The organism is Paenibacillus sp. 102, assembly GCF_039549175.1.
GTDB lineage: Bacteria > Bacillota > Bacilli > Bacillales > Bacillaceae_G > Bacillus_A.
The window spans coordinates 55,977-171,319 of record NZ_JBCGHT010000003.1; the positions used below are offsets into that span (position 1 = coordinate 55,977).

At 35.7% G+C, this 115,343-nt stretch carries 115 protein-coding genes, 7 pseudogenes and 4 other annotated features (2 of these 126 cut by a window edge); of the genes and pseudogenes, 89 read left to right on the plus strand and 33 right to left on the minus strand.

Going from position 1 to position 115,343, the window contains the following annotated elements; all coding sequences use genetic code 11:
- From AAIE21_RS09450 to AAIE21_RS09525, 16 genes are all read left to right on the plus strand, one after another.
- Window positions 1–121 carry the 3' end of an SPFH domain-containing protein gene (locus AAIE21_RS09450; RefSeq protein WP_343266541.1) on the plus strand. 848 nt of this gene lie to the left of the window's left edge, so 121 of the gene's 969 nt are visible here — the last part of the coding sequence; the start codon falls outside the window, past its left edge; it ends in the stop codon at window positions 119–121.
- A 56-nt stretch (window positions 122–177) separates the two neighbouring features.
- Entirely contained in the window at window positions 178–429 is a 252-nt protein-coding gene (locus AAIE21_RS09455; RefSeq protein WP_343266542.1) for a hypothetical protein, read from the plus strand.
- A gap of 15 nt (window positions 430–444) precedes the next feature.
- A complete protein-coding gene (gene spoIIP, locus AAIE21_RS09460; RefSeq protein WP_343266543.1) occupies window positions 445–1,596 on the plus strand; it encodes a stage II sporulation protein P in 1,152 nt (383 codons plus the stop codon).
- Window positions 1,597–1,812: 216 nt separating this feature from the next.
- A complete protein-coding gene (locus tag AAIE21_RS09465; protein ID WP_343266544.1) occupies window positions 1,813–3,285 on the plus strand; it encodes a 4-hydroxyphenylacetate 3-hydroxylase family protein in 1,473 nt (490 codons plus the stop codon).
- A gap of 151 nt (window positions 3,286–3,436) precedes the next feature.
- The gene (locus tag AAIE21_RS09470) at window positions 3,437–4,183 is read left to right on the plus strand and encodes an IclR family transcriptional regulator (protein ID WP_343266545.1); all 747 of its coding nucleotides are present in this window, start codon (window positions 3,437–3,439) and stop codon (window positions 4,181–4,183) included.
- Between the two features lie 19 nt (window positions 4,184–4,202).
- Complete coding sequence (locus tag AAIE21_RS09475) at window positions 4,203–4,751, plus strand: FAD synthetase family protein (RefSeq protein WP_343266546.1); 549 nt, start codon at window positions 4,203–4,205, stop codon at window positions 4,749–4,751.
- 28 nt (window positions 4,752–4,779) lie between these two features.
- Window positions 4,780–5,319: a 3-hydroxyanthranilate 3,4-dioxygenase gene (gene nbaC / locus AAIE21_RS09480; RefSeq protein ID WP_343266547.1), complete on the plus strand. Its 540-nt coding sequence runs from the start codon at window positions 4,780–4,782 to the stop codon at window positions 5,317–5,319.
- Complete coding sequence (locus AAIE21_RS09485; protein ID WP_343266548.1) at window positions 5,304–6,347, plus strand: amidohydrolase family protein; 1,044 nt, start codon at window positions 5,304–5,306, stop codon at window positions 6,345–6,347. The genes nbaC and AAIE21_RS09485 overlap by 16 nt, the downstream gene beginning before the upstream one ends.
- A complete protein-coding gene (locus tag AAIE21_RS09490; RefSeq protein ID WP_343266549.1) occupies window positions 6,319–6,777 on the plus strand; it encodes a RidA family protein in 459 nt (152 codons plus the stop codon). The genes AAIE21_RS09485 and AAIE21_RS09490 overlap by 29 nt, the downstream gene beginning before the upstream one ends.
- An 11-nt stretch (window positions 6,778–6,788) precedes the next feature.
- Complete coding sequence (locus AAIE21_RS09495) at window positions 6,789–8,258, plus strand: aldehyde dehydrogenase (RefSeq protein ID WP_343266550.1); 1,470 nt, start codon at window positions 6,789–6,791, stop codon at window positions 8,256–8,258.
- Window positions 8,259–8,334: 76 nt separating this feature from the next.
- Window positions 8,335–9,114: a 2-keto-4-pentenoate hydratase gene (locus AAIE21_RS09500; RefSeq protein WP_343266551.1), complete on the plus strand. Its 780-nt coding sequence runs from the start codon at window positions 8,335–8,337 to the stop codon at window positions 9,112–9,114.
- 32 nt (window positions 9,115–9,146) lie between these two features.
- The gene (locus tag AAIE21_RS09505) at window positions 9,147–10,046 is read left to right on the plus strand and encodes an acetaldehyde dehydrogenase (acetylating) (RefSeq protein WP_343266552.1); all 900 of its coding nucleotides are present in this window, start codon (window positions 9,147–9,149) and stop codon (window positions 10,044–10,046) included.
- Complete coding sequence (gene dmpG, locus AAIE21_RS09510) at window positions 10,033–11,058, plus strand: 4-hydroxy-2-oxovalerate aldolase (protein WP_343266553.1); 1,026 nt, start codon at window positions 10,033–10,035, stop codon at window positions 11,056–11,058. The genes AAIE21_RS09505 and dmpG overlap by 14 nt, the downstream gene beginning before the upstream one ends.
- Window positions 11,059–11,061: 3 nt before the next feature.
- Complete coding sequence (locus AAIE21_RS09515; RefSeq protein WP_343266554.1) at window positions 11,062–11,850, plus strand: 2-keto-4-pentenoate hydratase; 789 nt, start codon at window positions 11,062–11,064, stop codon at window positions 11,848–11,850.
- A gap of 21 nt (window positions 11,851–11,871) precedes the next feature.
- Window positions 11,872–12,066: a 4-oxalocrotonate tautomerase gene (locus AAIE21_RS09520; protein WP_343266555.1), complete on the plus strand. Its 195-nt coding sequence runs from the start codon at window positions 11,872–11,874 to the stop codon at window positions 12,064–12,066.
- 126 nt (window positions 12,067–12,192) lie between these two features.
- A complete protein-coding gene (locus AAIE21_RS09525) occupies window positions 12,193–12,969 on the plus strand; it encodes a Cof-type HAD-IIB family hydrolase (RefSeq protein ID WP_343266556.1) in 777 nt (258 codons plus the stop codon).
- 26 nt (window positions 12,970–12,995) lie between these two features.
- Here the strand turns inward: AAIE21_RS09525 and AAIE21_RS09530 are convergent.
- Window positions 12,996–13,495: pseudogene (locus AAIE21_RS09530) on the minus strand (DinB family protein).
- A 172-nt stretch (window positions 13,496–13,667) separates the two neighbouring features.
- Here AAIE21_RS09530 and alr point away from each other — a divergent pair.
- Window positions 13,668–14,843: an alanine racemase gene (gene alr / locus AAIE21_RS09535; protein WP_343266557.1), complete on the plus strand. Its 1,176-nt coding sequence runs from the start codon at window positions 13,668–13,670 to the stop codon at window positions 14,841–14,843.
- Window positions 14,844–14,879: 36 nt separating this feature from the next.
- On the opposite strand, the gene AAIE21_RS09540 is transcribed toward alr, so the two are convergent.
- The 3 genes from AAIE21_RS09540 to AAIE21_RS09550 all read right to left on the minus strand — a co-directional run bounded on the left by AAIE21_RS09540 (window position 14,880) and on the right by AAIE21_RS09550 (window position 16,883).
- Window positions 14,880–15,545, minus strand: coding sequence for a DUF6273 domain-containing protein (locus AAIE21_RS09540; RefSeq protein ID WP_343266558.1), 666 nt, complete (start codon window positions 15,543–15,545; stop codon window positions 14,880–14,882).
- A 190-nt stretch (window positions 15,546–15,735) separates the two neighbouring features.
- A complete protein-coding gene (locus AAIE21_RS09545) occupies window positions 15,736–15,984 on the minus strand; it encodes a hypothetical protein (protein ID WP_343266559.1) in 249 nt (82 codons plus the stop codon).
- Between the two features lie 23 nt (window positions 15,985–16,007).
- Window positions 16,008–16,883 carry a phosphotransferase gene (locus tag AAIE21_RS09550; protein ID WP_343266560.1) on the minus strand — a complete coding sequence of 292 codons (876 nt, stop codon included), beginning with the start codon at window positions 16,881–16,883 and terminating at the stop codon, window positions 16,008–16,010.
- A 177-nt stretch (window positions 16,884–17,060) separates the two neighbouring features.
- Here AAIE21_RS09550 and AAIE21_RS09555 point away from each other — a divergent pair, with 177 nt between their 5' ends.
- On the plus strand, window positions 17,061–17,918 hold the full coding sequence (locus tag AAIE21_RS09555) for a YitT family protein (RefSeq protein ID WP_003197206.1): 858 nt from the start codon (window positions 17,061–17,063) through the stop codon (window positions 17,916–17,918).
- A gap of 21 nt (window positions 17,919–17,939) precedes the next feature.
- On the opposite strand, the gene pdxR is transcribed toward AAIE21_RS09555, so the two are convergent.
- A complete protein-coding gene (pdxR, locus tag AAIE21_RS09560; RefSeq protein WP_343266561.1) occupies window positions 17,940–19,361 on the minus strand; it encodes a MocR-like pyridoxine biosynthesis transcription factor PdxR in 1,422 nt (473 codons plus the stop codon).
- Between the two features lie 130 nt (window positions 19,362–19,491).
- Between pdxR and AAIE21_RS09565 the strand changes: the two genes are divergently transcribed.
- Entirely contained in the window at window positions 19,492–19,917 is a 426-nt protein-coding gene (locus tag AAIE21_RS09565) for a GNAT family N-acetyltransferase (protein WP_343266562.1), read from the plus strand.
- A 20-nt stretch (window positions 19,918–19,937) separates the two neighbouring features.
- On the opposite strand, the gene AAIE21_RS09570 is transcribed toward AAIE21_RS09565, so the two are convergent.
- From AAIE21_RS09570 to AAIE21_RS09580, 3 genes are read right to left on the minus strand one after another with little or no spacing between them, the layout of a single operon-like run.
- Window positions 19,938–20,285: a MazG-like family protein gene (locus tag AAIE21_RS09570; protein WP_343266563.1), complete on the minus strand. Its 348-nt coding sequence runs from the start codon at window positions 20,283–20,285 to the stop codon at window positions 19,938–19,940.
- Window positions 20,286–20,328: 43 nt separating this feature from the next.
- Window positions 20,329–21,372, minus strand: a complete 1,044-nt coding sequence (locus tag AAIE21_RS09575; protein ID WP_343266564.1) for an ABC transporter permease subunit — start codon at window positions 21,370–21,372, stop codon at window positions 20,329–20,331.
- Window positions 21,369–22,265 carry an ABC transporter permease subunit gene (locus tag AAIE21_RS09580; RefSeq protein WP_343266565.1) on the minus strand — a complete coding sequence of 299 codons (897 nt, stop codon included), beginning with the start codon at window positions 22,263–22,265 and terminating at the stop codon, window positions 21,369–21,371. The genes AAIE21_RS09575 and AAIE21_RS09580 overlap by 4 nt, the downstream gene beginning before the upstream one ends.
- A 135-nt stretch (window positions 22,266–22,400) precedes the next feature.
- Here AAIE21_RS09580 and AAIE21_RS09585 point away from each other — a divergent pair, with 135 nt between their 5' ends.
- From AAIE21_RS09585 to AAIE21_RS09605, 5 genes are all read left to right on the plus strand, one after another.
- The gene (locus AAIE21_RS09585) at window positions 22,401–22,967 is read left to right on the plus strand and encodes a GNAT family N-acetyltransferase (RefSeq protein WP_343266566.1); all 567 of its coding nucleotides are present in this window, start codon (window positions 22,401–22,403) and stop codon (window positions 22,965–22,967) included.
- 6 nt (window positions 22,968–22,973) lie between these two features.
- Window positions 22,974–23,522, plus strand: coding sequence for a 2'-5' RNA ligase family protein (locus AAIE21_RS09590; protein WP_343266567.1), 549 nt, complete (start codon window positions 22,974–22,976; stop codon window positions 23,520–23,522).
- A complete protein-coding gene (locus AAIE21_RS09595; protein ID WP_343266568.1) occupies window positions 23,519–24,004 on the plus strand; it encodes a GNAT family N-acetyltransferase in 486 nt (161 codons plus the stop codon). Before AAIE21_RS09590 ends, AAIE21_RS09595 begins: the two co-directional genes overlap by 4 nt.
- 971 nt (window positions 24,005–24,975) lie before the next feature.
- Entirely contained in the window at window positions 24,976–26,070 is a 1,095-nt protein-coding gene (locus tag AAIE21_RS09600; RefSeq protein WP_343266569.1) for a response regulator aspartate phosphatase, read from the plus strand.
- Window positions 26,067–26,201, plus strand: a complete 135-nt coding sequence (locus AAIE21_RS09605) for a hypothetical protein (protein ID WP_343266570.1) — start codon at window positions 26,067–26,069, stop codon at window positions 26,199–26,201. The genes AAIE21_RS09600 and AAIE21_RS09605 overlap by 4 nt, the downstream gene beginning before the upstream one ends.
- 261 nt (window positions 26,202–26,462) lie before the next feature.
- Here AAIE21_RS09605 and AAIE21_RS09610 read toward each other — a convergent pair whose 3' ends face one another.
- The 5 genes and pseudogenes from AAIE21_RS09610 to AAIE21_RS09630 form a co-directional block, all read right to left on the minus strand.
- Window positions 26,463–26,903 carry a hypothetical protein gene (locus AAIE21_RS09610; protein WP_343266571.1) on the minus strand — a complete coding sequence of 147 codons (441 nt, stop codon included), beginning with the start codon at window positions 26,901–26,903 and terminating at the stop codon, window positions 26,463–26,465.
- Between the two features lie 127 nt (window positions 26,904–27,030).
- A pseudogene (locus AAIE21_RS09615) lies at window positions 27,031–27,252 on the minus strand (hypothetical protein).
- Window positions 27,253–27,325: 73 nt separating this feature from the next.
- Window positions 27,326–28,108 (minus strand): helix-turn-helix domain-containing protein, encoded by a 783-nt coding sequence (locus tag AAIE21_RS09620; RefSeq protein ID WP_343266572.1) that lies wholly within the window; start codon window positions 28,106–28,108, stop codon window positions 27,326–27,328.
- A gap of 134 nt (window positions 28,109–28,242) precedes the next feature.
- Entirely contained in the window at window positions 28,243–29,160 is a 918-nt protein-coding gene (locus AAIE21_RS09625) for a tyrosine-type recombinase/integrase (protein ID WP_343266573.1), read from the minus strand.
- A 174-nt stretch (window positions 29,161–29,334) separates the two neighbouring features.
- Window positions 29,335–29,955, minus strand: a pseudogene (locus AAIE21_RS09630) (GNAT family N-acetyltransferase); the annotation flags it as partial.
- Window positions 29,956–30,082: 127 nt separating this feature from the next.
- Here AAIE21_RS09630 and ytfJ point away from each other — a divergent pair.
- The 4 genes from ytfJ to AAIE21_RS09650 all read left to right on the plus strand — a co-directional run bounded on the left by ytfJ (window position 30,083) and on the right by AAIE21_RS09650 (window position 32,098).
- Window positions 30,083–30,508, plus strand: coding sequence for a GerW family sporulation protein (gene ytfJ, locus AAIE21_RS09635; RefSeq protein ID WP_174102120.1), 426 nt, complete (start codon window positions 30,083–30,085; stop codon window positions 30,506–30,508).
- 160 nt (window positions 30,509–30,668) lie between these two features.
- Window positions 30,669–31,445, plus strand: coding sequence for an oxalate:formate antiporter (locus AAIE21_RS09640; RefSeq protein WP_343266574.1), 777 nt, complete (start codon window positions 30,669–30,671; stop codon window positions 31,443–31,445).
- A gap of 50 nt (window positions 31,446–31,495) precedes the next feature.
- Entirely contained in the window at window positions 31,496–31,816 is a 321-nt protein-coding gene (locus AAIE21_RS09645) for a hypothetical protein (protein ID WP_343266575.1), read from the plus strand.
- Window positions 31,817–31,885: 69 nt separating this feature from the next.
- Entirely contained in the window at window positions 31,886–32,098 is a 213-nt protein-coding gene (locus AAIE21_RS09650; protein WP_343266576.1) for a hypothetical protein, read from the plus strand.
- A gap of 27 nt (window positions 32,099–32,125) precedes the next feature.
- On the opposite strand, the gene AAIE21_RS09655 is transcribed toward AAIE21_RS09650, so the two are convergent.
- Complete coding sequence (locus tag AAIE21_RS09655; RefSeq protein ID WP_343266577.1) at window positions 32,126–32,464, minus strand: permease; 339 nt, start codon at window positions 32,462–32,464, stop codon at window positions 32,126–32,128.
- Between the two features lie 205 nt (window positions 32,465–32,669).
- Here AAIE21_RS09655 and AAIE21_RS09660 point away from each other — a divergent pair, with 205 nt between their 5' ends.
- From AAIE21_RS09660 to AAIE21_RS09680, 5 genes are all read left to right on the plus strand, one after another.
- The gene (locus AAIE21_RS09660; RefSeq protein ID WP_343266578.1) at window positions 32,670–33,347 is read left to right on the plus strand and encodes a class I SAM-dependent methyltransferase; all 678 of its coding nucleotides are present in this window, start codon (window positions 32,670–32,672) and stop codon (window positions 33,345–33,347) included.
- A gap of 100 nt (window positions 33,348–33,447) precedes the next feature.
- Window positions 33,448–35,136, plus strand: a complete 1,689-nt coding sequence (locus tag AAIE21_RS09665) for a formate--tetrahydrofolate ligase (protein ID WP_343266991.1) — start codon at window positions 33,448–33,450, stop codon at window positions 35,134–35,136.
- A 90-nt stretch (window positions 35,137–35,226) separates the two neighbouring features.
- A complete protein-coding gene (locus tag AAIE21_RS09670; protein ID WP_343266579.1) occupies window positions 35,227–35,754 on the plus strand; it encodes a hypothetical protein in 528 nt (175 codons plus the stop codon).
- A gap of 19 nt (window positions 35,755–35,773) precedes the next feature.
- Window positions 35,774–36,943, plus strand: coding sequence for a DEAD/DEAH box helicase (locus tag AAIE21_RS09675; protein WP_343266580.1), 1,170 nt, complete (start codon window positions 35,774–35,776; stop codon window positions 36,941–36,943).
- A 197-nt stretch (window positions 36,944–37,140) separates the two neighbouring features.
- Complete coding sequence (locus AAIE21_RS09680; RefSeq protein ID WP_336453637.1) at window positions 37,141–37,581, plus strand: SRPBCC family protein; 441 nt, start codon at window positions 37,141–37,143, stop codon at window positions 37,579–37,581.
- A 96-nt stretch (window positions 37,582–37,677) separates the two neighbouring features.
- On the opposite strand, the gene AAIE21_RS09685 is transcribed toward AAIE21_RS09680, so the two are convergent.
- Together AAIE21_RS09685 and AAIE21_RS09690 are read right to left on the minus strand one after the other, a co-directional pair.
- A complete protein-coding gene (locus AAIE21_RS09685; RefSeq protein ID WP_343266581.1) occupies window positions 37,678–38,307 on the minus strand; it encodes a zinc dependent phospholipase C family protein in 630 nt (209 codons plus the stop codon).
- Window positions 38,308–38,318: 11 nt separating this feature from the next.
- Window positions 38,319–39,296 carry a quinone oxidoreductase family protein gene (locus AAIE21_RS09690; RefSeq protein WP_343266582.1) on the minus strand — a complete coding sequence of 326 codons (978 nt, stop codon included), beginning with the start codon at window positions 39,294–39,296 and terminating at the stop codon, window positions 38,319–38,321.
- A 205-nt stretch (window positions 39,297–39,501) separates the two neighbouring features.
- Here AAIE21_RS09690 and AAIE21_RS09695 point away from each other — a divergent pair, with 205 nt between their 5' ends.
- The 3 genes from AAIE21_RS09695 to AAIE21_RS09705 all read left to right on the plus strand — a co-directional run bounded on the left by AAIE21_RS09695 (window position 39,502) and on the right by AAIE21_RS09705 (window position 42,873).
- On the plus strand, window positions 39,502–40,080 hold the full coding sequence (locus AAIE21_RS09695) for a sigma-70 family RNA polymerase sigma factor (protein WP_343266583.1): 579 nt from the start codon (window positions 39,502–39,504) through the stop codon (window positions 40,078–40,080).
- Window positions 40,077–40,766 carry a DUF3600 domain-containing protein gene (locus AAIE21_RS09700; protein ID WP_343266584.1) on the plus strand — a complete coding sequence of 230 codons (690 nt, stop codon included), beginning with the start codon at window positions 40,077–40,079 and terminating at the stop codon, window positions 40,764–40,766. Before AAIE21_RS09695 ends, AAIE21_RS09700 begins: the two co-directional genes overlap by 4 nt.
- Window positions 40,767–41,202: 436 nt before the next feature.
- Window positions 41,203–42,873, plus strand: coding sequence for an IS200/IS605 family accessory protein TnpB-related protein (locus AAIE21_RS09705; protein WP_343266585.1), 1,671 nt, complete (start codon window positions 41,203–41,205; stop codon window positions 42,871–42,873).
- A 752-nt stretch (window positions 42,874–43,625) separates the two neighbouring features.
- On the opposite strand, the gene AAIE21_RS09710 is transcribed toward AAIE21_RS09705, so the two are convergent.
- Both AAIE21_RS09710 and AAIE21_RS09715 read right to left on the minus strand, forming a co-directional pair.
- Window positions 43,626–44,597, minus strand: coding sequence for an MBL fold metallo-hydrolase (locus tag AAIE21_RS09710; RefSeq protein ID WP_343266586.1), 972 nt, complete (start codon window positions 44,595–44,597; stop codon window positions 43,626–43,628).
- Between the two features lie 88 nt (window positions 44,598–44,685).
- Window positions 44,686–44,895 (minus strand): DUF3925 family protein, encoded by a 210-nt coding sequence (locus tag AAIE21_RS09715; RefSeq protein ID WP_343266587.1) that lies wholly within the window; start codon window positions 44,893–44,895, stop codon window positions 44,686–44,688.
- Window positions 44,896–45,119: 224 nt separating this feature from the next.
- Here AAIE21_RS09715 and AAIE21_RS09720 point away from each other — a divergent pair, with 224 nt between their 5' ends.
- On the plus strand, window positions 45,120–45,596 hold the full coding sequence (locus AAIE21_RS09720) for a glutathione peroxidase (protein ID WP_343266588.1): 477 nt from the start codon (window positions 45,120–45,122) through the stop codon (window positions 45,594–45,596).
- Between the two features lie 216 nt (window positions 45,597–45,812).
- Here AAIE21_RS09720 and AAIE21_RS09725 read toward each other — a convergent pair.
- A pseudogene (locus AAIE21_RS09725) lies at window positions 45,813–46,178 on the minus strand (hypothetical protein); the annotation flags it as partial.
- A gap of 212 nt (window positions 46,179–46,390) precedes the next feature.
- Here AAIE21_RS09725 and AAIE21_RS09730 point away from each other — a divergent pair.
- Window positions 46,391–46,543, plus strand: a complete 153-nt coding sequence (locus tag AAIE21_RS09730; RefSeq protein ID WP_343266589.1) for an exosporium protein G — start codon at window positions 46,391–46,393, stop codon at window positions 46,541–46,543.
- Between the two features lie 151 nt (window positions 46,544–46,694).
- On the opposite strand, the gene AAIE21_RS09735 is transcribed toward AAIE21_RS09730, so the two are convergent.
- Entirely contained in the window at window positions 46,695–47,402 is a 708-nt protein-coding gene (locus tag AAIE21_RS09735; protein ID WP_343266590.1) for a hypothetical protein, read from the minus strand.
- Between the two features lie 117 nt (window positions 47,403–47,519).
- Between AAIE21_RS09735 and AAIE21_RS09740 the strand changes: the two genes are divergently transcribed.
- The 4 genes from AAIE21_RS09740 (at window position 47,520) to AAIE21_RS09755 (ending at window position 51,359) form a co-directional block, all read left to right on the plus strand.
- A complete protein-coding gene (locus AAIE21_RS09740; RefSeq protein WP_343266591.1) occupies window positions 47,520–48,167 on the plus strand; it encodes an HD domain-containing protein in 648 nt (215 codons plus the stop codon).
- The gene (locus AAIE21_RS09745) at window positions 48,164–50,056 is read left to right on the plus strand and encodes an ABC-F family ATP-binding cassette domain-containing protein (RefSeq protein ID WP_343266592.1); all 1,893 of its coding nucleotides are present in this window, start codon (window positions 48,164–48,166) and stop codon (window positions 50,054–50,056) included. Before AAIE21_RS09740 ends, AAIE21_RS09745 begins: the two co-directional genes overlap by 4 nt.
- Window positions 50,057–50,131: 75 nt before the next feature.
- Window positions 50,132–50,863: a Bax inhibitor-1/YccA family protein gene (locus tag AAIE21_RS09750; RefSeq protein ID WP_343266593.1), complete on the plus strand. Its 732-nt coding sequence runs from the start codon at window positions 50,132–50,134 to the stop codon at window positions 50,861–50,863.
- 157 nt (window positions 50,864–51,020) lie between these two features.
- Complete coding sequence (locus AAIE21_RS09755) at window positions 51,021–51,359, plus strand: single-stranded DNA-binding protein (RefSeq protein ID WP_343266594.1); 339 nt, start codon at window positions 51,021–51,023, stop codon at window positions 51,357–51,359.
- Window positions 51,360–51,638: 279 nt separating this feature from the next.
- Here the strand turns inward: AAIE21_RS09755 and AAIE21_RS09760 are convergent, their stop codons facing one another.
- On the minus strand, window positions 51,639–52,841 hold the full coding sequence (locus tag AAIE21_RS09760) for an MFS transporter (protein ID WP_343266595.1): 1,203 nt from the start codon (window positions 52,839–52,841) through the stop codon (window positions 51,639–51,641).
- A 25-nt stretch (window positions 52,842–52,866) separates the two neighbouring features.
- On the minus strand, window positions 52,867–53,448 hold the full coding sequence (locus AAIE21_RS09765; protein ID WP_343266596.1) for a TetR/AcrR family transcriptional regulator: 582 nt from the start codon (window positions 53,446–53,448) through the stop codon (window positions 52,867–52,869).
- Between the two features lie 412 nt (window positions 53,449–53,860).
- Between AAIE21_RS09765 and AAIE21_RS09770 the strand changes: the two genes are divergently transcribed.
- The 15 genes from AAIE21_RS09770 (at window position 53,861) to AAIE21_RS09835 (ending at window position 72,189) form a co-directional block, all read left to right on the plus strand.
- Window positions 53,861–54,217, plus strand: coding sequence for a lmo0954 family membrane protein (locus AAIE21_RS09770; RefSeq protein WP_343266206.1), 357 nt, complete (start codon window positions 53,861–53,863; stop codon window positions 54,215–54,217).
- Window positions 54,218–54,448: 231 nt separating this feature from the next.
- Window positions 54,449–55,099: a PspA/IM30 family protein gene (locus tag AAIE21_RS09775; RefSeq protein ID WP_343266597.1), complete on the plus strand. Its 651-nt coding sequence runs from the start codon at window positions 54,449–54,451 to the stop codon at window positions 55,097–55,099.
- A gap of 358 nt (window positions 55,100–55,457) precedes the next feature.
- Window positions 55,458–56,585: a conserved virulence factor C family protein gene (locus AAIE21_RS09780; protein ID WP_343266598.1), complete on the plus strand. Its 1,128-nt coding sequence runs from the start codon at window positions 55,458–55,460 to the stop codon at window positions 56,583–56,585.
- 4 nt (window positions 56,586–56,589) lie between these two features.
- Window positions 56,590–56,973 carry a thiol-disulfide oxidoreductase DCC family protein gene (locus AAIE21_RS09785; RefSeq protein ID WP_343266599.1) on the plus strand — a complete coding sequence of 128 codons (384 nt, stop codon included), beginning with the start codon at window positions 56,590–56,592 and terminating at the stop codon, window positions 56,971–56,973.
- Window positions 56,974–57,056: 83 nt separating this feature from the next.
- On the plus strand, window positions 57,057–57,491 hold the full coding sequence (locus AAIE21_RS09790; RefSeq protein ID WP_343266600.1) for a BrxA/BrxB family bacilliredoxin: 435 nt from the start codon (window positions 57,057–57,059) through the stop codon (window positions 57,489–57,491).
- Window positions 57,492–57,538: 47 nt separating this feature from the next.
- Window positions 57,539–58,315, plus strand: coding sequence for a class I SAM-dependent methyltransferase (locus AAIE21_RS09795; RefSeq protein ID WP_343266601.1), 777 nt, complete (start codon window positions 57,539–57,541; stop codon window positions 58,313–58,315).
- A gap of 40 nt (window positions 58,316–58,355) precedes the next feature.
- Window positions 58,356–58,570: a binding site (T-box leader), on the plus strand.
- Between the two features lie 45 nt (window positions 58,571–58,615).
- The gene (gene argS, locus AAIE21_RS09800; protein WP_343266602.1) at window positions 58,616–60,304 is read left to right on the plus strand and encodes an arginine--tRNA ligase; all 1,689 of its coding nucleotides are present in this window, start codon (window positions 58,616–58,618) and stop codon (window positions 60,302–60,304) included.
- A gap of 397 nt (window positions 60,305–60,701) precedes the next feature.
- Window positions 60,702–61,031, plus strand: coding sequence for a DUF2085 domain-containing protein (locus tag AAIE21_RS09805; RefSeq protein ID WP_343266603.1), 330 nt, complete (start codon window positions 60,702–60,704; stop codon window positions 61,029–61,031).
- A gap of 29 nt (window positions 61,032–61,060) precedes the next feature.
- Window positions 61,061–61,276, plus strand: coding sequence for a hypothetical protein (locus AAIE21_RS09810; RefSeq protein WP_343266604.1), 216 nt, complete (start codon window positions 61,061–61,063; stop codon window positions 61,274–61,276).
- A gap of 212 nt (window positions 61,277–61,488) precedes the next feature.
- On the plus strand, window positions 61,489–61,947 hold the full coding sequence (locus tag AAIE21_RS09815) for a hypothetical protein (RefSeq protein ID WP_343266605.1): 459 nt from the start codon (window positions 61,489–61,491) through the stop codon (window positions 61,945–61,947).
- 78 nt (window positions 61,948–62,025) lie between these two features.
- A complete protein-coding gene (locus AAIE21_RS29580; protein WP_481858676.1) occupies window positions 62,026–62,247 on the plus strand; it encodes a DUF2651 family protein in 222 nt (73 codons plus the stop codon).
- A gap of 265 nt (window positions 62,248–62,512) precedes the next feature.
- Complete coding sequence (locus AAIE21_RS09820; protein WP_343266606.1) at window positions 62,513–63,340, plus strand: DegV family protein; 828 nt, start codon at window positions 62,513–62,515, stop codon at window positions 63,338–63,340.
- 220 nt (window positions 63,341–63,560) lie between these two features.
- Window positions 63,561–67,769, plus strand: a complete 4,209-nt coding sequence (locus AAIE21_RS09825) for a tetratricopeptide repeat protein (protein ID WP_343266607.1) — start codon at window positions 63,561–63,563, stop codon at window positions 67,767–67,769.
- A gap of 115 nt (window positions 67,770–67,884) precedes the next feature.
- Window positions 67,885–68,124: a binding site (T-box leader), on the plus strand.
- A 54-nt stretch (window positions 68,125–68,178) separates the two neighbouring features.
- Window positions 68,179–71,280 (plus strand): isoleucine--tRNA ligase, encoded by a 3,102-nt coding sequence (ileS, locus tag AAIE21_RS09830; protein WP_343266608.1) that lies wholly within the window; start codon window positions 68,179–68,181, stop codon window positions 71,278–71,280.
- Between the two features lie 192 nt (window positions 71,281–71,472).
- Window positions 71,473–72,189: an AraC family transcriptional regulator gene (locus AAIE21_RS09835; RefSeq protein ID WP_343266609.1), complete on the plus strand. Its 717-nt coding sequence runs from the start codon at window positions 71,473–71,475 to the stop codon at window positions 72,187–72,189.
- Between the two features lie 27 nt (window positions 72,190–72,216).
- Here the strand turns inward: AAIE21_RS09835 and AAIE21_RS09840 are convergent, their stop codons facing one another.
- Entirely contained in the window at window positions 72,217–72,756 is a 540-nt protein-coding gene (locus tag AAIE21_RS09840; protein ID WP_343266610.1) for a hypothetical protein, read from the minus strand.
- 235 nt (window positions 72,757–72,991) lie between these two features.
- On the opposite strand from AAIE21_RS09840, the gene AAIE21_RS09845 reads away from it, so the two are divergent.
- Window positions 72,992–74,500 carry a M36 family metallopeptidase gene (locus AAIE21_RS09845; protein ID WP_343266611.1) on the plus strand — a complete coding sequence of 503 codons (1,509 nt, stop codon included), beginning with the start codon at window positions 72,992–72,994 and terminating at the stop codon, window positions 74,498–74,500.
- A gap of 104 nt (window positions 74,501–74,604) precedes the next feature.
- On the opposite strand, the gene AAIE21_RS09850 is transcribed toward AAIE21_RS09845, so the two are convergent.
- Window positions 74,605–76,098 carry an NAD(P)/FAD-dependent oxidoreductase gene (locus AAIE21_RS09850; RefSeq protein WP_343266612.1) on the minus strand — a complete coding sequence of 498 codons (1,494 nt, stop codon included), beginning with the start codon at window positions 76,096–76,098 and terminating at the stop codon, window positions 74,605–74,607.
- A 316-nt stretch (window positions 76,099–76,414) separates the two neighbouring features.
- Window positions 76,415–76,894, minus strand: a complete 480-nt coding sequence (locus tag AAIE21_RS09855; protein WP_343266613.1) for a hypothetical protein — start codon at window positions 76,892–76,894, stop codon at window positions 76,415–76,417.
- Window positions 76,895–77,219: 325 nt separating this feature from the next.
- Window positions 77,220–77,431: a binding site (T-box leader), on the plus strand.
- Between the two features lie 105 nt (window positions 77,432–77,536).
- Between AAIE21_RS09855 and aspS the strand changes: the two genes are divergently transcribed.
- The 9 genes from aspS to AAIE21_RS09900 all read left to right on the plus strand — a co-directional run bounded on the left by aspS (window position 77,537) and on the right by AAIE21_RS09900 (window position 88,247).
- Complete coding sequence (aspS, locus tag AAIE21_RS09860) at window positions 77,537–78,835, plus strand: aspartate--tRNA(Asn) ligase (protein WP_343266614.1); 1,299 nt, start codon at window positions 77,537–77,539, stop codon at window positions 78,833–78,835.
- Window positions 78,836–79,048: 213 nt separating this feature from the next.
- Window positions 79,049–80,233: a glycerate kinase family protein gene (locus AAIE21_RS09865; protein ID WP_343266615.1), complete on the plus strand. Its 1,185-nt coding sequence runs from the start codon at window positions 79,049–79,051 to the stop codon at window positions 80,231–80,233.
- Window positions 80,230–81,660 (plus strand): SLC13 family permease, encoded by a 1,431-nt coding sequence (locus AAIE21_RS09870; protein ID WP_343266616.1) that lies wholly within the window; start codon window positions 80,230–80,232, stop codon window positions 81,658–81,660. Before AAIE21_RS09865 ends, AAIE21_RS09870 begins: the two co-directional genes overlap by 4 nt.
- Window positions 81,661–81,801: 141 nt before the next feature.
- A complete protein-coding gene (locus AAIE21_RS09875) occupies window positions 81,802–82,488 on the plus strand; it encodes a response regulator transcription factor (protein WP_343266617.1) in 687 nt (228 codons plus the stop codon).
- A gap of 3 nt (window positions 82,489–82,491) precedes the next feature.
- Window positions 82,492–83,850 carry a HAMP domain-containing sensor histidine kinase gene (locus AAIE21_RS09880; protein WP_343266618.1) on the plus strand — a complete coding sequence of 453 codons (1,359 nt, stop codon included), beginning with the start codon at window positions 82,492–82,494 and terminating at the stop codon, window positions 83,848–83,850.
- A gap of 20 nt (window positions 83,851–83,870) precedes the next feature.
- Window positions 83,871–84,854 carry a PepSY domain-containing protein gene (locus tag AAIE21_RS09885; protein ID WP_343266619.1) on the plus strand — a complete coding sequence of 328 codons (984 nt, stop codon included), beginning with the start codon at window positions 83,871–83,873 and terminating at the stop codon, window positions 84,852–84,854.
- Window positions 84,855–84,979: 125 nt separating this feature from the next.
- Window positions 84,980–85,378 carry a PepSY domain-containing protein gene (locus AAIE21_RS09890; RefSeq protein ID WP_343266620.1) on the plus strand — a complete coding sequence of 133 codons (399 nt, stop codon included), beginning with the start codon at window positions 84,980–84,982 and terminating at the stop codon, window positions 85,376–85,378.
- Window positions 85,379–85,487: 109 nt separating this feature from the next.
- Window positions 85,488–85,737, plus strand: a binding site (T-box leader).
- A gap of 118 nt (window positions 85,738–85,855) precedes the next feature.
- Window positions 85,856–87,196, plus strand: a complete 1,341-nt coding sequence (locus AAIE21_RS09895) for a sodium-dependent transporter (protein ID WP_343266621.1) — start codon at window positions 85,856–85,858, stop codon at window positions 87,194–87,196.
- A gap of 136 nt (window positions 87,197–87,332) precedes the next feature.
- Window positions 87,333–88,247, plus strand: coding sequence for an alpha/beta fold hydrolase (locus AAIE21_RS09900; protein WP_343266622.1), 915 nt, complete (start codon window positions 87,333–87,335; stop codon window positions 88,245–88,247).
- Window positions 88,248–88,295: 48 nt separating this feature from the next.
- Here the strand turns inward: AAIE21_RS09900 and AAIE21_RS09905 are convergent.
- Both AAIE21_RS09905 and AAIE21_RS09910 read right to left on the minus strand, forming a co-directional pair.
- A pseudogene (locus tag AAIE21_RS09905) lies at window positions 88,296–88,869 on the minus strand (nucleotidyltransferase family protein).
- Between the two features lie 69 nt (window positions 88,870–88,938).
- Window positions 88,939–89,133, minus strand: a pseudogene (locus AAIE21_RS09910) (lipid II flippase family protein); the annotation flags it as partial.
- 193 nt (window positions 89,134–89,326) lie between these two features.
- Here AAIE21_RS09910 and AAIE21_RS09915 point away from each other — a divergent pair.
- The 7 genes from AAIE21_RS09915 (at window position 89,327) to AAIE21_RS09945 (ending at window position 96,372) form a co-directional block, all read left to right on the plus strand.
- Window positions 89,327–90,037, plus strand: a complete 711-nt coding sequence (locus tag AAIE21_RS09915) for an HAD family hydrolase (RefSeq protein ID WP_343266623.1) — start codon at window positions 89,327–89,329, stop codon at window positions 90,035–90,037.
- Window positions 90,038–90,276: 239 nt separating this feature from the next.
- Window positions 90,277–91,716: a GntP family permease gene (locus AAIE21_RS09920; RefSeq protein WP_343266624.1), complete on the plus strand. Its 1,440-nt coding sequence runs from the start codon at window positions 90,277–90,279 to the stop codon at window positions 91,714–91,716.
- A 108-nt stretch (window positions 91,717–91,824) separates the two neighbouring features.
- Window positions 91,825–93,030, plus strand: coding sequence for an iron-containing alcohol dehydrogenase (locus AAIE21_RS09925; protein ID WP_343266992.1), 1,206 nt, complete (start codon window positions 91,825–91,827; stop codon window positions 93,028–93,030).
- A 53-nt stretch (window positions 93,031–93,083) separates the two neighbouring features.
- Window positions 93,084–94,523: a GntP family permease gene (locus AAIE21_RS09930; RefSeq protein ID WP_343266625.1), complete on the plus strand. Its 1,440-nt coding sequence runs from the start codon at window positions 93,084–93,086 to the stop codon at window positions 94,521–94,523.
- A 117-nt stretch (window positions 94,524–94,640) separates the two neighbouring features.
- Window positions 94,641–95,363: an aspartate/glutamate racemase family protein gene (locus AAIE21_RS09935; RefSeq protein ID WP_343266626.1), complete on the plus strand. Its 723-nt coding sequence runs from the start codon at window positions 94,641–94,643 to the stop codon at window positions 95,361–95,363.
- A 98-nt stretch (window positions 95,364–95,461) separates the two neighbouring features.
- Entirely contained in the window at window positions 95,462–95,935 is a 474-nt protein-coding gene (locus AAIE21_RS09940; protein WP_343266627.1) for an SAM-dependent methyltransferase, read from the plus strand.
- Window positions 95,932–96,372, plus strand: a complete 441-nt coding sequence (locus tag AAIE21_RS09945) for a GNAT family N-acetyltransferase (RefSeq protein ID WP_336452617.1) — start codon at window positions 95,932–95,934, stop codon at window positions 96,370–96,372. The genes AAIE21_RS09940 and AAIE21_RS09945 overlap by 4 nt, the downstream gene beginning before the upstream one ends.
- A 75-nt stretch (window positions 96,373–96,447) precedes the next feature.
- Here the strand turns inward: AAIE21_RS09945 and AAIE21_RS09950 are convergent, their stop codons facing one another.
- Window positions 96,448–96,987 carry an HAD-IIIA family hydrolase gene (locus tag AAIE21_RS09950; RefSeq protein ID WP_343266628.1) on the minus strand — a complete coding sequence of 180 codons (540 nt, stop codon included), beginning with the start codon at window positions 96,985–96,987 and terminating at the stop codon, window positions 96,448–96,450.
- Between the two features lie 28 nt (window positions 96,988–97,015).
- A complete protein-coding gene (locus tag AAIE21_RS09955; RefSeq protein ID WP_343266629.1) occupies window positions 97,016–97,447 on the minus strand; it encodes a GNAT family N-acetyltransferase in 432 nt (143 codons plus the stop codon).
- Window positions 97,448–97,630: 183 nt separating this feature from the next.
- Here AAIE21_RS09955 and AAIE21_RS09960 point away from each other — a divergent pair, with 183 nt between their 5' ends.
- The 5 genes and pseudogenes from AAIE21_RS09960 to tnpB all read left to right on the plus strand — a co-directional run bounded on the left by AAIE21_RS09960 (window position 97,631) and on the right by tnpB (window position 102,507).
- Window positions 97,631–98,356 (plus strand): ABC transporter ATP-binding protein, encoded by a 726-nt coding sequence (locus AAIE21_RS09960; protein ID WP_343266630.1) that lies wholly within the window; start codon window positions 97,631–97,633, stop codon window positions 98,354–98,356.
- Window positions 98,334–99,530 carry an ABC transporter permease gene (locus tag AAIE21_RS09965; protein ID WP_343266631.1) on the plus strand — a complete coding sequence of 399 codons (1,197 nt, stop codon included), beginning with the start codon at window positions 98,334–98,336 and terminating at the stop codon, window positions 99,528–99,530. The genes AAIE21_RS09960 and AAIE21_RS09965 overlap by 23 nt, the downstream gene beginning before the upstream one ends.
- Window positions 99,531–99,810: 280 nt before the next feature.
- Window positions 99,811–100,386 carry a YpjP family protein gene (locus AAIE21_RS09970; RefSeq protein ID WP_343266632.1) on the plus strand — a complete coding sequence of 192 codons (576 nt, stop codon included), beginning with the start codon at window positions 99,811–99,813 and terminating at the stop codon, window positions 100,384–100,386.
- A 133-nt stretch (window positions 100,387–100,519) separates the two neighbouring features.
- The gene (locus tag AAIE21_RS09975; protein ID WP_343266633.1) at window positions 100,520–101,152 is read left to right on the plus strand and encodes an HAD family hydrolase; all 633 of its coding nucleotides are present in this window, start codon (window positions 100,520–100,522) and stop codon (window positions 101,150–101,152) included.
- Window positions 101,153–101,380: 228 nt separating this feature from the next.
- Window positions 101,381–102,507, plus strand: a pseudogene (tnpB, locus tag AAIE21_RS09980) (IS200/IS605 family element RNA-guided endonuclease TnpB).
- A gap of 212 nt (window positions 102,508–102,719) precedes the next feature.
- Here the strand turns inward: tnpB and AAIE21_RS09985 are convergent.
- Entirely contained in the window at window positions 102,720–104,177 is a 1,458-nt protein-coding gene (locus AAIE21_RS09985; protein WP_343266634.1) for a serine hydrolase, read from the minus strand.
- Between the two features lie 257 nt (window positions 104,178–104,434).
- Between AAIE21_RS09985 and AAIE21_RS09990 the strand changes: the two genes are divergently transcribed.
- The 5 genes from AAIE21_RS09990 to AAIE21_RS10010 all read left to right on the plus strand — a co-directional run bounded on the left by AAIE21_RS09990 (window position 104,435) and on the right by AAIE21_RS10010 (window position 109,765).
- Window positions 104,435–105,391, plus strand: coding sequence for a thymidylate synthase (locus AAIE21_RS09990; protein WP_343266635.1), 957 nt, complete (start codon window positions 104,435–104,437; stop codon window positions 105,389–105,391).
- Between the two features lie 20 nt (window positions 105,392–105,411).
- A complete protein-coding gene (locus tag AAIE21_RS09995) occupies window positions 105,412–105,900 on the plus strand; it encodes a dihydrofolate reductase (RefSeq protein ID WP_343266636.1) in 489 nt (162 codons plus the stop codon).
- A 184-nt stretch (window positions 105,901–106,084) separates the two neighbouring features.
- Entirely contained in the window at window positions 106,085–108,070 is a 1,986-nt protein-coding gene (locus tag AAIE21_RS10000) for a penicillin-binding transpeptidase domain-containing protein (protein WP_343266637.1), read from the plus strand.
- A gap of 228 nt (window positions 108,071–108,298) precedes the next feature.
- On the plus strand, window positions 108,299–108,934 hold the full coding sequence (locus AAIE21_RS10005) for an FMN-dependent NADH-azoreductase (protein ID WP_343266638.1): 636 nt from the start codon (window positions 108,299–108,301) through the stop codon (window positions 108,932–108,934).
- Between the two features lie 111 nt (window positions 108,935–109,045).
- Window positions 109,046–109,765, plus strand: coding sequence for a lysophospholipid acyltransferase family protein (locus AAIE21_RS10010; protein ID WP_343266639.1), 720 nt, complete (start codon window positions 109,046–109,048; stop codon window positions 109,763–109,765).
- Between the two features lie 36 nt (window positions 109,766–109,801).
- Here the strand turns inward: AAIE21_RS10010 and trhA are convergent, their stop codons facing one another.
- Entirely contained in the window at window positions 109,802–110,458 is a 657-nt protein-coding gene (gene trhA / locus AAIE21_RS10015; protein WP_343266640.1) for a PAQR family membrane homeostasis protein TrhA, read from the minus strand.
- A 192-nt stretch (window positions 110,459–110,650) separates the two neighbouring features.
- Here trhA and tatA point away from each other — a divergent pair, with 192 nt between their 5' ends.
- From tatA to AAIE21_RS10035, 4 genes are all read left to right on the plus strand, one after another.
- The gene (tatA, locus tag AAIE21_RS10020) at window positions 110,651–110,815 is read left to right on the plus strand and encodes a twin-arginine translocase TatA/TatE family subunit (RefSeq protein WP_343266641.1); all 165 of its coding nucleotides are present in this window, start codon (window positions 110,651–110,653) and stop codon (window positions 110,813–110,815) included.
- 74 nt (window positions 110,816–110,889) lie between these two features.
- Window positions 110,890–111,618, plus strand: coding sequence for a twin-arginine translocase subunit TatC (gene tatC / locus AAIE21_RS10025; protein WP_343266993.1), 729 nt, complete (start codon window positions 110,890–110,892; stop codon window positions 111,616–111,618).
- Window positions 111,619–111,772: 154 nt separating this feature from the next.
- The gene (locus AAIE21_RS10030) at window positions 111,773–112,024 is read left to right on the plus strand and encodes a DUF2535 family protein (RefSeq protein WP_000605583.1); all 252 of its coding nucleotides are present in this window, start codon (window positions 111,773–111,775) and stop codon (window positions 112,022–112,024) included.
- Window positions 112,025–112,178: 154 nt separating this feature from the next.
- Entirely contained in the window at window positions 112,179–113,021 is an 843-nt protein-coding gene (locus tag AAIE21_RS10035) for a DegV family protein (protein WP_343266642.1), read from the plus strand.
- 172 nt (window positions 113,022–113,193) lie between these two features.
- Here the strand turns inward: AAIE21_RS10035 and AAIE21_RS10040 are convergent, their stop codons facing one another.
- Window positions 113,194–114,171 (minus strand): MBL fold metallo-hydrolase, encoded by a 978-nt coding sequence (locus AAIE21_RS10040; protein WP_343266643.1) that lies wholly within the window; start codon window positions 114,169–114,171, stop codon window positions 113,194–113,196.
- Between the two features lie 359 nt (window positions 114,172–114,530).
- Here AAIE21_RS10040 and AAIE21_RS10045 point away from each other — a divergent pair, with 359 nt between their 5' ends.
- Window positions 114,531–115,115, plus strand: coding sequence for an SCO family protein (locus tag AAIE21_RS10045; protein WP_343266644.1), 585 nt, complete (start codon window positions 114,531–114,533; stop codon window positions 115,113–115,115).
- 54 nt (window positions 115,116–115,169) lie between these two features.
- Here the strand turns inward: AAIE21_RS10045 and AAIE21_RS10050 are convergent, their stop codons facing one another.
- Window positions 115,170–115,343, minus strand: the final stretch of a protein-coding gene (locus AAIE21_RS10050; RefSeq protein WP_343266645.1) for an Hsp20/alpha crystallin family protein. The gene runs 294 nt beyond the window's last position; 174 of the gene's 468 nt are visible here — the last part of the coding sequence; the start codon falls outside the window, past its right edge; its stop codon occupies window positions 115,170–115,172.

Here is a 115,343-nt window from a genome sequence, read left to right on the forward strand (position 1 = left end):
TAAAGTCTTCATCCCATCAAATGCAATTGAAACACTTGGTACACTTGGTGCAATTGGCGAAATTTTTAAAGAAAAACAAGCGAAGAAATTGCCTTCTTCTGATACACCGAAAGAACAATAACAACGAGAAAGAGAAATGGGCTACCATTTCTCTTTTTTATTTAGGGGGGGAATCATGTGGAACAGACTTTGAAAATCTTGAAGATTTGTATAGCGACTGCATTTGTTTTGATTTGGTGCTTCGTCATGAAAGATATCATTTTCAATACATACTTAAACTATTCTGTTTGGTTACATTGGCTATATATTATTTGTTTTTCATTAAGTTCTATTAGCACATATAGGACGAATAAGAAGGTGTTTGCGCTATTATTCCTTTTAGCAGTCGTATTAAATGTAACAAGTTTATTGAAAATGTATATTATATAAGGCTTGTACATAACCATGTATAAAGAGGGTGATATATTGAAAAAGTATGCAACTCGTATACATGGAAAGAAGTTTTTATTTTTAGTCTTATCATATGTATTTGTAGTGATAGTAGCGGCGTCTATTGTGACATCACTTTTACATACAATGAAATCTTATTATGCAAATCAGTGGTTTGGTAAAGTTTCAATGCAAGGTTTTGTTCAAATGTTGGAGAGTGAAAATCATTATTTTGCATTTGATTATTTTAAAGTAAATAAACGAGAATCAGTTGGGAATTTGTTATTTTCTATTGCAACAGATCTTAAAATACAAGATTTAAGAACGTTCGTTGGGAAAGAAGTACCGGGAATGTCAAAGTACTATTCTAATATTATCGTAGCTGGAGAAGGAACGGATTATACAAATATTCCAAACGAATCCAGTGTCCCAATTGAAGAGGTAACAAAAGAACGTGAAGTGGCAAAAGATAAAGTCACAGAAGCAGATAAAAAGAATCCTGTACAAAAAAATAAAAGCAATGCAAAAGGTGAGAGCGCCGTATATATTTATCACACGCATAGTTGGGAATCTTTCTATCCGTTGTTACCTGGAGCGGAAAATCCATCAAGTCCTGATGTAAATGTCTCGCTTTTGGGAGAGCGTCTAAAAGAACAGTTGGAAGGACAGGGAATACCGGTTCTTCATGATAAAACAAACATGGGGGACTTATTAGCGAATAAGAAATGGAAATGGTATCAAGCGTATACCGCATCTCATGGATATGTGAAAGAAGCGTTGGGGCAAAATGATAAAATTATGTTTCCAATTGATATTCATAGAGATGATCGGCGAAAGAATGTTACGACAAAAGTGATTAATGGAAAATCTTATGCGAGACTGTATTTTATTATTGGGATGGAAAATAAAGGGCGTTCTCATAATGAGAAGATTGCAAGAGCGATAAATTCATATTTAGATGAAAACTATTACGGATTAAGTAGAGGGATTTTCCCGAAATATAAAAAAGATGGAAATGGTGTTTATAATCAGGATTTATCAAAAAATGCCATGCTCATTGAAGTAGGCGGTGTTGATAATACGTTGGAAGAGCTATATAACACAATTGATGTTTTGACAGAGGCGTTTAGTAAATATTATTGGGATGCAGAGAAGGTGAATGGATGATGTAAGAGGGACAGGGAACTGTCCCTTTTTTATATGTCCCTTTTTTATATGTCCCTTAAAAATTTTACCGGAATTTCATAATGTGAAATAAGGCAGTCATTTCGAGTAGAGATTGTTTTATAATAATTAAAAATTCTGTCAATTAAAGAGGTTGACTAGAATTTCTAAACTTATTTGTATAATAAACTTCAAAATGTATATATTGGAGGGGTAAAAATGGCGATTCGAACAGGGGCTCAGTATATCGAAGGATTAAAGGCGAGAAATCCTGAAATTTGGATTGGTGGAAGAAGAGTAACGGATGTTGTAAATGAAGATGTTTTTCGGGAACCGATTTTACAAATTGCTAAATTATATGATATGCAACACGATCCAGAGTATCAGGACAAAATTACCCATATATGTGAAGAGACAGGAGAACGGGTTTCCAATGCCTTTTTAGTGCCGGAAAATTATGAGGATTTAAAAGCGCGCCGGGAATTGTTTGAAGTATGGGCAAAAGCTACGTATGGTTTAATGGGTAGAACACCAGACTTTTTAAATGTTACAGTCACTTCAATGGCGAGTAATGCATGGTTTTTTGAAAAATTTGATTCTTCGTGGGGGACCAATATAAAAAATTATTATAAGCACATACGTGATCAAGATTTGTTTTTAACACATGCGATTATCAATCCACAAAATGATCGAAGTAAAGCTTCACATCAGCAAGAAGATACAACGATGCATTTAGGTGTGGTGAAAGAAACGGAGGAAGGAATGTATGTAAGTGGCGCGAAAATGCTAGCAACACTTGCTCCGATTACAGATGAAGTAATCATTTATTCCTATCCAAGTTTTAAACCAGGTGATGAGCGTCATGCAATTTCTTTTGCAGTATTGATTGATGCACCAGGATTAAGGATTCTTTGTCGCGAGCCAATGCAAGATGGTAAACGTTCTTTATTTGACCATCCACTGGCTTCAAGGTTTGAAGAAATGGATGCATTACTTGTTTTTCATAATGTATTCATCCCTTGGGATAAAGTATTCATTTATCAAAGTGTAGAAGCTGGAAATCAACTGTATCCGAAAACAGGAATTGGGCATCAGCCTGCGCACCAATCAGGAGTAAGGGGCCTAGTAAAACTTTCCTTTGCAGCGGAAGTAGCTATAAAGCTAGCAGACTCAATTGGAGTAGATGGTTTCTTAAACGTACAAAATCAGTTAGCGGAACTTATGCAAGATGTAGAAACAATTCGAGCGCTCTTACAAGTGGCAGAATATGAATATGAAACGAATGCATATGGTGAAGCTGTTCCTGCGAGATTACCACTTGATACAATACGTAGCTTATTACCTAAAATGTATCCGCGAGCTATTGAAATTATTCAAACCATTGGTGCTGGTGGGCTGTTAATGTCACCAACAGGTGCCGATTTTATGAATCCAGAGATTCAAGACGATATGCATAAATATTATATTGGGCGTGAAGGGGTATCTTCTGAGGAACGGGTTCACTTATTTAAATTAGCTTGGGATTTATGTGGTGAAGCTTTTGGACAACGTTTATTACAATATGAGCGTTATTATTCTGGCGACCCAGTTCGAAAAATGGGGATGTTTTATAATGCGTATAAAAAACAACAATCTCTCTCCCTTGTGAATAATGCTTTGCAAACAAGTTCGTCTGAAAGTGCATTAAGTTAACTATATAATGATTACGCTTACAATTTTAAGTGGAAAAGGAAGGAGCAACAACTAGATAACAAGAATTTTACTGTTAGGATGTAAATCTTCTTATATGTTTAGCAATATATGAACCTGAAAATATATAACTGGAATAGGGGAGGTAAGTTGTTTGATCGCTTCTATCAGTAAAATTTGTAAGATTCTAAATTGTTTCACGAGTGATGAGCCGGTATTAGGAAACTCTGAAATTGCAGCGAAATTAAATATGAATCCGAGTACAGTTCATCATCTTGTTCGTACATTGTGTGAAGAAGGAATGCTTATTCGAGATGAGCAAAGAAAATACCGATTGGGTTGGAAATTGTTAGAGTGGGGCAATCAAGTGATGTTCCAACAAGAGATTTATAGTGGGGCAATTCCAATTGTAGAGGAACTTGTGAAGAAATTTAATGGAACAGTGCATATTGGTATGTTTGACCGTGGAGACGTTGTATTTATTTTGAAAGTTTCATCAAAGGATTCCGTTCAAATATCAACTCATGTTGGAGCAAGAAAACCTGCATATTGCACAAGTACAGGAAAAGTTCTTCTTTCATTTAATCCTTCTTCTTTAGAGTATACTCCAGAAAATGGGCTTTTGCCCAGGGCGCCAAATACGATTACTTGTATGAAGAGATTTCAAGAGGAGTTACAGACAATTCGTAAGCAAGGTTATTCCATAAGTGATAATGAAAATGAACATGGATTATATGGTATTGCAGCTCCTATTCGTTCTTATACGGGGAGAACCATTGCTGCTCTTAATATTGTTGGTCCCATCTCGTATATGCAAGGAAGCAATCGCCAAGTCATGATTCGGAGTGTAATGAATACGGCAAACTTGATTTCAAAGGAATTCGGTTATTTGGATATTTGATTCCTATTGTAAAAGAGAGGTGAAAATCATTTATATACATGGTCATTGCATACCTGAATTAACAAAATCAATTATCTCGATCGGTGCTTTTGATGGTGTGCATAAAGGGCATCAGACCGTTATTAGAAACGCGGTGGAGAAAGCAAAAAAGCTACAGATTACAAATGTCGTGTATACATTTGATCCACCACCACGTTCTTATTTTCAGGGAGCACAGGTGTTAACACCAATTGATGAGAAGTTAAATAGATTTCAGAAGCTCGGTGTTGAACATGTAATTGTTATTCGTTTTGATGAAGTGTATGTGACAAGAAGTGCTAGTCATTTTATCCAAGAATTACAAAGGTTATGCCCTGTTGAAATTTGTGTTGGTGAAGATTTTCGGTTTGGAAAAAATCGTGAAGGAGATATCGAGCTCCTGATGAAATACTTTGCTGTTTCTATCGTCGAAGAGGTTTGTTGTGAAGAAGGTGAACGGATTTCATCAACGAGGATTCGAAATCACTTATTTCAAGGGGAATTACAAAGGTCTCAATCCTTGTTAGGATGGGCTCTTAAAACAATATAAATGGGATGAATTATAAGGAGGAAAGAACATGTCAAAAACATTACAATCTTTTAATTTATTAAAATGGATTGATGAAAATAAAGAGTTATTAAAACCGCCGGTGAATAACAAGGTGATTTGGCAAGATTCAGAGTTTATTGCCATGATTTTAGGGGGACCAAATAGAAGACGTGATTTCCACGTGGATCCTTCAGATGAATTCTTTTATCAAATAAAAGGGGAATGTTATGTGGAATGTATTACGGAAGAAGGAAAACGTGAAGTCGTTACAGTGAAAGAAGGTGACGTGTTCATGTTGCCGGCTATGGTGCCACATTCACCGCACCGCGTTGCAGACACATATGGATTAGTAATTGAAAGGAAGCGTAATCAAGGAGAACTTGAGGATTTTGTTTGGTTCTGTGATGAGTGTAATCATGAGATGCATCGCGTACGAGTTCAATTAAGCGATATTGAAAAACAAGTGAAAGAAGCAATTCATAGCTTTAATTCAAATAAGGAAATTCGTGCATGTAAAAACTGTGGACATATTACGCCAGAAGAGGTGGAGGAATGGAAGTGCGAATAGATTTTCATACACATATTATTCCTGAAACATTTCCAGATTTTGAAGAGAAGTTTGGTGGTGGTCGGTGGCCGATATTAAATCGAACTTGTACATGTGGTGCGTCCATTATGGTTGGAGGGAAGAATTTTCGTGATGTGACAGACCAAGTATGGTGTCCAGAGAAAAGAATTGAAGATATGAATCGAGAAGGTGTTGATATACAAGTATTATCACCAATCCCTGTTACATTTTCTTATTGGGCAAAACCAGAAGAAGCTGAAGCAATGGCGCGTATTCAAAATGATTTTATTGCGGAAACAGTCTCAGCATATCCAGATCGTTTCGTTGGATTAGGGACAGTGCCGATGCAAGATGGAGAAACTGCAGTTCGTGAGATGGAGCGATGCATAAAGGAATTAAAGTTACATGGAATCGAAATTGGAACGAATGTAAATGGGAAAAATTTGGATGATCCTTCATTTATTGAATTTTTCCGAATGGCTGAAAAATGGCAGGTTCCAATTTTTATTCACCCATGGGAAACGCTAGGGCGAGATAGAATGCCACATCATAATTTTATGTATACAGTTGGAATGCCAAGTGAAACAGCTCTTGCAGCAGCTACACTTATCTGGAGCGGCATGATGGAAAAGTTTCCAGGGTTAAAGATTTGTTTTGCTCATGGTGGCGGTTCTTTTCCATATATTTTGCCGCGATTAGATCAAGGATGGCAAGTATGGCCGCATCTAAGATTAACTACATATCCTCCTAGCCATTACGCAAAGAAATTTTATTTTGATTCTTTAAACTATGATCCTATCAATCTTAAATATATGATTGAACGATTTGGGCATGAAAAGATTTTTATGGGATCGGATTATCCATTCTTACTACGGGAAATTCATCCAGGTAAAGTAATTGACGAGACGCTTGAGTTATCGGGGGAACAAAAGGAAGCGATGCTTGGTGGAAATGCCGCGAGCTTCTTAAACATTGATATGAAAAAAAGAGGTGTAGTATATGCAGAAAGTACAAACACCAGAGAGTAAATTAAGCGAAATGGGACTCACGCTACCAGCTATTCGTCCAGCGGTGGGGAATTATGTTGGATGTGTAAAAGTTGGGAATTTATTGTTTACTGCTGGACAAGGTGTTGATGAGTACCACGGGAAATTAGGTAAGGATATATCAATAGAAGATGGATATAAGGCGGCAAGACAGTCAATGTTGAACTTATTAAGTGTCGTAAAGAATGAACTAGGTGATTTAAATAAGGTGAAACGAGTTGTGAAGTTGCTTGGTTTTGTAAACAGTACGGAAGATTTTATTGATCAACCAAAAGTGATAAACGGGGCATCTGATTTATTAGTAGATGTTTTTGGTGAAAAGGGAAAGCATGCTCGTTCCGCTGTTGGAATGGCTCAATTACCGAACAATACAACAATTGAAATTGAGATGGTTTTAGAAATCGAAGAGTAGGAGGCAAGAAAATGAATAAAGAACTATTAGCTGAAAAAATAAAAGTAAAAGATGCGAAGTTATTTATTGATGGTCAATATGTCGATGCGATGTCCGGCGAAACGTTCGATACATTCAATCCATCAACAAATAGGAAGCTTGCCTCTGTTGCGCAAGCAAATGAAGAGGATGCTAAGCGAGCGATAGACGTGGCAGGGCGCACATTTACAAGTGGTATTTGGAGTAAAATGCCTGTGGAAGAACGCTCGGCTATTTTATGCAAAATGTCAGATTTGATTATGGAAAAGGTAGATGAATTAGCGTATATAGAGACACTTGATGTTGGAAAACCAATAAAAGAAAGCCGTGGCTTTGATATTCCGCGTTCTGCCCATAATTTTCGTTTCTTTGCTGAGATGGCAAAGTATATGGTGCATGAACATTATGATAAACATAACTTTATGTCGTATGCAAAATATGCACCAGCAGGAGTAACAAGCTTAATTATTCCTTGGAATTTACCATTTATGCAGATGACATGGAAGGCGTCAGCTGCGCTAGCCGCTGGTAATACAGTAGTTGTGAAACCAGCATCTTACACGCCGTTAAGTGCGGTTATACTTGGTGAAATTGCGAATGAGGCCGGGCTACCTCCAGGTGTACTCAATATTATTACTGGACCAGGAAGTACGGTAGGAACGAAAATGACGACGCATCCCTCTGTAAGACGTATTTCATTTGTAGGAGAAAGTAATACAGGGAAAACGATTATGCGGAATGCCTCAGAAAATTTAATACCAGTGTCGTTAGAATTAGGCGGAAAATCAGCAAATATTGTATTTGAAGATGCTGACATAGATGAAGCGGTACAAGGATCGATTGAAGCAATTTATCGGAATCAAGGAGAAATTTGCTTAGCTGGTTCAAGATTACTTGTACAAGAAAGCATATATGAACAGTTTCTAGAGAAATTTGTAGCAGCTGTGAAAAAGATAAAAGTAGGAGATCCTCTTGATGAAGATACAGATATGGGAGCGCTTGTTTCAAAATCACATTTGGAAACAGTGGATCAATACGTACAAATAGGTCTTTCAGAAGGAGCGAAATTAGCACACGGCGGAAAAAGAATTGAAAGTTTAGCACAAGGGAATTTCTATGAACCAACTGTACTATATGATGTTGATAATTGTATGCGCGTAGCTCAAGAAGAGATTTTTGGTCCAGTTTTAGTTGTTATACCATTTAAGACAGAAGAAGATGCAATTCGTATCGCAAATGATTCTATTTATGGTTTAGCAGGAGTTGTTTGGACAAATGATCTTAGAAGAGCACAGCGAGTTGTTTCGCAAATTGATTCGGGACTATTATGGATTAATTGTTGGTATGTACGAGATTTACGTACTCCATTTGGTGGTTCTAAGGCAAGTGGTATTGGCCGAGAAGGTGGACGCCATAGTTTTGAATTTTATACAGAAGCAAAGACAGTTACGATGAAATTATAAAGTGAAACTTCCATCAGCGGAATGGTATTTCCGTTGATGGGTTCTAAATATAGATTCTAAAAATGAGGTGAGATATATGCAAGTGTTAATAAAGGAATTAGCAGATGAACTATTGCAGGCAGAACAAACGTGTAGACCAATTTCTCCTTTTACGGAAAGGTATCCAAATCTATCCGTTTCAGATTCGTATAACATTCAACTCGAAGTAGTCGGACAAAAGTTAAAACAAGGACGCACAGTGATTGGGAAGAAAGTCGGGCTTACGAGTGATGTAATGCAGCAAATGTTTGGAGTGGATGAACCGGATTACGGACATTTGCTAGATGATATGAAAGTAGAAAGTGGAAGTGTAATCGCTGTAGATTCGTTTGTATCTCCAAAAGTAGAAGCGGAAATTGGATTTATTTTAGCAGAGAATTTGAGTGGCCCGAATATTACATATGTAGATGTGTTAATGGCAACGAAATATATTGTACCTACACTTGAAATTATTGATAGTCGTATTGCAGATTGGAAGATTAAGCTTGCTGATACAGTAGCAGATAACGGTTCATCGGCGAAAGTCGTGATTGGTAATCAGCTTTCAAACGTATCAGAGGTAGATTTACGTACAGCTGGAATGACACTCTATAAAAATAATAGTTTAATTGCTACAGGAGCAGGGGCGGCGGCATTAGGGCATCCTGCGCAAGCTGTTGCTTGGCTAGCGAATAAACTTAGTGAATTCAATATTTCATTGAAAGCTGGAGAGTTGATTTTACCCGGTGCGTTATCTGGTGCGATCACAGTCCAATGTAACGATTTGATTCGAGCGGATTTCGGGTCTCTTGGTTCGGTTTCTATTAAATTTGTATAAACGTATGATGGTGTGAAAAGGAGGGGATATATATGAGGAAAGTGAAGGCAGCTATTATAGGTTCTGGAAATATCGGTACGGATTTAATGTATAAATTAAGAAAAAGTGAAGGTATTGAAATGACTGCCATGATAGGGATAGATTCTGAATCAGACGGATTAAGGAGGGCGAAAGAAGAAGGATATGAGATTTTTGATAATGGTATACAAGCGATCATTGAGAATCCTAGCATAGCGGATATTATATTTGATGCTACTTCAGCTAAAGCCCATATTTATCATGCGGAAGTTTTAAGAGAGTTAGGAAAACTAGTGATAGATTTGACACCAGCGGCATGTGGCCCATTTGTTTGTCCAGCTATACAGGATGGGACTCATGTAGAAATGCAAAACGTCAATATGATTACATGTGGTGGGCAAGCAACGATTCCAATTGTTCATGCTATTAACGAAGTGGCGGACGTTACGTATGCGGAGATAGTTGCTACGATTTCTAGTTTAAGTGCAGGTCCAGGTACACGAGCAAATATCGATGAGTTTACGATTACGACAAGGCGTGGGATTGAAGAAGTTGGGGGAGCGGACTACGGAAAAGCACTTATTATATTAAATCCTGCAGATCCCCCTATTTTAATGAGAGATACAGTATATTGTGAAGTTAAGCATATGGATGAATTATCAATTAGTCAAGCAATCTACAAGATGGTTGAAGTAGTGAAATCGTATGTTCCAGGGTATGCTTTAAAACAAGAACCGATGTTTGATGGGAACCGTGTGACTGTATTTTTAGAGGTAGAAGGAGCTGGAGATTACTTTCCTCCTTACGCTGGTAATTTAGATATTATGACAGCAGCGGCATTAAAAGTTGGTGAAGGGTTTGCATCACGAATAATGGGAGAGCAGAAGCGAGGTGTAATGAATGAAACGAAATAGTGATATGCCAATTAAAATAACGGAAGTTTCTTTGCGTGATGGAAGTCATGTAATGAGGCACCAATTTACTGAGGAGCAAGTTAGGTCTGTAGCTAGGTCGTTAGATGAGGCTGGTATGCATTATATTGAAGTCAGTCATGGAGATGGATTAGGTGGTTCTACGCTGCAATATGGAAGATCGTTAGTAGATGAAATGAAACTTATTGAAGCGGCAGTTGAAGAATGTAAACAGTCCAAGGTAGCTGTCTTACTTATTCCTGGTATTGGTACTATCCATGAATTAAAACAAGCAGAAAGCGTTGGAGCAAGGCTTGTTCGTGTAGCAACTCATGTAACGGAAGCGGATGTTTCTGCACAACATATTCATTTTGCACGAGAGTTAGGTATGGAAGTGTGCGGGTTTTTAATGATGGCACATTCTGCACCAGTTGAGAAATTAGTAGAACAAGCAAGGCTTATGGAAAGTTATGGGGTACAAGCTGTGTATGTAACGGATTCAGCTGGAGCTTTATTACCACATGAAGTACGGGAGCGAATACAGGCGTTACGTCAATCTTTAAATATTGAAATTGGCTTTCATGGCCATAATAATCTTTCTGTTGCAGTAGCAAATACAATTGTTGCAATTGAAGAAGGAGCAACTCGTATTGATGGAAGTGTTCGCTGTCTTGGAGCCGGAGCAGGGAATGCGCAAACAGAGGTATTGTTAGCTATACTGGATCGCATGGGATATAAGCTAGATATAGATTTGTATAAAATGATGGACTTGGCAGAAGATATTGTTGCTCCGCTGTTACCAGGACCACAAGAAATCCAAAAAGGTAGTCTTGTCATGGGATATGCTGGTGTCTATTCAAGCTTTTTACTACATGCCGAGAGAGCTGCGCGTAAATTTGGTGTAGATGCTCGTGATATTTTAATAGAACTTGGTAAGAGAAAAGTAGTTGGTGGACAAGAAGATATGATTTTAGATGTAGCAGCTGAATTAGCGAAGATAAAAACGGGGGTGTAAAATATGGCTTTAGTTAAAGGGGCAGATTCAGAGATTATTGAATATTTACTTCAGGCAGAGAGAGAACGAAAAGAAGTGATAAAGGTAACGGATCAGCATCCCGATTTAACAGTGGAAGATGCTTACATATTGCAAAAACGATTAATCGAACAAAAGATAAAAGAGGGATCCAAACGAGTTGGTGTAAAGCTTGGGTTAACGAGTAAAGCAAAACAACAAATGATGGGGATTGAAGAAGCGATTTACGGTTATTTATTACATGATATGTTAGCGTTTGAATGGGAACCAGTGCAGTATGAAACATTGATTCATCCAAAAGTAGAACCAGAGATTGCTTTTTTAATGGGAGAGGATTTACAAGGCACTAACGTTACAGCGGATGACGTATTAAAGGCAACGAAATATATTACACCAGCTTTGGAAATTATTGATAGTCGTTATTTGAATTTTAAATTTACGTTGCCTGATGTAATCGCGGATAATTGTTCATCTTCAAAGTTTTTATTGGGGAGTAAATGGATGGAAGCTAAGGAAATAGACTTAGCTAATATTGGAATGGTTATGTCGAAAAACGGTAAAGTGGCTACAACTGGAACAGGAGCAGCTGTGCTTGGGCATCCAGCAACTGCAATTGCCTGGGCGGTAAATAAGCTTGGATTACAAAATGAAGGGTTGAAAAAAGGGGATATTGTACTAAGCGGAGCATTATCTGAAGCAATTGCTTTTAAAGCTGGTGACGCTATTGTCGCGCAGTTTGAAGGTTTAGGTAGTGTATCAATGTTTTGTGAATAAATAGTAAAGTGAGAGATGAGTATGCCAATTGTACAAATTCAAGTTATTGAAGGTAGAAAGCAGCAGCAGATTCAGAATCTTATTTCGAATGTTACAGATGCAGTTGCAAAGAGTTTGGATGTGGATGCTGAACGTGTACGTGTACTAGTAAATGAGATTCCGGGTTCTCATTGGGGTGTTGGAGGAAAGGTGAAAGAAAGCGTGGAAGAAAAATAGTTTTTCTGAGTAAAAGTAATTCTTTATGATAAATGAAGAATTGCTTTTTTATTTTGATATGACAGAAAATTATGTTTACAATCGAATTAGTATAAAGAAATTTATTAATAGGAGAGAGGGGATAATATGTATAAAGTTGTCTTTTTTGATGTTGATGGCACTTTATTAAGTGAGAGTGATAGAAGTATGCATGTAAGTACGAAAGAAGCTATACGGAGATTAATTGATAAAGGAATTAAAGTAGTAGTTACAACAGGACGACCTTACAATTTATGCTTAGAATTTAAAAAGTTAGGTGTTGATACATTTATTTCCGCGAATGGTGCACATATAAAATGTAATGACACAGTTATACATAAATCAGTGCTTTCGAGAGAAACAGTTCATGATATCACAACTTTTGCTGAGTTAAATGGTCATGGTGTTTCTTATTTTACAGAGGAATTTACAATGAATGGTATGGCTTCTAATAATGAAAGGGTAATGAAAGCGTTAAAAGAGACTTTAAACCTACAACAATATCCTGAAAAAATGAAATCCCTTTCAGATGAGGTTTATTGTGTGTGCTTGTATGCGGATGAAACAGAAGCTCAGAAATTTCTAGAAAGATTTCCAGCACTTAAATTTGAGCGTTTTCATGGGTATGTTATGAATGTACTTGAGGATACTGAAGTTTCTAAGCTAACTGCTATTAAAAAGGTATTAGATTACCTAAATATTTGTAAATCGGAAGCAATTGCTTTTGGAGACGGTGGAAATGATGTTGATATGTTAGAGTATGTAGGTTTAGGAATTGCGATGGGAAATGGAGGGGAAAGGCTAAAGGAAAAAGCAGACTTCGTTACAAAAAAGGCAAGTGAAGGCGGGATAGCCTATGCGCTACAGGAGTTTGGTGTCATATGATCATTTAGGTGATTTTTGTCAAGAGATTAATTTTGTTTGATTGGTTTCATTATTCGAATGAAAAAACATTCGAATAATGAAATTTTAGGATATTTATTATGTTCAACTAATAATATATGAATTTGTCCGCGATGATGATAGAAATGAGCAACAATTTCTATCATCATTCAAATCGAGAATAGGAAACACCCCAATATGCAGTCGTGATTTTAGCTAGTTCATCATTTGAATAGGATAGAAATGTTTTGGAGAGAAGGTTATATCCTCGAAGCATCGTTTGTTGCATTTGAACAATCGTTTTGGGTGTATGTTCTAGATAAAAGGTATGTAATTCTTTTTGTGTAGCTTCATTTAAGATAAGCAGATCTGCATGACAAATGAGAGAAAGATGGGCAAACATTTCAAATAGCGACCGTCTATTTTGAATTGGTTTACTTTGTAAATCTAATTCAGTGAGTTGATTGAGCATTTCGATAGATGTCTCAACAGCAATTTCAAGTTGATGCAACACAGCCTGAACAAACATTGTAATTCTCCTCATCTCCGTATATAATAATGTCTTGAGAGTATTATATCATATTCAAAATTCCGAAAATTCTAGTAGTTTGACTAGGAAAATGAAAAGTATTATATTGTAAAAGGTCATAATGAACGAGAAATAGAATGGAAAGCAATTATTGAGTTAGGAGTTTAGACCGATGAGTTCGAGATATGGAAGAGATACAATTGTGGAAGTGAATTTAGATGCTGTAAAACATAATGTGAGAGAATTTAAAAAACATGTGGATGATAAAAATATTGCAATGATGGCAGCTGTAAAGGCGAATGGGTACGGTCATGGATCGGTTGAAGTTGCAAAAGCGGCAATTGAAGCTGGAATTCATCAACTTGCCGTTGCATTTGTAGATGAAGGAATCGAACTACGCGAGGCTGGAGTTACAGTGCCAATTTTAGTTTTAGGTTATACACCAGTGGAAGCTGCTAAAGATGCGATTGAATATGATATTATGATGACAGTATATAGAATAGAAGATTTAAAAGATATGAATGAAATCGCTAAAGAGCTTGAAAAGAAAGCTCGTATTCAAGTGAAAATAGATACAGGGATGAGTCGTATTGGCTTACAAGAAGAGGAAGTTACTCCATTTTTAGAAGAACTAAAAAATATGAAATATGTAGAAATAGAAGGTATGTTTACACATTATTCTACAGCTGATGAAATTGATAAAAAATATACAAATATGCAAACGAGTTTATTTGAAAAAGCTGTAAATACAGCGGAAGAAATGGGCATTCATCTTCCATATGTCCACAGTTCAAATAGTGCTGGATCAATGGAACTTAGTAATACATTTCAAAATATGGTCCGTGTTGGGATTGGTGTATATGGTATGTATCCTTCAAGAGAAGTAGATCATACAGTTGTTTCCTTAGAGCCGGCATTATCACTAAAGTCGAAAGTTGCTCATATTAAACATGCGAAAAAAAATCGTGGTGTAAGTTACGGAAATACGTACGTAACAACGGGAGAAGAATGGATTGCGACTGTTCCGATTGGCTATGCGGATGGATATAATCGTCAGCTATCAAATAAGGGGCATGCGTTAATTAATGGAGTTCGTGTACCAGTTCTTGGCCGCGTTTGTATGGATCAATTAATGTTAGATGTTACGAAAGCAATGCCTGTACATGTAGGGGATGAAGTAGTGTTCTACGGTAAACAAGGTGAGGAAGAAATTCCTGTAGAAGAAATCGCCGATATGTTAGGGACAATTAACTATGAAGTGACTTGTATGTTAGATCGAAGAATTCCGCGTGTATATAAGGAAAATGGTGAAACTACTGTAGTTGTGAATATATTAAGAAATAAATGAAATAGAAAAGACTGAATCGTTAAGGTTCAGTCTTTTCTATTTCATATTAATTTTTAAAGCTGGGCGCACGCCGTAACCAGCCACACTGGCATTTGCGTAGCTACGAATACTGCAACTTGTACCGACAAAAAACGCACGCGAAGGCTTATTTCCTTGTGTTCGCAGCCACCACCAGGAGCAGCCAACTTCTTCGCCGTTTCTGATGATATAGTTATCTTTGTTCGTTTTATCATACACATATAAGCTACATCCATCGGTTTTTTTTATTTTGGCAAAGTCCGTTCCAATGGCGCGCCGCAAATTCTTGCCGTGTATATCAGATAAATCCTTTATCTCGGTAACGCTAAGCAAAAAAACTTTGTCCTCGGTATCCGGGGTGCCTTCTCCATTGTCCATGCAATGAGTCGTCTTTATAAACTCCTTTTCGGCGGCATTGAATGCGGTGTTATAGAATTCATTGTTCAGCCACTTGCGCAAATCACAGTCATGCCATGTAATATCCACGCAATCACGCCACTTAATATCCACTGACTCGCCATGATATCTTCTGCAGTCCAAAAAAAACTCGCTCAAAATAAACAATTCGTTATCTGAATTTTTCAACACCCTCCATTTTATCGGTGTTTTATCTGTTCCCTCCGCTGTATGTGGATAAGTACCAAAAGTAATGACTTCACCCGACTTTATATTCTTGTCTAGCATAATAGCTTCCTCCTGATTCGTTTCTAATTTAATTATATAACATTGATGCAAGTGCTAAGGTTAGGGTGAGATATACTTAATTAATTCAAATCATAAATTAAAAAGGTTATTAATGAACTTAAAAACAGTTAGTCCATGCCTTTACCTTCTTTTTAGTTAGTTTAAGGAGGGAAACAATATGCAAATTTATTCAATGAAATGGCCCGATTGCGGAATAGAATGACTCGCATTTTTTTACAACTATGCTTAATACACCGATTAATTGTTTATTGTTATATAAAAGAAAATCGTTTAGCCGATTTTCTTTTCGATTCTTAAGAATATCGACATGCAAATGTGACGGATAATCGATGCCATCGTTTCGTTTACAAATATGAGCTAAATCTATAATATGCTGAATTTCAGTCATTGATAATTGTTTCATTTTTGGGATCTGCATATTGTAATCTCCGTAAGCGTATTTTAGAAAAAGGAAGGGTGTTGTAACCATTCCTCTAAATCCACATTTCCTTGAACGGATAATAATCGATATAAATATCGGTATGGTGCTCTGCATCGTTCTAAATCGGGAATGGGCATTATTGTTTCGTAACCTTTCCGGAAAGCGTTAGCCTCGTTCTCTGTAAATACATATTCTAATCCGATAAAATCAAGTTCTCTTGGCGCAACTGCATAAGCTTCTGTATCTACCAAACCAGTAATTGCTATATCATCTGTTAAAAATTGAGTTGGGTCCATATCGATTAAAATGAGCGTCGTTTCCTGTGGTACCGGTAGTGCATGAAGTTGTGATTGGAAAACTTCGAATGAGTCATTTATTTTAGAATTATTAGAGTAAAACATAGTTACAAGTTGCTTACTTACGTCTGTTATATGTTGGTGAAATTTATGAAGCGGAATTTGAAAAGTTCCAGATGGATTTCCAATATAATTTGCTTTATATTGATGGATTTGTGCTAAGCCTTTTCCAAGGCCATATAAGATAGACTCCGGTTGTCCTATAAATGATTTGAGTACTTGACCGTTTAACTTTTCGACAACAACATATTCTCGCTCTAATGTATACTTCTGTAGTATTTGGGGGATAGGGAGCGTTGTATACTGTTGCAACTGTTTGTGTATGGTTTCTAGCGTATGTACATTTCTTGGGTCAATGCCGAATAGATGCTTGCATCCCCACCAAAAATCATTGTTCGGTTCTGTTTTCATTTTAGAAGATCGAACAATGACTTCCTCGGTTTCTGTTTTTACGAGCCAGACGTCACTTGCATGATCTTCATAACCTGGGTGTAACGTGTCTATAGATAAGATAGGGGAGCTGAATAACTCTTGTAACATAAAAAAACTCCTTTTCTCTAAAAATTCAATAAAATCATTATATATTATTTAGAAATATAATATATAAAAATTTCCAAAAAAGTGTCGAATTTGTGTAAATAAAGCCATTTCTTTGCAAAAATAGAGAATTTTCGGTATGATAATACTAAGAAAATATATCTGTTTTGGGGGTAATCAATGAAGAAAATATTTGAATATGTGCTATTAACAATTGGATCGATTATTGTAGCTGGCTCATTGGAGTTGATTTTGGCGCCAAATGGACTAGTAGATGGTGGGGTAACAGCCATTTCTATTATGGCAAATAAAGTTGCGGGGCTACCGCTTTATGGTGTGTTTTTAGGACTTAATATTCCTATCTTATTATTTACTGCAAAAGTAATGGGTAAAAAGTTCTTTATTCGTACGTCATATGCAAATGTTGTAACAACTCTCGGATTAATTTATTTGAAGCCATTTCCAGCTATCACAACCTCTGAATTATTAATCGTATTGTACGGCGGAGTATTATTTGGAATTGGTGTTGGAATTGTTGTGAAAATGGGCGGTGCAATTGATGGGTCAGAAATGTTAGCGGTCTGGATGAACAAACATTTTAAAGTGCCGATTAGTACATTTTTACTTGCTGTAAATGCTGTTATTTTCGTATTTGTCGCTATTTTGTTTTCAATTGAGCAAGCAATGTTCTCACTCGCAATTTTCTATATTGTTACGAAGATGATTGATTTCATATTAGATGGCATTAATCAAGGCAAGAGTGTCATGATTATTTCGAGTAAAAATAAAGAAATTGGTGAACTTCTTATGAAGGAGTTACAACTTTCTGTTACGTATCTACATGGAGAAGGTGGTTTTTTGGGAGAACACCAGAGAATTATCTATTGTATTACAAACCGTTTTATTTATCCAAAGATGAAAGATCTCGTTCTCTCTGTAGATTCAAGTGCCATAATTGAAGCTTCTTATTCAACGGAAACAACTGGTGTGAAACGCCCAGGAATATCATCACGATCAGGGCAAACATCAAATGATTAGACAAAAAACTGTTCCTTGCAATTATTTGTGCGAGGAACAGTTTTTTTGTCTAAACCAAGCTTTTTTTAATAATGTTACAACAGTTTCAATTGAATCGATTGGTACCCCTCCGAAACCTAGTAATACATAAGCTTCTTTTTGTAAGTTATTTACTGAATCGTATATGGATAGAGGGTAAAGTTTTACATGTTTTTCAGCAGCTGATTGAATGAGTTCTTGTTCATACATGCCGTTATGAACATGTAGTACGATATGAAGTCCAGATTGATCTCCAAGTATATCAACACCAGTCCCCATTTGACTTAAAAGTGATTTGACTAATGTATGATGTTTTTTCTTATATAATGTACGAACGCGGTTTAAGTGTCGATCCCAATCCCCGTTTTGAATAAAGTTAGCAAGAGCAAGCTGTTGTATTTTAGAAACAGTTTGTTTGAAGATACCGTCTAAGTTTTTATAAGCCTCCAAAAGATGATTTGGCAGAACAATATAGCCCATTCGTAAGGAAGGTAAAAATGATTTTGAAAAAGTTCCCATGTAAATAACACGTTCATTTGTATCAAGTCCTTGTAATGAAGGAATAGGCTTTCCAACGTAGCGAAACTCTCCGTCGTAGTCGTCTTCAATAATATAGCCAGAGCAATTATTGGCCCACTGTAATAACTCAAGTCGCCTTGATAAAGGCATAATCATACCATATGGAAATTGATGAGAAGGGGTAACATAAGCAACGTTTGCATTGCAATTATGTAGAGATGAAATGTCCATTCCTTTTTCATCTAGTGGGATAGGATGAATAGGAAGGCCACAGCTTTGGATAATAGCTTTTACGCGATGAAATCCAGGGTTTTCTGTTGCGTATGATTTTTGCTTCCCAAGTAATTGAACCAGTAACCAAAGAAGGGGCTGTATACCAGCACCGATAATAATTTGGTTAGGTGTGCAATGAACCCCGCGAGCATGGTACAAATATTTTGCAATGTGAGTGCGAAGTATTTGTTCTCCTTGTGGGTCTTCTTTTGTAAATAAATCGCTTTCATATTGGAGTAAACATTCTTGTAGTGCTCTTTTCCAATTTGAGAGTGGAAAGGCTGTTTGATCGATATTTCCTTGGCTACAATCAAAATAGAGCGTGTTTTTTCGTTCTTTTTCAGTTTGGTAAGATGGAGCTTGTTGATTATTTGGAATAACATCTATATCTACTTCAACAACAAATATACCGCGCTTTGGTTTACTCTCGACATAGCCTTCCGCAGACAACTGCTGATAAGCTGATTCGACTGTAATGCGGCTAACACCAAGTTGTAATGCTAAATTTCGGTGAGAAGGGAGACGGGTTCCAGCAGGGAGCGTTCCCTTTAAGATTTCTTGTTTCATGTAGTTGTAAATTTGTATATAGATAGGCGTTTGACTTTCTAATTGTAGAGGGATAATTAAATCCATTGCATGCGCTCTCCTTTAAAACTGGCCTTATAAAAAAGAATTGAACTGTCACTTAAGAGAAGGGCAGTCTTTATTTATACTAATAATATAACATTTAGAAAATTTTATAAATAGTTAGGAGAGATATTTGATGAATGTTAAGGAAATAAAAACAGAGGAACAACTAGATGAGGTATTACCCGTTTTACAACAATTACGAACTGCACTTACAAAAGAGGAAGCACAGTCTTTATTTCGTCAGATGAAAGAGGAACGCTATCAATTATTTTCTTTATATAATAAAGAAAATGAGGTGGTAAGTCTTGCTGGAGTAGCGGTATGTACGAATTTTTATAATAAGAACCATGTTTTTGTATATGACCTTGTAACAGCTGAGGCTCATCGGTCGAAAAGGTATGGTGAGGTATTACTATCATACATAGAAAGATGGGGAAAAGAACGGGGGTGTACTTGTATTACACTGACATCAGCTTTTCCGCGTATAGATGCTCATCGTTTTTATGAGAGAGAAGGCTATGAAAAAGTTAGTTATTCATTTTATAAGAAATTGAAGTAAAGAAGAGGAATACCTCTTCTTTACTTTTGATAGCGAATACGTACTTCTTCTAATTTTTTACTAAGCTCATTCTCTAAGTTAAACTCAAAAAAGTTAGCTAACTTACATAAATAAGCTAGACAATCCGCAAGCTCTTTACCGAGATTTTCACGGATTTCTTCCTTCGCCTGAGCATATGCCTCATGTTCAGGAACACCTTCTTTTTTTAGTTGTTCTGCCCTATAAAAGAGTGTCCGAAATTCCTCAGCGACTTCAGCGACCTCTGTTGTCAGTAACATATGGATATATAAGAGAAATTCTTTACTGTGCTGAAATTCATGGCGTCTATCATTATGATTCCAGCCCATTTCTTCTTGAACTCGTTTCATGATAGTTGCCCCCTAATTATATAGAAATAAAAGTAACTGTCTCTTACATATTAATGGAAGAGTGATAGGACGATTGTTCTTTGCTAGCAAAAGTAAATGATTCTTTGTTTTGTTTATAACTTTCTTCTTTGAAATCTCTATTTTCTACTTTTATAACAGATTTCTGCACGTTTAATGCATCTTGTATACCTGAGATCATGAATTTAATAACTAAAATGGTAATGAAAAATGCAATAAGTGTACCTAAAATAATCCAAATAGCGATGTTAATCTCGTAGTAGTTTAATCCGATTAACCCTGCCCAATCGTTAGACATAGATACTAGTTTAATTCGTCCATCGCCCATGTCCTTTACTTGTGCACCGCCAATTACAATTTGTATGAGTGATAAATGAATCATAAGTATAAGTGTTTGCACAACATGTTCCATAAATAAAATAAACAGGCGCTCGCGAAGTAAAACACGTAAATGCTTCTTTAAAATATGAAAGCGGGATGCCCCCATTAATTTTGAACTCAATATGTAATCTGTTTTCATAAATTCATCGATTTCTGAAGAAATAAATAATGATACGGTTGGAAGAGCAACTAAAATTAAAATGATTGCTTGGTAAATTGCAAAACTGACATTAGGTTCTAGCCGATTGACAGAAGAGTCGATATTTACGTTAACAGGTAAGATTAAAATAGCAGCAATAAAAACAGTTGGAACATAATAAAAAACTTCGGAGAAAGCTTTTATAATCTTTTTGCAAGGTTTTACATATAAGCTAATTATAATTCCCAAAATCGCACTAAAAACTGTTCGTAATAACGCGATTATAAGTGCAAATAATATAGTGAATTTTGCACCATCTAATAATTGATAAAAAATAGATTCACCGAAGCGATCGGATCCAAGTGGCGGCATTTGAACTGGTGAGAAGGGAGCAGCGCCGATTAAATCTTTATTCTCGTTATAAAGGAGTAACAATGGTTTTAATGTATCGCTTTTAAAATACCATCCATAAATAAAACTGGCAGTTAGAATACTAAAAAGATAAATAAAGCCAAATAAAAATCGTTTTGATGTCCAAATCGATTTCATGCGATTTCCCCCCTAACTGCTTTTTCTGATTTTTGTATCATATAAGAAATACACTGAAATAAAAAATAGAATGGTGTCAAAATCATCAGTAATATCACGAAATAACAGGCTGTAGAAAAGCGGGATGACGAAACTAAAAAATAAATGATACCTTTCATGTGAAAAACTAGTTCTAAAACAAATAAGTTAGAGAGTAAAAATACAAAAATTGTTTTTAAGTGATAAAACAAATGAACAAAAATATTTTTAAATATATGGGTACGTAAAATGTAACTGGATGATAAACCTTTTCCATATGCTACTTCTACATATTGCTTTTCTTGTTCTTCTTTAATATATAAAAGCATCATTCGAAACATTTGTAAGGTTGGTAAAACTGATAAACAAATAATCGGTAATACATAAGCTTTATTTTCGTTAAATGACATAATCGTAACGGGAGTGTATCCATACTCTCGCAATATCCATATAAAAAAAATTTGAAGAAGAACCATAATCATCATATCTGGTAATGCTTCTAATATAAATACAATACGATGTGTTAAAGTTTTAAGCCATTTGGGTGATAAAAAATAGACGTAAGTCATAGTTGTTGAGACACATAAAGATAGAAAAAAAGCAGCGCACAAAATAGTAAACGAATATAGATATGGGTTGAAAACATCAGGAAATAAATGAACAGTCTTAGAAACGCCAAAACTAGGTATTTGATAGGACAAGGATTGAAGTGAAGCTAAATCACTTAGTGTGCTAGAAAATTGCTGTATAAATTGTCCAGGTTGAAACGAGAATGATCCTTTAGAAAAGAATAAGTAGGGTACATTTAAAAAGAGAAGTAACGTTGCAATAAGTGTGATGAATTTTGAACAGGGTTTCCATATTTGTTTGATCATAAAAAACCTCCAAAAAGCATTCTTTTACAAAATTATACAACAAAAAACAAAAAACGTTTTGATTTTTCAGAAAAAACATTATAATTAAATATATTGAAATTCTATTTTAGATAGAAAGATATATAGGAGGATTTTATGCAAAAAACATTTTTACAGGGGAAAAAAGTGACTGTTCGAGAAATTTGGGAAAGTGATATGACATCATTATGGTCGCAAATATATAAGGAAGAAAATCCTGAGTGGAAAAAGTGGGATGCACCATACTTCCCGTTTTCGATTCAGGAGTATCCAGTGTATAAGGGAAGTTTGCAATCTAAGCTCAAAGAAGAACCTTTGTCGCAACTTATTATTGAAACGGATAACGAAATAATAGGGACAGTGGGCTTCTATTGGGAATATAAGGCGTCACGCTGGTTAGAAATAGGAATTACGATTTATAACCCAGCATATTGGAATGGTGGTTATGGTACAGAAGCCTTGCAATTATATAGGGATTTGCTATTTGAAAATATGGAAATTGGTAGGGTAGGTTTAACGACCTGGTCTAGAAATGAACGTATGATGAAAGTTGCAGAAAAAATTGGAATGAAGTTAGAAGGTAGAATGCGAAAATGTCGTTATTATAATGGGACATATTATGATTCTATTCGAATGGGAATGGTTCGAGAAGAGTGGGAAGAGTTAAGAGAAGCAAAGGGGTGAAGAATTGTGTACGCCATTATTGCTACATTTAATGAGGAGTTTTCGAAGCATGTAAAAGAGATTGGAGAAGGATTAACGGACATTGTACATAGTGAAGACCTAGAGCCTCATATTACATTAGCTGATTATCATACTTTGGATTTGAAAACATATGGAGAGAAGTTAGAAAAATTTACAGAGAATATAGGGTGCTTTCCAGTTGGATTTTCTTCTGTTGGCACCTTTCCTACAAATGGAACAATCTTTTTGACACCAACGATAACGAGAAGATTACTAGAGTTACATCAATTGTTGCATGATCATTTTATAGATTTTCATGATCACCCAGAGTCGTATTATGTACCTGAGAAGTGGGTACCACATTGTACGATTGCCAATCGTTTAGAGCGAGAGCAATTTGTTCGTGTAATGGAGTTTATATATAAAGATTTTAGTGCACAAACGGCAGTTGTAGAAAGTTTAAAGTTAATTAAAGTGAACTATGAAAATGGTAATCCGCCTTCTTGTCACATAGTAGCAGAATACAATTTGAAAAGAGTGGAGACATCGATATGACGTATGTGGTTAGAGAAGTGAACGTACAAGATATTGCTGCTGTACAAGAAGTGGCGAAAGAGGCTTGGCATGATACATATAAAGGAATCATTCCACAGGAAGTTCAAAAAAATTTTTTAGAACAAGCATATTCAAATGAAATGATGGAACGACGCTTAGAACATTCACACTTATTTGTAGCAGAAGTAGATGACCGAGTTGTTGGATTTGCTAATCTTTCACCTGTAAAACATCAAAATGAAGCGGAATTAGGGGCTATTTATTTATTGCCGGAGCATCAAGGAAAAGGAGTTGGGACAGCTTTATTGCAAAGAGGCATCACAATTTTAGACGGTGTTAAGAAGATTTATATTTGTGTAGAAGCCGCGAATGAAAAAGGGAAGCGGTTTTATAAAGCAAAGGGCTTTGCAGCTTTAGAGCAATTCGAAGAGGATTTTGAAGGGTATAATTTACAAACTATAAGAATGGTTTTACATATATAAAAAGAATAAAACCAAAAGGAATTATTCAAGAAGCAGCTGTGTCCCAGCTGCTTCTTATTGTAAACAAAAAGAAGATGAAAGTGCAATTCATGGTATTTACTCAAAGGATTTCCGTAATACGCTAACTCAGGAGGAAGTGCAGCTTTACAATCACTTTGTAGATTACTTCTGTGAAAACTACGAGGTAGACCCTTTCAATTTAAGTTTAGTAGATAGATATGCTATGAACTATATCAAGGTAGGACGACTTGATTCTACTAAGTTCCTCTCAGACTCTCAAAGTTACAATGATCCTGAGATTAAGCTTATACGCTACATTGAAACTCTAGGATTAAACAATAAATTTAAGATGAGTAAGGAAAACAAGGATAACGCTAGCTCGGCAAATCTTACAATGTTATTTGACATGGGTAATGAATAAGCACGAAATAGCCTTCTCAGTTCTTCTTTTCAGAAGTGCGTATCTATCACTATACAGATGGCGATACTTTCCTTAGTGTGGATGTTTAGGAGATTTTGGAGCTCGAACATAAAAGGGAATCACTCAAGAAAGAGAATAAGCTTAGGAGGAGTAGCCTATACAGGTTGCTCCTTTCTTTGTGTGCATACGATTTGGGAAACAAAATGGTAAAGAATTAAGAGATTTCTTAAATAGTGACATTATGTCGTCATTCCAAATTAAACCTAAACTTGGATACTTTGTAATTCATCATGGAGGATACTAAACAAAAATCCTTTACAGACCAGTAGCACTTTTCCCTAAGAGAGCAATTCTCCGAGTAGGAATGCTATTACGAGACAGCAAGGTTGTTAAAGAGGGGGGCTTCCTAGATATAAACTAGGAGTTATTTTTTATAGTTATTTATTCTGAATATTCTTGAGAAATAAATATATATCCTTTTTTATCTATTCGAATTTTGTTATTGTTTATTATAGGGATTTTTTGTATAAAAAGGATGGGGAGGTTATTTATGAACATTCAAACAAAGGGGAATGAGCAAGTAACCCGATTATTAAACGAATGGTATTTAGAGATTCGCTCGAGACATTTAGAAAAAGCAAGAAATTTAAAGCCGAAAGTGGAAGGGAAAATTAATGAGGTTAAAGGAAGCTCAGAGTTATTACAGCATTACTTACTTCTCAATTTTCGATATAATTACTTAATTGATAACTTAAGAGTGTCCAAAGATTGTTTTGATGAAATCGACTTTTATGGTGTACCAACAAATAGTTCACTAGCTTACTATTATCATTTTTTTAAAGCTATCCACTCTAATGCAATTGGTGAATACACTTTGGCTAAAGAGCACTATGAGAAAGCTGAATCACTCTTAAGGTATATTTCTGATGAACTTGAACATGCAGAGTTTTACTATAAATTAGCTACATTCCGTTATCATGTTTATCAAGCGTTGTTAGCGATTACACATGTAACGAAAGCTAAAGAGATATTTTCTAAACACAATGGTAATGAGTTAAATCTAGCTTTTTGTAATAACCTTTATGGGTTAGCGTGTATACATTTAAAAGAATGGGAACTAGCTGAGGAGCATTTAACTTCTGCGATGAACACTTTTCAGAAGATAGAGGAAGAGCACTTTATCCTTATGGTTCGCCAAAATCTAGGTTTAATGTATGCAAGTCAAAATCTCTCTCCATTGGCTATTCGTTATTTATCTGAAGTTAATGAAAAAATGCCAACGAATTACAGAGCCCTATTTGTTGAGGCTAGAGAGCAATTTAAATTAGGCCAAACAGAAATTGCTTTGGAGCTTATTGAAAAAGGTTTAACAATATGTAAACAAATAGAAAACAATGAGTATCAGTACCGATTGGTAATTTTGAAATCCATGGTTCAAAATGCACCAGCTCAAGAGTTAGAAAAAGTAGTTTTAGCAGGAATGGATTACTTTAAAAGAGAACAACTATGGGAGTATGTTCAAGAGTATACTGAAGTAGTGGCTGTGCAGTACCACAATGAAGGTAACTTTGAACAAGGAAGTAAGTACTTTTATTTAAGTTATGAAGCTAAAAAAGAAATCCACAAGAAGGAGGCACTAAAATGAAGAAAGCAATACTTAGTTTAATGGGAATTGTAACAATTTTGACGCTAACACTTGGAGTACATACTTCAGTAGATAAGCAGCAAAGTACTACTCTAGTGAAAGCTATGGCAGATGGAAACACTGGAGGTTGATCTCTTTAATAAAGAATTAACAGGAGCAGGGAGAAATCCTTGCTTTATTTTTTTGTACAGAATTAACAAGTGGCATATCGTTAAGTTAGGATATCCGAGGGGGATTACTGTAGGTGAAACTGGGATTTGTGCTAAATAAACAGTAGTCTCAAAAGTTATCTCACTGGCTTCATTGAGTACATAAACTATAATTTCAATTACTGTAATGGTTAACCTGAGGAGGAAAACAAAAGAGCTGACTCAGGAAGCCGGCTCGGTATATTACTTATATTCATCGAATATATCATAAATTACCTCTAGATTTAACTCCTCGGTTAGAGTCTCCCAAGCTTTACTCTTATGAGAAAGTAATAAGTGTAATCCTTTGTAAGCTAACTCTCTTTCTTCCCAAGTTTCATAATTGGTAGATTCAATATCTTTACGAGCTGAGTCTAATTTGTTTTCCCACTCTAGGACTTCTTCGATAGCTTTCTTTACGCTATCTCTCGTGACATTGTCCTTGAGAACTGGTAGCTCAATCATAGTCATTTTATAGATCGCATCTTGAGAGTCAGTTAAGTTGTCCATGATTTCATCATATAACTCGTTGTCGTGATCGCTTAGGTCTACACCTTCAATAGCTGTTACGCTTATAAGAGTTTTTCTTACTTTTAATAATTCATTTACGTGGTATTTATTGTTATTAGTTGTTTTAATGTTCATCATAATCTCTCCCTTTAGTTTTAATTGTTTTCTTACTTCTATTTAGCTACGTTTCAAAACAAGACACAAGATATAATAAAAAATTGTTGTTGGCTAGACAGTTGATATTTGTTTGTTGCTTCTTAAGTTAAAAATTCTCCTCAGTTAATTCGTTTAGATTAAAACTAAGAGTTTTAGAGATTTTGCCAGATCATAGGATAACCACATATGTAAGGCCTAGTTGAAATGTATCCACTTTGCAAGTTTTATAAGTAATACGAGAAAGTGAGTCTTGGAAGGTTGACACTAACGTGTCGATCTCCTCCATTACCATATCAATATTAGTTGGTTGAATAGTGTTTGTTGTCATAAAAAATCTCTCCCTTAGTTTAAGTTTTATAGGTTTACAATCATGCAAGAAACAATGTGTGGCTCTCCTCAGGTTAACCTTGTAGGAAATTGAATAACTTACATTTTAGCTTTCTTTGCTCAACAGACATCATCTTTGCGAGAACGCCAAACAGATAACCTTTGAAGTCTTTTCTAATTTTTTTCATCTTCAGAGCAAATATAGATTGTTTAAACGCTGAGATTGCGAGCTCAGTTGTATCAGATAAATCAGGTGCATACTTACTTGCAGCCAATTTAACTTTTCCCCACATAGCATAGATTTCCTTAGCAGTATCAAAGAAAGGAGAGACTGTATTGATGAATTCCATCGGCACACATGAGCCAACCAAATAAGATGAATCTAACTCATCAATACTAATAGGTGCACTATTACGTATCTTTAATTCTTTAGAGCTTTTAGCTTTAAGTGTAATGGCTTCTTCTTCGTGAGATGACTCCTCAGGTTGCTCGGGAGTAAGCTCTACAGCTTCTTTACAAGATGCCAGCTCATGGTGACTCTCGAAAGGATTAATTACACAAATGAAAGCTGAATAGCCACCTTTAACAGGTTTAAACTGCTCAATACGAGTAATGATACCTAGCTCGCTGAAACGCTTGAGAGCACGCTGAACAGTACGTTTAGAGTATCCTGTTAGATTCGCTAGCGTGTTATTTTTCAAATATGAAACTCCAACGAACTTACATGAGTAGTTTGATAACTTTAGGAGTATCACTCGTTCGCTTTCCTTTAAATTGTATTCTTTTAGAGTAAGATCAATAGTCTTATCCATCTCGGTAACTGAATTAAATGATTGATATTTTCGTAGTTCTTTCATATAAATTCTCCTCAGTAGGAGCTACTTGCAGATTGCACCTTATGGTAGTACAATAAAAACAAATAACTCCATAGTTATTTTGTGGGAGAGTCCTGTCTGGTCGCCAAACTAGAAGCAGGGCTCTTTTATTTTGTCTAAATGTCTAAATTGTTCAAAGGGTTGTACTTGTCGTTAGTCTCCTTGAGGGAGTCACTCCAAATGTGTATGTACCTCTCAGTCATCTTTATAGAAGAATGTCTCATGAGTCGACTCACAGAGTAAGCATCTACTCCGTTTCTCAGCAGCTTGCTGCAATAGTAGTGCCTACAAGTGTGCGCACTCACTCGTACACCTTTGAAGTTCATTATCCTAGCTAGTCTAGTGAATACGAGCTTTACAGCGTTAGGAGTAAGTGGTTTACCTTTTTGGTCTGTAAACACATGAGAAGGTAATTCATTAAACTGTCTCTCTAGGTAAATACGATATTCGCACAGTTCCTTCACGAGTTTGTCACTAAGAGGTTGACTTTGTTGTTTCTTCAACTTTCCATAGAAAACAACTGAATAGTTGACCAAATCGCAATCACTCCATTTAGTGTTGAGCATTTCACCAAGCCTAGCTCCAGTACCTAGGAGGAAGACTAACATAGTGTAATTGCGATAGCTCCAAAACTTTTTGTCCCTCTTTTGCCTCCTGTAGTACCTCAACATCATCCTCACTTGTTCATCTGTAAAGACTTCTATTTTTGAATCAGATTTATTTTGAGTCAGCCTCCTAGTTGGGTTATTTCTCTCTAGGATGATCTCCTCATCTATAAGGAATCTAAAGAAACTTTTAAGATGTTGTAACTTGGTGTTAACTGTGAGTACTGCATTGTTGCGTTCTCGTTGGCAGTACATGAGGTAGGACTTGATAGTTCTTTCTTTTATGTCCTCAGTGTCTATAAGCTCCCTGTCAGAACAAAACAGTTGAAACTCATTGAGTGTATCCCCATAAGCTTTAATTGTGCGAGGTGCTAAATTGTTGAACTCCTTCTCGTCCAAATATTCCTTAATGGCAAACTTAATCAGCATAGTTATTCCTCCTTTGTTTAAACACAAAAGGAGACCACCTAATCAGCCTTATTGGTTCCAATAAAGTGAAAATAGGTAGTCTCCTCTAATGAGATAGTTTTTGTTAGTAACAACCACAGTTTTAACTCTTGAGAATACACTCTCAAGCCTTGATAACTCTCAGTTTACAAACACTGGATGCGTACATACTCCAACGACCATTCCAGATAAGGAATTTTCAACGGATGTGGAGGCGGAAGCGACGATTTTTCCTTTCTTTTCAATGTAGTACGTACGTCCTGTGTTTGTTTCAAGCGATTGTCGCAAAATCTTTTCTGATTGTTCTGTGTGAGGGAATTCTTCAATGTTGTTTCGGAGTTTCATAATTCGCTTCACATCATCTATGGTTGCTAGTTGAATGGTTGTATGAAGCTTTGTTATTGGGAGTGTAGTATCATCTTTACATTCACAAAAGTACATTTTATTTTTTGTGCCCAGATGTATATTTTGTACATCTTCAAGTTTTTCTACAATGTCCGATTTACCAGAGATTTTCAGTGGCTTGTGAGGTGAAAGAATTGCTTCATAGTCAGCAGCGGAAAAATTATCTTTTCCATATGGAATAAATGAATCATGAAAGCGCAGTAATACGGATTGTAACGCTCCATTCTCTTCAAATTGTCCCCATAACTCTTGAAAATCTGCATCGTAACCAAATGCTGCAATATCGCCAATGATAAATAGGTTAATTGATGCTTCTTCTTTTAGAAATGTAAGCACTTTTTCATGATCATCCTTTGTTAATTTTCGTATCATCATATCCCTTCCTTTAATTTTTCTGAATATTATTACTTATCGTTTTTGAAATCAATATAAAATTTTATGTTTAGTTCACAAGGTTTCGGAAAAACTAGGAAAGATATGACAAAGGAGGTTATGAACGGTGGATCATCCAATTCAAGGATTAATGAAAGCAGCAATGGAAAATTTAAAGGAAATGGTCGATGTTAATACGATTGTTGGAGAGCCTGTTCAGACGGCTGACGGTGGTGTAGTGTTAACTGTTTCCAAAGTAGCGTTTGGATTTGGAGCAGGAGGATCGGATTTTCAAACAAATGATGGTCTGAAAGCGCAAGGTAATCCGGCATTCGGCGGAGGGAGTGCAGGTGGTGTTTCGATTACTCCAGTAGCTTTTCTTGTAGTGAATAAAGACGGTGTGAATATTCTTCACTTACAAAATGCGACACATCTAGCTGAAAAAATGATTGAGTTAGCGCCACAAACAATTGATAAGATTCAATCCATTTTTCAAAAAAACGAAAAGCATACTGAAAATCATCATCCGCAAAACCCGGACGAAATCGCGTAAAAAAGCCTGTTTTTCAACAGGCTTTTTTTCTTGTAATCAGTATGTAATAAAACTCATGAAATTGTAAATAGTTTTTGAAGTTTTTTCTATGTTTCTAAAATTTTTCATGTTAAAATATGCTATAGAATTGAAACATATAAAACGAAGGTGGCTAGGTGCTTTGTCTGGAGGATCTGACCAAGTAAAGAATATGATATATATTAATGGTAATCGTCGGGGTCATTGTTTTATTACATCTGGAATTACATTTGAAGAGTTTGCAAGTAATATCCCTTCACCGCTTCATCAAGTATTGCTTTTAAAACATAATTTTGAGTGGACTGATTTTCACTATCATACTTTATTCGAATATGTTGAAGAAGAAAACATACATAAATTAATTAAAGCAGAGATTGATGAATTTGATGAATTTTGTTGGGTGGATTTTGATGATGCAAGCGATTTAGATGAATTGGAGCCAAAGGAAATTGCAGAATTGTTATATTTGGCTCACAAAAAAGAACCACTTGGGAGAGCGTTTTTCCCACTTTTGAAAAATAGATTTGTCTACTTTTCACATGATGACGGTTGGTACAACAAAGTGTATTACCGTAGAATCGCTGATTTCGTAGGAATGCTTAGCAAAGTAATTCCATACAAACTCGGTTCATTTGGAAAAAAACGATTCTCTTTCTTTCAAAAATCGAAAATATTCCCAGCAATTTCAAAAGAAGTCATTCTTGGGCTTGTTCCATTAATGGAAGATGGATTGTACATTGATTTGGCAGGGAAAATTGAGTCAAGAAGAGGCTTAGAGATTCCTGTATATGTAGTTGGTTCGTATGAAAGTACGGATGAAGTACTAGATAACGTAGAGGAATTAAAAGAAGATGCAACCGAAACTGGCTGGCTTATTTTTGATAAGAAAGAACAAGAGTGGCAATGGGTTGTAGACTAAGAGAACTTGACGAATTAGGTCAAGTTTTCTTGTTTTTGAAAGGAGAAAAAATGAAGAAATATTATACAGCAGTAGGTATTGTCAGCATTATTCTTGTTGCAGTACTACTTTTAACTTGTCCGAAAGAGTCTGATTTCAGGTCTTATTTAGAGGACAAGTATGCATTGATTTGTAATCAAGATAGCTTTGAATGTACACAAAATGTAGATAAGAAAGAACAAAAAATGAAGTTTGTAAGTACGGATAGACGAAACGGTGTATTTTTTATCACAGTGAAACAAACTTTTGAAACAGAAACTGGTAAAAAGAAAGAGTATAGTGGAACAGGCATATTCGGTACATTTCTTTTTGTTACGGAAAAGACTTTCTAATTATAGAAGGTCTTTTTTTTATGCGTATGTTCATATAGATGAAGTAAGACAAGCATAGGAGGGATGAGAATGAAAAAAACATGTGTGGTTTGTGGTGGAGAAGAATTCTTTTCATCGACATTATATGCACGTACGAAACAAGACTGGGCATACGCCCCAAACATGTATCGTTTTGAAAAAGTATTTATTGAACACCGGGATGAAGAAAATTATCCAGTGTTTCAAGAAATTACAGCAAAACATTGCTGTGGATGTGGACATATTATGTTGTATCATGAGTAAACACACCAAGTAATACTTGGTGTGTTTTTATAATGCTGATAAAGCAAGTGGATACAGTAACGTAAATAAAACAGAAAAACTACCAAATCCAATGGCTGTATATCCGAGTGTTTTTGCTCCAAAATTAACAGCCAATAAGCCAACTGAAATGGAAAGGGAACCAAGGGTGACTGGATAAAAGGCAATCGAGAATAAAGAAAGAAATAGTGCTACATAGCCGATAAGTGTACCGGTGTTTGTACCTTCTATTTCATGTGCAATTTCTTTACGTCTATGTTTAATCGGAAGATGTCCTGGCGTGATTTCAGCTGCATATTCTTCGTTTTTTTCACCACTTTTAAAATGATGTGTTCGCTTTTTGGGCATGTACATCTCTCTCTTTCAATTGGGTGTATCTTTATTATCTTTCATAAAGAAGAGAACATGAGTATGAGTTATATCCAAGTAAAGCAAAATTTGGAGAATACATAAGTCTGTTGCTATCTTATCCATCTCTCCATGAGAATAAACAGGAATATAGGAAAATGATGTAGAATGGAATGAATGAAAACAAGTGAAAGTAGGGGGAAACATGACAAAGTTTAATTGGCATAAATCCGCAGAAAAAAAATGGGACAACAATGCAGAATCTTGGAACCAAAATAGCCAAGAAATGTGGGATCATGGAAGTCGTAGCACAATTATCCCGTTTTTTGAAAAGTATGTAGAAAATGGTGTGGCAGTATTAGATGTTGGCTGCGGTGATGGATATGGTACATATAAATTAAGTCTAGCAGGATATAAAGCGTGTGGTGTAGATTTATCCGAGCAAATGATTCAAAAGGGAAAGGAACGCGGAGAAGGGCCTAATTTGTCATTTATAAAGGGAGATCTTTCTTCATTGCCTTTTGAAACTGAGCAATTTCCAGCAATATTAGCAGTGAACTCGTTAGAATGGACAGAACAGCCATTACAGGCATTACATGAGATAAAGCGTGTTTTGAGGCCAGATGGACATGCGTGTATTGCTATTTTAGGACCGACAGCAAAACCACGTGAAAATAGCTATCCTCGTTTATATGGAAAAGATGTTGTTTGTAATACAATGATGCCTTGGGAATTTGAACAGCTTGCAGAGGAACAAGGATTTCAAGTAGTCGATGGGATGGGTGTATATAAACGAGGTGTAAATGAAAAAATGCTTGGACAATTATCAGTAGAACTGCAGCAAGCACTAACATTTTTGTGGGTATTTATGCTGAAAAAATAATGCCTGAAGAAATGTGCAAAATTTAGGAGGGAAATAAGTGCAGAAAATACAAAAAACTGATACAATATCAGCAGAACCAATTAAAGGGGGACTAGGGTATATGACAACTACTACAACAGTTAAATCCGATATTGAAATTGCACAAGAAGCAAGTATGAAGAAAATTCAAGAGATCGCAGCTGAGTTGAACCTTTTAGAAGAAGAATTAGAGCCATATGGTCATTATAAAGGAAAATTATCTCTTGATATTTTTAAGCGCTTACAAACGGAAAAGGACGGAAAAGTTGTTTTAGTAACAGCGATTAACCCGACTCCAGCAGGAGAAGGTAAATCAACGGTAACAGTTGGTTTAGGTCAAGCTTTTAATAAAATTGGTAAAAAAGCAGTCATTGCACTTCGTGAGCCATCACTTGGACCAACAATGGGATTAAAGGGTGGCGCAGCAGGTGGAGGTTATTCACAAGTTGTCCCAATGGAAGATATCAACCTTCACTTTACTGGTGATATTCATGCCATTACAACTGCAAATAACGCATTAGCAGCATTTATTGATAACCATATTCAACAAGGAAATACACTTAAAATTGATACACGTAAAATCGTTTGGAAGCGTTGTGTCGATTTAAATGACCGTGCACTGCGTAATGTAGTAATTGGTCTTGGAGGACCAGTTCAAGGTGTACCACGTGAAGACGGTTTTGATATTACAGTAGCATCTGAAATTATGGCTGTATTCTGCCTTGCGACAGATATTCAAGATTTAAAGATGCGTTTATCTCGCATTGTCGTTGCTTATAATATGGACAATGAGCCTGTAACAGTTAAAGATTTAGGCGTAGAGGGAGCGTTAACACTTCTATTAAAAGATGCGTTAAAACCAAACTTAGTACAAACATTAGAAAATACCCCAGCAATCATTCATGGCGGACCATTCGCTAATATCGCTCACGGTTGTAACAGTGTTATTGCTACAACAATGGCAGCAAAATTAGGTGACTATGTGATTACAGAAGCTGGTTTCGGCGCAGACTTAGGTGCTGAGAAATTTTTAGATATTAAAGCGCGTGCAGCTGGTATTAAACCAGAAGCAGTCGTTATCGTTGCGACAATTCGTGCGCTTAAAATGCACGGAGGCGTAGCGAAAGATCAGTTAAAAGAAGAAAATGTAGATGCGTTAGCAAAAGGAATGGAAAACTTACAAAAGCACGTTGAAACAATTCAAGCGTTCGGTGTTCCATTCGTAATCGCCATTAACAAATTCATTACAGATACAGATGCAGAAGTTGCATACTTACAAGAATGGTGTAATGAGCGTGGCTACGAAGTATCCTTAACAGAAGTTTGGGAAAAAGGTGGCCAAGGCGGTGTGGACCTTGCTGAGAAAGTATTAAAAGTAATTGAAAAAGGTGACAATAAATACGCACCACTTTATGAATTAGAATTGCCATTAGAAGAAAAAATCCGTACAATTGCTCAAAAGGTATATGGCGCAAAAGACATTGAATTTGCTCCGAAAGCACGTAAGCAATTGACTCAATTTGCAGGAGAAGGTTGGAGTAACCTCCCAGTATGTATGGCAAAAACACAATATTCTCTTTCTGATGATGCGACAAAATTAGGTCGACCATCTGACTTTATTGTTACAATTCGTGAACTGAAACCATCTATCGGTGCAGGGTTTATTGTAGCGTTAACGGGAACAATGTTAACAATGCCAGGCCTTCCAAAACAACCAGCTGCACTTCAAATGGACGTAAATGAAGATGGAAAAGCAGTAGGGTTGTTTTAAAAGGTTGTAATTCATCTCGTTTATCTGTAAACTATATATACATCAAGTGGCGCCTTTCCATCGAAAGGCGCCTGTTTTTTGGAGGAAATTATGTTTGATCCAACTGCTTTTGACAACTTAAAAGTGATCGTTGAAGGGGCTGTCTATGATTTTGACTTACATGGCGATATTCTTGTAACGGATCGAAAAGATATGATGGACCTTGCCTCGCTAAGTCGTATATACAATATTTCATTTCAATTAAATGAACCGTTTGAAACGCTAGTAGAAGCGATATTTTCATTATCTGTAGATGCGAAGAATTTATCGGGTGAGATATTGGAAGTACCCGAGTTTATACCAGGGTGTGAAATGAAATTAGGGTTTACATTTTCCTTACAGCACCCGGAAGAAGACTGTCAAGAAATTGAAGAATTGTTACAATCTATCTGGGGAAAAGAGCGAATGATTACGCAACAAATTTCATACGAATATAATAAGCAAGCGATTTCATATCATAATAAGGTAGAAGTTCTATTTCAAAAAGCGATTACAGAAGACCATGTTGATGATTTAATAGCTGTTATTTCTCACATGATAGAAACGGTGCGAGCAATACAACATTTTCTTCAAAAATAGAGATAAAGGAGAAAAACAAATGATAAAAGATATGCAACCATTTTTACAACAAGCTTGGGAGAAGGCTGGTTTTAAAGAGTTTACTGAAATTCAAAAACAAGCAATTCCAACGATTTTAGAAGGACAAGACGTTATAGCTGAATCTCCAACTGGAACAGGAAAAACATTAGCGTACTTATTACCACTTTTACATAAAATTAATCCTGAAGTGAAACAACCACAAGTTGTAATCCTAGCACCAACACGTGAACTTGTTATGCAAATTCATGAAGAAGTTCAAAAGTTTACAGCTGGAACTGATATCTCAGGTGCGTCTTTAATTGGTGGTGCGGATATTAAGCGCCAAGTGGAAAAATTGAAGAAACATCCGAAGGTAATTGTTGGTTCACCAGGACGTATTTTAGAATTAATTCGTATGAAAAAGTTAAAAATGCATGAAGTGAAGACAATTGTATTTGATGAGTTTGATCAAATTGTAAAACAAAAAATGATGGAAGCTGTGTTTGATGTCATTAAATCGACAATGCGCGATCGTCAATTAGTATTCTTTTCGGCAACAATGACAAAAGCTGCAGAAGAAGTAGCACGTGATTTTGCAGCTGAGCCACAATTCGTTCGTGTCACACGTACGGAGACAAAGAGTTTAGTTGAGCATACGTATATCGTTTGTGAACGTCGTGAAAAAAATGATTACATTAGAAGAATTATGCATATGGGGAATGTAAAAGCAGTTGCCTTTTTAAATGATCCGTTCCGCCTAGATGAAATTACTGAGAAGCTGAAATTCCGTAAAATGAAAGCAGCGGCTCTTCATGCGGAAGCAAGCAAACAAGAACGTGAAGCGACGATGAGAGCATTCCGTCAAGGGAAATTAGAAATTCTACTTGCAACTGATATTGCAGCGCGTGGATTAGATATCGATGATTTAACGCACGTAATTCATTTAGAATTACCAGACACAGTAGATCAATATATTCACCGTTCAGGTCGTACAGGACGTATGGGGAAAGAGGGGACGGTCGTTTCTCTAGTTACACCGCAAGAAGAGCGCAAATTACTTCAATTTGCGAAGAAACTAGGCATTGTGTTTAAGAAGCAAGAAATGTTTAAAGGAACATTTGTAGAATCTAAACCGAAAGCACCAAAGAAAAAGAAACCAACATTCACTGGGAAGAAGAAGCCTAGATAATGTGAAGCTTCCATTTATATTGGAATAATAAGAGTAAAAAGGCGTGTCGGCATGTATAAAGCAGTCACGTCTTTTTATTGTTTTTGTATGTAATATAAAAAGCTATGTCAAATAACGATGTTGATATTTGAATGACAGGAACGTTTGTTCTATAATAGAAAGAGCTATTAAATATATCGAAAGAGGGTTGATGTAGTATGGATACGCAAGTGATTACGAAATTTAAAATATTCAAATCGGCTAGTGAGGTGTTTGAAACTATAGTAGATCCTGAAAAAATGTCTAATTATTGGTTTTCATCCGGAACTGAAAGACTGGAACAAGGCAAGACGATTACATGGAGATATGATGAATATAATGCAGAAGTTGTAATACGTGTATTAGAAATTGAGAAAAATAAAAAAATCGTATTCTCATGGGGAGGATATGATGAAGAAACCGTTGTTACAATTACATTGAGTGAATTGGATTATACGAGTACAATGATTGAGGTAAATGAATCAGGTTTGAAAGAAGATGACCCCGAAATCGTAAACAAAATGCTAGGACAAAAAGAGGGCTGGGTATATGTGTTAACTTGTTTAAAAGGCTATTTGGAAAATGGGGTTAATAATTTGAGAGCGTCATTAATTCATTGATAAAATAACTTCACGTTTAAAAGAACCTTTCGGCTCTTTTAAACGTGAAGTATCTAATTTTCAAGAAGCACCCACTCCAAGCAACCCGTAAGAGTGTTAAGTGGTGTGTAGTTCACTAGTAGTTTTTAAAAAGAAGAAGCCTTTCTCAATAGCAGTTTCTATATAACCGACGATTTGATTAAATGTAAACACTTGTAAGTCTGCATGTAAATCTTGCTCCGGATACAACATATCATCGAAAATAAATTTTTTAAAAGCTAGAACGTTTTCTTCAGTCACTTCCTCGATCTTTGCTATGTTTGCTTTTTGATTAAGAAAAGAAAGAAATTGCTGCTCTTTATCGTAATGATGTAATAGTTTTGCATTCAACAATTTAAAATCGTTATGATATAGGGATAACATTGTTTTGTCATGCTCGATTCTATGTTTGAGCCAAGGAAGAAAAAATCCGTTCAACCAATTATCATCAGCGATAAGGTGTGTGTAATAACCTAAAATAAAAGGGGAGTCTATAAATGATTCATATTTATGAAGAAATGCATCATAATCGATTCTTCTCGTATAGTTTTTTGTAGTACCAGCGTAGAAATGGGACTTTTCTTTTTCGGCTTTTGAATAAACTGCATCAGGAGCGACTCCACCGAGTAGGAAAGATGTTCGATCTTGAATGGATAATTTCTCTGCAATACCATCAGCAATAATTAAGTGCATAATTCGTGATCCCATATATAACACCTCTATTTCATATCCAAAATGATTTTCCCCGTACTTTTTCTACTTTCGACCCACTCATGTGCTTTCCCTGCATCTTGCAATGGAAAACGTTTACCGACTTTAATTTGCAGGCGGCCATCCCGTAAATATTGAAACACTTGATCGGCGGTATGACGGAGCAAGTGAGGACGCTCCTTACGAGTTGTTCCAAAACTAAAGCCAAGAATGGAACGGCAACTTGCATGTAAATCTTTTGTCTGGAATGTGCCAATTTCACCACTGGCATTCCCAAAGTGAACAAGACGGCCATAGTAAGCGAGACATTCTAAGCTTTTTTCTGATACTGCACCGGAAATGGAATCTAATATGACATTTGCGCCTTCTCTATTAGTAAATTCATTTACTTTCTCTACAAAATCTTCATTTTGATAACAGATTACGTGGTCAGCACCAGCCTCTAAAGCAATTTTTCTTTTTGCTTCTGTTCCGACTGTTCCAATAACCTTATTAGCACCCAATAGCTTAGCCAATTGAATTGCAGTTGTACCAATTCCACCAGCTGCTGCATGAATCAAAACCGTTTCATTTTGCTGTAATCTTGCTACATTTGCAAGCAAATTGTAACTTGTAAAAGATACAATAGGACAAGCAGCGGCGGTCGTGAAGTCAACTTCATCAGGTAACACAAACGTAAGGTTTTCATTTGCAACAACATATTCAGCATATGATCCATTAAGAGGAAAAGCGATTACGCGCTGTCCTACGCGGATGTTTTTTACATCCGAACCGACTTGTTCTACAAGTCCTGCCGCATCTATACCAGGGATAAATGGTAGTTTGCGATTTCCTTTTTTTTCATAGCGAGATTTAATATCGGCAAAATTGACGCTTGTTGCGATAACACGGATCAACACTTGTTTTTCTGTAATAGTGGGCATATCTATTTCTCTATACTTCATTGTTTCTGGACCACCGAATGCAGTTACGACAATAGCCTTCATCATATATCCCCCTTAAAATAGATTGTACATTTAATTTTAAGCACTGATCATAAAATGGAAAATTATATAATTGTTATGGTGGATTATAAGCTAACGTTATGAAGTAATTGAGTTTAAATCAATTTATATAAAAAATATGTTAAAAAATCGAACGGAATGTTTTTTACTTGCCAATATATAGTGTAAGACAAAGGAGGGACAATGAATGGATCAGGAAAAAGACTATCATCATCTCATCCAATTAACTCTATCAGGAAATCAAGATGCATACAGTGAATTGTATGATAAGACAATTCAAGATGTTTATAAGACAGCACATTTTTTGATAGAGGAAAAAACAGATGTAGATGATGTAGTCCAGGAAATATACATACAGTTATATCAATCACTTAGTAAATATAATCGAGAAAAACCTTTTCGGCCGTGGTTAATAGGGCTCGCAATCAGACAAATTCACTCATATCGGAGAAGAAGATGGATGCGTTTACGTATTGTCAAGAAAGCTGAAGAACAGAGAAAACCGATTGAATTTGATTTTTCTAATGATGTTGTGGACAAGATTTCGAATCAAAAGCTTATCGCTCTCATTCATAAATTACCTTACAAATTGAAACAAGTCATTATCTTGCGGTATTTACACGATTATTCACAAGAAGAAGTAGCGAATATTTTACATATTCCGGTTGGAACGGTTAAATCACGAATTCATGCGGCGCTAAAGAAATTACGTCAAAAAGAGCAAGTAGAAGAAATCTTTTTAGGAGAGGTAGGGGATGCGAAGTGAGTTTAGAGTATCGGGTAAGGGAATCTATACAAGAAGAAGCAAAGGGAATTATACCGCCACCTGAGTTGAAAGAAAAAGTAATGATTCAAATAAAAGTAAAGCGCGGAGGGAAAACGATGAAAAAGCGTCTTATCACAGGAGTACTAGCAGCAGCACTATTAATTCCAACCACTGGTTTTGCGTATCAATCTATTATGGCTGATGGTATTTATGGATCGTTTGATAATTTGAAGAAACATGCAGCAAACGCCACATTGCAAGGGTATTTGCGATTAGATGCTAAACTATCACAAGCAAAAGGAGAAATTGGTGAAAAGGAATATGAAGAATTTACAAAGCATTTGAAAAAACTTACAAATGCAAAGCTTACATATGGAGATTCTAACGGTAATATTGATTATGATCAATTATCACCGGCGAAAAAAGAGGAAATGAAAAAGATAGTGATGGTACTTCAGCCGTATTTTGATAAATTGAATGGGGATAAATCTAGTAAAGAAGTATTAACTTCTAAAGAGTATGAACAGTATATAGATGCATTAATGACCTATGAGAAAGTGCAGGTGAAAATTAAATCAAGCGGACATGTAACGGTGGAAGAAGTTCCCGAAGCGTATAAAGAGGAATTTGTACAAGCGGATCGGTTTATGGAGTATGTAAATGGAAAGGTTCAACAAATAAATTAAGAGTATGAAAAGAAGAGCCGTTGTTTAATCACAGGGTTCTTTTTTCGTTATTACTTAAATTTTTTCATCGCATGTATAGCTACTCTCAGAAGGAGAAGCGCACTAATAAATAACCGACGTAGTCAAATACATTTAAAAATTGATCGTTTGGCTCTTTTGCATTGCTTGCTAAATGTGAGACTCTCACAGATATACATACAGAAGATAGGGGAGGGAGGCTCGTATCATGTTAGCTTTCTTTTTTTATGAAACAATCTAAGGAGGAGTAACCAGCTATTATGTTTATTATTTTAACCGAGAAGACCCCTTCCTCTAAACGAAGTGAAGGTGGGGGATGAATCGGTTTTTTCCTTTTAAAGAAAATATCTCTTTTTTGTAGAACTAACGTTCGATTCGATGTATAATGAACTTACCAAATAAAAGGAAGTGAGAACAGGTGAAGAAAGCGTATTTTTCGAAACGGATTTACAAGATAGATGTACCGCATGAAATGGTAGATACATTGTCAGAGACGATCGAAACAATTAATCAGGCAAAACGCTTTGCGTTTCAAACGATTGTTCGTGAAAAACGTTGGAACCGTAAGTTGTATTCGGACAGTCTTCATCTCGTTCTCAAGCGGAAATACCAATTGAATGATTATTATGCAAACAGTGCGGTGCAAGAAGCAAAGGCGTTGTTTACAGGTTTAATGGCGTTACAGAAATTATATGAGAAGCAAACGCAAGAGAAGCTAAAGAAACTCAAGAAGAAGTTGAAACAAGAACGGACAAAACTAACAAATCTTCGCAAAATCAAACAAAGTTGTGTGAAAGGAATGCTGACGTTTCCGAAAAACACCCGCTTCACAAAGCACAAAAACCTCATCTCCTTATCCCGTAAAAAAGACACCTTAATTTGGCTACATGAATATTTGTTTGAACACCAATACTTAGATGTTCAAATCAAAAGAATTCAGGCGAAAATTGGTCATCTCACTCACAGACAATCCCGTTTAACCCAAAAACTTTCATCCGATCAAACGCATATTCCAAGTGCAGTATTTGGAAGTAAAAAACTGTTTCGCTCGCAATTTACTATCCGCGAGTTTGTACGTAACCATGACAAATGGAAAACATTATTTTTCCGTGCTCGAAATAAACAACTGATACTATCTGGCCGTAAAGATGCCAAACATGGCAATTTTGTATTTCAGTATGTGCTGGAGACAAAAGAATTGTGGATGACGACAAGTTCTGGGAAAACAATTATGTTTCCATCTGTTACGTTCCAGTATGGGCAAGAAACCATTGAAGAAGTAATCACAACTCAATTACAGTGTAAGAATAAGAAAAAGCATGGCAAACCGATCGCATGGTCTGTGGAAGACTATGGTTCCTATTATATTGTGAAATGTGTAGTCGATGTACCGGAAAATCCACACACGAATTACAGTACATCAGATGGTGTGATCGGTGTAGATTGTAATCTTGAGCATTTTGCTTGGGCAAATGTAACGAGGGATGGAAATTATAAAGGAAGTGGTTCCCTTCGTTTTTCTATTATGGGGAAATCTACAGGACAAATCACAAAAATCATCGAAGTGGAAGCGATTCGCTTAGTCGACTTAGCGGAGCGGTATAGCAAGCCGATTGTCATCGAGAAGTTAGATACAACCCAATCGAAAACAGGAGATCGATATGGAAATAAACAAGCAAATCGAATGAAGAGTATGTTCGCGTATGCGAAGATGACAAACGCAATTTTGAATCGTGCAGATAAAAGAGGTGTGGCTGTCTTTCAAGTGAATCCCGCTTACACTTCGATTTCCGGAAAGATGAAATATATGCGGAAATTCGGTATCTCTATTCATCAATCCGCGGCCTTTACAATTGGGCGTCGTGGATTAGGGTATAAAGAAAAAGTACCCCGGGTGCTTCAACCTTATATTCCAAAGAAAGACGCACATCACTGGAGTCATTGGCATCAATTAAACAATCAATTGGATATTCGCACACATCATTTCTATCAGCTATACGATGTAGATCAACCGAAAGAAGCCTTACAAATCGAACAGTTACACTTGTTTGAAAATGAAAAGAAAAAACTAGCAAAACGATTTGCATGATAAAAAAGAGCACTTTGTCCCAGATTTTTACGCTTATTACCAGAGCAGATAATAAGTCTAGGAACTGGATGCATGACAAAGTGTTCTAGCCTCGATATAAGAAAAAGTAGTTGTACCTATTTTGTTTGCCTTTCGTCGGAAGATAGAATGGGTCGTCTTACATTACATATAGACACTACCGAACTCTATATCGTTGTATCCTCTTTGTTGAACGAGAGGAACTGTTTTTGTGAGGACAGAGACAGGAGAATCCCTCACCTCAAACTCTTGTAGAGGTAGGTGGGGTAGTTCAATATTACAGAAAATGTTGTATTTAGAAGAATGATAGTAGCTAAGTAAGGAAAGAAGTGTCCGAGGGGTGAAAAGTATAACATAGGTGAAAAACCAATCAATATTGAAGGAAGGACAAGGCCTATAAATTTATCTAGTTGAAATTTCCATACATGTTGATTTTTCTTGTTATGAATAAGCTGGCAGAAGCGCAGTACACCACCAATGAAAAAGGGGAAAAATACAAAGAAAAATATTCGAGGATATATATGAAAGGATAGCTCAGCTTGTTGATCTAAATAGAATTGAATTTTCCCTCCTGTAAATAGCAATATAACAATGAATAAAGTGAAACATAAGTATTTGATTATTTCTTTCATCGTTTCCCTCCTTTTTGTATATGTGTATGATTCAAAAAATATATTCAAAGAAAGAGGATATATGCTTGAAATAGAGCATGATATCCTCGGGTGTTTTTTCACTTAGTTAGTAGTCGTTTTAGCCTTTTCTTGCTTTGTAAGATAATCAATAATTCCCATCGCACTGATTTCCATATCTAGTTTTATCACATCGTAAATAGAATGAGTTGCTGGTACGTCTTGCTGTGAAAGGTGTAAGGATACCTTTTCAAGCAGCAAAACATATAGTTCATGACTTGCCGTTTCAAAATCCTGATTTTTTTCAAATACTTGTTTTCCAGTCTCAACAAAGATAGGTAGCCAATACTCAAGCTGTTTATACACTTCAGAAACATGGGAAGATGCACCGTAATGTCCAAAATAGATGGAGTCAACTTTCATACTTCGGATGCGATCTTTTGCCGCCATCATCGCATCTGGTTGAAACTGTGATGGAGATGTGGTGGGTAAATATAGTTCAACGCCAAGTTCAACTAGTTCTCGATAATAAATACCAATTGTGTCACCTGTGAAAATGCCATTTGTTAAAGAGTCATGGATGCTAATATGGTGTTTTGCATGTCCTGGTGTATCATAAAATGTGAGCGTCCGATTTTTTGAAATTTGTAGTACATCACCATCTTGTACAATATGGACGCGTTTTTCTGGAATAGGAAGGATTGGATTGAAGAGTTCATCAAAAGCATCGCCATATACAGCTTTGGCACCTTGGATTAATTTTGTAGGATCAATCATATGACGTGCGCCACGTGAATGGACGAATAGAGTAGCATTTGGGCACTTTTCCATCATTAAACCGGCGCTACCAGCATGATCAAGATGAACATGTGTAACAATGATATTTTTAACATCTGCTAAGTCGATACGTAATTGATGTAAGCCGTTTAGAATGTACGGAAGAGAAGGGGCTGCACACGTTTCGATTAAAGTAATATCATCACCTAGTAAAACGTATGTACCTGTACGCTCGTTATGTTGTAAATCGTAATCATCAATGATATATAACTGAGAGGATAATTGTTCAACTTTTTTCATATGAATCACTCCTTATAGTCTAATGTTCTTTTATTATAAAATAAAAGGCAGAAAACGAAAAATCGTTTTCTGCCTTTATGTAATGTTGTTATTTACTTTGTTCTTTGCTAACTGACATAATAAAGAATCCGACAATTCCGCCAACTAGTGGAAGAGAAATCATTCCTGCAAGTGAAAAATACTTGCTTAAAAATAGCCCATTTACATCCATAACCCAACCAGTAACAAACAGTAACATCATGTATAGTACGAAATAAAACTCGCGATTTGAAAGCATTTCACGTTGTGCAGTTTTCATTATCAACACCATCCTTTATGCATTGTAATGGAATTGAAAATGTCACAATTTAGAAGGTAAACTGTCACATTTTGTTCACAATTTAATTGTAAAACTTTCCAATCTATTTGTCTAGTAGTTTGTGTCGAATTTTTGAATGGAAATAAAGCGCTGTTATTAGACGAGAGAGATAAATACATATATGATGAGAATAAATATGAAATGATAGAGAGGAGCAGATATATATGACAGTTTATGATTTTTCTGCAAAAACAATTACAGGTGAAGAAAAATCATTGCGAGAGTATGAAGGTAAAGTTCTTCTTATTGTAAATGTCGCAAGTAAGTGTGGATTTACACCACAATATAAAGGGTTGCAAGCTATCTATGAAAAGTATAAAGAGCAAGGACTTGAAATCTTAGGTTTCCCGTGTAACCAATTTGGAGGACAAGAACCAGGTACAGAAGAGGAGATAACAAGCTTTTGTGAATTAAATTACGGTGTATCCTTTCCGATGTTCGCCAAAGTTGATGTGAAAGGTGATAACGCGTATCCGCTATATACATATATGACGGAGCAGGCACCGGGCATACTTGGCATGAAGGCGGTTAAGTGGAACTTTACGAAATTTTTAATAGGGCGTGATGGGAAAGTGATAGATCGTTTTGCGCCGCAGACGAAGCCAGAAGAGTTGGAGAGAGAGATTGAAAAAGTATTGTAAAAAAGAAGCTCAAATATGAGCTTCTTTTTTATGTATACTAGCGTTCGTATACAACTCAGTCGCCATCTCTGTCTAATTTACAGCTATATCCATGTTGTTCATTATATAGCTGTATTTTTTACTTCTGCATCGTTCGTATAGAATATATGTTTAGTCGTTAACTTTTGTAGGTTGTATTTGTTGTATAGTCTGCTGTTCTTCTTTAACAGCAGTCATTGCTGATGTTTTTTCATGGTGAGGTTTTGCGATACTTGTTAAACCTTGAAAAGCCACAAATAAAACAGCTGCAGTAATAAATTGTATTTTCGCTACACCCGTTTTCTTAATAACAGATAGTATTGCGAGAGTGAGGAAAAAGATACATAAAATGAAACTTAGATTAGCAAAAAAGTTAACAATTGGATGTTTAGTTGTATCGGCAGCAGTTGCTATTGATAAAATTGAAATCATAAAACAAATAACAGAAGGTCTGCCGTAGTTCATTGCCTCTCCATTTCCCCTAAAGAATGCAATGATACATAGAATTAGTAGAATGAAAGCGATTATGAATAAAGACCCACCTATACTACCTAAAAATGCCATTTTAATACCTCCATTCGCAAGATTACTCGCTATTAATTATATAGGAATATATTAGAAATTACATGATTTCTAGAGGGAATAAGAAAATTTTATTTCTTTTTGATGGGCTTTTAATTAGATTTCTTTATATAAGGAAAAGTAGATTTAATTGCTATTACTTTTTTGTAAGAAATTCATAGATTAATAGTAACTCGTCTGAAAGGAGGGTTCTAATGGACTTACAATTATTGGTGAAGTGTATTTTAGAAGAAAACGGAGCATTCTTTTTAGTAACAAAAGTAGATGATGTTATCACGTTAAAAATACCAATCACAGCAAACTTAGCAGCTTTATTTTTAGCATTAGGTGTTCCAAGATGCGAGTAGTGTGAGGTAGGACAGTAGATAGATGAAGTAAATCTTCATCTATCTACTAAATAAACATAATATTATTATGTAAACAAATTGAATTTTAAAAGTGCCACCTCACTTATTTTATAAGGAGGTGGCACTTTTATATTTTACAAAACATATAACCTTAAAACTGCTCATTCTTCTCCCAAGACTCTACAATATAATGAGCAATTGTCGGATTAAATCCTTTTCCAACTAAGAACATAATCGCAGAAACCTCTGTCATAGCATGTTTGTGAGAGGTATGCTTTGCCTCGTTCATTCCGTACTCTACCCATGGTTTTACGAAGTCCAATACAGGTTTCTTTAAAGATAAAAATTGTGTCCCAACAACTTGTTGGATTTGTTGTTGTGTTGGCTCAGTGGGAATAGCTGTAGTAGGACCTGGAGGCAAGATTTGTATTTGCGCCGGATCAAATGGAGCTGGTGGTAAGATTTGTGGCTGAGTTGGATCTAATGTTGGTGCCGGTGGTGAAACACGCGGGTCCTGGTATGGTTGATACATGTGTGGTTGTTGATAGGGATTTTGCTGATATTGGGTTTCATGGGATTGCTGAGCTACGTATGGATTTTGTTGATACTGAGTTTCATGAGCTTGTTGGGTTAAGTATTGATTTTGCTGGTATGTCGTTTCGTGAGATTGCTGAGCTACGTATTGATTTTGTTGGTATTGTGTTTCGTGAGTTTGTTGTGCTACGTATGAATTTTGTTGATGTTCAAATTCCTGTTGTTGTGGTTCTTGGTCTTCAAGCTGCGGCTCTCGATATTGTTGTTCTTGATTTTGAGGATAGTATGGTTGCTGCGGATAAGGATGTTGATTGTTATAGAACATTTTATTTCCTCCTTCAGATCCTTCATGATTATGCATACAAAATAGTGTATGGGCAGACAAGAAAATATGTGATGAAAAAATGAGGGCGTGTTACAATAGGGAATTGGGTGAAGATAAATGAAAAAACAAGAACAAATACAAAAAACAATTGATTTTGTAAAACATATTTTAGAAAAGGATGCCAGTGGACATGATTGGTACCATATTGAACGTGTACATAAATTAGCGATTTCTTTGTCTGAAAAAGAAGGTGGGAATCGTTTTGTAATTGAGATGGCAGCTTTACTTCATGATGTAGCGGATGAGAAATTAAATGAAAGTGAAGAAGCTGGTATGAAAAAAGTTTCTGATTGGCTAGAAGGATTGGGTGTTGCTGAAGAAGAAAAGGAACATATCCTTTATATTATTGCGAATATGTCATATAAAGGTGGACATGGTGGTAATGTAGAAACAGTGGAAGGAAAGATTGTTCAAGATGCGGACAGATTAGATGCACTTGGTGCAATTGGGATCGCCCGCACGTTTGCTTACGGTGGTGCAAAAGGACGTTTAATGTATGATCCGAACATTCCACCTAAAGAAGAGATGACAAAAGAAGAATATCGAAAAAATGATGATCCATCATTAAATCATTTCTATGAAAAGCTTTTGAAGTTGAAAGATTTAATGAATACAGATGCTGCGAAGCGAGAGGCTGAAGTTCGTCATCGCTATATGGAAGAGTTTATCGAACAATTTATGAAAGAGTGGAATGCGCAAATATGAAAATGCTAACAGTAGAAAACGTATCAAAATCATATGGGGATAAACCGTTATTCGATGGATTATCATTTAGTATTGCTGAGGGACAACGTGCAGGAATTATTGGTGTAAACGGTACAGGGAAATCTACATTATTAAAAATTATTGCAGGGGTAGAGATTCCTGATACAGGTGATATGACGCATACGCGTGGCTATACAATTAGCTATTTATCGCAGCAACCGGATTTTAATGAAAATTTGACAGTGCTTGAGCAAGTATTTCACGGTGATACACCGCTAATCCGCCTTCTTCGAGAATACGAACAAGCATTATTAAACATAGAAAAAGACCCAAGTAATGAAAAAGTGCAGGAGCAATTATTTGCAGTGCAGCAACGTATGGATGCGATGAATGCATGGGAAGCAAACGCGAATGCCAAATCACTTTTAACGAAGTTAGGTATTACAGATTTCACAGCAACTGTTGGAAATTTATCTGGTGGACAAAAGAAACGTATCGCAATGGCACAGTGCTTTATTGAAACACCAGATTTATTAATTTTAGATGAGCCAACGAACCATCTTGATCATGAAACGGTAGAATGGCTAGAAGAGTACTTAGCACGTTATACAGGAGCCGTTTTACTTGTAACACATGATCGTTATTTCTTAGACCGTGTAACCAATCGTATTTTTGAACTGGATAATGGTAACCTGTATAGCTATGAAGGAAACTACAGTACGTTTTTAGAAGCAAAGGCACTTCGTGAAGAGCAAGAATTAGCACAAGAATCAAAACGTCAAAACTTATATCGCCGTGAACTTGCTTGGATTCGCCGCGGTGCGAAAGCTCGTTCTACAAAACAAAAAGCACGTATTCAGCGCTTTGAAGAGTTGAAAGAGCAAGAAGGTCCAGCAGCGAAGCAATCTGTTGATATTTCACTGAGCGGGAGCCGATTAGGAAAGAAAGTACTTGAATTAAAAGATGTGACGAAAAAGTTTGGGGATAAAACAGTCCTTCACAACTTTAATCATATCGTAAAACCAGGCGATCGAATTGGTATTATTGGGGCTAATGGCAGCGGAAAATCATCTTTATTAAATATGCTTGCAGGCAAATTATCACCTGACAGTGGTGAAATTGAAGTTGGACAAACTGTGAAAGTTGCTTATTATACGCAAGAAAATGAAGAGATGAACTTAAACCAACGTATGATTGAATATATTAAAGAAATTGCAGAAGTCATTCATACAACGGATGGTAAAGTTATTGGAGTATCCCAAATGCTTGAGCGTTTCTTATTCCCACCGCATTCACATGGAACACCGCTTGGTAAACTATCTGGTGGTGAAAGAAGACGTCTGTATTTATTACGTCTTTTAATGGGAGAGCCGAATGTACTTCTATTAGATGAGCCGACCAACGACTTAGATACACAAACGTTAACAGTACTAGAAGACTATTTAGAAGATTTCCCGGGTGTCGTTCTTACGGTATCGCATGATCGCTATTTCTTAGATAAAGTAGTAGACGAATTATTTATCTTTACTGGTGGCGGAGAAGTTCGTGAATTTCTAGGAAGCTATAGTGATTACCTAGATATACAAAAGGCGCAAGAACTATTAGAAAAAGTAGAAGTACAGAAGGAAAAGAAAGTGGAAGAAGCTCCAAAACAACAACGTAAACGTAAACTTTCTTATCACGAACAACGTGAATGGGAAACGATTGAAGATACGATTGCAGGGCTTGAAGAGAAGCTTGAAGCGCTTGGAGAAGAACTCGCAAATGTCGGTTCTGATTTCACAAAGGCGCAAGAACTTTCTGAAGCGCAAGAGCAAACGGAAGAAGAACTAGAAAAAGCGATGGAACGCTGGAGCGAACTATCTGACATCGTTGAAGGTTTAAAATAAAAACAAGCTGCATATATTGAAATGTAAAGAGAAAAACTTTACACTATTGGTAGAACCTATTTTAGGAGGGAAAAAATGAGAACATCTAATCCAATGTTGAAGAAAGAGGCATTTCGTAAAGAAGGAGCAAGTGCATCTGCAATGACAATTGGCGGAGCGGTAGGTAAAACATTTATTATGCTTGTCTTGCTTCTTGCAACGTCTGTCTATTCATACATACAGATGTATACTGGGAAAATGCAAATGCCAGTTTTAATTGGGGCATTAATTGTGGCTGCAATCATCGCATTTGCGTCTATGTTCTTCCCAAAAATGGCACCTATTACTGCACCTATTTACGCAGCAGTTGAAGGGATTGTTTTAGGAAGTATTTCAGCGGTATATGCGCTCCGTTTTGACAATTCTATTATTTTAAATGCTGTATTACTAACAATTTCAATTTTATTTGCAATGTTAGTTTTATATGCAACTCGTGTTGTAAAAGTAACAGATAAATTCCGCACAGGTGTAATGGCTGCAACGTTTGGAATTTTGATTATGTACTTAATGGTTTTCCTATTAAACATGTTTGGTGTTACTGTTCCGTACATTCATCAAGGCGGAACAATTGGTATCATTATTAGTGCAGTTGTTATTGTAGTAGCTGCATTAAATTTATTACTAGACTTTGATTTAATCGAAAATGGTGCACGTAGTGGCGCTCCAAAATATATGGAGTGGTACAGTGCAATGGGATTAATGATGACATTAGTGTGGTTGTACTTAGAAATTCTTCGTTTTGTTTCTTACTTTACGAAAAACGACTAATTGAAAGAAATCCTGCATGTTTGAAACATGCAGGATTTCTTTTTATGTTTTTTTAGATTCAAAGTGAGGATTTTTCTTTAGAAATATAACATTTTACATTTTTTACCTACACTCTATTTTTTTCTACAATAAAGAAAAAATGTGAGGTGGTATAAATATGATGAATCGAGTTGTATTAATCGGAAGATTGACAAAAGATCCAGAACTATACTACACAAAGCAAGGGATTGCCTATGCACGTATATGTGTTGCGGTAAATAGAGGGTTTCGAAATAGCCTAGGAGAGCAGCAAGCTGACTACATTTACTGCGTTGTCTGGAGAAAATCGGCTGAGAATGTCTCAGAGTATTGCCAAAAGGGTTCGCTCGTTGGGATTACAGGTCGTATTCATACGAGTAATTACGATAATGAACAGGGGAAAAGAGTGTATAAAACAGAAGTTGTGATTGAAAGAATTACATTTTTGGAGCGGAAGAGAGAGGAAGCTCCACGGTAGAGAACGGTGATGTAAGCAAAAAGAAAGCGGTGTAATTACCAGATAACTATTATTTTTCATTAATTCCTTCTCATAAGTAACTGCCCAAAGAGAAATATATCGTTTTTGGGATAATTTAAAACCTTAGATTAATGTAATCTCTAGTAGAATAAAATCAAAACCCCTTGTGCAATATGGACAAGGGGTTTTGTTCAAAGAAAGTATAACTTTTAGAGTAATAATCTAGATCCAAAAGGAAAGCTATTTTGATTGTTCCCAAAAAGTCCTCGAAATTCCTAATTACTCGGCTAAGCTAGCTGCCAATTGTTTTTCTTTCCACAAGAATGTAATGCCAAGACCAACGGCCATAATAACAGCAGCGAAAAGATAAGGATAGTGGATGTTTACATCAAATAGTATGCCGCCTATTGCTGGTCCGACGATGTTACCTAAGCTTGTATAGGTTGAGTTCATTCCAGCAACAAACCCTTGCTCTTTCCCGGCAGATTTTGATAAAAATGTTGTCAATGCGGGACGAAGTAAGTCAAAAGCAAGAAAAATGAAGCAAGTTACCACCAGTACCCCAAAAAAGCTAGAGACTACGGTGGAAACTACTGCTAGTATTGCACCTATAATTAAGCATAATTGAATTAATTTCTTTTCACCGAGTATATCTACCATTTTTCCAAACATAAATATTTGTACAACAACGCCAAAGATTGAGCTTATTGTAATAATAGCTGCAATGTCCTTTGGCATGAAGCCGAATTTATAGTTAGAAAATAGGCTGAAAATAGTTTCATATGCTGATAAGCCGAAAGCGAGTACAAATACAATAATAAATGCGATAAAGTAAAGCGGATTAAGTGATTTTTTTAAATCACTTATAAAATTTGTTTGTTTTGTATTGGCGGAAATTTCGGTAAGCTCTTCTTTTGTTAGTGGTTCCTTTAGAATGAAAATTGACGAAACGCATGCTAAAAACGCAATAGCTGCTGCAAAGAAGAAGGGTGTGCGTACACCGTATTCTGCAATGAATCCACCGATTCCGGGTCCTATAATAAAGCCAGTACTGATGGCAGCAGATAGATAGCCCATCGCTTTCGGCCGTTCCTGTACGGATGTAATATCTGCAACATATGCAGTAACACCGGGCATAATAAAGGCTGCACTAATTCCTCCTAGAGCCCTTGATATATAAAGCATCGATACATTCGTCCCTAAACCAAAGATAAGTTCTGAAGAACCAAAAAGGAATAAGCCGATTATGATCATTTTCTTTCTGCCATAGCGGTCAACCCAGCGTCCTGTGAGTGGTGACATAAGCAGTTGTGCCACCGCAAATACGGCAACAAGGTAGCCCATCGTTTTTCCTGATAATTGCATGAGATTCATAAAAGACGGCATAACAGGGATGATGAGACCAATCCCCAAAAATGCAATGAATATATTGCTTAGAAGAATAATTAATACCATCTTTTGTTCTTTTATTGTTTTCTTCATGTACCAACACCTCTTCCTGTAAGAATCATTGATGTGAGATCCCCCTCCAAAATACTGCCCAAGAGGCCTCTAATTTATCTTTGAGCCGTTTTTCATCATTACCGTATACAAGCTCAAGGATAATGGAATCGATTACTCCTAAGAAGGCAAGGGTTGGCGTTTTTGCTATATCTCCGACTATCACCTTAGCGTCGATCCAATCTTGAAATTTATTCTCCAATAGCACATACACCTTCTCTGATATGTCAATTACTTCTTTTTCGATTGCTTTTGCAAGATGTGCCGGCGGAAAGAATGACATACGTAGCCAAAACTTTAACTGTTCATTTTTTTGAAAAAGATCGATTTCCAATTGTAGCAGCCTGTATAAATCTTTTTCCGGATTTTGTGAATCAATTTTACTTAAGTATTGAAGTTTTGAAGCTAGTTCAGTTTCTTTTGCATCACGTAACACCTGAAGAAAAAGATCATCTTTTCCTTTAAAATGTGAGTAAATGGACTGCTTTTTCATGCCAACTTCTTCAGCTATTAAAGAAAGGGGCGTCCCTTCATAACCATGAATCGTGAAATATTTTAGAGCGGCGTCCTTAATTTCATTACTTTTCAATAAAATCACCTCAATTTTTACGAACGTTCGTCAGTTATGATAGCAAATTAAATAAATGTAAGCAAGCAAAAAATACATTTTGATATCTAAACAAATAACTTTAAAGATTGATATTCAACCTAATTAGGAAAAGCTTTAAAAGAAGGAGAAGGGATGTCAGGATACGAATGGCATCTGGCTGATTTTACTACATGGTGTTGAAGGATACAGTTTCTTACATATAAAAAGAGTACATTCTAAGAAGAAACAACATTAAAATTTTAACTCTTCACTTCGTTTTATATACATCTTAATGTGGGTCTAACCCGGAATAGGTCTTAAGTCTGATTCGAAAACGGTTCTTAAGCTCGTTATGGGAAATCAAAAAAATAGTTAAGATAAGAGTATCAAATCGAAGGGAGGCAAGCACAAGATGAAACAATTTCTAGCGTTTATCGCAGCCGGTATTTTGGCTTTAATTGCTCTTGGTAGTCTTGCTGGTATTGTAGGGTTCGCAATTGGAGCAGGGATTGTGTACTGGAGCTATAAATCATTTGTGCGAGCACAATCATTTTTTGGAAAGTTAGCTTGGGGTATTGCTGGTTTAATCGGCTTGTCAATCGCCCTTTCTCATTCCCCAGCATTAATCGGTATCGCAGCATTAGTCGTTCTATACTACGGATACCGTGAGTGGAAAAAAGAAAAAGATGTAGTAGTTGATTCTGCTTCAGAAGGAGCTAAACCATATAGCAACTTTGAAGATGAGTGGAACAAGTTAATGAAAAACTAATATATAAATCCAAATCAAAAAACAAAATAAACTCTTTCTTTTTAGGTGGGAGAGAGCATCCGGCCATGCATAGAAGCGGTCAGATCCTCTTTTTGTACCATACCAAGTGAAAACAGAGAGAGAAAACCAGTGTAAGTCACCTTTTGTTCTTCGTGACAGCGACTTATATGTAGAAAAATAAACAATGAATTTAAATGAAAAAACTTTAGAGTAGAAGAGAGGAAGATTAGAATGAAACAATCTTTATTCGGACGTGTACGCGATGCAATTTTAGCAGATTTTCATAATGTATTAGATGAGAAGGAAAGAAAAAATCCAATTGCTATGTTAAATCAATATTTACGTGATAGTGAGCGTGAAATAACAAAAATTGAAAAATTAATCGAGCGTCATAAAACATTAAAATCTAACTTTGCTCGTGAACTTGAGCAGGCTCGTTATTTCGTAAATAAGCGATCAAAGCAAGCTGTAATTGCGCAAGAAGCAGGAGAAATACAATTGCACGAACGTGCATTAGAAGAAGTAGCATATTATGAAGGGCAAGTCGCTCGTCTAGAAGAAATGTATGCAGGTGTAGTGGAGCAAATTGATGAGTTAGAACGTCGTCTTTCTGAAATGAAAAATAAGTTAAAAGAAATGAATGCAAAGCGTATGGAATTAATGGCACGCGAAAATATGGCCCATGCGAACCGTCGTATGAATACGGCTCTTCATAAAATGGATGAGAATAATCCGTTCTTACGATTTGAAGAAATTGAAGATCACATTCGTGATTTAGAACTTCGCATGAATGAAGAGCATGAGCGTGATACATTTGATATGAAAATTGCAAAACTTGAGCGTGATATGAAAGAAAAGGATGAAGTATCTTTAACAAAATAATTGTAGTACATCATAAAATGAATTTATAGTGATAGAAAAAAGGTGTTGGAAAGCAATACCTTTTTTTATTTATCCTGCATTAATGGGGAGTAAGCCCCTCATCTTAAAATTCAGCGAAAGGAAGGTAGGGGGTGATTAAAGTTTTACTTTCTATTATTAATCTACTTTTTGGAGCGAAAGAGAGAAAGGGCATTATACTAAAAAGGGATGTATCAATAGCGGCAGTTGGTACATGATATTCATCAATTCTACTAAGACTATAATTGTGATTAGAAAAAGCAAGCGTCTCAGTAGGAGTATAGCGATAGAACATGTTACAATACAGCTAAGAACAAGCAATAAAGGAGAGTTTATTTACGTGAAGATTAAAGCAATTGAACCGACGCCAAGTCCAAATACGATGAAAGTTATCTTAAATGAAGTGTTACCATCAGGAGCACGTAATAATTATACAAACGAAAATACAGAACAAGCACCAGAGCAAGTGCAGCAAATTTTAAAAATTGAAGGTATTAAAGGTGTATACCATGTTGCAGACTTTTTAGCAGTAGAGAGAAATGCGAAGTATGACTGGAAAGTACTTTTACAACAAGTTCGCACTGTGTTTGGAGAAGAAGTGACAGAAGAAGATGAAAGGGAGCAGCTTGCACATTTTGGTGAAGTGAAAGTATTCATTCAAATGTTCTTTACAATTCCAATGCAGGTGAAATTAACAGATGGAACAACGGAAGAGCGAGTTGGGTTACCAGACCGTTTTAAAGAGGCGATTATGAAAGTACAAATGTCTGCGCCTAACGTTGTGAAAGAGCGTAAATGGGTAGAACAAAGTACACGCTATGGCAATTTTGAAGAAATCGGAAAAGAAGTTGTGGAAGAAATTGTAGCTGCTTATCCAGAGGAGCGCGTTGAAAAAACTGTAAAAGAATTATTAGATCAAGCGGGTGCGAAAGAAGTAACGATTGCAAAGCGTGAACCATATAAGGTAACAGAGGAAATGATGGCAGATTCTGATTGGAAAAATCGTTATGCAGCGCTGGAGCAAATGGATCCTACAGAAGAAGATATTCCTGTACTGAAAAAAGCGCTAGAAGATGAAAAAGTATCGATTCGCCGCCTGGCAACAGCGTACTTAGGTATGGTGAAAGGTGAAGAAGTATTGCCATTACTGTATAAGGCTTTACTTGATCGATCTGTAAGTGTGCGCCGTACTGCGGGAGACTGCTTATCAGATGTAGGGGATCCAGCAGCGATGTTTGTTATGATTAAATCACTGAAAGATTCAAGTAAATTGGTACGATGGCGCGCGGCAATGTTCTTATTTGAACTTGGTGATGAAAGTGCAATTCCAGCATTACGCGCTGCGCAGGATGATCCAGAGTTCGAAGTAGCAATGCAAGCTCGTTTAGCATTAGAACGTATTGAAGGCGGAGAAGAAGCGAAAGGGTCAGTTTGGAAACAAATGACGGAGTCTCGTAAAGGAGAATAATCCTATGATCGTTTTCTATGATAGCTGGTGTCCGATGTGCATCGCAGTGGCAGAGCGTACGAAGAAGCTTGATAAAAAAGGTGCAGTGAAGTTTGTTTCTTTTCGTGATAAAGAGGTCGTAGAGGAGTATCAACTTTCTAAAGAGCTACAAGGAAAGATGGAACAAAGACTTTACATTTTAAAAAATCATAAATGGTATGACGGTATTGATAGTGTATATGTATTAGCCAAAGCTGTACCGACATATTGGCTTGCGGTTCCTTTTATTAAGTTATCTATTTTACTTGGATTTGGAAATAAAGTATATGATTATATCGCCAATAACAGAAAACTTGTACCTGTGGGACACTGCCGCGAAGGGGTTTGTGAAATTCCTTCAAAAAAATGAAAACATTGCTATCTTTCTTTTGCACCTATTATAAGAGCGTGATATGATGAATTTGGAATGAAAGTTGAAGGAGAGATTACAAGATGTCAAATGCATACGAAGAGTATATGCGTCAAATGGTAATTCCAATGCGCCAAGAATTAGTGCGTGCTGGATTTGAAGAATTAACTACTGAAGAAGCTGTAACAGAATATATGGAAAATGCGACAGGTACAACATTAGTGGTTGTAAACTCTGTTTGCGGATGTGCAGCTGGTTTAGCTCGTCCATCAGCTGGTCAAGCGGTTGTACGTTCTGAAAAACAACCTGATCATCTTGTAACTGTATTTGCAGGACAAGATAAAGACGCAACAGCTACAATGCGTGAGTACTTCGGAGATATTCCACCGTCTTCACCATCTATGGCGCTATTAAAAGGAAAAGAAGTTGTTCACTTCATTCATCGTCATGAAATTGAAGGAACAACAATGGAAGAGATTATTAACAATTTAGAACAAGCTTTTGAAAAGCATTGCTAAAAAGGGGGAGTCATTCTCCCTTTTTTCTTTATATTTGAGGTGAAAAGATGATTGTAACAACAGCAGGACGCACAAATGAGGAAATGACAACTTATGCAAAAGAGGTAGCGGAAGAATTACAATCTTCTTTTGTTGTACGTAATGATATATCTGTAATGAAGCTACATGAGCAGTTTAGACAAGATGTACTTGTTGTAGGAAAGAATCGGTTAGCAATTTATCCAAAAGGAACAGAAGAATCGTTCTTTTTCCATCCCAATTCTGCAATGTTTCGTGTGAAAAGATTAATACGGGGCGAACACGATCCATTTGTACAAGCTGCAAAGTTAGAAAAAGGAATGACGGTGTTAGATTGTACGCTGGGCATGGCATCAGATAGCATTGTAGCGAGCTACATTGTTGGAAAAGAGGGATCTATAACAGGCCTTGAAGGAAATCGCTATATGGCTTATATCATGAATAAAGGTTTAAAGAAGTGGTGTGCGGGAATACCAGAAATTGATGAAGCAATGCGTAGAATTAGAGTGAAGAAAACCGAACATTTTGATTTCCTAAAGAACTGCGAAGACGATAGTTATGACGTTGTGTATCTGGATCCGATGTTTGAAGAAACAGTAATTGAATCTGATGGAATTCGAGGTTTAAAACACTTTGCTTTGTATAATGATATTACAGATGAAACGATTGCAGAAGCAAAGCGTGTTGCTAGGAAACGTGTTGTTCTAAAAGATCATTTTCGTAGTACACGATTTGAACGACATAACTTCTTTGTCTATAGGCGAAAAAGTGCAAAATTTCATTTTGGTGTAATTGAACCTTGCTAATTGTTTGAAAAGATGTATAATAAGCAATAATCAATTATATATGATGTCGTAGATGAAGAGAGTAGTCTGTTTTATAAGTAAAGCGAGCTAGGGATGGTGAGAGCCTAGTACGGAGAAACGGATGAAGCGCACTTCGGAGACGCTGCTTGAAATGAATAGTAGAGTAAGCCGGGGCCCCCTGTCCTCGTTATAAACGGGAAAGTGGTTCGTAGTGAACAACAAGGGTGGTACCACGGGTGATAACTCGTCTCTTTTTTAGAGGCGAGTTTTTTGTGTTTTAAAAAATAAGGAGGGAGTAACATGGAATATAAAATTAAATTTGCAAAAAGTTTATTTGAAGTAATTGAATCAGAATTATCATTGGAACAGGTTACAGATCTAATTGAAACTCCGAAGCAAGATGAATTCGGAGACGCAGCATTCCCTTGTTTCATGCTTGCCGAGCAATATAAAAAAGCACCAGCAATGATCGCGAAAGAAATCGCTGGGAACTTAAACGATTCATTTTTTACAAAAGTGGAAGCAGTTGGACCATATGTGAATGTATTTTTCAACCGTCACATAGTGAGCGATGACGTATTAAAAACGATTTTAGCTGAAAAAGAAGAATATGGACTGGGGCATTTTGGACGAGAAAAAACAGTAGTAATCGATTACTCTTCACCAAATATTGCAAAGCCATTTTCGATGGGGCATTTACGTTCAACGATGATCGGGAACTCTTTAAAACATATCGCTGAAAAGTGCGGATATGAGGTTGTAGGAATCAATTATATTGGTGATTGGGGAACACAGTTTGGAAAATTAATTACCGCATATAAAAAATGGGGAAATGAGGGGCTTGTAAAAGAAGATCCAATTCGTGAATTATTTAAGTTATATGTCCAGTTCCACGAAGAAGTGAAAGAAAACCCAGAGCTAGAAGAAGAAGGGCGCGCATGGTTTAAGAAATTAGAAGATGGTGATGAAGCAGCAGTCTTCTTATGGAATTGGTTCCGTCATGAATCTTTAAAAGAGTTCTCACGTATTTATGAACTGCTTGGTGTTGAATTTACGAACTTCCAAGGAGAGGCTTTCTATAATGATAAAATGGATGACTTTGTTGAAATCTTAGAAGAAAAAGGATTATTAGAAGAATCGGAGGGAGCACAAGTTGTCAATTTAGAAAAAGAAGATATGCCGCCATGTTTAATTAAAAAATCAGATGGAGCTACACTATATGCAACCCGTGATTTAACAGCGGCACTTTATCGTCAAAACACATATGAATTTGATAAAGCGCTATATGTAGTAGGAGCAGAGCAAAGCTTGCACTTTACACAATTTTTCACCGTATTAAAGAAACTCGGTTATAACTGGGTAGATGGTATGGCTCATGTACCATTTGGACTCATTTTAAAAGATGGTAAAAAAATGTCCACACGTAAGGGGAAAGTTGTATTACTTGAAGAAGTATTAGAAGAAGCGATTACGCTTGCAGAGCAAAATATTGAAAATAAAAACCCGAACTTAAAGCAAAAAGAGGAAATTGCAAAACAAGTAGGTGTTGGGGCAGTCATTTTCCATGATTTGAAAAATGAACGTATGCATAATATTGAGTTCTCTTTAGAAAAAATGCTGAAATTCGAAGGAGAAACAGGACCATATGTTCAATATACGCATGCACGTGCTTGCTCCATTTTACGAAAAGAAAATGCTGAATTTGAAACAGAATCGTTTACGCTAAACGATGATCATAGTTGGAGTACGATAAAATTATTAAATAGATTCCCAAAGGTCATTGAAACAGCCTTTTCTAAAAATGAGCCTTCACATATCGCGAAGTATTTGTTAGATGTTGCGCAGACTTTCAATAAGTATTATGGGAATATTCGTATTTTAGAAGAGGATCAAGAGAAAGAAAGTCGACTTGCACTTGTTTATGCAGTAACGATTGTATTAAAAGAAGGATTGCGTTTACTTGGAGTGGGTGCTCCGGAAGAGATGTAGGGAAATTACTGTGCAGTAACAATTATTAACGTTACTTAGTTAATTACCCATCATATGTTATTGAAGATGATAAATAAAAAATAAAGCGTACTATACGAACAGAATGACAAATCAGGCGTACCGTTAACCTGGTTTGTTTTTTTGTTTTTCTTTAAGAAAATTCGTATTTAAAATGAGTAGTCATAATAAAGGAAAGTGAGATTATAAGATATGGAAGTATGCATTTAGAGAATGGGTGAAAAGTGACTGCCAAAATGATAGGTCTTTAAAAACATTGCTTTAGGATTTTTTTATGAATATAGATGAGTTAGTAGGAATGAGTTATACTACGAAGCTTAAGAATTCTATAATTTTGTTACCAAATCAATTAAAATATTACTAGAAAGGATGATCCATATTGATTCGAAGTTTTATTTTACATATCCCTTGTCACAGAAAATCTGAAAGGAGTTTTCTTAAACTACAAAAATACATACCTTTATGTGCACGATGTACAGGTATGTTTATTGGTTTCTTTATGTTCCCAATATATTTTTTAATAACACCCTCGTATACGTTATCTTTGGCACTAGCCTTCTCTGCTCAAATTCCATTATTCATTGATGGATTCACTCAAAAGTGGAAATGGCGAAGTAGCACAAATTCACTAAGAGTAGCTACCGGCATCTTAAGTGGTAATGGTATGGGACTACTTATCTCATCTAGCATCATATGGATTCTATCTTAAACCCACTATACATCGACGGAGGTATTTACATGTTCTGGATCTACTCAATTCTAATTCTCATTTCAGGTGGCAGTGGAATTGGTTTTATCATTCATGAAAAATATACAGAAACAATAATAGCTTTTGTTATCTGTGCATTATTTATCGGGTTGCTATATTTTTATCTTAAGAGAAACCGAAAAAAGAGAAATTTGGATTGTGGCACTTTAGATTGTGCCGATTGCGATTGTGATTGCACGAATTAAACTTCTACTTAACTTTTATAGTAACGATAATAATTGTTACAGTCCTAGGAATATATTTATATAAGGATAGGTTGCTAGATTGAATAATGCATAATTCATATGCAGGAAATAAAGAAAACCCAGAGAAGAAATACTTGACAAACTGCCCGCTCATATGGGGTAAATTGTCGATGTGTATTTTTATATAAATACTAGAAACGGGGACAAGAAACTTGAAAAAATTAATAGCTTCTTGCATGGTATGTACATTGTTTTTAGGTGTTGTAGGTTGCTCGAATTTTTCTGATAAGGAAGAGCAAGAGAACGCTACATCGATAGCTACCATCACAAAAGTTGTACAATTTGAAAATAAAGATGTCACTTCCATTGAGTTAAAGAATGCAAAGACAAACAATAGTAAAGAACTAGCCAGCGAATCTACTATGCAAACGGTCGTTGATAGCCTGCAAAATGCAAAAAAGAAAGATGTGCTTTTAGGCAAAGAAGCGCGGGACAATATGAATGCTGTAATGACATTAAAATATAGTGGTGGAGATAAACAAGATTTTTTTGTGTGGTTAGAAGGAAACAATAAGCAGGTTATGTTTGTAGAGAGTACCAATGAACAACATGGAGCGGGTTATGAAGTGAACGGTACATACGCTAAAAATATCATTAAGTTGTTGAAATAATGGTCGACTTTCGATACTGGAGTTTCTTTTTAAGAGATAGGAGGAAACGAGAAAATGGCAGACATATTTAGTAATCCAATGTTCTTAGTTTTGAATCTATTTCCAGTCCTTACGATTATATTAAGTGCAATTGTTTATTTGAAAGTCAAAAAATTATTTGTTATGCCAATAATCATTTGCATACTATCCTTATTATTTATGTTGATTTATGCAAATGAAACCTTTCTTTCTTGGGTTATCATATATACAACGTTATCACTTATAGTTGTGCTTTTTATCAAATTCATTTTGCGTAAATGAGTTAAGACTGCTAACTTCGTATACTGTTAGAAGTCTTATTTTTTTGTTTGATCGTATTTACGAAAAGTAAATGTGTCGAAAAAGTGTACGAATACAATTCGATTCGATATTAATTTTGAAAACCTTGCTCAAACCATTCATATCCTATGGAAAAACAGAGATAGTCTTGTTATGATAACAAGCATAGTCCTTTTCATAACTCAAATAGATAGAATAAAATGATGAGATAAGTTTAAGAAAAGGATGCACACAAGGGAGGAACAACATGAAGCGTGTTGCTTGGTTTACTGATAGTACAACTGCAAGCTTTACAACAAGTGAAGATACTTTTGTTATACCTATTGAAATTGTTATTAATGGAACGGCTTATAAAGACTGCGAAGAAGGTGTTCGTGAACGTGTCTACGATGCATTAAAAGAAGGTGTAACCGTAACTACGTCACAACCTAATTTTGGAGAGATGGTTGAACTCTTCTCTAAATGTAAAGAAGAATATGAAGAAGGATTTGCTATCACAATTAGCGGGAAAGTAAGTGGCACTTATCAAAATATGATACTTGCAGCAGAAATGGCAGGATTTCCTTTAATCGTAATAGATAGTGAAACAACGAGTTATCCAATGGATGAAATTTTAACAAAAGCGCAAACGTTATACCGTGAGGGTATGACTTTACAAGATATACAAAAGACAATACAACATATGGAACGTAGTCCTTACTATGTATTTCCAAAAGATTTGAAAGGTCTATATGCAAGTGGACGTGTGAAGGGTGTGCAATTTATACTAGGTAGTCTCTTAAGCGTAAACCTAATTCTAGAAGTACACCATGGCGAACTTATGCTCCAAAAGAAAGTTCGTAAAATACAAAAATGTAAAGAATATATGCGAAGTGAACTTGAAAAAGGAACTCCGAAAGTAGTCCATGTTTTCCATGCTAATGATGAAGAAGGGGCAGAAGAATGGATTGCGGATTTCAGAGAAGTATTTCCTGAAATGAAGTTTCTACTTTACCCGATTCCTATATCTTTTGCTGTTCATGCAGGTGCTGGAACAATTGCAATTAGCTTTTCGAAAGAGGGAACCCGTGAATAATTCACGGGTTTTTTTGTGGAGATAAGATACAAAAAACTTATTAAATTAAATAAAATATATGCAAAAATAGTTGTTTTTCTTCTTTTTAAATAATAATTTAAACTATATTGTTTATTATTGATAATTATATAAGATTTTTATTGAATACATCATATAAGCTGTGTAAAATCGAAGCAAGCAGATAAGAATACCGTATAAAATAATTACTCGAGGTGAATGCATGTTAGAATTTAGGCGATTAGAAATGTGTTTGAAAGAGAAACGATTTGTAGATGGATTACAGAATGTAAATAGCGAAATTACACATATAAAAGAAATCAATAGGTTCTCCTATGTGAAAGAATGGCTTTCTTCGATTTCGTCAACTGAGGAATTTGATACGCTAATCCGCCTTACAGATGAAGGGCTTATGCACCAATATAGTGCCTTTCTAATCCGCTATTCATATAAAAAATTTCCAAATATGAGAACGCTCTCTTTATATTGCGATGAGCTAATTGATGACCGAAAAGTACTTGATGCTGAAAAATTATTAAAAGACGCCTTGGAAGATATAAAGGTAGGTCAAATTGATTCTGATATATTATCAAAAGCCTACTTTACATTGGTAAGATGCCTCCTAGAAATGAAGCGAAATGAAGAAGCGTTCCAATATATGGAGAAAGCTGAGGGTTATAGTACACGTCCAGTTTTAGATAAATGGGGCTATTTTTATATACAAACAGGAGAATGGGAGAAAGCGGAGGACTCGCTTTTAGCTGGGATGGAACATAAGGAAAATGAAGAACTAGCGATTTATTTATTATCACAGCTATATGCATATAAAGGCGAACAGAAACGAGCGTTGCAACTGATTAACGATGCGATAGATCAGTTTCCACAAGTACCGTACTTTTATTTTGAAAAGGTGAAACATTTATTAGATTTACAGCGTTATGAGGAAATGCTAACTGTAATAGATAAGATCAATCGGATATTGCCGTATCATTCGTATAAAGCTTATTTTACACATTTACGTGCAGAAGCGTTGTATAAAATGAATAGGACTCAGGATTTATTTACTCTATTAAAAACGAAAGTATGTTTAAAGGAGTCGCTATATCATAATATAGAAAAATGCCCGACAGGAAAGAAAGTACGATTACCAATAGTACCCATTGTACAAAAAGATAATTATTGTGTTCCAGCAAGCTTGGAGATGATGCTCCGCTTATGGGGAGAAAGTCGTACACAAGATGAAGTCGCAAATCATATATTTGATGTAACAGGATCGAAGTTTTCAGATACGGTTATGTATTTAGAAAAATTGGGCTATGTGTGTCGTTATTTTAAAGGAACGAGAGAGAACTATAAAGCATTACTTGATCAAAACATTCCAGTTTTATTAAGTATAGATATTGAGCATGCATCCCACGTTCAAGTTCTTGCTGGATATGATGATCAGCTACAATCTTTTTTTATTCAAGACCCTAATTTCCTGGAACCGCTTTTTATTGAATATGAGAAGTTACAGGGAAGATATCGTTACACAGATGGTTTATCTATTGTATTTGTTCCTAAGGAGAAAAAAGAACAATTGTCATTTTTATCAGAAGAGGAAGATACATATTTCCGAACGCTATTCTCTCTGACTGATCATTTAGAAGAACAGGATAAACAAGGAATCGAAAAACTAGTATCATTTTTACAAGAGACAAGTGAAAATCCTTATACGTGGTTATACACAATCAAACATATGGATGTTGAAGTAAATCAGGAGTTTATTCTTTTTTGTGCTGAAAGGTTAATAGAAAGATATCCAGATTCAGACTTTGTTAAGTTGCATAGTGCACAATGCTTTATTCGTATTCAAGATCTAGAGCGGGCTAGTGATATCTTGCAAAGTGTCGAGAAAAAGAATAATCAAGCGTTGTATCATTTTATACATGGACGTTATTCTGTAGAGAAAGAAGAGTATGAGGAAGCAATTTCTAGTTTCCGCTCATCGTTACAATTAGATGCCGATCAGCCAATTGCATGGAGTTTTCTAGCATTATCATATATGTATATCGATCAGCCTGAACAGGGATTAAAAATGTCACAAATTGCATTGCAACGTTATCCTGATCGGTTTGTTCTTGTAAATCATGGTTTGATTTTAATGGATTTAGAGCGTTATGAGGAAGCATATGAAGTGTTTAATGATTTATTGAAAGGACATAAGCATGAAGCGCATATATGGTATGAAAGAGCCAGATGTGCACATCAAATAGGAAAATTACATTTAGCTATCAAAGGGCTTCAAATTGCAATTCAATTAGATAAAGCAGCCTCATATTCATATGTGAAGCTATCAGAAATTTACGAATCAGAGCTAGAAGATAAGAAGGGTGCAGAAGAAATTTTATTGCAGGGCATCGAAAATTGCGAAGAAGCAACGTCATTATATGTTCGATTAGGAGATTTACATTTTCAAAATGATGAATTTGAAGAAGCTGAAAAAATATATAAACGTGCTATAGAAGAGAATAATAGAGACGTTTATTCTCATTTTGGTGTGGTTCAAATTTATATGGCAAAAGAACAGTATGATGATGTAAAGCATTATATTTTTAGGTTGGAAAAGCAACTTGAACCAAATGATGAGTTTCTAATGAATGCAGGAATGGTATTATGGGATGCTGAAATTGAATTAGGGGCTAATGAAGAACAATTAAAGATAGCGTTGTCGAAGTTAGAACATGGTATACGATGTTTGAAAAATAATATAGCAAATATGTTGGAAGAATATATAAATAGAGTTGAAGGAACGGCATTTGTACAACGTGGGATAGCATTTTTAAGAAAACTAGGAAAAGAAAGACCAGATGTAATCGAGTATGACTGTTATGCTGGTATTTTATATGAATCTCTTGGACAATACGATCAAGCGATGAAACGATATAATCAAGCGATAAAACAAAAGCTGAGTACGCTTCCATATTATCGTATTGGTGAATCCTTTATGGCATTAGGGGAATTGGAATCGGCAAAAAAAGCGTATGAAACGTGCTTAGAAATAGATGCAAATTTTATAGGATTACATTTGAAGTTAGCGGAAATATATGAAAAAGAAGAAAATCGTTTAAAAGAACAATATCATATGTTTCAGGCAATGTTGCAAGAGCCGATGATCGTAAATATGGAGTATTTAGCAGAGCTTTCAGTGGAGAGTTCTCTTCATAAAGAGCTTTTATCTGAGTTAGAAAAATTAGCTGGTAAAGTGAATGAAATGTGGCGCTTAGATGCTCTTGCGTATGTATATGGTGCTATGAAAGATATAGATAAAGAACAAGGGCTAGTGGAAAAAGCTTTGCAAATGGATGAAGAACATGTAGAAGTACAATATCATTATGCAAAAGTACTTGTTAAAAAAAGGGATTCAGAAGCAATTCCATTTGTTACAGATTTAATAAAGCAAGACATTGAAAATGAACGTGTATTTGAAGTGTATGTTCAAGCGATGGAACAAAGGCGGAAATTATCTCAAATACGAGATTCTCTTCATCTACTGCCAATTAAGAAAAAAGAAAGAAGTACAGTATTTATGTACGCTGCATCTGCACTTGCTGAGAGACTGACTGAGCAACAACAAAATGAAGAGCCGAAGAAATCAATCTTTACAAGAGCATTTTATCGAATGAAAAACAGGGCGAAAGAAATTGCCTTGATTACAATGGTTATTGATTTATTTGAAATCTCTTTAAAATTAAATGCGAAAAGTAGTATGGCGGCGCAGCGTTTAGCGATATTTTATGAAAATGGAAATATGATCACAGAAGCGATAGATGTATTACAAACATCATTAGAAAACATTTGGGATGTTAGTACGGCAAGGCAACTTGTAAATCTTCTTATCGAATATGGGAATGAAAATGAAGAAATGTTAAGAGATGCTCTTGAATTCTTAAAGCAGATGATTAGAGAAGAGCCAAATGATTATGACATTCTGTTATTACATTCAAATGTTCTGTTCATGTTAGGGGAAGAGAAACAAGCAGAAAAAATTTGTTTACAATTAATCGAAAGAATGCCTTTTGTGAGCCGTGCATTCCTTGCTCTAGCGGAAATCTATCAAAGTGAAGCAAGATTTGAAGAATCTATTCCAATGCTAGAAGAAGGAGTCGTGCATCACCCAAAAGATAATGGAATGTTTCTCGCTTTAGCAGCGTCTTATCATCAGATTGGAAAAACAGAAAAGGCAGAAACACTAATAAATCATATACTATCTTTCGATTCTTCGGATTTGTTAGTTCGATACAATAGAGCATGTTATTTAGCTGTTTTAAACCGAAATGCTGAGGCGAAAGCAGAACTTGAAACAGTTCTTCATGGAGATGAAACTGGATTTTTTGCAGAACTTGCGGAGGAAGATGAAGATTTAGAGGGAATATGGGAAATGATAAAGTAATAAAAGTTTTTCACGATGTATAAAATTCGAGAACTAGGACGGAAATGAAAATATATTTTCGAATTGATTGACAATTCTCTTGTTTATGGAATAAAATAACTGTTAATAAAAGTATACAAATCTGAAGACGAGAAAGAGTAAAATATTATACTGTTCCCCAGAGAGCCGGTGCTTTGCTGAAAGCCGGTGTACAGACTTTATTTGAAAATCATCTCCGAGGAGCCGTGGCTGAATAGAGTAAGCTCGGACGGATGTCTACCGTTACAAAGAACGCGTATGTTAGTACGTTGCTAAGTGCTATTAGTTAAGATGCTAATAGAATTAGGGTGGTAACGCGGGTAAGCCCGTCCCTACTTATAGGGACGGGTTTTTTGTGTGCTTTTACAAAATTTCAAAGGAGTGATTGTAAATGGAGAAGGTAGATGTAAAAGAATCAGCTGTAGGGAGAGAAACGCGAATTCGTAAGCAGTGGAATAAGCAGAATATCTTTGAACAATCCATTCGAAATCGTGAAGGTGCACAATCTTTCGTTTTTTATGAAGGGCCACCAACTGCAAATGGATTGCCGCACGTGGGGCATGCGCTTGGACGGACGATTAAAGATTTAGTAGCGAGATATAAAACAATGACTGGATATAAAGTACTTCGAAAAGCTGGCTGGGATACACATGGATTACCGGTAGAATTAGGAGTTGAAAAACAGCTTGGTATCTCTGGTAAACATGAGATTGAAGAATACGGAATTGAACCATTTATTCAAAAATGTAAGGAAAGTGTATTTACGTATGAGAAGCAGTGGCGTGAATTTACTGAGAGCATCGGATATTGGGTCGATATGGATGACCCGTACGTAACATTGGAGAACTCTTATATCGAGAGTGTATGGCATATTCTTGGAACGATTCATGAAAAAGGGCTTTTATATAAAGGACATCGAGTTTCACCGTACTGTCCAAGTTGCCAAACATCACTTAGTTCGCATGAAGTGGCGCAAGGATATAAAACAGTAAAAGATTTAAGTGCGACTGTGAAATTTAAAGTGTTAAATAGTGGGGATGAATATTTTCTTGGGTGGACAACAACGCCGTGGACACTGCCTGCTAATGTAGCACTTGCTGTACATCCGGATATGGAATATGTGAAAGCAGAGAAAGATGGAACAGTTTATATTGTCTCAAAAGAGCGTGCAAACGATGTGTTAAAAGAAGGATATCAAGTATTATCTACTCATAAAGGAGAGGAATTGGTAGGTATTCCATATAAAGCGCCATTTCCTATGGATGAAGTTACGAATGGGTACCGAGTTATTTCGGCGGATTTTGTTACAGGAGATAGCGGGACGGGACTTGTTCATATCGCACCAGCTTATGGAGAAGATGATTATAAAGTAGTACAAAATCAAGGGTTATCGTTCCTTCATGTTGTGGATGAGCAAGGTAAGTATACGGACGCTGTGCCGTTTTTACAAGGTAAGTTTGTGAAAGAATGTGATGTTGATATTGTTCGTTATTTAGCTGGAGAAGGCTTGCTATACCATAAAGAGAAATATGAACATAGTTATCCGCATTGTTGGCGCTGTGATTCACCATTACTGTATTATGCTGGAGAAAGCTGGTTCATTCGGACAACTGAGATTAAAGAGACTTTCTTACAGAATAATGATGCAGTCACATGGTATCCAGATCATATGAAACACGGGCGATTTGGGAAATTTTTAGAGAATATGGTGGACTGGAATATTAGCCGGAAACGATACTGGGGAACACCGTTAAATGTATGGGAATGCGAAAACTGTGATCATCAATTTGCACCGAAGAGTATCGATGAATTAAGAAAGCATAGCGCAAGGCAGACAGATGAAAATTTAGAGCTTCATAAACCGTATGTAGATGAAGTGAAAGTATGCTGTGAAAAATGCGGCAGCTCAATGACTCGTACGCCAGAAGTAATCGATGTTTGGTTTGATAGTGGTTCCATGCCATTTGCACAGTATCATTATCCATTTGAAAATAAAGAACTTTTTGAGGAACAATTTCCAGCGGATGTAATTGCCGAAGGCGTGGACCAAACGCGTGGTTGGTTTTATAGCTTATTAGCAGTAGCGGCTTTATATACTGGTAAAGCACCATACAAACGTGTATTATCTCTTGGACATGTGCTAGATGAGCAAGGACAGAAAATGTCTAAAAGTAAAGGGAATGCACTAGATCCAGTAGAGTTAGTTGAAAAATTTGGTGCAGATGCACTAAGATGGGCTCTTCTTGTTGATAGTGCGCCGTGGAATGCAAAGCGTTTTTCGGAAAGAACAGTGCAAGAGGCGAAATCAAAACTTGTAGATACACTTGTGAACGTATATAGCTTTTATGTTTTATACGCAAATCTAGATGCATACGATCCAAAAGGGAAGTATGAGGTTAAGCGAACAAAATTAGATGAGTGGGTGTTATCACGTCTTCATAGTACAACGAAAAAAGTAAGAAGTACATTAGAAGAGTATCAATTTACAAATGCAGCTCGTGAAATTGCAGTTCTTGTAGATGAGGTCAGTAACTGGTATGTGAGACGTTCTCGCAATCGTTTTTGGGAGTCTGGCATGAATCCTGAAAAGGCAGCTGCATATGAAACACTGCATGAAGTGCTTGTTACACTTAGTAAGTTACTTGCTCCGTTTACTCCATTTGTAGCGGAAGATATTCATCTTAACTTAGAAGGAAGTAGTGTTCATTTAACGGATTATCCAGCAGTAGATGAAACGATTATTCAAACAAAGCTAGAAAGAGAAATGGATGCTGTTTTACAAGTCGTCGAACTCGGACGTAGTAACCGAAATCAACATGCATTAAAAGTAAAACAACCATTAGCTGAACTGGTATTACTCGAGCATCATGAGCAGAAAGTGGACTGGGAATCCTATCGTGCCATTGTCATGGATGAACTAAATGTAAAAGCATTTCATGTAGAATTAGATGAAACAAAGTATACATCGTATCAATTAAAGCTAAAATTTAAGACAGCAGGACCGAAGTTCGGGAAAAACGTAAATGCTGTAAATCAATGGCTAAAACAATTATCGCAAGAAGAAGTACAACACTTTGTTGTAGATGAAAAAGCAATGTGTAAGCTTGTCTCAGGAGAAGAAATTACAGTAACAGTTGAAGATGTATTGGTAGAACAAGTACCAAAAACAGGGTTTTCTAATACGACAAATGGACAATATACAGTCATGTTAGATACGAATGTGACAGATGAATTGTTACAAGAAGGAGTGGCGCGAGAATTTATTCGAGCTGTGCAAGAATATCGAAAACAATTGAACTTACCAGTTAATTTGCGAGTGGATGTGACGGTTGACACAGATGATGAGTTACAAAATACATTAACGAAGCATAAAGGTTTATTAGAAGAAAACTTGTTAGTAAAGCAATTTACATTCCAAACGTTAACACAAGAGGAAGATGAAATTTCTTTAGGTGAGAAAAAGGTTCGAATCAAATTAAGTCCGGCTAGCTAAAGTACGAAAAAGTAGTATGTAAATAGAAAGTTCAAAAACAAAATCCTGTATGAATCATGCAGGATTTTGTTTTTAGTCTGCAAAAGAGACAGGGATTATTATCTGTTTGTAGTTAAAAATGATAGAACAACACAACGTATATCAAAACATCAGTATTCTTTTTTGTTTAGAATAAATGCAGGAGAGGTGATTATGATAGATATTTCACAAAAATTAAAGATTGAAACTTTACAGAACAAAATCCAGGATCAGTTTGATCGAGATATATTGAATATTTTAAATGGACAGGCGATGTATGAGCAATTTCAAACACATCAATTAATGGGAAAAAGTGATTATATTCCTTTTAATGAAGCTATGTGTTCACATGAAACAAGTGATACAATTTTTAGTGATGAATTTAAAAAATTAAGAGCTTCAGGACATCAGGTATCTTTACAAGAATATGAGAATAATACCATCGCTCCTTTGAAACTACTGCTTGAAAAACGTTACAAGTGCATTGTTTTATGGTTTGGTGATGACATGTTCTGTCAGATGAATTTGCTGACGGTGCTAGCATATCTAGAGCAAGTGGGATATAAAGGGAAAGTATTCTTCCATATGGTTAATGAAATGACTTATGAAATGGAAGAAATTGAAATATCTCCAGCAGGTTATAAAGAAATTTATCGCCAGGTATTGATCCAGCATCATATTCCTAAAGTCCAATTAATGCCGGTCATGTTTCAAGGAATCAGACTATATTTGGAATACTTAAATAAGGATAATGAAATCACAGCATATATAAAAAAGCATCCAGATAAACCTCAGAATGAATTACTGAAACATTTATTTCAGCTGTTTCCTCAGTATGGTTTAGGGGATGTACAATATTTAAAAATCATTGAAACCATAGTCAAAGCTTAGAGCTTTGACTATGGTCTTTTTAAGTTATCATCTTTTTAAGGTTCCGACCCAAACATCCCCAACGTTTACTTTATAAAGAACATCATATCCATAGTTAAGCTTGATTTTTTCGGTTTTGTAAGAGTTATTTATAATCTCACTTATCTCATTTTCGGTACTTAACCCTAATTTAATATGTTCTTTTAAATCTTCCTCCCAATACTTGTTAGCATCAATGTGTGTTTCCCATTCAAACAAAGTCAATTTATCCTTCAATGATTCATATTTATGAAATGGAAAAGCCTTTGTAATAGTATGTTTGTCAAAAGTATGATCGTAAAAATTTATACAGTCCTTATACGAAACAACAATTTGCGAACTAATAAAGTCAGGATCATACAACCAAATTTTAAGATAAAAGTCCTCATTTTCATTCGTCATTTTTTCAAACCAATCCAAATATACATCTATCATTGCACTTAATAATAAAAGATTATACCAATTGGGTGGATTTGTACGTACTAACGCATAAAAGGGATGAATCCATAACTTAGCATAATCCCGTTGATTCTCTCGAATGTAATTCATGTCTAAGTTGATTACATTTTATGTACTACGATTGATGTTAATAACTAAATATAAAAAATTTCTACTTAATACTCATAGTGAATTATATTTTTCGAAAGTATTTATTACTTTGATACACAAATATTGAGAAAATATTACTTTATCTATTAATAAGAAAAAGATAAAGGTAATATAACTAGGGTTATAGAATTACTCGTACATTCAAAATTTATTAAGAGAGTGGAGAGTGGTTCTAATGTTCAAAAAAAGAGTAGTAGCAATTGCTACAGCAATACCATTAGTGCTAGGTACAGTATCTACTGCTTCAGCGGTAGAAGAGAAACAAGTAAAGATAGACAGGTATTCTCCAAAGGAAAAAGCAGCCGAATATTTAAAAGCGAATGCTACGCAATATGCATTAAAGGCTGATCTATCAGACTTACAGTATATTTCAACAACGGATACACCGGTAGCTTCATATGTTAGATTTCAACAAGTAGTAAATGGCGCTCCTGTATTTTCAAGACAAATAACCGTGACTCTTAATGGAAAAGGTCAAGGATTACTTGCAGTTTCTGATTATCAGCCTGTTCAGAGTGTGAAAGAAATAAAGCAAAAGATTAGTGAAAAAGATGCAGAACAAAAATCAAAGGCATACGTTGGCGGAGAAAGTGAACAAAATTTATGGGCTCCAACAATGAATGAATTTGGGTATGTCATTGAAGAAGGAGTTGCTATTCCCGTATACCGAGTTGTAGTCCACTCCAATCAACCATTTGGTGCGTGGGAAACATTTATTGATGCTGAGAGTGGCAAGTTAATTAAAAAGGTTGATATAAACCGGAAAGCAGAGGGGACAGGAAAAGTATTCTTGCCTAATCCTGTCGTATCAAGTGGTAGTTTAACTGGATTAAAGGATAATAATGATAAAGATTCAGTAGAATTAAATAATCAATTAAAAACGGTTACTTTAAAAGGTTTGAATGGAACTGGCTTTTTAATTGGAGATTATGTCACAATTTCTTCAAAGGCAAAAACAAAGTCTTCAACTCTTCAATTTAATTACACTCGTTCTAATGATAGTTTTGAAGATGTAATGGCATATTACCACATTGATACTTTACAACGATATATTCAGCAAGTAGGTTTTGAAAATATTAACAATCGCTCAATTAAAGTAAATGTGAATGGAACGACAGCTGATAATTCTTTCTATTCGCCATCAACGAAAGCTTTAACATTCGGAACGGGTGGAGTAGATGATGCTGAGGATGCAGGAATTATCGCACATGAATATGGGCATTCGATTCAAGATAATCAAGTTCCGGGCTTTGGCAGTTCTCCAGAAGGCGGGGCAATGGGGGAAGGATTTGGAGATTTCTTAGGTGCAACTTATGAAGATGCTGCATCAACGACAGGATACGGAAAAGCGTGCGTAGGAGAGTGGGATGCGGCTTCTTATTCCAGTTCAAACCCAACATGCTTACGCCGATTAGATAATAATAAGGTGTACCCAAGAGATGTGCAAAATGAAGTACATGCAGATGGAGAAATTTGGGCGCAAGGAGAGTATGAAATGGCGCAAGCTTTTGGCCGTGATGTAGCGACAAAAATCATTTTACAATCGCACTGGTCATTGACACCAAATGCGACATTCCGTGATGGGGCAAAAGCGATTAAACAAGCCGATGCTCTTTTATATGGAGGGCAACATGCAGCGGAAATTGATCGGGTTTGGGCTGCAAGAGGAATTAGTACAAATTAAAAATATGAATGCATAATAAAGAAAGTCCGGCATAACAGCAATTATGCCGGACTTTCTTTTACTATCAAAAATTATCTATCCATTCATCTAGGAGTTTTCTAGGTTTATTGATTTACTGACGCAAAGGCTGTCTGAGAGAAATTAGGTACAATCTGATTTAATATTTCTTCTAATGATTGACCATAGGTTAGTAAAAGTTCATCGAGGAAGTGCTGTCCTTTATTAGATGAAGTGAGGATGGTCTGTACTAGTTGTGGATCAAATATAGCATGCGGTGAGATTGCTAACGAGTTTACTGCCCAATACATTCCATATAGTTTGAAATCACGTTCGGTTGTTGCATATTTAAGAAATAAATCCATATATTTTTGGCCAAAAGAAATGCCTTTCAATTGTTTTGAACTGACATATTCGACACCTTTCCACTGCAAATCATTAGCGCAATTGAGCCACCAAGCGGGTTCGATTACATCTTGCATTTTTTTGAGGACTCTTTGTTCAAAATGGGGAGTAGGATTATTTTGTTGTTCTTGCAAACAGGACTCGAGTACTTCTACTTCAATTGCAGCAACGGTCATTCCTTGACCGAAAATTGGATCGTAAATACAGAATGCATCTCCCAAGACTAACAAACCTGAGGGCCATCGATCCATTTGTTCAAAGTGATGCCGAAACAGTTCTGGAACACGATAACTCCGAGGAGCAGATATCGGGTCAAATCCGTGTGAAATTTCGCTGATTATAGGGCTTGGAAGCTGAGAAATAACATGCTCAAACTCTTCGGCATTTGTAGGGGGATAATGACCACCGGGACGATAGAGTAGCACTTCGGCTATATTATTTTCAATAAAGGAAAAGACGCCTGTAAAAGTTTCGTTAGTGGGCTGCCCTGCAATGTTAATTGTATCCCATTTTTCTGTGAGATGTAGGAGATGGGAAGGAGCCTTATAGCGGCGGGTACTATATCCAAGGGAGACTTTCAAACGATCTGATTCCGGTACATCATAGCCGTAATCTTGAAGCCAATGTACTAGTTTAGAGGAACGACCACTCGTGTCAATTATCAAATCACCATGCAGTGAGCGCGCTTGTTCAGATTTTCCGCGTTCCGAGACTTGGATTCCCGTAACACTTGTTTGATCAATTGTCATTAATAAATTCATTACGTTATGATTGGTGAGAAAACTAACATTAGAAATTTTTTGTACTTGTTTACGAAGCGTCCATTCAAGCAAAGCCCTACTGAATTTAACATCATTTCGTGGATATTGCATTTCTATCGTGCCATATTGATTCATGTTGTGGATGGTTTTGTTTAGTGCTGAAGGTGCACCTTGTGCTGCTAAATCATTTTCATAGCCTGGAAAGAGTCGTTCTGTGATTAATTTACCACGCTGGGTAAAACGATGTGGATGGAAGGATTGTGGAGTACCAGGACGATTGTCAGGTCTTTCGGGGAAAGTATCTTTATCGACTATAAGCACTTCTTTATAGTAGGCAGAAAGTACTCTTGCAGTTAGTAAGCCTCCAATACCGCCCCCGATGATAATCGCTCGTTCTGTTTTTCCTGTTGTTTGTGCATAATTGGTATGAGTCATAATCGTAAACCTCCATTTATAAGGTCAATTTTAATCAGTATATTTTCATTACACACTAGTTATTAGTGATTAACTTTGATTTTTCCTGCGTGCTAAATTAAATCTTCTGCATTAAGGTAAGTTGATGGAGATGTGCTTGGAAGTTGAAAGGTAGTTAGAGTTTTTGAAGGGAAAAAGAATGATACAAAAAAGCGTCATTCTTTCTTAATATTTTTTAGAAAGAACAACGCAATCTGGTATTTGATATATTTATTTTATAAGTTTGGAGTTACAGATGGACTATTACAAAGAATTTTTCTACTTTTGTAGAAGAATTTCATTTTTGAGTTTCCTTAAAAACAAAATGCTCTTTAAATTTTCTCCCTTCCACTTTCTGACCATTTCGCATTGCACGGAAAGGATGCTCTTGCCATGTAATCATGACATCTACTTCGTCTGCTTTTGTGGAAACAGGAAAATTCGCATGTTCAAATCCTGTTGTCCCGCTTGCTAATCGAGCTTCTTTTAAAGAAAATAGTTCATATTTTGTCTCTCTTTTTGGTTCATTTCGAAACACTTCTACTTGAACGTTATAAACTTCATCTTTTCCGATGTTTTGTACTGAGAAGTGATATGTGTGAAAAATACCTTTTTTAGGTTGTACTATGTCTTTGTCTATTTTTTTTACTTCATCAATATTGACCTTCCATTGTTTTGAATGTTGTGAGACAGGTAAAGATTGTGAAAAATAAGCAGATGCTTGATTTGGTATAATCAAGCATAATAGTAATAGCGAGAAACTTAAAATTTTTCTCATCTATAGACCTCCAAAATAAATTTACTAATAATATGCGTGAAAAGGTAAAGCGCTATGTAATGAAATGAAAAAATTGGAGAATGGAAAGCTTGCGGAGAAAATTGCAGAAGCTGCACATGAAAAGGATTCAAAAGATAATATACGGATGTTTAAAAAAAGGAGATAGTAAAAGAAATTGAAGAAGTAGCAAATGAAAATGATGTTGTATTAGTCACAAGGTTACGAGGGATGGTAGTAGAAGAAAATGGAATTGAAATTAAAATCAGAAAATAAAGAAAAAGCACTTGCGTTTTTTCTTTTAAAGGAATAGAATACTCTATAAATATAAAAAGCGATGAACAGGAAAAGTACATGGTGCAAGGGTCTACAGAGAGCAATCGACTGCTGAAAAGATTGCGATACCGCATGATGGAAAGACACCTGTGAGCGTTGCTTTGAACGTGATGATTAGTAAAAGCAAACGGTGCCTACCGTTATCAGGTTTAAGATGGTCATGATGACAATTTGGGTGGTACCGCGGAAAAATCCGTCCCTATTTATAGGGGCGGATTTTTGTATTCTTTGAAAGGAGGTGAGTGGCCGTGGATGACGACGATGACAACAATAATGTAAATAAATTTGAGAATATAGGAGGAAGAAATAATGAGCGAAACAATGAAGCGGTCACTCGTTCGTGAATGCAAAACGTCTAGTAAAAAAGTGGTTTTACTACAAGGTTGGGTAAAAAAAATTCGTCACTTGGGGAATGTCAGTTTTTTATTATTACGTGACCGAACAGGTGTCATCCAATGTGTGTTAGAAAACGGCTTAGCTGGATATAAAGTAGATGTAGAAAGTGTTGTTCAAATTATTGGCGAACTTGTGGAGACTACAAAAACAGAATTAGGCGTGGAAGTAATTGTAGAAGAAGTAAAGGTACTAAATACTTCTAAGCAACTTCCTTTTGAAGTGAATAAAAGAAAATTGCAAGTTGGTTTAGATCAAATGTTGAATGAGCGCGTCGTATCGCTTCGGCATGAACGGATTCAAGCGATTTTTACAATCGAATCTATGCTTGTTCAGGCATTTAGTGAATTTCTAATAGAGAACGATTTCACACGTATCTTTACACCAAAAATTGTTTCGCAAGGAGCAGAAGGTGGCGCAAATGTTTTTAAGCTTCCATATTTTCAAAAAGAGGCGTATTTAGCTCAATCTCCGCAATTTTATAAACAAATGATGGTTGCCGGTGGATTGGAACGCGTTTTTGAAATTGCCCCTGTTTATCGTGCGGAGCATCACAACTCTTCCCGTCATTTGAATGAATATATATCTTTAGACGTAGAACTTGGGTTTATTCATGATTTTCATGAGGTGATGAAATTAGAAAAGGATGTTCTACGTTATATGTTTGAAAAGGTAGAACAAGAATGTGAAAAAGAATTACAGCTTCTGCAAGTTACGGTTCCTATCATTAAGGAAATCCCAAAGGTTACACTGGCAGAGGCACAGCGTATTTTGAAAACAAAGTACCATAAAGAATCACCAGCGGGGGATTTAGATACAGAAGGTGAAAAGTTGATTGGAAAATATGTGAAGGAAACATACGGTAGTGATTTTGTCTTTATTACACATTATCCGAAAGAAGCAAGGCCGATGTACACGATGCCAAATAAAGAAAATCAAGATGTTACGGACTCCTTTGACTTATTATATAAAGGGTTAGAAATTACATCTGGTGCGCAGCGCATTCATGATTATGATATGTTACTTACTTCTTTTAAAGAGAAAGGCTTACAACCAGAAAACTTTCAGTCTTATATGGATACATTCCGATATGGCTGTCCGCCTCATGGTGGCTTTGGGATTGGACTAGAAAGGCTTGTATACAAATTTTTAGAATTATCGAATGTTCGTGAAGCGAGTGCATTTCCGAGGGATTGTACGCGTTTAGTTCCTTAAATGAAGCAAATGGATGACTGGAATTACAAATTAAAAGCTAAATGTGCTATTTCATGTAGTAGCATATTTAGCTTTTTGTTATATAAAAACGGCATTTTCCACACATTCTCATCAAATTCTAATATTTCTCTAATACCCCTCTCCTTTTTCATCCTTAATATACAAATCAGAAAGCGAATTTAAATCTGGATAAGGTGAAGGGAGAAGTTTTAAATGCGTATTTTAGTTGTGCCTTCGGGATTTAAGGAAAGTCTAGGTGCGGAAGAAGCAGCACGTTGCATGAAAGCGGGGGTACTAAAAGTTATGCCGCTTGCTACCGTGCAAACTTTACCAATGGTAGATGGGGGAGAAGGTTTTACAAAAGCGATTGTAAATATGACTGACGGGATATTGCATAAAGTAAATGTAACTGGTCCAGTTGGAGAAGAGATACAATCGCACTTCGGTATTTTTGGAGTGGAAAAATCGGGTCGTACAGCAGTTATTGAAATGGCAGCTGCAGGTGGACTACGTCTTGTTCCGCGGCATTTGCGAGATCCTAGAAAAACAACTACTCATGGGGTTGGTCAGTTAGTAGAGGCTGCTTTAAATAAAGGTGTGGAACGCATTTTGATAGGATGTGGAGATTCTGGAACGTCTGATGGCGGAGCTGGTATGGCGCAAGCGTTAGGGGTAAAGTTTTTTGATAAGGAAGGAAATGAGATTCAAATTACAGGGGGGACATCTCTTTCACAAGTGTCGCATATTGATACATCATTATTGGACCCACGACTGGAACATGTTCAAATTGATGTTGCTTGTAATTGGTTTAATAAACTGTGTGGTGAAAATGGAGTAGCTCGTGTGTTTGGTCCACAAAAAGGGGCGACCAAGGAGCAAGTAATAGAGTTAGAGGCAGCACTGGAACAATATGCTTCTGTGATTCAAGATGATATAGGGATGGATGTGCGCGATACACCAGGAAGCGGTGCGTCAGGAGGCCTTGGTGCAGGTCTACAAGCTTTAATTGGGGCTAAGCTTCATCCGCGATACGATATTATTATGAAGTATATGGATTTAAATAAAATGTTATTAAAAAGCGACCTTGTTTTTACTGCGGAAGGAAGTATTGATTATCAAACTCCTCGTGGTAAAATTCCAGCTGAAGTGGCAAAATGTGCGAAAAAATATGGATTACCTGTTATCGCACTAGCTGGAACAGTTGGAAAGGGTGCTAGGATAAATTACGATTATGGAATTGACGCATATACAAGTATTTTACCGATGCCATCATCTTTAGAGAATGCATTTATAAATGCTGAAAAATGGCTCCGGGATTGTACGGAAAGTACGATGCGTACAGTTTTAGTTGGCTATCAACTTGCTTCCCGTTTAAATAACAAAGGGCATGTATCATGATTGTAAAATATGTGACAAATCCAAAAGAAGGAAATGTAACAAGCCTCAAGCGTAACACCCCTTGGGTTCTTCCAGTTGTACTCATCTTATTGGTAGAACTGGCTCTTTTACTTCCATCATCTTTAACGATGGAAGCAAAATGGAGTTTGTTTGGATTTTGCTGCGCGATTATTTTATGGACAACAACGAGCATTAATTCTGCCTACGTTGCATTAGGCAGTGTCTTATTTTTGATCGTTTCAGGGACAGCGAAACAAGAGCTTTTATTTCAGTCGTTAGCGTCTGATGTAATTTGGCTCATGATTGGTTCTTTCATTTTGGGGGCTGCGCTTCAAGTAACAGGGTTAGCAGAAAAAATAACGAATTTTGTTGTAAGCCGTGCTCGTAATGTAGGGAGTGTGTGTTGGCTATTGACAATGGTTATTCAAGTATTAGCATTTTTTATTCCTTCTACCTCTGGCCGTGCAGCGGTAATATTACCAGTTTTTCAGGTATTGTCGAAAGAAATAGGGAGCCGTAGAATTACGAAGGCAATGGCCATATTAATGCCAACGGTTATTTTAGTTTCAACAAGTTCCACTCTTATTGGTGCAGGATCACATTTAATTGCGTTAGATTTGCTACATGAATTTAGTAAAAAAGATATTTCATTTATACAGTGGTTAATATGGGGGCTTCCGTTTGGGATTATCATGAGTTTTATAGCGTGTCATGTAACTTTATGGTTGTTTTTAGATAAAGAAGAAATGAAACGAGAATTTACGCAGAAAGAAATAACATTTCAACTATCTCGAAATGAAAAATATACAATTAGTATTTTAATAGTAATGGTTCTATTTTGGTTAACGGAACGATTGCATGGTATTGAAATTGCAACCGTTACTGTTATAGGTGCTTTTTTACTCACTCTTCCAAACGTTGGAGTCATGAAGTGGAAAGATAGTTTGAAAGCTGTATCATGGAATTTAATTTTATTTGTTGGTGCTGCTATTTCCTTAGGGAAATCCTTATTAGAAAGTGGCGCAGCAAATTGGATTATGAAGAAGTTATTCTCTATTACAGAATTGATAGATGGACAATCGATTTTTATTATGTTGCTCGTTGTTGTTGTTCTTTCTGTAACATCACATTTATATATTACTTCGCATACGACAAGAGCAGTTATATTTGTTCCACAGTTATTATATTTTGCAAGTAGTATACAAGTAAATGAAGTTGCTGTTTTATTTATTGGAGTTGTTGGTATGAACTATTGCTTGACATTTCCAGTTAGCTCAAAGGCACTACTATTATTTCAAGAAAGTGATAGAGAAACATTTCAACCGCAAGATTTATTGCGGTTGAGTGCATATTTAGGCTGTATATATATTATTTTAATGGTTCTCTTTTATTATGGTTACTGGCAATGGGTAGGACTTTCATTATAAGGATAGGATTCAGGGGTGATGTTCATTCCTGAATTTTTTTATAGGATAGAAATTCCATAAATGTGTATTCATTCTTTTAGAGGTAAGTTTTCCTTGATATACTAAAATGAATAAGATGATTTTATATTGCAGGAGGTTTTTATGGCAGAAAGGCTTTTAGTTGTAGAGGATGAAGAAAAGATTGCACGTGTTATACAGCTAGAATTGGAGTTTGAAGGATATGAAAGTGAAATAGCCAAAACAGGGACAGAGGCGATGGAGAGGTTCAGGAGTGGTAAATGGGATTTAATTTTACTAGATGTAATGCTTCCAGAGTTAAGTGGAATGGAGGTACTCCGAAGAATACGATTACAAGACGCTGTAATACCAGTCATTTTACTAACCGCACGTGATTCTGTTGTTGACAAAGTAAACGGTTTAGACCAAGGCGCAAGTGACTATATTACAAAACCTTTCCAAATAGAAGAGCTATTAGCGAGAATCCGTGCTTGTTTAAGAGTTTCACAAGCAGTAAAAAAGGAAAAAAAGAGTTCGAGCTTACAAGTTGCAGATTTATATTTAGATGAAAGAACGAGAGAAGTAAAAAGAGGGGAAAGAATCATTGACTTGACTCCGCGAGAGTTTGAACTATTAGTATTTCTTATGCAGCACGTAAACCAAGTTTTAAATCGGGAGCAAATTGTAACAAATGTATGGGGATTTGATTATTATGGTGACACCAATGTGGTTGATGTATACATTCGCTATTTACGTAAAAAAATAGACCGTAATGCCGAACTGCCTCTCATTCACACAGTACGTGGCGTTGGCTATGTATTGAAGGGATAATATATGAAAATAAATAACAAAATCCATTTATTCTCGACGGTATGGCTATTGCTTATTTTACTTATTATAAATAGCTCTATATATTTTCTATTCTATAAAGTGACAACTAGCGGGGAGTTGGATCGCTTAAAAAGAGAAGCGTTACATATTACGGAGGGGCTGAATGAAGAAACGTCTCAAAAAATAGACCCAGTAAATTTATTTCAACCGTATTTACCTTCAAACGGAATGATTCGGATTATTAACCAGAACTCAAAACCGATTGTAAGGCAAGAGGTGGACAGTAAAAGGCCTATTCCCGCACTAGAAACAAAGTTTGAAAGAAAAGAATCAGAAGGGATATATGAAAGAAATGGAAAAAAATATGCTTATGTAAAGGTGCCTGTGATTTGGAATGACGGAAAAATCGTCACGCTAGAAGTGACAGAAAGTTTAAATAGTTTGCAGAAGAATTTAAAGATGCTACAAAACGTATTAATTATTGCTTCATTTTTTGTATTGATTCCAGCATTTTTTGCAGGACGTATGTTAAGTAACCTTATTTTAAAGCCAGTAAATTCAATGATTCAAACGATGGAACATATACAGGAGAGAGGGATTTTTAAGAAAATTTCTCTGGAGAAACAATCGAAAGATGAATTATATAAAATGGGAAATACGTTTAATAAGATGATAGATTTATTACAGCAAAACTTTGAAAAGCAGCAACAATTCGTTTCAGATGCTTCTCATGAATTAAAAACGCCTTTAACGGTGATTGAGAGTTACGCGAAATTACTAAAACGATGGGGAATGAAAAAACAAGATGTTTTAGAAGAATCGGTTGAAGCGATTTATTCAGAAGCAGTCCGAATGAAAGGAATGACAAATCAAATGCTACTCCTTGCCAATAATAGTGCGGAATGGAATTTAGAAATAAAAGAATCGAATCTAGTGCGCGTTTGTCATGGAACTGCAGAGCAGCTGGAAAACGCCTATAATCGAACATTTCGCGTTATAACGCAAGAGGAAACTATTTTGGTTCGGATAGATGAGCAAAAAATAAAACAAGTTCTTGTTGTATTACTAGATAATGCGATGAAATATAGCTCTGATACAATTGATATTATAGTTGGCACGCAGGATAATCAAGTATTTTTTGCTATTCAAGACTATGGAATAGGAATCCCAAAAGAAGATATGGATAAAGTGTTTGATCGCTTTTTCCGTGTTGATAAAGCAAGAAGCCGGGAAACGGGAGGAACTGGTCTTGGATTGTCAATTGCTAAACAAATTGTTGATGCTCATGAAGGGATTATTCAATTAGAAAGCGAAGAAGGGGAATGGACGAAAATTACCGTATATTTGCCTGTATTGTCATAAAAGAGATGGGAGTTTGATGAATGAACAGGAAGTGGAAAATTCTATTGCTCGTTTGCTTTGCAATTGTCAGTGTTGCTTTTGTATCCCAACGCATTGTTGCGAATCAAAGTGTGGAAATATTAACTGAAAAAGAAGCACAAAAAATTGTAACGACGCAATACCCTGGAAAAGTGGAAAAAATGAAACTATCTAAAGAGGGAGAGAAGAATGTCTATAAAGTAATGATTGTAAATAAGCAAGGTTCGTATGAAGTAATAATAGATGCTCAAAATGGTGAGATAATGAGTGCAAAAGAGATAGCATTAAGTAAAGACATTACAGCAGAGAAAGCAGAAGAAATTGCACTTCAGAAAGTAACAGGAGCAGTGAAGCAAACGCTTTTAGAAAATCGAGGTGGAAAAGGGATATACGTTGTAAAGGTCGAAACTGCACCAAATCAAATGACAGTGATTGAGGTAGAGAAAGAGACTGGAAAAGTTAACATATTCGAGAAGAAAAGTACAAAAGTAACGGAACAACAAGCGAGAGAGATAGCGGTCCAACAAGTACCGGGTGAAGTGAAACAAGTGACGTTGCAACAAAAAGATGGGAAAGTATTATATCAAATAGAAGTAGAAAAGAATCCAAATGAAAAAATAATGGTCGAAATTGAAGAAGCAACCGGAACCACTTTAGGAACGCACCCAGTTTCACAAGTACAGACCATTATCACAGAAGAACAAGCAAAGAATATTGCAGGGCAAAGATTCCCAGGCGGATCAATTTCAGCAGTGAAATTAATAGCTTCAAACGGTGAATCTGTATATCAAGTAATCATAAAAAATCAATCGCAAACAGTTGATATACGTGTACATGCAATTACGGGAGAAGTCGAGTCTACTACAACAATTGATAACGACGATCAACCGAATAGTCAGTCGAATGATCAATCTCAGAATCAAACGGGGGCAAGTGATGATGACCAAGACGATCAGGACGATAATCAAGAAGACGATGAAGAGTGATGCTATTTGTATCACTTTTTCTTTAGAAAATAATATGTTTCTCATCAAATTTTAATCTTTTTCTCCTTTTCCTTTCATTTTTAAGTTTTAGTATATAAGTAAGAAATGAAAGGGAGGAAGTTTATATGAAATTAGGAATCGCTTTACTAATTGGATTTTTAACAATTGCAGGGACAGTGTACGGTGTGAGTGCAATGGGACATGAAGATAAAGGAGAGAGAGTTTATCAAGAAGTTGTAAAAGCAGATGATGAAAAAGTGAAAGTTACCCGTGAGAAAGTGGGAAAAATCGCGCTTGAAAATGTAGATGGTGCTGTGAAAGAAATAGATTTTGACAGAGAAAACGGAATGACTGTCTATGAAGTAGAAATGGATACAAATGAGGGAGAAAAAGAAATATATGTTGATGCTAAAACGGGAGCAGTGTCAATGAAAGAACAAAATGATGATAATGATTTAGATGATGATCGTAATGAATATGAAGAGCTCTATGATGATAATCAAGATGACCTTGATGATGAATAAGAACAGGGAAAACACTCTTTTTCGACAAAAAATAAATATCTTGCTTGACAGACATACATATAACCGATATAATTCGTAGTAATTTCAAAAGAAATTATATTCAGAATATTAGATTGCGTTGAATAGGAGTAGTAAGGTCATGTGTTTGTACAGAGAGCTATGGGTTGGTGTGACATAGTCAAATAACATCCTGAACTCGCCTAGGAGCAGTAAGGTGGAACAGAAGTCTAATTCTTAGTAAATCTTAACGGTTAACCTTCGATAACAGGTTTGTAATCAAACGATTACTGCTAAGGTGGATTCATAATCGAATCAATAAGAGTGGTACCGCGTTAAGTAAATGGCTTAGCGTCTCTTTATATAAAGAGATGCTAAGCCATTTTTTATTATATATAAGGAAGAAATGGAGGTTTTATTTGGATTGTTCAATAATATTTGTTTATTTATATAAAGCGATTTAATTAGGAGGAAAATAAGATGAAACAGACGGAGCAATGGACTTCAAAACTAGGCTTTATAATGGCCGCAGCAGGATCTGCAATTGGACTTGGCGCAATATGGAAGTTCCCTTACATTGCTGGAAAGAGCGGGGGAGGAGCATTCTTTTTAATCTTTATATTGTTTACAGTATTAATAGGTCTTCCATTATTGATAGCTGAATTTATGATAGGGCGCAGTACACAAAAACAAGCAATTGGAGCATTTAAAAGTATCGCACCAAATACAGGTTGGCATTGGATTGGACGTCTTGGCGTTTGGACTTGTTTTATTTTGTTATCATTTTATAGTGTTGTTGGTGGCTGGGTATTAATTTATTTATTCAGAGGGATAACTGGACAATTGATTACACCACAGCAAAATTATAGCTCGTTATTTACAGAAACAATCGGGGATCCTGTTTGGGCCGTCGCTGGCCATTTTGCTTTTATGTTTATTACGATTTGGGTTGTATCAAAAGGGGTACAAAATGGAATTGAAAAAGCGAGTAAATACATGTTACCAGCATTGTTTGTGTTATTTGTGGCTCTTATTGTTCGCTCCTTAACACTTGATGATGCGATGAAAGGTGTGAAGTTCTTCTTACAGCCTGATTTCTCAAAAATTACATCTGAAAGTATTTTGTTTGCAATGGGACAATCATTCTTTGCAATTAGTATAGGGATTTCAATCATGGTCACGTATAGTTCTTATTTAAATAAAAAAGAAAGTTTACCACGTTCAGCGGTAACGATTGTTGGACTGAACCTATTTGTTTCTCTATTCGCAGGGCTTGCTATTTTTCCGGCAGTATTTTCACTAGGAATGGAACCGACAGAAGGACCAGGTTTGTTATTTATCGTATTACCATCTGTATTTAGTCAAATTCCATTTGGAAATTTCTTCTTAACAGTATTTCTTGCGCTATTTACATTTGCAACGTTAACATCTGCATTTTCTCTACTTGAAACAGTTGTTTCAGCACTAGCGAATGGACAGCAAGAAAGAAGAAAGAAATTGTCATGGATCATTGGATTTTTAATTTTCTTAATAGGTATCCCATCTGCACTTTCATTTGGTGTATGGAGTGATATTACAATCTTCGGTAAAAATATTTTTGACGCGGTAGACTTTTTATCTAGTAATATATTAATGCCACTTGGAGCTTTATTCATTAGTATTTTCGTTTCATTTAAAATGGAGAAAAAGGTATTAGAAGCAGAGTTCTTTGTTGGTGGGAATTACGGAAAATCGGTATTTAATTGCTGGGCATTTTTGCTTCGATATGTTGCTCCGATTGCGATTGTCATTGTCTTTTTGAATGTAATTGGGATTATTTAATCCTAAATGTTATAATATTTTGAATAAAAAGAGGCGAGGGAATGTATTATTATATTCCGGACATATAACGTGTACGGATTCGTGGTCCTCCTAATTGTATACGAAATCAAAATATGAAAAATTGGAGGGCAAAGAGATGAAACAAGAAAAAGAAGTATTATTACAAGGGAAAATGATGAAAGTACGCGGGAAAAAGCTATATGTGGAGACGTATGGAGTACGAGAAAATCCACCTGTATTATATCTTCATGGCGGGCCTGGTGAGATGTGTTTTGATTTTTCTTATCATCAAGCACATAGATTACAAGATTTTTTTCGGCTCATTGCCATTGATCAACGTGGTGTAGGGCGTTCAGAAAAAATTGGGAAACAAGAGTCGTTTGGATTGCGGGATCTTATCGAAGATTGCGAAGAGTTAAGGAAGATGTTACGAATTGAAAAATGGTCTGTTATTGGACATTCCTTTGGTGGTTTTCTAGCGTTGTTATATGCAACAATGTATCCACAATCTATTCAAAAGATTATCTTTGAAGGACCTACTTTTGATTTTGCATTAACAAGTAGAGCTTTATTGAAAAGGACAGGAGTTTTACTAACGAAGTATGGGAAAGAGGAACAGGGGAACGAATGTATAGCTATTGCAGAGAGTGATGCTAGTTCAGAAGAATTACTAGAAGCTTATTCGAAATTAAGTGATGAATTAGAAGAAAACAGAATGGAAATTTATAATTACGTTGAGGATGAAACGGATTATAGTTTATATAGTGACGAGGAATGGGAAGAGTTTTATGAGCGTTCCAATATTCATTTTACAAGATTGAAAGAGGAGGGAGAAATTCATCAATCGTTATTATCAAAATTAAAAGATGTAGAGAATCCGATGTTGCTCATCATAGGAAAACACGATGTGGTAACCTGTGAAAAACAAATCGAAACATTTAAAAGAGATGCTCAAAATGGTGAAATTATTGTCTTTGAAGAGAGTGGTCATACACCACATTATGAAGCAGCGGATCAATTTGCAGAAACTGTAATTAATTTTTTGAAGTAAAATAGGAAAAGGTGCTTCATGAAATGAGAAGCACCTTTTTTCTTCATGTTAAATTTCAGGATGGAAGATTGTAATGTAAGGCCATTTACTTTGCCATTTTTTTTTGTAATCTTTTTTCATACATATTAGTGCGCTCTTTCGTTTTGAGGAAATGAGGTGTTGGTTTCACTTGCAGTGTGAGAACATCTTCTATTCCGCAAGGGGCGGTTAACACAATATTATTTTGTTCATCTAATGTAACGCCAAGAGCAGTCGCTGTTTCTGGGAATTTAGAAATTGCATCGACTGATGATGAATAAGGTGGCATGTTATTGACTACATGCATACGGGCCTGATTTTTCACTGACCATGGGATAGTAGAATCTATACTTTTAAGCTCATTTTCTAATTTTTTCTCGGTAGATTCACTTATATGTAGTGGGTCAAAATAGATGATATCTATATCTGGCGTTAACGTTCTCACTTCGTATCCATGAAGAACGTCCCAAATTTTAGAACGAACAAATCCAGCGCAAACCCACCAATCAGGTAGTTGTAGGGATTTTGCTGTCTGTAATATTTCCATCATCCAAGTATCGTTTTGTATAAGCCCAATAATATCTTGTTCTGTTTTCATATACATACATTTCTCTCCTTATTAAATATACGCCTTCATTCTTTCTAAATTAACAGAAGCACCACTCTTAGCCTAATGAATAATACCACCAAGTAAAAAAGCTTGTAGTAAGTTGGATGTTCGTGAAATGAGTAATACCATCCCAACTACGGATAATGCAACGGCAATCTTTTTTAAACGAACGCCAGCTAGTCGAATACTATAAGAACTTGTTTCGACTGCATGAATGATAATCGTGAAAGCCATTATGAAAATTAATGTTGTTGTCATTTTGGGTCACCATTTTTCTATGAAATTATACTTATAATATAACAAGAACATAGTTTTAGGTATATCTATTCATGCATCATACTTCGATAGAAAAGAAGATAGATACAAAAAATAACATAAAAATTCAAAATAAGGAAATGTTTTGATAATATAGGGAGGATGGTTATTTTTCTGTTAGAGGGGGATTTGTGTTATGCATATATATTATAGTAATCGTGCAAAAGAGTATGAAGCAGGGAGGTATACAACATTTCTATTTGATTTAGATGGAACATTAACAGATCCCAAAGAGGGGATTGTCAATTCGGTTTCATATGCATTGCGAAAAATGGGAATAGATGAACCGAATCAGAAAGAGCTAGAATCTTTTATTGGCCCGCCAATTCAGCACTCGTTTGCAGATAGATACGGAATGAATGAAAAACAAGTAAAAGAAGCAGTTACATATTTTCGAGAATATCTAAAGCGAAGTGGCTTGCTAGAAAATAAAGTTTATGAGATGATTCCATGTATTTTACAAGAATTAAAGGATGAAGAGAAACGATTATTTGTCGCGACTTCAAAGCCAACTGTATTTGCGAAACAAGTTTTAGAACACTTTAATTTAAGTCATTTTTTTGAAGAAATTGTAGGTAGTAATTTAGATGGAACTCGAATAAAGAAAGATGAAATTATTGAATATATTTTACATACGAATCCAGAGCTGCAAAGAGAAGAGGTAGTAATGGTTGGGGATAGAAAGCATGACATGATTGGGGCTAATTGTAATAGGATTGACTCTATCGGTGTGTTGTATGGATATGGAAGCGAAGAAGAATTAAAAGAAGCAAGGGCGACGTATGTTGTGAAACATGTCGAAGAGTTCCGATGCTTTTATACAAAAGACAAAAGCTTGAAAATATAAGATGTAAAGAAGAAAATCCCTTTATAATGAATGATAGCTAATTCATTTTTGTTTAAAGGGATTTTTCAAATGTAATAGAATAAATAATAAATATGCTGTTTGAATCATAAAAATTTTGTTAAAAAAGAAGGAGTGTTGTAAATATTTGGATTGATAGAAAGATATATTTTGTAGGGAATACATAGAAAACGACGAGTTAAAAAGATTGAATTTTCAATTAAAAAAGGAAGGTGAGAAAATTGGAGCTAGTTATTATTTTATTAGCACTAAGCTTGCTTATGTTTGTTGCTTATAGAGGATTTTCTGTTATTTTATTTGCACCGATTTTTGCCCTATTTGCGGTCTTTTTAACAGAACCTAGTTTTGTGTTACCTTTCTTTTCAAATATTTTTATGGAGAAAATGGTAGGCTTTATTAAGTTATATTTTCCAGTTTTCTTACTTGGTGCGATTTTTGGTAAAGTAGTAGAAATGTCTGGAATTGCAGATTCTATTGCTAAGACAATTATTGAAGTAGTGGGTGAAAAACGGACCATTTTGGCTATCGTTTTAATGGGGGCTGTTTTAACTTATAGTGGTGTCAGTGTTTATGTTGTTGTGTTTGCAGTGTATCCATTTGCTGCAAAATTGTTTCGTCAAGCGAATATCCCGAAGCGCCTAATACCAGGAACGATTGTTCTTGGAGCTGTTACGTTTACGATGGATGCACTTCCGGGATCACCGCAAATTCAAAACGTAATCCCGACAACATTTTTTAAGACAGATATTTATGCAGCACCTATACTCGGTATTATTGGAGCAATTTTTGTCTTAACATTAGGTTTGATCTATTTAGAGAACAGGCGTAAGAAGGCAAAAGCAGCTGGAGAAGGGTATTTTGGTTTTGAAGATGGGAATTCTGAAATGGCAGCATCACTAGAGTTAGAGCAAAAGAATCATACTACTCTCCAAAGTATTGAAATTTCGAGAGTACAGCAAGTCATTGCTTTTGTACCACTTATTTTAGTAGGAGTTATGAATAAGTTTTTTACGATGACTATACCGAAGTGGTATCCAAATGGTTTTGATTTTTCCGCAATTGGAATGAAAGCATTTGGAAAGGTGGAGTTAAGTGCAGTAATTGGGATTTGGTCGGTAGAATTAGCACTCATCATTGGAATTATTACAACGCTTTTATTATATTGGAAGCGTGTTGTGACAGGATTCCAAGCTGGATTGAATACAAGTATTGGAGGAGCGTTGCTGGCAACAATGAATACAGGAGCAGAATTTGGCTTTGGTGGCGTGATTGCAGCACTTCCTGGGTTTGCGATTATACGAGATAGTATTTCTGCAACATTTACGAATCCGCTTGTGAATGGAGCGGTGACAACGAATATTCTTGCTGGTATTACAGGTTCAGCTTCAGGGGGCATGGGCATTGTTTTAAGTGCGATGGGAGATAAATTTATTGCGGCGGCTGATCAATACAATATTCCGCTAGAGGTTATGCATCGTATTGTCTCAATGGCATCGGGAGGAATGGATACACTTCCACATAACGGAGCGATTATTACAATCCTTACTGTTACAGGGTTAACACATAAACAATCGTATCGTGATATATTTGCTGTAACAATATTAAAAACGGTCGCTGTATTTTTAGTAATTGCTTTTTATACATTTACAGGAATTTATTAATAAATTTATTAGTTTGGGAGGAAATAATTATTCGAAGTGGAATATTAGATTTGATAATTTATGCAGTATAAGGTTCACATTATAAAATATTTAGTAGAGAAAGAAGGGGTGGATTCCTTGCAAGAAATCGCGGAATTTCGTATGCCAAAGAACGTTTTATATGGGAGAAATTCACTTGATAAATTAGGAGGACAGGCAATCAAACTAGGGAAAAAAGCTTTTATTATCAGTGATTCTATTATGAAAAAGCTTGGCTATATCGATGCGTGCGTGAAACTACTAAAAGCAAAAAAAATAGATGTTATTACTTATGAAAATGTAAATGCGGAACCAACAAATATTCATGTTTTGGAAGCGCTAACGATATGTGCAGAGTCAAAATGTGATTTTATTATTGGACTTGGTGGAGGAAGTTGCATTGATGCAGCAAAAGCTGTAGCAGTTCTGTTTACAAATGGGGGAGAGATTGGAGAGTATGTTCAAAATCATGTAGAAATAGAAAAGCAGCCATTACCCCTTATTGCAATTCCAACAACATCTGGTACAGGCTCAGAAGTTACAAGTGTTGCTGTTATTACAAATACAAAAACAGATGTCAAAATGATGATTAAGCACCCAAACTTTACGCCACAAATAGCAATTATCGATCCGTTATTAACACGTTCTGTTCCACCGAATATTACTGCAGCAACAGGTATTGATGCACTGTGTCATGCAATTGAAGCATATCTTTCTAGATTTTCACAACCGCTTACAGATGTACTAGCACTTGCGGCAATTGGAACGATTATGAAACATTTGCGAATCGCCTATGAAGATGGAACAAATATAGAAGCGCGAGAAGCGATGATGATTGCTTCCTTACAAGCTGGCATTGCTTTTTCAAATGCATCGGTTACTTTAGTTCATGGAATGTCACGTCCAATCGGAGCGCTATTTCACGTACCCCATGGTATATCAAATGCGATGTTACTACCAGCAGTTTTAGATTTTACAAAAGTTTGCTCAGTCAACCGCCTTGCAGATATTGGGCGGAGTATAAATCCGGACTTACATTCATTATCTGATGAAGAGCTTGCTGATTATACGATTTTTGAAATAAAGAAACTTTGTTTGGATCTACGTATTCCCAATCTTAGAGAGTATGGAATTGATCAGGTTGAATTTGAAAATGCTCTTTCAAAAATGGCGAAAGATGCACTAGCTAGTGGGAGTCCGAGTAATAATCCACGTATCCCTTCTTATCATGAGGTGAAAAAATTATATCGTATATGTTTTGACTATCAATATGAAAATTCTATAAGTACTTCATAAGAATTCTGAAAATTATTAAAATATTTCCATGGAAATGAAAAGGGGCGCAGGAGATGGAATTAGTAATTATATTATTGGCTCTTTGCATGTTAATGTTTGTTGCGTATCGTGGTTTTTCTGTTATATTATTTGCCCCAATTTGTGCACTATTTGCGGTTTTATTAACAGAACCAAGTCATGTATTACCGTTTTTCTCTAATATTTTTATGGAAAAAATGGTTGGGTTTATTAAATTATATTTTCCTGTTTTCTTACTTGGAGCAATTTTCGGTAAGGTAGTAGAAATGTCAGGGATTGCGGAGTCTATTGCAAAAACAATTATTCAGCTAGTTGGTGTCAAACGTTCCATGCTAGCAATTGTCCTAATGGGAGCTATATTAACTTATAGTGGTGTTAGTTTGTTTGTAGTGGCTTTTGCGGTATATCCATTTGCAGCTAATTTATTTCGCGAGGCTAATATTCCAAAGCGATTAATACCAGGAACCATTGCTCTTGGAGCGATTACGTTTACAATGGATGCCCTTCCAGGAACCCCGCAAATCCAAAACGTTATTCCAACCACGTTTTTTAAAACAGACATCTATGCAGCACCATTTCTTGGAATCATTGGGGCGATTTTTGTATTCATTGTTGGTATGTTGTATTTAGAAAGAAGACGAAAAAAGGCAGAAGAAAGTGGTGAAGGTTATTATGGTTTTGAAAAAGAAAATCCAGAAATGGCAGCTACAACTGAAACAGAACAAAATATAAAACCAGCTATTCATGCTTCTGAAATTACACCACTTCGTCAAGTACTGGCTTTCGTACCGCTTATTTTAGTAGGGGTCATGAATAAAGTTTTTACAGTGTTGATTCCAACATGGTATCCAAAGGGCTTTGATTTCTCCTCGATTGGATTAAAAGCCTTTGGTAAAGTAGAACTTTCTGGTGTGCTAGGTGTATGGTCTGTAGAACTAGCACTTTTAATCGGAATTATTACAACGATAATTTTAAATTGGAAACGCTTATTTACTGGATTTCAAGCTGGTTTAAATGCAAGTATTGGAGGGGCATTGCTCGCAGCTATGAATACTGGAGCCGAATATGGTTTTGGAGGAGTTATTGCAGCATTACCTGGTTTTGGTGTCATTCGAGATAGCATTTCTACAACGTTTACAAATCCGCTCGTAAATGGTGCAGTGACTACAAACGTTCTTGCCGGAATTACTGGATCAGCTTCAGGAGGAATGGGTATTGCCTTAAGTGCGATGTCGGAGAAATATATTGCGGCAGCAGAGCAACATAATATTCCATTTGAAGTCATGCATAGGGTTATTTCAATGGCATCAGGAGGAATGGACACATTACCGCATAATGGTGCGGTTATTACGTTATTAGCAGTAACAGGGTTAACACATAAACAATCATATCGTGACATTTTTGCAATTACGATTATTAAAACATTGGCTGTATTTGTTGTGATTGGTGTTTATACTCTAACAGGGATTGTATAAAAACATAAACAAAGACTTTAGAAAAACATCTAAAGTCTTTGTTTATTATATTAAAAGTATCTAATAAATAGGCGCTAGATGATGATTAGTTTTTCAGATGGAAAGGAATAGGTGGATATGAAAATGATAGGCCTTATCGGTGGAATGAGCTGGGAGTCATCGGCTGAATATTATCGGATAATAAATGAACAAGTAAAAAAGAGATTAGGAGGATTACATTCAGCAAAATGTCTTTTATACAGCGTTGACTTTGCAGAGATTGAATATTATCAATCTGAAGGTGATTGGGAAAAGGCGGGGGAAGTATTAGGAGAAGCTGCATATTCTCTTGAGAAAGCTGGAGCAGACTTCATTGTTATTTGCACGAATACAATGCATAAAGTTATTAGTAATATTAAAGAGAAGGTGAGTATCCCTATTTTACATATTGCGGATGCAACAGCTATAGAAATAAAAAAACATGGAATTCGATCAGTTGGTTTACTTGGAACGAAATATACAATGGAACAGGATTTTTACAAATCACGAATAGAAGAAAAGGGTATGAAAGTAATGATACCAAATGAAACAGATAGGGAAATAGTAAATAGAATCATATATAACGAGTTATGTTTAGGAAAAGTTAATCAAACATCAAGAGATTTCTATAAGGAAATAATAAATCGCTTAGTACAAAACGGAGCAAAAGGAATTATATTAGGTTGTACGGAAATAGGGCTATTAGTAAAACAAGAAGATTCTCCAGTGCCTTTATTTGATACAACTTTTATACATGCTGTTGAAGCTGTGAACAGCTCTTTAGGCAGGTACTTGGATGCAGTGCAAGAGAATAAAAAATAACAACATAACTTTATTATGTAAACTAATGCAACTGTATGGATGGAAAACATTCAGAAAATATTTTATAATGTAAGTGGTTACAAAAAGGGGGAGTATGGATGTTTTCACTTCAGCCAATTGCTTTTGTACATAATGAAAGAAAAATGATAATGGATGACGAATGGGGAGATGTACAATCTCTTATTACATTAGTGGATTCATATTCAGAAGAGAGTATACAAGGAATTGAATACTTTTCCCATATTGAAGTAATCTTTTATTTTCATAAAGTACAAGATGAACAGATTCAATATTCAGCTAGACATCCAAGAAATAATAAAGAATACCCGAAAATAGGTATTTTTGCACAGCGGGGGAAAAATCGTCCAAATCGATTGGGGGCGACAATTGCAAAAGTAGTAAGGCGAGAAGGAAAATCAATTGTAGTTGAAGGATTAGATGCAATTGATGGTACGCCCATATTGGATATAAAGCCTGTTATGAGAGAGTTTTTACCGAATGAAGATACTACCCAACCTGAATGGGTAACGGACCTTATGAAGGAGTATTGGAAGGAGAGCGGGACAAAATGAAGGTGTATGAAGCAACAATTTCAGATTTAGATGGATTAGCAGATGTGTTTAACAATTATCGTATGTTTTATAGACAGGAATCAAATGTAGAAGGTGCAAAAACATTTTTGCGTAATCGTATAGAACGAGAAGAATCGATCATTTTTGTAGCAGTAGAGGATGGACAATACCTTGGATTTACCCAATTGTACCCTTCTTTTTCATCTATTTCTATGAAAGAGTTATGGATATTAAATGATCTTTTTGTACAAGAAAGTAAACGTGGAGCTGGCATTGGGAAGAAATTATTAGAAGCAGCTAAAACTTTCGCATTAGAGAATGGTGCGAAGGGATTAAAACTGCAAACAGAAATAGACAATATATCAGCGCAACGATTATATGCTGAAAATGGTTATTTGAGGGATAATCGTTATTTTCATTATGAACTAACTTTTTAAACTTAGCAAAGCTAGTAGACGTATACATAAAAAAGTAGATTATATTTATATAATCTACTTTTTTAATCGTATTATTTATTTAGGACAAAGTGTATGTTGTAGAATCCATGTAACAGCATCTTGAAAGTTTTCTGCAATATAATCTGGTTCAATATTAGCCCATTTATCGCGATATGTGTGTAAAGCATCATGACCAGCTCCTGTTTGAACTAATATCGTTGTTGCATGAACATTTGCACCCGCAACGATATCAGTCCAGCGATCACCGATGACAATACATTTTGTCAAATCAAGCTTATGTTTTTCTGCTGCTTGTAGAAGCATACCTGTACTTGGCTTTCGGCATTCACATCCATCTCCATGTCTATGAGGACAAAGGTATACGTCATCAAAACCGAATGCTTCTAGTTCCTGACTAAAATCTTCTATACTCGCTTTCCCATCAGCAATGCCAGGCTGATTTGTAAAGGAAAATAGTTTTATATTTTGCTCTTTTAATGCACGTAAGGCGTTTTGTGTAAATGGAAATAAGGTGAATACACCAGGATAATGTATGGTAGTGTCTCCTCCAATTGTTCCATCTCGGTCAATGAAAATAGCTTGAAAGTTTGTCATAATAATTAGTTCCTTCCATATGGATAGATTAAAAATATTTCACGAATCGATATCCATTTACTTCATATCCTAATTTTTTATAGAATGGATGAGCTTCTGTTCGCTGTGTACCACTTACAAGCCATGTACCAATACAGTTATGCTCTTTTGCTAATTGTTCTGCATACTTCATTAAAATTTGTCCAATTCCTTTTCTCCGTGCTGTTGAGTCAACGCTAATAATGGATATTTCCCCATACCGTGTTATATCTTCTAAGTTCTCTCGTATGCGAAATCCAAGAAATCCAAATATCTCATTATCTTCCTCGTAAACATATAGGAAATCAAATGGACTCATTTCAATAAATTGTAAGCGGTTTTGCATGTCGGCATGAGAAATATCAGAGCCTTTTAATTCTTTTGTTAGTGAACAAAGTGCTTCTATATCGTTCGCAGTCGCTTTTCGAATGTGAGATTCCATACTCTCAGCTCCATCTGTAAATATAAATTAATAACTCCAAATGTTAAATATTCTGCTAAAACTCATTTTTTCCTGCTCTTGATATTAATATTTAATATATTAGATATGCAGAATAATATTTTAAAAGAAAATATGTTATGATTTTCCTGGGGGTTATTGTAAATAGAAAAGAGGGGAAACAATTTGCTACAAGTCAATATTCGCTCAGCAGGTTATGAAACAGGAGAAAAAACAATCCATGATATAGCTTTTTCAATTAAAAAAGGTGAATTAGTTGCTTTGATTGGTGCAAATGGCGCCGGGAAAAGTACGACAATTAAGTCAATGCTTGGCTTGCTTGCAAATATGGATGGTGAAATTACGTTTGGTGAAAAGAGAAATCCATATGCATATGTACCAGAACATCCGACTTATTATGATTATTTAACTTTATGGGAGCACATTGAATTGTTAATGGCTGCACGTGGGTGTGAAGCAGAAAGTTGGGAGGAACGTGCACGGGAGTTTTTACATACATTTCGAATGGAAAAGCATAAGCATGAATACTTATCGAAGTTTTCAAAAGGGATGAAACAAAAGTCCATGTTAATTCTCGCATTCTTAACAGAACCGGACTTTTATATTATTGATGAACCGTTTATTGGATTAGATCCGGTAGCAACAAGGGAGTTTTTAAATTTCTTATATAAAGAGAAAGAACGTGGGGCTGGGATTTTACTTTGTACTCATGTACTAGATACAGCGGAAAGAATTTGTGAACGATTTTTACTTATTTCACAAGGAACTTTACTAGCGAACGGTAATCTACAAGTGATTCAATCACTAGCAGAAATGCCAGACAGTCCATTACTAGATTGTTTTGATGCAATCGTAAGGCAGGAACAACATGATGAAACAACAATTTTATAGAAGGTTACGTCATGAACTAAAAAGAAAATGGAAATCGATTCGCTCTGTAATCGATTGGACAATCGCATTATATTTTATCGTTCCAGCAATTATATTTAGCGGAATTTATTATCGTTCGTTATGGACAAGAGAATTATCTGCAGAAGAACCAGCTTATTTTTTATTAGGTTTGTTTGTGTTTTCCTTTGTTACATATTCAAGAGGGATGCGTTCGTTTTTTGAGCAAGCAGATAGCCTGTTTTTAATTCAGCATCCAGCTCATATGCAAAAGTTAATGAAATATGGCATGGTATACACATGTATTCGAATAAGTATAACAAATATCATTGTAGCGCTCATTATGTTACCTATATTGGTTAAGAGTATGGATGCATCCCTTTTACAAGTTGTATTATTTTGGCTGTCCTTTACCGCTTTTCGATGTATGTTATCACTATTGGTAAGATATATGGATGTGCGTAGAGGGAAGCGCTGGGTATTTTGGATTGTAAAGATTATCGTATTTTTTATAAGTTTTATTTGTTTGGGAAGTGGTGTGTTTTTAGGTTTTAAACATCCAGTATATGCAATAATATTTATCATTGTATTGATTGGAGTTAGTTTGATATTGATAAAACAAAAAATGAACTATCAGCGTTTCTTTTTTAAGGAAGTTGAAAAAGAAAAGGAAGAGGGTATGCGCTGGACGATGGAAATCATGCACTTTAGTGGTCAAACAACGAAGCCAAGTAATAACTCGAAACCATGGTTATTTCCACGTTCAAAGCATATACTTGGAAAAAAATCGGATTCACGTATCGTTGAATCGTTTTTAAAGGAATATTTTCGATCAGGTGTTTCTTTAAGTTTTTATATTAAAATTATTTTTATGAGTGCAGTATCTGTGAAAATAACGCCGTGGTGGATTGCGCTTATGATTATTATATTTGCTTGTATTGCAATTGCACGTTACTCTGGTGACCAATGGAATGAGTTTGCGAAAAAAATGTTTCTTCAATTATATTGTGAGCAAGGGAAGTTACTATTGTTAAAAGGAAGGGCAACGATGTGCTTGTTTATTCCGGCTGTTTTAATCTATGGAACCGTTCTGCTTGCACAATTTTATTTATTGCCAGCTATCATCATTGGTATTTTATTATTAATAGTAATAGGATGGATTGTATTTTTACCATAGAAAAAGAGCCAGGATGGCTCTTTTCTAGTCTGTAATGGACTGGTAAATAAAATATAAAAGTACAAAAATGCTTAAGACGGAGTACATGACATCTAGAGTCATTAAAAATCCTCCTCACTATTGTTGTACTTATATTATATGAAATCTTACTATTCCATATTCAAATGAAAAAAATATGAAAGTTAATAAATTTGTAAAGTGCAAAAATTAGCATCATTTTGTATAATGGAAGAAACAACCGTTATAAAAATATAAGTAGTGAAAGAGGAGGGAATAAAAAATGCCAAATTGGTTTAGAAAAACGTTAGTCGCATTAATTACTGTATTTACATTTGGCTTAGTGACGCCTCCTTCTATTTTGCTTGATAATGCAAAAGCGGACAAGCCTACTAGGCAACAAAATTTGGAGCAGTCGTCCTATACATATGAAGAAGATCGTGAGAGGTTAACCACAGACACCTTTATCACTTATGCGATGCAAGAGGCTGAAAAACAATCTATGCAAAAGTTCGGTTCTAAAATTGGGCCTGTGATTGAAGATGAGTTTAAAGATATTATTTTACCTAAAATTGAAGAGGCAATCGCAGAACTTGCGACAGATGTACCAGAAGAAACTTTACAATCATTAGCAATTTCACAGAAACCAACAGGTGGCAATAATGAAAAGATTTTTCATGTGTATGATACAAAAACAGGAAACGATTTATTGCGTTTTCATGTAAGACGTGATCATCCACCGCAAGATGGATATTATTTTAATTTCCATTATCATCGCTTTGATGATGGATATACAGGACATCATGAGCTAGGTGATATTTATTGGAATACGAATATGCCGCCGAAATGGCTGTCTTAATGAAAAAGAACAAGGGTAATGACCTTGTTCTTTTTTTGTTGTATAGATGTGAAAATTAAAGGGAAAAGAGATCTTAATAGCGAATGGGATAGGTTTAGAGTTGTTTAAAAAAGAAGATAAGGGAGTATTCATTATGTTGAAATATGTTGTGTTTGATTTTGATGGTACATTAGTAGATTCACAAGATATATTTGTTCCAATGTATAATCAAATTGCTGAGAAACATGGGTATAAAAGGGTAAAGGAAGAGGATGTCGAACCTTTACGAAAATTGTCTATTACAAAGAGATGTAAACAACTTCATGTACCAATGTATAAACTTCCTTTCTTAGCAGTAGAGTTTTATAAGTTATATCAGCCTGCTATTAAGGATCTTGTTTTGTTTAATGGAATGAAGGAAGTACTAGATGAATTACATAGAAAAGGTTATGAAATAGCGATTATATCATCCAATTCAGAAGAACATATTAAAACGTTCTTACATAAGAATCGAATAGGAAATATTGAAGATGTTTTTTGTTCGAAAAATTTGTTTGGTAAAGATAAAGTTATCAAGAAATTTTTAAAAGAAAAAAACTTAACAGAAGCTGATATGTTGTATGTTGGTGATGAACAACGAGATATTGTTGCGTGTAAAAAAATTGGTGTGAATGTGATATGGGTTGGATGGGGGTATGATGTGATGGAAACGGTGAAAGAAGATTCCCCAGATTATATGGTAAATACACCGAACGAAATTTTACATGTAGTTGAATCTATTTATTAAAATGATGGAAGGGAAATGATGTAGTAAGAAGCATTCTTACATATAAGGAATTGTTCCATCATAAAAGTCTGTCCATATGTATACATTTTGAAGGGTGACAGAGGAATTTCGACAAAAAAGAAGAAATGATACGAGAGAAGTATTTTTAAGTACATTCCGATATCGTTCTCATAAATATCGTGAAAAAAGCATGTAGAAAAATTAAAATAGGAAGTGAGGTGGAAAGTGGTGCTCGTCCATAAAGCGTGTAAGTTTCGGATTTACCCTAATACAGAACCAAAAATACGTATCGCGAAAACAATTGGTTGTTCTCATTTTGTATTTAATTACTTTTTGGCAAAATGGAATGATAGATATAAAGAAACAGGAAAAGGATTAACCTATGGCACTTGTTCTTCACAATTACCTGCTCTCAAAAAAGAATTTGTATGGCTAAAAGAAGTGGACAGCACGGCTCTTCAATCTTCTCTTCATAACCTCGCTGACTCGTATTCACGATTCTTTAATAAACAAAACAAAGCACCTCGGTTTAAGTCGAAAAACAATAAAGTCCAATCGTATACAACGAAGCACACAAATGGGAACATCGCGATTGTAGGGAATAAAATAAAGTTACCAAAACTTGGTCTTGTCACGTTTGTCAAAAGTCGTGAGGTAGAAGGACGTATTTTGAGCGCTACTGTCAGAAGAAATCCAAGTGGAGCATATTTTGTCTCGATTCTTGCCGAAGTAGAAGTGCAAGAATTGCCAAAGACAGGTTTCGCTGTTGGTGTGGATGTTGGCGTGAAAAACTTTGCGATTCTTTCAACTGGAGAGGTATTTGGCAATCCGAAATGGTTTCGGATATTAGAGAAAAAGCTCGCTCATGCTCAGCGTATTTTGTCTCGCCGTACAAAAGCGGAGCGAACTGGCATAAACAGCGAATCAAAGTGGCTCGTATTCATGAACGAATCACAAATGCAAGAACCGATTACTTGCAAAAACTTTCTACGATGATCATCAAAAACCACGATGTGATTGGGATAGAAGATTTGCAAGTATCCAATATGTTACAGAATCACAAGCTAGCGAAAGCGATTCAAGAAGTATCTTGGTCACAATTCAGAGCGATGCTTGCGTATAAGGCAAAATGGTATGGTAAACAAGTCGTCGTGGTAACAAAAACATTCGCCAGCTCTCAACTTTGTTCGCATTGTGGTAACAAAAACAAAGACGTGAAAGATCTGGAATTGCGTGAATGGAAGTGTCTTTTTTGTGGTATGCATCATGGTAGAGATGTCAACGCAGGAAAAAAATTGAGAAAAGAGGCCTTAAGGCTTCTAACCGTAGGGACTACGGGGATTGCCTACTTATAAAGCCGAGGGATACTTTGGTGTTCGTAGGAATCCTCTACTTAACATTCAAACAGTTTGTTAGAATGTTAAGTGGGGTAGTTCAAGATCCGAATGGGTTTGTAGTAGAAGTTGCTTATACGCCTAATGTGAAAATGTGAGGTCGGTAAGAACATTAAGTTCCAATAAAAATAGAGGGACGTATAGCGCTCCCTCTATTTCGTATATCGGTATTTTTATTTTATTTTTGTAAATGTTAGAGGCTGTGTACTTAACATAGCTGGTACATGTAATTGGATTGTTTGGAATTGCCCTTTTATATCCATCTCATAAGCAAGCAACACCTTCATTTCTATTTGGAATAAGTCTAACGTCGTAGAGAACATATCGTAGTGATGATGCTGTAGTGGGACTTTCATCTCTGTAAATTGTACATATAATTCTTCATTTTGTTTATATACTTCTAGTGTTCCATATGCAGGGTGTTCGAATGTACCAGTGTAATCTTTGAATGGATGAGAAGGTATAGTCTCTTGTATTTGTTCTGGAAGTGATTGATTTACCTCTTTCATCATTTCTTTCAATTTATCAGTGTCTTCTATAGCGCGCTTATGCCAATCAATTGTTTCTAATCCGAGGAGTTCGTCATAGATTTGATTTGCGAGATAACTAGGGAGTAATGTACTTCCCGAGTTCGTTAATATGACAAGGCCTATATTTTCTTTTGGAATAAACGAGACAAGCGCCGTAAAACCATCAATATTTCCGCCATGATGAATCACTTTATAACCACGGTAGGCACTAATAAACCAACCAAGACCGTAACTGTTCAATGGAGATTCAGGTGTTGATAAAAATGGCTGGTCGGGAATTGTGTTGTGCGGCGTATACATTTGTTGTAATAATTCAGCAGATAGTAATTCGTGATCTCCTGTTTTTCCTTGATTAAGATGGAAAAGTACCCAATTCGCCATATCTTCAATTGTTGAATTGATGCATCCAGCAGCTCCTACTGTATCAATATTACGGAATGGGACCTCTTTTATTTCTTCATCTTTCTCAACATAAGGCAATGCATAGTCATTCGTATTTTGTGAGTCAGTGACAGAGAAGTTTGTTTGTTCCATTTGAAGTGGTTCTAAAATATGTTCTTTGACGTATTGTTCCCATGTCTGATTTGTAATGTTTTCTACAAGATAGCTTATTGTTGCATACATTAAGTTGTTATATAAGAAAGTAGTGCGAAATGGCGCATCGAGTGATAAATGCTTTATTTTTTCAACGATGTCTTGTCGAGTTAAGGAAGAGTTGTACCAAAGAGCATCGTGACGACTTACTCCAGAGCGGTGGGAGGCTAAATCCCGTGCTGTAATTTGTGAGCTTGCAAATACATCGGATAAAGAGAATATAGGAATGTAAGATTGAACAGGAGTATCCCAATCAAACTTTTTTTGCTTTGCTAATAGGCTTAAAGAAAGTGTACCAAACGCTTTAGTGGCAGAGCCGATTGCAAAGCGTGTTTGAGGTGTAACTGGTTCTTTCTTTTCTAAATTACGATAGCCAAACCCTTCTGAAATGATAACTTTTCCATCTTTTATAACTGTGACGGCAGCTCCAGGAACGTTTAAATCTTCCATCATGTTTTCAATGGTTGCTTGTAGTGTACTAATAATAGGAATTTCAATTTTAGACATCTTTCTAACCTCCAAATATTATTTTATACTTCCGCACTATAGTTTCTTTGGTAAGGAGTGAAATCCCTCTTAAAAGATGAAAAGTTAAGAATTTTGTAAGATTCATTAAAACTGATATTCCGTATTAGATTTCAGTTAATACTTACTATATTGAAATGTTTTTTTTTATGTCTGACTGAGGGTTTTTCATGCAGAAATATTTTTTGTATGATAAACTCCATATAGGAAATAGATGAGAAAGAGGGTTTTTCTTACATATGAAACATGCTGAATATGAATATTTAAATTTGTGCCGCCATGTGATGGAGCATGGTACAAAAAAAGAAGATCGTACAGGAACAGGAACTGTATCTGTATTTGGACATCAAATGCGCTTTGACCTTAGCAAAGGATTCCCTTTATTAACGACAAAACGTGTGCCATTCCGTTTAGTAGCTAGTGAGCTTCTTTGGTTTATGAAAGGTGATACAAATATTCGCTACTTACTTCAAAATAACAATAATATTTGGAATGAATGGGCGTTTAAAAGTTGGATAGAAAGTGATGCATACGAAGGACCAGATATGACAGACTTTGGACTTCGTTCGCAGCAAGATGAAGAGTTTAAGAAACAATATGATGAACAAATGGAAGTCTTTAAAAAGAATGTACTAGAAGATGATAATTTTGCAAATCAATATGGTTATTTAGGAGATGTGTACGGGAAGCAATGGCGTGCATGGAAAACAACAGCTGGAGAAACAATTGATCAATTAAAAGATGTAATTGAAATGATTAAAAAAACTCCAGATTCCCGTCGCTTACTTGTTTCTGCTTGGAATCCGGAAGATGTGCCAAGTATGGCACTTCCGCCTTGTCATACGCTATTCCAGTTTTATGTAGCAGACGGAAAACTATCATGTCAGTTGTATCAACGAAGCGGCGATATTTTCCTTGGCATTCCATTTAATATTGCAAGCTATTCATTGTTAACACATTTAATCGCGCATGAATGTGGTTTAGAGGTAGGAGAGTTTGTTCATACGATTGGAGACGCGCATATTTACACAAATCATTTTGAGCAAGTGGAAAAACAATTAGCGCGTGAACCACGTCCATTCCCAATGCTAAAATTAAATCCAGATGTAAAATCTGTTTTTGACTTTGAGATGGAGGATGTAACGTTAGAAGGTTACGATCCACATCCTGCAATTAAAGCGCCTGTCGCAGTGTAAACGCAAAAGGAGATGAAAATATGATTATTTCATTTATGGTCGCAATGGATGAAAATAAAGTCATTGGTAAGGATAATAAGCTACCATGGCATTTACCAAGTGAATTGCAATATGTTAAGAAGACAACAATGGGCCACTCACTTATTATGGGAAGAAAAAATTATGAAGCAATCGGCAGACCACTTCCGGGAAGACGAAATATTATCGTAACTCGTAATATGAATTATCATGTAGAAGGTTGTGAAATTGCGCATACTGTAGAAGAAGTTTTTGAGCTTTGTAAAGATGAGGAAGAAATTTTCATTTTTGGTGGAGCGCAAATTTATGAATTGTTTTTACCATATGTAAACAAGCTTTATATCACAAAGATTCACCATTCATTTGGAGGGGACACATTCTTTCCGGAAATGAATATGAAAGAGTGGAAAGAAGTTTTTGTAGAAAAAGGCGTTACGGATGAAAAGAATCCATATACATACTACTATCACATATATGAAAAACAACAATAATTATAAAAAAGATTGATGTGGATGTTCACATCAATCTTTTTATTTAGATAACAAGATAAAACTTTATGAAGGGACTTTTTTGGTGATATAATGGTAGAGGTTGTAAGTTTTAGTAGCTTAGGAAAAAAACATAAAAGAGAAAGTTATATTTATTATTTTTTCTTAGCTAAAGGAGGAGAATCATTTGAAAAAACTATGGGGTTTGCTTTTTCTTTGCTTCACACTCATGCTAGTAGGATGTGGTAAAGAAGAAAAGCCAGTACAAGCATTTGATACATATGCAAAAGCGTGGAATAAGCAAAAATTTGCAGATATGTATGATCAGTTATCAGAAAATGCAAAAAAAACCATTTCGAAAAAAGATTTTACAGAGAAATATGAAAAGATTTATGCAGGTATTGAAGTTAAAAATTTAAAGGTGGAAACAGGAAAAGTAAAAGAGGATAAAGAAGATAAAGGTCCAGTTCCTTTTAAAGTAAGTATGGATACAGTTGGTGGGAAAATTTCTTTTTCACATGAAGCAAAGCTTGTGAAAGAGAAAGATGGAGATAAAGAATCTTGGAAAATAGATTGGACTCCAGATTTTATTTTCCCAGGGATGACAAAGGACAGTAAAGTACGTATGCAAACGTTTCAAGCGAAGCGCGGGGAAATATATGATCGTAATGAAAAAGGGCTTATAACAAATGGAACGGCATCTGAAATTGGAATCATTCCAGGACAATTAGGAGAAGCTGCACCGCAAACAAAAGAAACAGTAGCAAAACTACTCAATATGTCTGTAGAAGAAATTGATCAAAAGCTTGCGGCTAAATGGGTGAAACCAGATTATTTTGTGCCAATCGGTATTTTACAAGAAGGTGCAACGCAAAATGATTATATTGATCTGCCAGGAGTTTCATCGCGCCCAGTAAAAGTTCGTACATATCCATTAGGAGAAGCGGCAGCACACTTAACGGGTTATATGGGAAAAGTAAATGCGGAAGATTTAAAGACCCTTCAGAAAAAAGGGTATCAAGCAGATGATCCAGTTGGGAAAGCTGGTTTAGAGCAAGTATTTGAGGAGAAATTACGCGGCGAAAAAGGTGGCCGTGTCTTTATGGAAGATGTAAATGGAAAAGAAATAAAAGATTTAGCAAAAAAAGAAGCAAAAGATGGGGAAAATATTACTTTAACAATTGATAGTACCGTTCAAGAAAAGATCTTTAACGAAATGAAGGGGGAAGCTGGTTCAAGTGCAGCGATCAATCCGCAAACGGGTGAAACAATTGCGCTTGTAAGTAGCCCTGCATATAACCCAAATGTAATGGTAAGAGGTGCATCCAAAGCACAACGTGAAGCGTGGAATAACGATCCGAAAAAGCCAATGACGAATCGTTTTACGCAAACATCTGCGCCAGGTTCTGTATTTAAAGCAATTACAGGTGCAATCGGTCTAGAAACAAAAACAATTGATCCAAAAGAGGAATTGAAAATTGAAGGATTACAATGGACAAAAGATTCTTCATGGGGAAATTATTATGTGACACGTGTAAAAGATGCGAGTCCAATTGATTTTGATAAAGCAATGAAGTTTTCTGATAACATTTACTTTGCGCAAGAGGCAATAAAAATCGGAAAAGATAAATTTATGAGTGAAGCGAAGAAATTTGGATTCGATGAAAAATTACCAATTGAATATCCATTCCCTGCTTCAAAAATTGCAAAAGATGGTATTAAAAATGATATTCAAATGGCTGATACAGGGTATGGACAAGGCCAAGTGTTAATGACACCTCTTCATTTAGCATTAACGTATGCACCAATTGTAAATGAAGGAAATATACCGTCGCCACACCTGATTAAAGATGCTAAACAAGCTAAACCTTGGAAAGAAAATGTGATTTCTAAAGGAAGCCAAGATATCTTAAAAAATGCGTTAACAAAAGTAATTAACGATGAAGATGGAACTGGGAAAATTGCTAAAATTGATGGAATGACTCTTGCTGGAAAAACAGGGACAGCTGAGTTAAAAGAATCAAAAGAAGCAGATGGAAAAGAACTTGGCTGGTTCGCTGCTTTTGATGTTAATGCACCAAATATGATTGTTACGATGATGATTGAAGATGTAAAAGGCCGGGGTGGAAGTAACGTACCTGGCGAAAAAGTGAAACATGTTTTTCAAAAGTAATACTTTAAGAAAAGCTAGCTCCTTAAAACGAGCTAGCTTTTTTGGTTGAGTCATAAAATGTGAACATTTTATGAAAAGATACAGTAGGTTTATTTACTTACGAAAAAAAAGTAGCTATTTTTATTGACAGAAAAAGAATGTTTTTGTATTATACTTACATAAGGTAAGTAATTTACTTTTTAATGAAAAATCTCAAATTAAAGATATTTACTAAGGGAGAGAATGAAAATGACAAAAGTACTATTTATTACAGCAAATCCAAATTCAGTAGAAGCATCTTTCGGTATGGCAGTAGGAGAAGCTTTCATAGAAGCATATAAAAATGAACATCCACAAGATGAAGTGGTAACAATTGATTTATTTAACACAACTGTACCAGCACTTGATGCAGAAGTATTTGCAGCTTGGGGTAAATTTGCAGCAGGTGAAGGTTTTGAAACATTAAGCGAAAGCCAACAACAAAAAATTGCAGCAATGAACACAAACTTAGAAACATTTATGAATGCAGATCGTTATGTATTTGTAACACCAATGTGGAACTTCAGTTATCCACCAGTAGTAAAAGCGTACTTAGATAACTTATCTATCGCAGGTAAAACATTTAAATATACTGAAAACGGACCAGTTGGCTTACTTGAAGGTAAAAAAGCACTTCACATTCAAGCGACAGGTGGCGTATATTCTGAAGGATCATACGCAGCGATGGACTTCGGTCGCAACCACTTAAATGCAGTATTAGGATTTATGGGTGTATCTGATGTAGAATATCTTGCAGTTGAAGGTATGAATGCAAATCCTGAAAAAGCACCAGAAATTAAAGAAGCAGCAATTGCAAATGCATGTGAATTAGCAAAACGTTTCTAATATAGAAAACTCAAAAATGTCCAAACGCTTGTCGTTTGGACATTTTTTCTTCTTTTTCCTTCGTTTGTCTAGTATAATGAATGACGGAATGAGAATAGGTGGGGGTTCTATATGATTCAAACGTTTTTTAAAATCTTTTATTTAATTTTAATTGTAATTGGTATTACACCGAGGTTATGGCGTATAAAGCGTAAAGAAAATATGATGTCGCCACAAGAAAAGGATCGCCTTGTGTATAAAACAACAAACTGGTTTGGTAAGAAAATGGTTCGTGTAGCAGGATCGACTGTACAAGTAAACGGACTTGAAAATGTGCCGAAAGATAAGCCGGTACTTGTTGTAAGTAATCATCAAAGTAATATGGATATTCCAGTTTTACTTGGGTACTTAAATAAGCCAATTGGATTTGTTTCAAAAGCAGAAATTAAAAAATTTCCGCTTGTGCCCACTTGGATGGAATTGATGAATTGTGTGTTTATGAATCGCAGTGATCGTCGTCAGTCTCTTCAAGCAATTAAAGATGGAATTGAACTGTTAAAGAATGGTCATTCGATTGTAATTTTCCCAGAGGGGACGCGCAGTAAAGGCGGTGAAATGGAAGAGTTTAAAGCAGGTAGTTTTCATCTTGCAGTAAAATCTGGTGTCGCAATTTTGCCAGTGACATTAGATGGTACATATAAGATGTTTGAAGCAAATGGAAATCGTATGAAGCCTGCGCAGGCAACAGTAACCATTTCAAAGCCAATTACACCTGAGCAGTACGAAAATATGGATATAAAAGAATTAACGCAGTATACGAAAGATATTATTGCAGCTCAATTACATAAGTAATAAAAAAAGTCTCAGCTTGAACAAGCTGAGACTTTTTTATGCAACAGGCAATACATAAAACAATACGCAGAAAAACATCATTGTGCTGCCACCTAATACAAAAAGGTGCCAAATTGCATGGTTGAAGGGCAGTTTTTCCCAAAGAAAAAATATTGCTCCTACTGAATATAAAATCCCGCCGATTAACAACAGTGAAAATCCGTGCCCAGTTAAATTTTCATAAAGTGGTTTGATAGCGACGATAATGAGCCAGCCCATAATGATGTAGCACAGTGTTGACGTTTTAATAAAACGGCGTACAAAGAAAATTTTAAAAATAATCCCACCGATAGCGAGCGTCCAAATAATTGCAAGTAATGTCCAGCCAAGTGGGCCGCGCAGCGTAATAAGTAAAAACGGTGTATATGTGCCAGCTATTAATAAATAAATAGCAGAGTGATCTAAAATCGTAAATAATTTTTCTACTTTTGGATGATGGACGCTATGTAATAGCGTGGAAAACAAATATAGTAGAAACATGCTTACACCGTAAACGGTAAATCCAACAACAGCAGAAGCTGTGCCATGCTTTGAGGCATGAATAATTAATATAACTAAAGCTGGAATACTTAAAATGGCACCGATGCCATGGGTAATTGCATTGGCAATTTCCTCTTTCACAAACATTGTCATCCGTGTTATTTTTTGAGTCATGAGTCGAATCCTTTCTCACATGATGAAATAAGATATATTTTCTTTTACAATATCATATACAAAAGAAATAGAAAATGAAAATTGTTTAAGAGACTATATTTTCGAATTTTTTTGACAAAAGGCATCGGATACGTTGACGTTTACAAACTTTTTTGACAAAATAAAATTAAGTGAGATTAAGGGGGAAGTCATATGCCAAATATCGGGATTCCAGGTTTAATATTAATTTTAGTACTCGCTTTAATTATTTTTGGTCCAAAAAAGTTACCTGAAATTGGACGAGCTTTTGGAGAAACATTAAAAGAGTTTAAAAAATCTGCAAAGGGTTTGCATGATGACACGGAAGAAAAGAAATAAATTTCACTAGGTTATTTTGTTTCTACGGTATACAGTGAGTGGGGAATGTGGTGATAAGAGTGGACAATCAAGAAATGAGTGTCATAGAGCATCTTGGGGAGTTAAGAAAGCGACTCATTATAACAGCGCTGACGTTTCTGATTTTTATTGTCATTGGCTTTTCGTTTACGAAAGAAATATATAATTTTATTGTAAAAGATTTAAATATGAAATTAACTGTTTTAGGCCCGAGTGATATCTTATGGATTTATTTTGTGATAGCGGCGGTTTTTTCGATTGTATGTACAATACCAATTGCTGCACTACAGATTTGGCTATTTGTAAAACCAGCATTACACGAACATGAACGCAAAATGACGATTCTTTATATACCGGCATTATTTTTATTGTTTATTGGGGGACTTTGCTTCGGCTATTTTCTGATTTTACCATTTGTATTGCAGTTTTTAATGAGTCTTGGTGATGATATGTTTCAGACAATGTTTACGACGGAAAAGTATTTTTCGTTTGTGATGAATATGACTGTACCGTTTGCAGTGATTTTTGAACTTCCTGTTGTTACGATGTTTTTAACAAGCATAGGGGTTCTCAATCCAATAGCACTTCAAAAAGTGAGAAGATATGCGTATTTTATTTTAATTGTTATCGCTGTTTGTATTACACCACCAGACTTTATTTCAGATTTTTCAGTAGCTGTACCTCTTCTTGTAATTTATGAATTAAGTATTACAGCATCAAAGTTTGTCTATAAGCGGAAAATAAAACGAGAAACGAATACAGAATCAAAAAGTGCCTCATTCTAAAGGCACTTTTTTTATTTATTTGTTATACTATACTTGTAGTCGCATACAATATAAAGAAGAAAAAAAATATAGAATCTCCGAAATTTAGACAAACTTTTCACCATTATAAGTTTATACTGAAGTTATAAATCCAATAAAAAAGAGGATTGATATCGTGATTATGAAAAGTTTTTATTTCACTCATTCAACAGGGAATTGTATCAAAATATTTGAAATCCCTGTCTTGCAAGCACAGCATCCTTTAGCATTTCTAATTCAGTCACGTCTTCAACTATTTATTGCTAAAATTCAAAAACAAAAACAACCGAGATTTTCATACTCTTTTCGCGAATATTTACAAAGTTGCTTAAAGTGGAATGATTATTCAAATGTGTATCAAACAAATTCACTTGAAAAAAATGCATAATCTAAAATAGAGACAGGGCGAGTATGCTCTGTCGTTTTCTTTTTAGACATAAAAAACGAAAGAAATTTGCCGAAAATCGTTTCAAACTGTTGAAAGCATTGTGAATACTAGTATAATAACAAGGAGAGCGTATTGGAAAGGGAAGAAGTATAATATGCAAAAAATTAAAATTGTTACAGACTCAACGGCAGATTTATCACAAGATGTGATTGCGAAATATGATATTCATGTTGTACCATTATCTATTTCTGTGAATGGACAAACATACTTAGACCGAGTAGATCTGCAACCGGATGAATTTATTGAAGAAATGGCGAAATCAGAAGAATTACCAAAGACTTCACAACCGGCTATGGGCTCAATTGTAGAAATGTATAATAAATTAGGTGAAGATGGAAGCGAAGTGCTTTCGATTCATATGACAGGTGGAATGAGTGGTACGGTTGCAACGGCGAATAGCGCTGCATCAATGACAGAGACAAAGGTAACAGTTGTTGATTCTCAATTTATTAGCCATGGCTTAGCGTATCAAGTAATTGAAGCTGCGAAAATGGCGCAAGAAGAACGCTCATTAGAAGAAATTTTAAAACGTCTTGATGAAGTAAGAAAAAATACTCGTTTATATGTTATCGTGGATACATTAGAGAATTTAGTTAAGGGTGGACGTATTGGAAAAGGGAAAGCATTTATTGGTTCTTTATTAAATATTAAGCCAATTGCAAGCCTTGAAGATGGCGTATATAATCCTGTAACAAAAGTACGTAGTCAGGGACAAATCGTAAAAACATTGGCAAAATTATTAGAACAAGACACGGCTGGGAAAGTAGTAAAAGCAGTTGCGATTCCACATGCGAAAGCACTTCCGTTAGCAGAAAGCGTAAAAGCAGCTGTTGAAAAAGTTAGTGGGTTTACACAATCAGAGATTTTTTATACAACTCCAGTTATAAGTACCCATACAGGACCAGGAGCAATTGGTTTTATGTATTTAGCTGAGTAAAAAAAGCTACTTGAATGATTCATTCAAGTAGCTTTTTTTACTAGTATAGAAAATATGAGATGAGAAGAGTAATAAAGGCGCTTCCGCTAATGATGTAACGTGTTTGTAAGTAGTTTTCCATGAAAACACCCTTTTCATTTTTCTATATATAATGTATTTCCAAAGAGATTTGTTATACATGAAAATGTTCTAATGTTTGTTTTTGCTCTTTTTGCTCATTTGTTGATGGGGTAGAAATATACGTTTGACCAAGAAATAATACGTGAAGTTGTTCCCAAGGTAACATACGTAAATTCCAATTGTTACGAAGTCGTGTAATAGCCTCTCTCGGTGTCTCATCAGCGAGTGCAAATGTACCGTAATGCATCGGGATGAAATGCGTTGCTTTTACATCTAAAAAAGCTTGCACTGCTTCTTCGGGAGAGACATGTGATACTTTCATAAACCATTCTGGCTCATAGGCCCCAATAGGCATTAAGGCAATATCAATAGAAAATCGAGTGCCAATCTCTTTAAACCCTCGAAAATAGCCACTATCACCACAAAAATAAATCGTTTCATTTGTTGTTCCGTTATCGATAACCCACCCACCCCAGTGTGAAGTATTCATATCAAACAATGATCTTCTTGTCCAGTGCTGTGCTGGTACGAAGTGAAAGTCAACATCATCAATTTTTGTAGATTCCCACCAATTATATTCTTCTACGCGCATAAATTTTTTTCTTGTAAATAATTTTTTTAATCCAGTAGGGACTAAGTATAGAATATCCGAATTCAATTGACGAAGTGTGGCAAAATCCAAATGATCATAATGCCCATGTGAAATAAGGACAATATCAATCTTGGGCAATTCCTGCAATGTAAGGCCGGGATCCGTTAGCCTTGGAACAAGCTTTATTTTTTTTGACCATACCGGATCTGTTAAAATGTTGAGCCCGTTTGTTTGTATAAGGAATGTTGAGTGACCGATCCATGTAATCGTTGTTTTTTCAGTATTCGTTCGTAAAAATTGAGCATGCTTGATAGGTGATTGTTCTACTAGATAAGAGAAATCTTTCTTGCCTTGTTTTCGTTCTTTACGCCAACGTAAAAACGAGCGAATTGTTTTTTTGGTGCTAATATTATCCATGTTCTCATAGCGCTTTGCCATGAACATCACCTCATTTGAAATCTTTGTAGTTGTATTGTACCGAAATGTTGTTAAGGAAAAAAGTGAGAAAAATTGATTAACGGTTAAAAAAATGTAAAAAATAGTGTGGTCATCTTTACCAAAGTGAAAAACTGGGAATGACTGACTTATTGGAAATTGTTATGTAAAGAGCTGAGAAGGAGATAATATTAGTAAACAATGAAACGTTTGTCTAGTAATTCGCTCAAAAATAGGAAGTAACATACGTAAATTCGTACGATTTCGTGAACAAATAGGATAAACAATTTTCTCATAGTGTTTACTTTTGTTATGATGAACATGTCATACATAAATTAAAGAAAGAGAAGAGAGGTTTGAAAATGAAGCGTTATCAAAAGCTGATTGGTCTCATGGTTGTTTTTTGCTTATTTATACTTGCAGGATGCGGCTCAGGATCAAAACTCCGTAAACCATTAAATTGGGATTTAGAAACTTTTCAATACATAAATCAAGATGGTAAAAAGTTTGGAACAAAAGATTTAAAAGGGAAAGTATGGGTAGCTGATTTTATGTTTACAAATTGCCAAACAGTTTGTCCGCCGATGACTGCGAATATGGCTAAATTACAAAAAATGGCAAAAGAGAGAAAGTTAGATGTTCAATTCGTTTCGTTTAGTGTAGACCCTGAAGTAGATAAACCAGAGAATTTGAAAGCATTTATACAAAAGTTTACAGAAGATACAAGTAATTGGAACTTGTTAACTGGTTATTCATTGGAAGATATCACGAAATTTTCAAAGGATAATTTCCAATCGCTTGTAGATAAACCAGAGAATGGGCAAGTTATCCACGGCACATCGTTTTTCCTAGTCGATCAAGAAGGCAAGGTCATGAAAAAGTATAATGGAATTAGCAAAACACCATATGAAGACATTTTACGTGATATGGAGCGACTCTTGAAATAAAAGAAGGATGCTGAGCATCCTTCTTTTTATATATGAAAAATATACATATAATGGTTAATCTATGGATAAAATATCATGCTCTTGTGGAAGTTTTGGAGCACGGATTTCTAAAATGCCACTTTGATAAGAAGCTTTTGCGCTTTTTTTCTTAATTAAATATGGAAGTTTAATCATGCGAGAAGCTCCTGATATGGATCGTTCCCGACGATAGTAATTATGTGAAACTTC

Excerpts from the sequence above, each read along its gene's own strand:
- AAIE21_RS09550 (WP_343266560.1), bottom strand. The coding sequence starts at position 16,883 with ATGTTACAAGAGTTATTCAGCTCCCCTATCTTATCTATAGACACGTTA.
- AAIE21_RS09620 (WP_343266572.1), bottom strand. The coding sequence starts at position 28,108 with ATGAAAGAACTACGAAAATATCAATCATTTAATTCAGTTACCGAGATG.
- AAIE21_RS09850 (WP_343266612.1), bottom strand. The coding sequence starts at position 76,098 with ATGACTCATACCAATTATGCACAAACAACAGGAAAAACAGAACGAGCG.
- AAIE21_RS10040 (WP_343266643.1), bottom strand. The coding sequence starts at position 114,171 with ATGGCAAAGCGCTATGAGAACATGGATAATATTAGCACCAAAAAAACA.
- AAIE21_RS09515 (WP_343266554.1), top strand. The coding sequence starts at position 11,062 with ATGGCTTTAGTTAAAGGGGCAGATTCAGAGATTATTGAATATTTACTT.
- AAIE21_RS10045 (WP_343266644.1), top strand. The coding sequence starts at position 114,531 with ATGAAGCGTTATCAAAAGCTGATTGGTCTCATGGTTGTTTTTTGCTTA.
- AAIE21_RS09750 (WP_343266593.1), top strand. The coding sequence starts at position 50,132 with ATGAGAACATCTAATCCAATGTTGAAGAAAGAGGCATTTCGTAAAGAA.
- AAIE21_RS09820 (WP_343266606.1), top strand. The coding sequence starts at position 62,513 with ATGAAGCGTGTTGCTTGGTTTACTGATAGTACAACTGCAAGCTTTACA.
- AAIE21_RS09935 (WP_343266626.1), top strand. The coding sequence starts at position 94,641 with ATGAAAATGATAGGCCTTATCGGTGGAATGAGCTGGGAGTCATCGGCT.
- AAIE21_RS09645 (WP_343266575.1), top strand. The coding sequence starts at position 31,496 with ATGAAGAAATATTATACAGCAGTAGGTATTGTCAGCATTATTCTTGTT.
- AAIE21_RS09855 (WP_343266613.1), bottom strand. The coding sequence starts at position 76,894 with ATGAGAAAAATTTTAAGTTTCTCGCTATTACTATTATGCTTGATTATA.
- AAIE21_RS09570 (WP_343266563.1), bottom strand. The coding sequence starts at position 20,285 with ATGAAACGAGTTCAAGAAGAAATGGGCTGGAATCATAATGATAGACGC.
- AAIE21_RS10010 (WP_343266639.1), top strand. The coding sequence starts at position 109,046 with ATGATTCAAACGTTTTTTAAAATCTTTTATTTAATTTTAATTGTAATT.
- AAIE21_RS09950 (WP_343266628.1), bottom strand. The coding sequence starts at position 96,987 with ATGACAAACTTTCAAGCTATTTTCATTGACCGAGATGGAACAATTGGA.
- AAIE21_RS09490 (WP_343266549.1), top strand. The coding sequence starts at position 6,319 with ATGCAGAAAGTACAAACACCAGAGAGTAAATTAAGCGAAATGGGACTC.
- argS (WP_343266602.1), top strand. The coding sequence starts at position 58,616 with ATGGAATATAAAATTAAATTTGCAAAAAGTTTATTTGAAGTAATTGAA.
- ileS (WP_343266608.1), top strand. The coding sequence starts at position 68,179 with ATGGAGAAGGTAGATGTAAAAGAATCAGCTGTAGGGAGAGAAACGCGA.
- AAIE21_RS09875 (WP_343266617.1), top strand. The coding sequence starts at position 81,802 with ATGGCAGAAAGGCTTTTAGTTGTAGAGGATGAAGAAAAGATTGCACGT.
- AAIE21_RS09505 (WP_343266552.1), top strand. The coding sequence starts at position 9,147 with ATGAGGAAAGTGAAGGCAGCTATTATAGGTTCTGGAAATATCGGTACG.
- AAIE21_RS09975 (WP_343266633.1), top strand. The coding sequence starts at position 100,520 with ATGTTGAAATATGTTGTGTTTGATTTTGATGGTACATTAGTAGATTCA.
- AAIE21_RS09945 (WP_336452617.1), top strand. The coding sequence starts at position 95,932 with ATGAAGGTGTATGAAGCAACAATTTCAGATTTAGATGGATTAGCAGAT.
- spoIIP (WP_343266543.1), top strand. The coding sequence starts at position 445 with ATGTATAAAGAGGGTGATATATTGAAAAAGTATGCAACTCGTATACAT.
- AAIE21_RS09900 (WP_343266622.1), top strand. The coding sequence starts at position 87,333 with ATGAAACAAGAAAAAGAAGTATTATTACAAGGGAAAATGATGAAAGTA.
- AAIE21_RS09585 (WP_343266566.1), top strand. The coding sequence starts at position 22,401 with ATGCAAAAAACATTTTTACAGGGGAAAAAAGTGACTGTTCGAGAAATT.
- AAIE21_RS09880 (WP_343266618.1), top strand. The coding sequence starts at position 82,492 with ATGAAAATAAATAACAAAATCCATTTATTCTCGACGGTATGGCTATTG.
- AAIE21_RS09970 (WP_343266632.1), top strand. The coding sequence starts at position 99,811 with ATGCCAAATTGGTTTAGAAAAACGTTAGTCGCATTAATTACTGTATTT.
- AAIE21_RS09955 (WP_343266629.1), bottom strand. The coding sequence starts at position 97,447 with ATGGAATCTCACATTCGAAAAGCGACTGCGAACGATATAGAAGCACTT.
- AAIE21_RS09940 (WP_343266627.1), top strand. The coding sequence starts at position 95,462 with ATGTTTTCACTTCAGCCAATTGCTTTTGTACATAATGAAAGAAAAATG.
- AAIE21_RS09755 (WP_343266594.1), top strand. The coding sequence starts at position 51,021 with ATGATGAATCGAGTTGTATTAATCGGAAGATTGACAAAAGATCCAGAA.
- AAIE21_RS09790 (WP_343266600.1), top strand. The coding sequence starts at position 57,057 with ATGTCAAATGCATACGAAGAGTATATGCGTCAAATGGTAATTCCAATG.
- AAIE21_RS09685 (WP_343266581.1), bottom strand. The coding sequence starts at position 38,307 with ATGGGATCACGAATTATGCACTTAATTATTGCTGATGGTATTGCAGAG.
- AAIE21_RS09695 (WP_343266583.1), top strand. The coding sequence starts at position 39,502 with ATGGATCAGGAAAAAGACTATCATCATCTCATCCAATTAACTCTATCA.
- nbaC (WP_343266547.1), top strand. The coding sequence starts at position 4,780 with ATGTCAAAAACATTACAATCTTTTAATTTATTAAAATGGATTGATGAA.
- AAIE21_RS09870 (WP_343266616.1), top strand. The coding sequence starts at position 80,230 with ATGATTGTAAAATATGTGACAAATCCAAAAGAAGGAAATGTAACAAGC.
- AAIE21_RS09740 (WP_343266591.1), top strand. The coding sequence starts at position 47,520 with ATGAAAAAACAAGAACAAATACAAAAAACAATTGATTTTGTAAAACAT.
- alr (WP_343266557.1), top strand. The coding sequence starts at position 13,668 with ATGAGTTCGAGATATGGAAGAGATACAATTGTGGAAGTGAATTTAGAT.
- AAIE21_RS09930 (WP_343266625.1), top strand. The coding sequence starts at position 93,084 with ATGGAATTAGTAATTATATTATTGGCTCTTTGCATGTTAATGTTTGTT.
- AAIE21_RS09625 (WP_343266573.1), bottom strand. The coding sequence starts at position 29,160 with ATGCTGATTAAGTTTGCCATTAAGGAATATTTGGACGAGAAGGAGTTC.
- AAIE21_RS10005 (WP_343266638.1), top strand. The coding sequence starts at position 108,299 with ATGACAAAAGTACTATTTATTACAGCAAATCCAAATTCAGTAGAAGCA.
- AAIE21_RS09720 (WP_343266588.1), top strand. The coding sequence starts at position 45,120 with ATGACAGTTTATGATTTTTCTGCAAAAACAATTACAGGTGAAGAAAAA.
- AAIE21_RS09795 (WP_343266601.1), top strand. The coding sequence starts at position 57,539 with ATGATTGTAACAACAGCAGGACGCACAAATGAGGAAATGACAACTTAT.
- AAIE21_RS09520 (WP_343266555.1), top strand. The coding sequence starts at position 11,872 with ATGCCAATTGTACAAATTCAAGTTATTGAAGGTAGAAAGCAGCAGCAG.
- AAIE21_RS09545 (WP_343266559.1), bottom strand. The coding sequence starts at position 15,984 with ATGCAGATCCCAAAAATGAAACAATTATCAATGACTGAAATTCAGCAT.
- AAIE21_RS09655 (WP_343266577.1), bottom strand. The coding sequence starts at position 32,464 with ATGCCCAAAAAGCGAACACATCATTTTAAAAGTGGTGAAAAAAACGAA.
- AAIE21_RS09575 (WP_343266564.1), bottom strand. The coding sequence starts at position 21,372 with ATGAAATCGATTTGGACATCAAAACGATTTTTATTTGGCTTTATTTAT.
- AAIE21_RS09555 (WP_003197206.1), top strand. The coding sequence starts at position 17,061 with ATGAAGAAAATATTTGAATATGTGCTATTAACAATTGGATCGATTATT.
- AAIE21_RS09990 (WP_343266635.1), top strand. The coding sequence starts at position 104,435 with ATGAAACATGCTGAATATGAATATTTAAATTTGTGCCGCCATGTGATG.
- AAIE21_RS09895 (WP_343266621.1), top strand. The coding sequence starts at position 85,856 with ATGAAACAGACGGAGCAATGGACTTCAAAACTAGGCTTTATAATGGCC.
- AAIE21_RS09605 (WP_343266570.1), top strand. The coding sequence starts at position 26,067 with ATGAAGAAAGCAATACTTAGTTTAATGGGAATTGTAACAATTTTGACG.
- dmpG (WP_343266553.1), top strand. The coding sequence starts at position 10,033 with ATGAAACGAAATAGTGATATGCCAATTAAAATAACGGAAGTTTCTTTG.
- AAIE21_RS09540 (WP_343266558.1), bottom strand. The coding sequence starts at position 15,545 with ATGCTAGACAAGAATATAAAGTCGGGTGAAGTCATTACTTTTGGTACT.
- AAIE21_RS09835 (WP_343266609.1), top strand. The coding sequence starts at position 71,473 with ATGATAGATATTTCACAAAAATTAAAGATTGAAACTTTACAGAACAAA.
- AAIE21_RS09485 (WP_343266548.1), top strand. The coding sequence starts at position 5,304 with ATGGAAGTGCGAATAGATTTTCATACACATATTATTCCTGAAACATTT.
- AAIE21_RS09670 (WP_343266579.1), top strand. The coding sequence starts at position 35,227 with ATGTTTGATCCAACTGCTTTTGACAACTTAAAAGTGATCGTTGAAGGG.
- AAIE21_RS09600 (WP_343266569.1), top strand. The coding sequence starts at position 24,976 with ATGAACATTCAAACAAAGGGGAATGAGCAAGTAACCCGATTATTAAAC.
- AAIE21_RS09735 (WP_343266590.1), bottom strand. The coding sequence starts at position 47,402 with ATGTTCTATAACAATCAACATCCTTATCCGCAGCAACCATACTATCCT.
- AAIE21_RS09675 (WP_343266580.1), top strand. The coding sequence starts at position 35,774 with ATGATAAAAGATATGCAACCATTTTTACAACAAGCTTGGGAGAAGGCT.
- AAIE21_RS09680 (WP_336453637.1), top strand. The coding sequence starts at position 37,141 with ATGGATACGCAAGTGATTACGAAATTTAAAATATTCAAATCGGCTAGT.
- tatA (WP_343266641.1), top strand. The coding sequence starts at position 110,651 with ATGCCAAATATCGGGATTCCAGGTTTAATATTAATTTTAGTACTCGCT.
- AAIE21_RS29580 (WP_481858676.1), top strand. The coding sequence starts at position 62,026 with ATGTTCTTAGTTTTGAATCTATTTCCAGTCCTTACGATTATATTAAGT.
- AAIE21_RS09650 (WP_343266576.1), top strand. The coding sequence starts at position 31,886 with ATGAAAAAAACATGTGTGGTTTGTGGTGGAGAAGAATTCTTTTCATCG.
- AAIE21_RS09665 (WP_343266991.1), top strand. The coding sequence starts at position 33,448 with ATGACAACTACTACAACAGTTAAATCCGATATTGAAATTGCACAAGAA.
- AAIE21_RS09760 (WP_343266595.1), bottom strand. The coding sequence starts at position 52,841 with ATGAAGAAAACAATAAAAGAACAAAAGATGGTATTAATTATTCTTCTA.
- AAIE21_RS09785 (WP_343266599.1), top strand. The coding sequence starts at position 56,590 with ATGATCGTTTTCTATGATAGCTGGTGTCCGATGTGCATCGCAGTGGCA.
- AAIE21_RS09730 (WP_343266589.1), top strand. The coding sequence starts at position 46,391 with ATGGACTTACAATTATTGGTGAAGTGTATTTTAGAAGAAAACGGAGCA.
- AAIE21_RS09565 (WP_343266562.1), top strand. The coding sequence starts at position 19,492 with ATGAATGTTAAGGAAATAAAAACAGAGGAACAACTAGATGAGGTATTA.
- pdxR (WP_343266561.1), bottom strand. The coding sequence starts at position 19,361 with ATGGATTTAATTATCCCTCTACAATTAGAAAGTCAAACGCCTATCTAT.
- AAIE21_RS09465 (WP_343266544.1), top strand. The coding sequence starts at position 1,813 with ATGGCGATTCGAACAGGGGCTCAGTATATCGAAGGATTAAAGGCGAGA.
- AAIE21_RS09770 (WP_343266206.1), top strand. The coding sequence starts at position 53,861 with ATGAAACAATTTCTAGCGTTTATCGCAGCCGGTATTTTGGCTTTAATT.
- aspS (WP_343266614.1), top strand. The coding sequence starts at position 77,537 with ATGAGCGAAACAATGAAGCGGTCACTCGTTCGTGAATGCAAAACGTCT.
- AAIE21_RS09985 (WP_343266634.1), bottom strand. The coding sequence starts at position 104,177 with ATGTCTAAAATTGAAATTCCTATTATTAGTACACTACAAGCAACCATT.
- AAIE21_RS09865 (WP_343266615.1), top strand. The coding sequence starts at position 79,049 with ATGCGTATTTTAGTTGTGCCTTCGGGATTTAAGGAAAGTCTAGGTGCG.
- AAIE21_RS09840 (WP_343266610.1), bottom strand. The coding sequence starts at position 72,756 with ATGAATTACATTCGAGAGAATCAACGGGATTATGCTAAGTTATGGATT.
- AAIE21_RS10035 (WP_343266642.1), top strand. The coding sequence starts at position 112,179 with ATGCAAAAAATTAAAATTGTTACAGACTCAACGGCAGATTTATCACAA.
- AAIE21_RS09525 (WP_343266556.1), top strand. The coding sequence starts at position 12,193 with ATGTATAAAGTTGTCTTTTTTGATGTTGATGGCACTTTATTAAGTGAG.
- AAIE21_RS09660 (WP_343266578.1), top strand. The coding sequence starts at position 32,670 with ATGACAAAGTTTAATTGGCATAAATCCGCAGAAAAAAAATGGGACAAC.
- trhA (WP_343266640.1), bottom strand. The coding sequence starts at position 110,458 with ATGACTCAAAAAATAACACGGATGACAATGTTTGTGAAAGAGGAAATT.
- AAIE21_RS09500 (WP_343266551.1), top strand. The coding sequence starts at position 8,335 with ATGCAAGTGTTAATAAAGGAATTAGCAGATGAACTATTGCAGGCAGAA.
- AAIE21_RS09810 (WP_343266604.1), top strand. The coding sequence starts at position 61,061 with ATGTTCTGGATCTACTCAATTCTAATTCTCATTTCAGGTGGCAGTGGA.
- AAIE21_RS09995 (WP_343266636.1), top strand. The coding sequence starts at position 105,412 with ATGATTATTTCATTTATGGTCGCAATGGATGAAAATAAAGTCATTGGT.
- AAIE21_RS09885 (WP_343266619.1), top strand. The coding sequence starts at position 83,871 with ATGAACAGGAAGTGGAAAATTCTATTGCTCGTTTGCTTTGCAATTGTC.
- AAIE21_RS09710 (WP_343266586.1), bottom strand. The coding sequence starts at position 44,597 with ATGAAAAAAGTTGAACAATTATCCTCTCAGTTATATATCATTGATGAT.
- AAIE21_RS09595 (WP_343266568.1), top strand. The coding sequence starts at position 23,519 with ATGACGTATGTGGTTAGAGAAGTGAACGTACAAGATATTGCTGCTGTA.
- AAIE21_RS09495 (WP_343266550.1), top strand. The coding sequence starts at position 6,789 with ATGAATAAAGAACTATTAGCTGAAAAAATAAAAGTAAAAGATGCGAAG.
- AAIE21_RS09775 (WP_343266597.1), top strand. The coding sequence starts at position 54,449 with ATGAAACAATCTTTATTCGGACGTGTACGCGATGCAATTTTAGCAGAT.
- AAIE21_RS09965 (WP_343266631.1), top strand. The coding sequence starts at position 98,334 with ATGATGAAACAACAATTTTATAGAAGGTTACGTCATGAACTAAAAAGA.
- AAIE21_RS09825 (WP_343266607.1), top strand. The coding sequence starts at position 63,561 with ATGTTAGAATTTAGGCGATTAGAAATGTGTTTGAAAGAGAAACGATTT.
- AAIE21_RS09690 (WP_343266582.1), bottom strand. The coding sequence starts at position 39,296 with ATGAAGGCTATTGTCGTAACTGCATTCGGTGGTCCAGAAACAATGAAG.
- AAIE21_RS09915 (WP_343266623.1), top strand. The coding sequence starts at position 89,327 with ATGCATATATATTATAGTAATCGTGCAAAAGAGTATGAAGCAGGGAGG.
- AAIE21_RS09745 (WP_343266592.1), top strand. The coding sequence starts at position 48,164 with ATGAAAATGCTAACAGTAGAAAACGTATCAAAATCATATGGGGATAAA.
- AAIE21_RS09580 (WP_343266565.1), bottom strand. The coding sequence starts at position 22,265 with ATGATCAAACAAATATGGAAACCCTGTTCAAAATTCATCACACTTATT.
- tatC (WP_343266993.1), top strand. The coding sequence starts at position 110,890 with ATGAGTGTCATAGAGCATCTTGGGGAGTTAAGAAAGCGACTCATTATA.
- AAIE21_RS09890 (WP_343266620.1), top strand. The coding sequence starts at position 84,980 with ATGAAATTAGGAATCGCTTTACTAATTGGATTTTTAACAATTGCAGGG.
- AAIE21_RS09610 (WP_343266571.1), bottom strand. The coding sequence starts at position 26,903 with ATGAACATTAAAACAACTAATAACAATAAATACCACGTAAATGAATTA.
- AAIE21_RS09845 (WP_343266611.1), top strand. The coding sequence starts at position 72,992 with ATGTTCAAAAAAAGAGTAGTAGCAATTGCTACAGCAATACCATTAGTG.
- AAIE21_RS09715 (WP_343266587.1), bottom strand. The coding sequence starts at position 44,895 with ATGAAAACTGCACAACGTGAAATGCTTTCAAATCGCGAGTTTTATTTC.